Origin of the sequence: Pseudomonas sp., assembly GCF_048269965.1 — a bacterium.
Taxonomy (GTDB): domain Bacteria; phylum Pseudomonadota; class Gammaproteobacteria; order Pseudomonadales; family Pseudomonadaceae; genus Aquipseudomonas.
Map to the genome: position 1 here is coordinate 280,225 of NZ_JBLWTV010000002.1, position 111,470 is coordinate 391,694.

Annotated in this window: 105 protein-coding genes, 1 tRNA gene and 4 pseudogenes (2 of these 110 only partly in view); 64 read left to right on the top strand and 46 right to left on the bottom strand. The window is 60.5% G+C overall.

The annotated features are described in order from the left end of the window. From ACN0X6_RS03555 to ACN0X6_RS03570, 4 genes are all read right to left on the bottom strand, one after another. Positions 1–471, bottom strand: partial view of a UvrD-helicase domain-containing protein gene (locus ACN0X6_RS03555; protein WP_417702160.1) — the start only. It extends 2,913 nt beyond the left edge of the window; 471 of the gene's 3,384 nt are visible here — the first part of the coding sequence; it begins with the start codon at positions 469–471; its stop codon lies beyond the left edge, outside the window. A 2-nt stretch (positions 472–473) separates the two neighbouring features. Beyond that, positions 474–1,043 (bottom strand): hypothetical protein, encoded by a 570-nt coding sequence (locus ACN0X6_RS03560; RefSeq protein ID WP_294972084.1) that lies wholly within the window; start codon positions 1,041–1,043, stop codon positions 474–476. Further along, on the bottom strand, positions 1,043–1,819 hold the full coding sequence (locus tag ACN0X6_RS03565; protein ID WP_417702162.1) for an RNA polymerase sigma factor: 777 nt from the start codon (positions 1,817–1,819) through the stop codon (positions 1,043–1,045). Before ACN0X6_RS03565 ends, ACN0X6_RS03560 begins: the two co-directional genes overlap by 1 nt. 373 nt (positions 1,820–2,192) lie before the next feature. Beyond that, positions 2,193–2,269 (bottom strand) — tRNA-Arg (locus tag ACN0X6_RS03570). A gap of 449 nt (positions 2,270–2,718) precedes the next feature. On the opposite strand from ACN0X6_RS03570, the gene gabD reads away from it, so the two are divergent. Further along, entirely contained in the window at positions 2,719–4,170 is a 1,452-nt protein-coding gene (gabD, locus tag ACN0X6_RS03575) for an NADP-dependent succinate-semialdehyde dehydrogenase (protein ID WP_417702164.1), read from the top strand. Between the two features lie 251 nt (positions 4,171–4,421). Beyond that, positions 4,422–5,702 (top strand): 4-aminobutyrate--2-oxoglutarate transaminase, encoded by a 1,281-nt coding sequence (gene gabT / locus ACN0X6_RS03580; protein ID WP_417702166.1) that lies wholly within the window; start codon positions 4,422–4,424, stop codon positions 5,700–5,702. 239 nt (positions 5,703–5,941) lie between these two features. Here gabT and ACN0X6_RS03585 read toward each other — a convergent pair whose 3' ends face one another. After that, on the bottom strand, positions 5,942–6,301 hold the full coding sequence (locus ACN0X6_RS03585) for a cupin domain-containing protein (RefSeq protein ID WP_417702168.1): 360 nt from the start codon (positions 6,299–6,301) through the stop codon (positions 5,942–5,944). A 253-nt stretch (positions 6,302–6,554) separates the two neighbouring features. On the opposite strand from ACN0X6_RS03585, the gene ACN0X6_RS03590 reads away from it, so the two are divergent. After that, positions 6,555–8,048: an aldehyde dehydrogenase gene (locus ACN0X6_RS03590; protein ID WP_417702170.1), complete on the top strand. Its 1,494-nt coding sequence runs from the start codon at positions 6,555–6,557 to the stop codon at positions 8,046–8,048. A gap of 300 nt (positions 8,049–8,348) precedes the next feature. After that, positions 8,349–9,506 (top strand): MFS transporter, encoded by a 1,158-nt coding sequence (locus ACN0X6_RS03595; RefSeq protein ID WP_417702172.1) that lies wholly within the window; start codon positions 8,349–8,351, stop codon positions 9,504–9,506. A 12-nt stretch (positions 9,507–9,518) separates the two neighbouring features. On the opposite strand, the gene ACN0X6_RS03600 is transcribed toward ACN0X6_RS03595, so the two are convergent. Beyond that, the gene (locus ACN0X6_RS03600; protein WP_417702174.1) at positions 9,519–10,967 is read right to left on the bottom strand and encodes a PLP-dependent aminotransferase family protein; all 1,449 of its coding nucleotides are present in this window, start codon (positions 10,965–10,967) and stop codon (positions 9,519–9,521) included. Between the two features lie 181 nt (positions 10,968–11,148). On the opposite strand from ACN0X6_RS03600, the gene ACN0X6_RS03605 reads away from it, so the two are divergent. Further along, complete coding sequence (locus ACN0X6_RS03605; RefSeq protein WP_417702176.1) at positions 11,149–11,373, top strand: DUF1127 domain-containing protein; 225 nt, start codon at positions 11,149–11,151, stop codon at positions 11,371–11,373. A 55-nt stretch (positions 11,374–11,428) separates the two neighbouring features. On the opposite strand, the gene ACN0X6_RS03610 is transcribed toward ACN0X6_RS03605, so the two are convergent. Next, the gene (locus ACN0X6_RS03610; RefSeq protein ID WP_417702177.1) at positions 11,429–12,742 is read right to left on the bottom strand and encodes an NAD(P)/FAD-dependent oxidoreductase; all 1,314 of its coding nucleotides are present in this window, start codon (positions 12,740–12,742) and stop codon (positions 11,429–11,431) included. A gap of 211 nt (positions 12,743–12,953) precedes the next feature. On the opposite strand from ACN0X6_RS03610, the gene ACN0X6_RS03615 reads away from it, so the two are divergent. The 4 genes from ACN0X6_RS03615 (at position 12,954) to ACN0X6_RS03630 (ending at position 17,409) form a co-directional block, all read left to right on the top strand. Next, positions 12,954–13,307: a YkgJ family cysteine cluster protein gene (locus tag ACN0X6_RS03615; RefSeq protein ID WP_417702179.1), complete on the top strand. Its 354-nt coding sequence runs from the start codon at positions 12,954–12,956 to the stop codon at positions 13,305–13,307. Between the two features lie 60 nt (positions 13,308–13,367). After that, positions 13,368–13,904, top strand: a complete 537-nt coding sequence (locus tag ACN0X6_RS03620) for an RNA polymerase sigma factor (protein WP_417702180.1) — start codon at positions 13,368–13,370, stop codon at positions 13,902–13,904. A gap of 1 nt (position 13,905) precedes the next feature. Further along, positions 13,906–14,751, top strand: a complete 846-nt coding sequence (locus tag ACN0X6_RS03625) for a FecR family protein (protein ID WP_417702182.1) — start codon at positions 13,906–13,908, stop codon at positions 14,749–14,751. 144 nt (positions 14,752–14,895) lie between these two features. Continuing rightward, positions 14,896–17,409 (top strand): TonB-dependent siderophore receptor, encoded by a 2,514-nt coding sequence (locus ACN0X6_RS03630; protein ID WP_417702183.1) that lies wholly within the window; start codon positions 14,896–14,898, stop codon positions 17,407–17,409. Positions 17,410–17,472: 63 nt separating this feature from the next. Here the strand turns inward: ACN0X6_RS03630 and dadR are convergent, their stop codons facing one another. Beyond that, positions 17,473–17,961, bottom strand: a complete 489-nt coding sequence (gene dadR / locus ACN0X6_RS03635; RefSeq protein WP_013713454.1) for a transcriptional regulator DadR — start codon at positions 17,959–17,961, stop codon at positions 17,473–17,475. A gap of 156 nt (positions 17,962–18,117) precedes the next feature. Between dadR and dadA the strand changes: the two genes are divergently transcribed. The 6 genes from dadA (at position 18,118) to ACN0X6_RS03665 (ending at position 24,565) form a co-directional block, all read left to right on the top strand. Then, entirely contained in the window at positions 18,118–19,416 is a 1,299-nt protein-coding gene (gene dadA / locus ACN0X6_RS03640; RefSeq protein ID WP_417702185.1) for a D-amino acid dehydrogenase, read from the top strand. 39 nt (positions 19,417–19,455) lie between these two features. Further along, positions 19,456–19,803: a RidA family protein gene (locus tag ACN0X6_RS03645; RefSeq protein ID WP_417702187.1), complete on the top strand. Its 348-nt coding sequence runs from the start codon at positions 19,456–19,458 to the stop codon at positions 19,801–19,803. A gap of 254 nt (positions 19,804–20,057) precedes the next feature. Further along, positions 20,058–21,131: an alanine racemase gene (alr, locus tag ACN0X6_RS03650; RefSeq protein WP_417702188.1), complete on the top strand. Its 1,074-nt coding sequence runs from the start codon at positions 20,058–20,060 to the stop codon at positions 21,129–21,131. Positions 21,132–21,234: 103 nt separating this feature from the next. Beyond that, positions 21,235–21,783: a cupin domain-containing protein gene (locus ACN0X6_RS03655; RefSeq protein WP_417702190.1), complete on the top strand. Its 549-nt coding sequence runs from the start codon at positions 21,235–21,237 to the stop codon at positions 21,781–21,783. Positions 21,784–21,896: 113 nt separating this feature from the next. Then, entirely contained in the window at positions 21,897–22,319 is a 423-nt protein-coding gene (locus ACN0X6_RS03660; protein WP_074915285.1) for a c-type cytochrome, read from the top strand. A gap of 113 nt (positions 22,320–22,432) precedes the next feature. Next, a complete protein-coding gene (locus ACN0X6_RS03665) occupies positions 22,433–24,565 on the top strand; it encodes an acetyl-CoA hydrolase/transferase C-terminal domain-containing protein (RefSeq protein WP_417702192.1) in 2,133 nt (710 codons plus the stop codon). Here the strand turns inward: ACN0X6_RS03665 and ACN0X6_RS03670 are convergent. The 3 genes from ACN0X6_RS03670 to rep form a co-directional block, all read right to left on the bottom strand. After that, complete coding sequence (locus ACN0X6_RS03670) at positions 24,562–25,134, bottom strand: xanthine phosphoribosyltransferase (RefSeq protein WP_160016867.1); 573 nt, start codon at positions 25,132–25,134, stop codon at positions 24,562–24,564. The genes ACN0X6_RS03665 and ACN0X6_RS03670 overlap by 4 nt on opposite strands. Before the next feature lie 165 nt (positions 25,135–25,299). Continuing rightward, complete coding sequence (locus ACN0X6_RS03675) at positions 25,300–25,782, bottom strand: UPF0158 family protein (RefSeq protein WP_417702194.1); 483 nt, start codon at positions 25,780–25,782, stop codon at positions 25,300–25,302. A gap of 193 nt (positions 25,783–25,975) precedes the next feature. Next, on the bottom strand, positions 25,976–27,985 hold the full coding sequence (gene rep, locus ACN0X6_RS03680) for a DNA helicase Rep (RefSeq protein ID WP_417702196.1): 2,010 nt from the start codon (positions 27,983–27,985) through the stop codon (positions 25,976–25,978). 271 nt (positions 27,986–28,256) lie between these two features. Here rep and ACN0X6_RS03685 point away from each other — a divergent pair, with 271 nt between their 5' ends. Beyond that, positions 28,257–29,924, top strand: a complete 1,668-nt coding sequence (locus ACN0X6_RS03685) for a putative bifunctional diguanylate cyclase/phosphodiesterase (RefSeq protein ID WP_417702197.1) — start codon at positions 28,257–28,259, stop codon at positions 29,922–29,924. Positions 29,925–29,982: 58 nt separating this feature from the next. On the opposite strand, the gene ACN0X6_RS03690 is transcribed toward ACN0X6_RS03685, so the two are convergent. Further along, complete coding sequence (locus ACN0X6_RS03690; protein ID WP_417702199.1) at positions 29,983–31,368, bottom strand: NorM family multidrug efflux MATE transporter; 1,386 nt, start codon at positions 31,366–31,368, stop codon at positions 29,983–29,985. A gap of 140 nt (positions 31,369–31,508) precedes the next feature. On the opposite strand from ACN0X6_RS03690, the gene ACN0X6_RS03695 reads away from it, so the two are divergent. From ACN0X6_RS03695 to ACN0X6_RS03705, 3 genes and pseudogenes are all read left to right on the top strand, one after another. Then, positions 31,509–32,429: a LysR substrate-binding domain-containing protein gene (locus ACN0X6_RS03695; RefSeq protein ID WP_417702201.1), complete on the top strand. Its 921-nt coding sequence runs from the start codon at positions 31,509–31,511 to the stop codon at positions 32,427–32,429. A gap of 306 nt (positions 32,430–32,735) precedes the next feature. After that, positions 32,736–33,854: pseudogene (locus ACN0X6_RS03700) on the top strand (Cache 3/Cache 2 fusion domain-containing protein); the annotation flags it as partial. 135 nt (positions 33,855–33,989) lie between these two features. Then, positions 33,990–34,712 (top strand): methyl-accepting chemotaxis protein, encoded by a 723-nt coding sequence (locus ACN0X6_RS03705; RefSeq protein WP_417702337.1) that lies wholly within the window; start codon positions 33,990–33,992, stop codon positions 34,710–34,712. A 1-nt stretch (position 34,713) separates the two neighbouring features. On the opposite strand, the pseudogene ACN0X6_RS03710 reads toward ACN0X6_RS03705, so the two are convergent. Next, positions 34,714–35,181 (bottom strand): annotated as a pseudogene (locus ACN0X6_RS03710) (ATP-binding protein); the annotation flags it as partial. Positions 35,182–35,436: 255 nt separating this feature from the next. Here ACN0X6_RS03710 and ACN0X6_RS03715 point away from each other — a divergent pair. Then, complete coding sequence (locus ACN0X6_RS03715; protein ID WP_414207642.1) at positions 35,437–35,664, top strand: hypothetical protein; 228 nt, start codon at positions 35,437–35,439, stop codon at positions 35,662–35,664. A 329-nt stretch (positions 35,665–35,993) separates the two neighbouring features. On the opposite strand, the gene ACN0X6_RS03720 is transcribed toward ACN0X6_RS03715, so the two are convergent. After that, positions 35,994–36,752, bottom strand: coding sequence for a hypothetical protein (locus ACN0X6_RS03720; RefSeq protein WP_417702204.1), 759 nt, complete (start codon positions 36,750–36,752; stop codon positions 35,994–35,996). A 291-nt stretch (positions 36,753–37,043) separates the two neighbouring features. On the opposite strand from ACN0X6_RS03720, the gene ACN0X6_RS03725 reads away from it, so the two are divergent. Genes ACN0X6_RS03725 through ACN0X6_RS03745 form a run of 5 tightly spaced genes read left to right on the top strand, consistent with a single transcriptional unit; the run spans position 37,044 to position 40,138 of the window. Beyond that, entirely contained in the window at positions 37,044–37,319 is a 276-nt protein-coding gene (locus ACN0X6_RS03725) for a hypothetical protein (protein WP_414209376.1), read from the top strand. Beyond that, the gene (locus ACN0X6_RS03730) at positions 37,312–37,662 is read left to right on the top strand and encodes a helix-turn-helix domain-containing protein (protein ID WP_414209375.1); all 351 of its coding nucleotides are present in this window, start codon (positions 37,312–37,314) and stop codon (positions 37,660–37,662) included. The genes ACN0X6_RS03725 and ACN0X6_RS03730 overlap by 8 nt, the downstream gene beginning before the upstream one ends. Before the next feature lie 9 nt (positions 37,663–37,671). Then, entirely contained in the window at positions 37,672–38,688 is a 1,017-nt protein-coding gene (locus ACN0X6_RS03735) for an ImmA/IrrE family metallo-endopeptidase (RefSeq protein ID WP_417702206.1), read from the top strand. Positions 38,689–38,711: 23 nt separating this feature from the next. After that, positions 38,712–39,302: a C1 family peptidase gene (locus ACN0X6_RS03740; protein WP_417702339.1), complete on the top strand. Its 591-nt coding sequence runs from the start codon at positions 38,712–38,714 to the stop codon at positions 39,300–39,302. After that, positions 39,299–40,138: a hypothetical protein gene (locus ACN0X6_RS03745; RefSeq protein ID WP_417702208.1), complete on the top strand. Its 840-nt coding sequence runs from the start codon at positions 39,299–39,301 to the stop codon at positions 40,136–40,138. The genes ACN0X6_RS03740 and ACN0X6_RS03745 overlap by 4 nt, the downstream gene beginning before the upstream one ends. Here the strand turns inward: ACN0X6_RS03745 and ACN0X6_RS03750 are convergent. From ACN0X6_RS03750 to ACN0X6_RS03760, 3 genes are read right to left on the bottom strand one after another with little or no spacing between them, the layout of a single operon-like run. Then, entirely contained in the window at positions 40,110–40,784 is a 675-nt protein-coding gene (locus ACN0X6_RS03750; RefSeq protein ID WP_417702210.1) for a uracil-DNA glycosylase, read from the bottom strand. The genes ACN0X6_RS03745 and ACN0X6_RS03750 overlap by 29 nt on opposite strands. Next, positions 40,784–42,010, bottom strand: a complete 1,227-nt coding sequence (locus tag ACN0X6_RS03755; RefSeq protein ID WP_417702212.1) for a nucleoside triphosphate pyrophosphohydrolase family protein — start codon at positions 42,008–42,010, stop codon at positions 40,784–40,786. Before ACN0X6_RS03755 ends, ACN0X6_RS03750 begins: the two co-directional genes overlap by 1 nt. Continuing rightward, on the bottom strand, positions 41,946–42,374 hold the full coding sequence (locus ACN0X6_RS03760) for a DUF4031 domain-containing protein (RefSeq protein ID WP_417702214.1): 429 nt from the start codon (positions 42,372–42,374) through the stop codon (positions 41,946–41,948). The genes ACN0X6_RS03755 and ACN0X6_RS03760 overlap by 65 nt, the downstream gene beginning before the upstream one ends. On the opposite strand from ACN0X6_RS03760, the gene ACN0X6_RS03765 reads away from it, so the two are divergent. After that, entirely contained in the window at positions 42,357–42,689 is a 333-nt protein-coding gene (locus ACN0X6_RS03765; protein ID WP_417702341.1) for a helix-turn-helix domain-containing protein, read from the top strand. The genes ACN0X6_RS03760 and ACN0X6_RS03765 overlap by 18 nt on opposite strands. An 873-nt stretch (positions 42,690–43,562) precedes the next feature. On the opposite strand, the pseudogene ACN0X6_RS03770 reads toward ACN0X6_RS03765, so the two are convergent. After that, positions 43,563–43,712, bottom strand: a pseudogene (locus tag ACN0X6_RS03770) (IS3 family transposase); the annotation flags it as partial. A gap of 660 nt (positions 43,713–44,372) precedes the next feature. On the opposite strand from ACN0X6_RS03770, the gene ACN0X6_RS03775 reads away from it, so the two are divergent. The 7 genes from ACN0X6_RS03775 (at position 44,373) to ACN0X6_RS03805 (ending at position 55,837) form a co-directional block, all read left to right on the top strand. Further along, the gene (locus ACN0X6_RS03775; protein WP_417702216.1) at positions 44,373–46,988 is read left to right on the top strand and encodes an AAA family ATPase; all 2,616 of its coding nucleotides are present in this window, start codon (positions 44,373–44,375) and stop codon (positions 46,986–46,988) included. Between the two features lie 229 nt (positions 46,989–47,217). Next, entirely contained in the window at positions 47,218–47,574 is a 357-nt protein-coding gene (locus ACN0X6_RS03780; protein WP_414209500.1) for a histone-like nucleoid-structuring protein, MvaT/MvaU family, read from the top strand. 265 nt (positions 47,575–47,839) lie between these two features. Continuing rightward, positions 47,840–51,658: a CHAT domain-containing protein gene (locus ACN0X6_RS03785; RefSeq protein WP_417702218.1), complete on the top strand. Its 3,819-nt coding sequence runs from the start codon at positions 47,840–47,842 to the stop codon at positions 51,656–51,658. 495 nt (positions 51,659–52,153) lie between these two features. After that, positions 52,154–53,071, top strand: a complete 918-nt coding sequence (locus ACN0X6_RS03790; protein WP_417702220.1) for a hypothetical protein — start codon at positions 52,154–52,156, stop codon at positions 53,069–53,071. A 64-nt stretch (positions 53,072–53,135) separates the two neighbouring features. Beyond that, positions 53,136–53,846 carry a restriction endonuclease gene (locus ACN0X6_RS03795; protein ID WP_417702222.1) on the top strand — a complete coding sequence of 237 codons (711 nt, stop codon included), beginning with the start codon at positions 53,136–53,138 and terminating at the stop codon, positions 53,844–53,846. Between the two features lie 160 nt (positions 53,847–54,006). Next, positions 54,007–54,990: an endonuclease gene (locus ACN0X6_RS03800; protein WP_417702224.1), complete on the top strand. Its 984-nt coding sequence runs from the start codon at positions 54,007–54,009 to the stop codon at positions 54,988–54,990. A 109-nt stretch (positions 54,991–55,099) separates the two neighbouring features. Continuing rightward, positions 55,100–55,837, top strand: a complete 738-nt coding sequence (locus tag ACN0X6_RS03805) for a hypothetical protein (RefSeq protein ID WP_417702226.1) — start codon at positions 55,100–55,102, stop codon at positions 55,835–55,837. Positions 55,838–55,926: 89 nt separating this feature from the next. Here ACN0X6_RS03805 and ACN0X6_RS03810 read toward each other — a convergent pair whose 3' ends face one another. Both ACN0X6_RS03810 and ACN0X6_RS03815 read right to left on the bottom strand, forming a co-directional pair. Then, complete coding sequence (locus ACN0X6_RS03810; protein WP_417702228.1) at positions 55,927–56,754, bottom strand: inositol monophosphatase family protein; 828 nt, start codon at positions 56,752–56,754, stop codon at positions 55,927–55,929. Positions 56,755–57,092: 338 nt separating this feature from the next. After that, positions 57,093–57,380: a helix-turn-helix domain-containing protein gene (locus ACN0X6_RS03815; RefSeq protein WP_414207643.1), complete on the bottom strand. Its 288-nt coding sequence runs from the start codon at positions 57,378–57,380 to the stop codon at positions 57,093–57,095. A gap of 90 nt (positions 57,381–57,470) precedes the next feature. Here ACN0X6_RS03815 and ACN0X6_RS03820 point away from each other — a divergent pair, with 90 nt between their 5' ends. From ACN0X6_RS03820 to ACN0X6_RS03840, 5 genes are all read left to right on the top strand, one after another. Next, the gene (locus tag ACN0X6_RS03820) at positions 57,471–57,899 is read left to right on the top strand and encodes a hypothetical protein (RefSeq protein WP_414207644.1); all 429 of its coding nucleotides are present in this window, start codon (positions 57,471–57,473) and stop codon (positions 57,897–57,899) included. A 737-nt stretch (positions 57,900–58,636) separates the two neighbouring features. After that, the gene (locus tag ACN0X6_RS03825; RefSeq protein ID WP_417702230.1) at positions 58,637–60,466 is read left to right on the top strand and encodes a hypothetical protein; all 1,830 of its coding nucleotides are present in this window, start codon (positions 58,637–58,639) and stop codon (positions 60,464–60,466) included. Beyond that, positions 60,459–62,645 carry a hypothetical protein gene (locus tag ACN0X6_RS03830; protein WP_417702232.1) on the top strand — a complete coding sequence of 729 codons (2,187 nt, stop codon included), beginning with the start codon at positions 60,459–60,461 and terminating at the stop codon, positions 62,643–62,645. Before ACN0X6_RS03825 ends, ACN0X6_RS03830 begins: the two co-directional genes overlap by 8 nt. 15 nt (positions 62,646–62,660) lie before the next feature. Beyond that, entirely contained in the window at positions 62,661–63,200 is a 540-nt protein-coding gene (locus ACN0X6_RS03835) for a hypothetical protein (RefSeq protein WP_417702233.1), read from the top strand. Between the two features lie 6 nt (positions 63,201–63,206). Continuing rightward, the gene (locus ACN0X6_RS03840) at positions 63,207–64,445 is read left to right on the top strand and encodes a hypothetical protein (protein ID WP_417702235.1); all 1,239 of its coding nucleotides are present in this window, start codon (positions 63,207–63,209) and stop codon (positions 64,443–64,445) included. Positions 64,446–64,629: 184 nt separating this feature from the next. On the opposite strand, the pseudogene ACN0X6_RS03845 reads toward ACN0X6_RS03840, so the two are convergent. After that, positions 64,630–65,670 (bottom strand): annotated as a pseudogene (locus ACN0X6_RS03845) (YifB family Mg chelatase-like AAA ATPase); the annotation flags it as partial. Positions 65,671–65,763: 93 nt separating this feature from the next. Further along, positions 65,764–66,021 carry an accessory factor UbiK family protein gene (locus tag ACN0X6_RS03850; protein WP_417702237.1) on the bottom strand — a complete coding sequence of 86 codons (258 nt, stop codon included), beginning with the start codon at positions 66,019–66,021 and terminating at the stop codon, positions 65,764–65,766. Positions 66,022–66,430: 409 nt separating this feature from the next. On the opposite strand from ACN0X6_RS03850, the gene glnK reads away from it, so the two are divergent. The 4 genes from glnK to sutA all read left to right on the top strand — a co-directional run bounded on the left by glnK (position 66,431) and on the right by sutA (position 69,279). After that, the gene (glnK, locus tag ACN0X6_RS03855) at positions 66,431–66,769 is read left to right on the top strand and encodes a P-II family nitrogen regulator (RefSeq protein ID WP_003096476.1); all 339 of its coding nucleotides are present in this window, start codon (positions 66,431–66,433) and stop codon (positions 66,767–66,769) included. Positions 66,770–67,103: 334 nt separating this feature from the next. Further along, the gene (locus ACN0X6_RS03860; protein ID WP_417702239.1) at positions 67,104–68,354 is read left to right on the top strand and encodes an ammonium transporter; all 1,251 of its coding nucleotides are present in this window, start codon (positions 67,104–67,106) and stop codon (positions 68,352–68,354) included. A 98-nt stretch (positions 68,355–68,452) separates the two neighbouring features. Then, positions 68,453–68,878, top strand: coding sequence for a secondary thiamine-phosphate synthase enzyme YjbQ (locus ACN0X6_RS03865; RefSeq protein WP_417702241.1), 426 nt, complete (start codon positions 68,453–68,455; stop codon positions 68,876–68,878). 77 nt (positions 68,879–68,955) lie between these two features. Beyond that, positions 68,956–69,279: a transcriptional regulator SutA gene (gene sutA, locus ACN0X6_RS03870; RefSeq protein ID WP_192983954.1), complete on the top strand. Its 324-nt coding sequence runs from the start codon at positions 68,956–68,958 to the stop codon at positions 69,277–69,279. 170 nt (positions 69,280–69,449) lie between these two features. Here sutA and ACN0X6_RS03875 read toward each other — a convergent pair whose 3' ends face one another. From ACN0X6_RS03875 to lptM, 6 genes are read right to left on the bottom strand one after another with little or no spacing between them, the layout of a single operon-like run. Then, entirely contained in the window at positions 69,450–70,151 is a 702-nt protein-coding gene (locus ACN0X6_RS03875; RefSeq protein ID WP_417702242.1) for an HAD family hydrolase, read from the bottom strand. Further along, on the bottom strand, positions 70,148–71,095 hold the full coding sequence (xerC, locus tag ACN0X6_RS03880; RefSeq protein WP_417702244.1) for a tyrosine recombinase XerC: 948 nt from the start codon (positions 71,093–71,095) through the stop codon (positions 70,148–70,150). The genes ACN0X6_RS03875 and xerC overlap by 4 nt, the downstream gene beginning before the upstream one ends. A gap of 14 nt (positions 71,096–71,109) precedes the next feature. Beyond that, the gene (locus ACN0X6_RS03885) at positions 71,110–71,808 is read right to left on the bottom strand and encodes a DUF484 family protein (RefSeq protein ID WP_017678301.1); all 699 of its coding nucleotides are present in this window, start codon (positions 71,806–71,808) and stop codon (positions 71,110–71,112) included. Continuing rightward, positions 71,805–72,635 (bottom strand): diaminopimelate epimerase, encoded by an 831-nt coding sequence (dapF, locus tag ACN0X6_RS03890; protein ID WP_417702246.1) that lies wholly within the window; start codon positions 72,633–72,635, stop codon positions 71,805–71,807. The genes ACN0X6_RS03885 and dapF overlap by 4 nt, the downstream gene beginning before the upstream one ends. A gap of 10 nt (positions 72,636–72,645) precedes the next feature. Then, the gene (lysA, locus tag ACN0X6_RS03895; protein ID WP_417702248.1) at positions 72,646–73,893 is read right to left on the bottom strand and encodes a diaminopimelate decarboxylase; all 1,248 of its coding nucleotides are present in this window, start codon (positions 73,891–73,893) and stop codon (positions 72,646–72,648) included. Positions 73,894–73,906: 13 nt separating this feature from the next. Continuing rightward, a complete protein-coding gene (gene lptM / locus ACN0X6_RS03900; RefSeq protein WP_017361215.1) occupies positions 73,907–74,032 on the bottom strand; it encodes an LPS translocon maturation chaperone LptM in 126 nt (41 codons plus the stop codon). A 169-nt stretch (positions 74,033–74,201) separates the two neighbouring features. Between lptM and ACN0X6_RS03905 the strand changes: the two genes are divergently transcribed. The 4 genes from ACN0X6_RS03905 (at position 74,202) to rnk (ending at position 76,497) form a co-directional block, all read left to right on the top strand. Next, entirely contained in the window at positions 74,202–75,239 is a 1,038-nt protein-coding gene (locus ACN0X6_RS03905; RefSeq protein ID WP_417702251.1) for an AraC family transcriptional regulator, read from the top strand. A 68-nt stretch (positions 75,240–75,307) separates the two neighbouring features. Next, entirely contained in the window at positions 75,308–75,640 is a 333-nt protein-coding gene (cyaY, locus tag ACN0X6_RS03910) for an iron donor protein CyaY (RefSeq protein WP_017678304.1), read from the top strand. After that, complete coding sequence (locus tag ACN0X6_RS03915) at positions 75,630–75,827, top strand: DUF1289 domain-containing protein (protein ID WP_417702253.1); 198 nt, start codon at positions 75,630–75,632, stop codon at positions 75,825–75,827. Before cyaY ends, ACN0X6_RS03915 begins: the two co-directional genes overlap by 11 nt. Positions 75,828–76,089: 262 nt before the next feature. Beyond that, positions 76,090–76,497, top strand: coding sequence for a nucleoside diphosphate kinase regulator (rnk, locus tag ACN0X6_RS03920; RefSeq protein ID WP_160016850.1), 408 nt, complete (start codon positions 76,090–76,092; stop codon positions 76,495–76,497). 119 nt (positions 76,498–76,616) lie between these two features. Here the strand turns inward: rnk and ACN0X6_RS03925 are convergent, their stop codons facing one another. The 8 genes from ACN0X6_RS03925 to argH form a co-directional block, all read right to left on the bottom strand. Then, on the bottom strand, positions 76,617–79,475 hold the full coding sequence (locus ACN0X6_RS03925) for a class I adenylate cyclase (RefSeq protein ID WP_417702256.1): 2,859 nt from the start codon (positions 79,473–79,475) through the stop codon (positions 76,617–76,619). 119 nt (positions 79,476–79,594) lie between these two features. After that, positions 79,595–79,849, bottom strand: a complete 255-nt coding sequence (locus tag ACN0X6_RS03930; RefSeq protein WP_100548426.1) for a TIGR02647 family protein — start codon at positions 79,847–79,849, stop codon at positions 79,595–79,597. After that, the gene (locus ACN0X6_RS03935) at positions 79,846–80,658 is read right to left on the bottom strand and encodes a substrate-binding periplasmic protein (RefSeq protein WP_417702258.1); all 813 of its coding nucleotides are present in this window, start codon (positions 80,656–80,658) and stop codon (positions 79,846–79,848) included. The genes ACN0X6_RS03930 and ACN0X6_RS03935 overlap by 4 nt, the downstream gene beginning before the upstream one ends. An 86-nt stretch (positions 80,659–80,744) precedes the next feature. Next, positions 80,745–81,029: a hypothetical protein gene (locus ACN0X6_RS03940; RefSeq protein ID WP_417702260.1), complete on the bottom strand. Its 285-nt coding sequence runs from the start codon at positions 81,027–81,029 to the stop codon at positions 80,745–80,747. A gap of 26 nt (positions 81,030–81,055) precedes the next feature. Further along, a complete protein-coding gene (locus ACN0X6_RS03945) occupies positions 81,056–81,808 on the bottom strand; it encodes an endo alpha-1,4 polygalactosaminidase (RefSeq protein ID WP_417702262.1) in 753 nt (250 codons plus the stop codon). Positions 81,809–81,879: 71 nt separating this feature from the next. Beyond that, on the bottom strand, positions 81,880–82,359 hold the full coding sequence (locus ACN0X6_RS03950) for a GNAT family N-acetyltransferase (protein ID WP_417702264.1): 480 nt from the start codon (positions 82,357–82,359) through the stop codon (positions 81,880–81,882). Positions 82,360–82,381: 22 nt separating this feature from the next. Next, the gene (locus tag ACN0X6_RS03955) at positions 82,382–82,612 is read right to left on the bottom strand and encodes a hypothetical protein (RefSeq protein ID WP_417702266.1); all 231 of its coding nucleotides are present in this window, start codon (positions 82,610–82,612) and stop codon (positions 82,382–82,384) included. A gap of 37 nt (positions 82,613–82,649) precedes the next feature. Further along, positions 82,650–84,044 carry an argininosuccinate lyase gene (argH, locus tag ACN0X6_RS03960; protein WP_417702268.1) on the bottom strand — a complete coding sequence of 465 codons (1,395 nt, stop codon included), beginning with the start codon at positions 84,042–84,044 and terminating at the stop codon, positions 82,650–82,652. A gap of 232 nt (positions 84,045–84,276) precedes the next feature. Between argH and ACN0X6_RS03965 the strand changes: the two genes are divergently transcribed. The 8 genes from ACN0X6_RS03965 to rsd all read left to right on the top strand — a co-directional run bounded on the left by ACN0X6_RS03965 (position 84,277) and on the right by rsd (position 91,641). Further along, positions 84,277–85,359 carry a sensor histidine kinase gene (locus ACN0X6_RS03965; protein ID WP_417702270.1) on the top strand — a complete coding sequence of 361 codons (1,083 nt, stop codon included), beginning with the start codon at positions 84,277–84,279 and terminating at the stop codon, positions 85,357–85,359. Beyond that, a complete protein-coding gene (locus tag ACN0X6_RS03970; protein ID WP_417702272.1) occupies positions 85,356–86,102 on the top strand; it encodes a LytR/AlgR family response regulator transcription factor in 747 nt (248 codons plus the stop codon). Before ACN0X6_RS03965 ends, ACN0X6_RS03970 begins: the two co-directional genes overlap by 4 nt. Before the next feature lie 93 nt (positions 86,103–86,195). Beyond that, the gene (gene hemC / locus ACN0X6_RS03975) at positions 86,196–87,134 is read left to right on the top strand and encodes a hydroxymethylbilane synthase (RefSeq protein ID WP_417702274.1); all 939 of its coding nucleotides are present in this window, start codon (positions 86,196–86,198) and stop codon (positions 87,132–87,134) included. After that, entirely contained in the window at positions 87,131–87,898 is a 768-nt protein-coding gene (locus ACN0X6_RS03980; protein ID WP_417702276.1) for a uroporphyrinogen-III synthase, read from the top strand. The genes hemC and ACN0X6_RS03980 overlap by 4 nt, the downstream gene beginning before the upstream one ends. A 12-nt stretch (positions 87,899–87,910) precedes the next feature. Further along, a complete protein-coding gene (locus ACN0X6_RS03985) occupies positions 87,911–89,044 on the top strand; it encodes a uroporphyrinogen-III C-methyltransferase (protein ID WP_417702278.1) in 1,134 nt (377 codons plus the stop codon). Continuing rightward, positions 89,041–90,288: a heme biosynthesis HemY N-terminal domain-containing protein gene (locus ACN0X6_RS03990; protein ID WP_417702280.1), complete on the top strand. Its 1,248-nt coding sequence runs from the start codon at positions 89,041–89,043 to the stop codon at positions 90,286–90,288. Before ACN0X6_RS03985 ends, ACN0X6_RS03990 begins: the two co-directional genes overlap by 4 nt. A gap of 151 nt (positions 90,289–90,439) precedes the next feature. Then, positions 90,440–90,931 carry a disulfide bond formation protein B gene (locus ACN0X6_RS03995; protein WP_417702282.1) on the top strand — a complete coding sequence of 164 codons (492 nt, stop codon included), beginning with the start codon at positions 90,440–90,442 and terminating at the stop codon, positions 90,929–90,931. Between the two features lie 236 nt (positions 90,932–91,167). Beyond that, a complete protein-coding gene (gene rsd, locus ACN0X6_RS04000; RefSeq protein WP_417702284.1) occupies positions 91,168–91,641 on the top strand; it encodes a sigma D regulator in 474 nt (157 codons plus the stop codon). Between the two features lie 198 nt (positions 91,642–91,839). On the opposite strand, the gene ACN0X6_RS04005 is transcribed toward rsd, so the two are convergent. Next, on the bottom strand, positions 91,840–92,487 hold the full coding sequence (locus tag ACN0X6_RS04005) for an FKBP-type peptidyl-prolyl cis-trans isomerase (RefSeq protein WP_417702286.1): 648 nt from the start codon (positions 92,485–92,487) through the stop codon (positions 91,840–91,842). 136 nt (positions 92,488–92,623) lie between these two features. On the opposite strand from ACN0X6_RS04005, the gene ACN0X6_RS04010 reads away from it, so the two are divergent. Then, positions 92,624–93,583 (top strand): AlgP family protein, encoded by a 960-nt coding sequence (locus ACN0X6_RS04010; protein WP_417702288.1) that lies wholly within the window; start codon positions 92,624–92,626, stop codon positions 93,581–93,583. Here ACN0X6_RS04010 and ACN0X6_RS04015 read toward each other — a convergent pair. Beyond that, positions 93,580–94,023 carry a TIGR02444 family protein gene (locus ACN0X6_RS04015; protein ID WP_417702290.1) on the bottom strand — a complete coding sequence of 148 codons (444 nt, stop codon included), beginning with the start codon at positions 94,021–94,023 and terminating at the stop codon, positions 93,580–93,582. The two genes, ACN0X6_RS04010 and ACN0X6_RS04015, sit on opposite strands and share 4 nt — an antisense overlap. Before the next feature lie 38 nt (positions 94,024–94,061). Between ACN0X6_RS04015 and abc-f the strand changes: the two genes are divergently transcribed. The 6 genes from abc-f to ACN0X6_RS04045 all read left to right on the top strand — a co-directional run bounded on the left by abc-f (position 94,062) and on the right by ACN0X6_RS04045 (position 100,327). Then, positions 94,062–95,975: a ribosomal protection-like ABC-F family protein gene (gene abc-f / locus ACN0X6_RS04020; RefSeq protein ID WP_417702292.1), complete on the top strand. Its 1,914-nt coding sequence runs from the start codon at positions 94,062–94,064 to the stop codon at positions 95,973–95,975. Then, positions 95,975–96,514 (top strand): mechanosensitive ion channel domain-containing protein, encoded by a 540-nt coding sequence (locus ACN0X6_RS04025; protein WP_417702294.1) that lies wholly within the window; start codon positions 95,975–95,977, stop codon positions 96,512–96,514. The genes abc-f and ACN0X6_RS04025 overlap by 1 nt, the downstream gene beginning before the upstream one ends. A gap of 76 nt (positions 96,515–96,590) precedes the next feature. After that, entirely contained in the window at positions 96,591–97,223 is a 633-nt protein-coding gene (locus ACN0X6_RS04030) for a LysE family transporter (protein ID WP_417702296.1), read from the top strand. Between the two features lie 250 nt (positions 97,224–97,473). After that, positions 97,474–99,363 (top strand): FTR1 family protein, encoded by a 1,890-nt coding sequence (locus ACN0X6_RS04035; RefSeq protein WP_417702298.1) that lies wholly within the window; start codon positions 97,474–97,476, stop codon positions 99,361–99,363. Between the two features lie 127 nt (positions 99,364–99,490). Then, the gene (locus tag ACN0X6_RS04040) at positions 99,491–99,826 is read left to right on the top strand and encodes an enhanced serine sensitivity protein SseB C-terminal domain-containing protein (RefSeq protein WP_160016830.1); all 336 of its coding nucleotides are present in this window, start codon (positions 99,491–99,493) and stop codon (positions 99,824–99,826) included. Positions 99,827–99,877: 51 nt separating this feature from the next. Beyond that, positions 99,878–100,327, top strand: coding sequence for a YaiI/YqxD family protein (locus ACN0X6_RS04045; protein WP_074677875.1), 450 nt, complete (start codon positions 99,878–99,880; stop codon positions 100,325–100,327). A gap of 89 nt (positions 100,328–100,416) precedes the next feature. On the opposite strand, the gene ACN0X6_RS04050 is transcribed toward ACN0X6_RS04045, so the two are convergent. Then, positions 100,417–100,884, bottom strand: a complete 468-nt coding sequence (locus ACN0X6_RS04050) for a thioesterase family protein (protein WP_417702301.1) — start codon at positions 100,882–100,884, stop codon at positions 100,417–100,419. A gap of 228 nt (positions 100,885–101,112) precedes the next feature. Then, positions 101,113–101,772, bottom strand: coding sequence for an isoprenoid biosynthesis glyoxalase ElbB (elbB, locus tag ACN0X6_RS04055; RefSeq protein WP_417702303.1), 660 nt, complete (start codon positions 101,770–101,772; stop codon positions 101,113–101,115). Between the two features lie 164 nt (positions 101,773–101,936). Here elbB and ACN0X6_RS04060 point away from each other — a divergent pair, with 164 nt between their 5' ends. Then, the gene (locus ACN0X6_RS04060; protein ID WP_417702305.1) at positions 101,937–103,241 is read left to right on the top strand and encodes a sterol desaturase family protein; all 1,305 of its coding nucleotides are present in this window, start codon (positions 101,937–101,939) and stop codon (positions 103,239–103,241) included. Here ACN0X6_RS04060 and ACN0X6_RS04065 read toward each other — a convergent pair. Beyond that, complete coding sequence (locus tag ACN0X6_RS04065) at positions 103,223–103,777, bottom strand: DedA family protein (RefSeq protein WP_417702307.1); 555 nt, start codon at positions 103,775–103,777, stop codon at positions 103,223–103,225. The genes ACN0X6_RS04060 and ACN0X6_RS04065 overlap by 19 nt on opposite strands. Positions 103,778–104,111: 334 nt before the next feature. On the opposite strand from ACN0X6_RS04065, the gene hemB reads away from it, so the two are divergent. After that, complete coding sequence (hemB, locus tag ACN0X6_RS04070) at positions 104,112–105,125, top strand: porphobilinogen synthase (RefSeq protein WP_192984010.1); 1,014 nt, start codon at positions 104,112–104,114, stop codon at positions 105,123–105,125. Positions 105,126–105,144: 19 nt separating this feature from the next. Next, entirely contained in the window at positions 105,145–107,328 is a 2,184-nt protein-coding gene (ppk1, locus tag ACN0X6_RS04075; RefSeq protein ID WP_417702309.1) for a polyphosphate kinase 1, read from the top strand. 199 nt (positions 107,329–107,527) lie between these two features. On the opposite strand, the gene ppx is transcribed toward ppk1, so the two are convergent. From ppx to ACN0X6_RS04100, 5 genes are all read right to left on the bottom strand, one after another. Then, the gene (ppx, locus tag ACN0X6_RS04080; RefSeq protein ID WP_417702311.1) at positions 107,528–109,030 is read right to left on the bottom strand and encodes an exopolyphosphatase; all 1,503 of its coding nucleotides are present in this window, start codon (positions 109,028–109,030) and stop codon (positions 107,528–107,530) included. An 86-nt stretch (positions 109,031–109,116) separates the two neighbouring features. Further along, the gene (locus ACN0X6_RS04085) at positions 109,117–109,638 is read right to left on the bottom strand and encodes an ureidoglycolate lyase (RefSeq protein ID WP_417702313.1); all 522 of its coding nucleotides are present in this window, start codon (positions 109,636–109,638) and stop codon (positions 109,117–109,119) included. Beyond that, positions 109,635–110,366 (bottom strand): amino acid ABC transporter ATP-binding protein, encoded by a 732-nt coding sequence (locus ACN0X6_RS04090; RefSeq protein WP_417702315.1) that lies wholly within the window; start codon positions 110,364–110,366, stop codon positions 109,635–109,637. Before ACN0X6_RS04090 ends, ACN0X6_RS04085 begins: the two co-directional genes overlap by 4 nt. After that, positions 110,353–111,003 (bottom strand): amino acid ABC transporter permease, encoded by a 651-nt coding sequence (locus ACN0X6_RS04095; protein WP_417702343.1) that lies wholly within the window; start codon positions 111,001–111,003, stop codon positions 110,353–110,355. Before ACN0X6_RS04095 ends, ACN0X6_RS04090 begins: the two co-directional genes overlap by 14 nt. Then, on the bottom strand, positions 111,000–111,470 hold the 3' portion of the coding sequence (locus ACN0X6_RS04100; RefSeq protein WP_417702317.1) for an amino acid ABC transporter permease. It continues 195 nt past the right edge of the window; the window shows 471 of its 666 coding nt (coding positions 196–666); the start codon falls outside the window, past its right edge; its stop codon occupies positions 111,000–111,002. The genes ACN0X6_RS04095 and ACN0X6_RS04100 overlap by 4 nt, the downstream gene beginning before the upstream one ends.

The window sequence follows — 111,470 nt, forward strand, 5'->3', positions numbered from 1 at the left end:
GGTCTGGCCTTGAGTGACGTGCAAGTCGAAGACTCGCGACCGTGGCAGCAGCAACTCTCTCGCGAAGAGGTCCATCTGGACTTCTCGGCGCTGCCGTCGGCTGTAATCGACCACGCGCTCCATGCCAACTGGCGCAGCCTCAGAGGTTCGCGCTGGATCAATCTGAAATGCTGACTCCCCCTCTTCCTTACCATCGCCTAGCTCGGCGTGTCCGATTTCATGGGCGACGAGAAAGGCTTGCTCGAACGGTGTTCCTAAGTCCTCATGAACAATCAGCTGCAAGGCGGCATCAAACGTTGCGCGCGCCCCGTCCAGGATTGAAGCGCCAGGGAGGCACCTTTCAACCGTGATGCCCAGCTTCTCCGCTATGTATTCGGCGAACTGATAAGGAGACCAAGGATCGCTGCCGTGTTCGACTGCTTCATGATGCAAGCGCTTCGCGTGCTGACGAGCGAGTTCTAGTTGGTCCATGGTCAGTCATCGTCGTGGAGCAGTCGTGAAATGCGTTCCTCATCCATTCCCGCCTCTCTTAAAAGGCGTTCAAGCGGGACTTTCTCGGCCGGGGCTGGCTTGTCATCCGACTTGTTTGCACGAAGCGCTGATGCCTGCGCAGGCAAGAGGAGAAACGACTGAACAACAGAGACTGATGTTTGTAGAGCGTTAGCTAAGCGCTCGAGGAACCGGCTTGGCAACGTCGCAACATCTATTCGTCGCTCGCGAATGGCGACGCCGACCTGCATGGGTAATCCGAGAGCTTTGGCTGCTGCAGCGAAGGTCCTTGGCGAGGCGGCCTGCAGGATTTCCACCGTGACTACGGACTCGCGGAGCCGGCCCATTTTAGCGCTCACGGCGGCAAGCTCTTGTGCGCTGAGCGGAAGGTCCTCGTCGACTTGCCGGGAAAGCTCTCTGGCGAGATCGACAAGGCCGGCAGCGAACTGGGGATAGTCGGCAAGATACTTTTTGAGGACCTCGGACCCTGGCTCGAAATCCATCGCGAAAGCGTTCATGACGTCTTCGCTAGAAATTGGCGAACGCTTAGTCATCACAGTCCCCCCTTGCGTTCAAGACGCAGTCGCAGAGTCGCAAAGGCCTTGTCGCGGTGCGTACGGATGGTTTTCTCGCTCTTGCCCAGTGCTTTGCTTATGGTCACGACAGAGGGGTCTTGCGAGTCGATGGGAATCTCTTGGCGCCACATTTCGACGATTCTTCTTTGGAGTTCAGGCAGACTATCAATCTCTTCGTCGAGCCGTAGCCGGTAAAATTTTTCGTCGAGCTCGCGGGGGTCAAAAGGGTCGTAGCCACCAATTGCCTCGTCCAGGGCGTTGTAAGCACCATCCTCATCCTTGCCCAGCTCTTCACTCTGGCTATCACGCTTCCAATGGCGATCACTGGCATCCTTTCGGTCTTTGGCGATGGCCGAGTTAAAGTTTATCTCGTAGTAATCCAAGCGGTCGTCATAGGACGCTCGATCGCTGAGCAGCAGGTCAACGAAATGGTCGACGACATCATCTCGGATGTTTGTCTTGGTAAGTGAGGCTGTGGCCTCGCCTGCATTCTCGGCGCGAGGCAGGAGAAGGTAAACGCGCTGGAGTAGAAGCTCAGTTAGCCTTTCGCGATGCATCCCGGCTCCCACGTTCCGGACAAAGTGCACCAACACTTCCGGTGAGACAAAGCCGGGGGAGGTGCGGGAGCAAATGGACGCTCTGCGCTCAAGTTCGGAGGGGCTAACGGCCGTCAAATCATGAATTTCGGCTTCGACGGCCGGACGCCGCTGATACAGCGTTCCATCAAGTTTGATCTTGCGAAGGGGACGCGCCACGGCTACTCCTTTGTCTGCTAAAGCCTTCCGTGAGGTACTCCACAAAATGTAACACCAGAGCACTGCTTGATGCTGCTGCCAGCCGCTGCATAGACAGGTTTTTTGGTTAGTTGGCGATGACCGATGCTGCTATGCGGCTGGTGGGCGGCGAGCTAGTACTCGCGCAGCCGCAGAGGCGCGGGAAGTGAACAGGCCGTGTGGCACGGTTTAGGCACAGAATCGGCACAGCCCGAAAACCAACCTCAAAAGGGCCGTTTGGGCAGTACTCATTGCCTGTTGCGAACGTCGCCAGAATTAGCTTCGGCGCTAGGATTGGTTGGTGCGGAGTGAAGAATCGGGCCTCTGTAAAAAAGCCCAATAAATCAAATAGATATGGCGCACCAGGCGGGATTCGAACCCACGACCCCCGCCTTCGGAGGGCGGTACTCTATCCAGCTGAGCTACTGGTGCATATGTGTTGCGGCGGTCTATTTGACCATTAGCTGACACCCTTCTCAACTCGACGAGTATTGCCTTCGGAGGGCAGTACTCTATCCAGCTGAGCTACGAGTGCGTTGCGGGGCGCAATCATACGCATCTCGGCGGTTAGCGTCCATTCTGCATGAGTGTGCATTATTCAGAACGGACTTTACACTTTTTGGCCGCCAGCACCTGCCTTTCAGAAGTTTCTGCCATTATTTTACGGATTTTACCCGGCCACCTATTGCCCTTTACCCCTGCCGATCCTAGGATTCGTTTGAGATTTCAAACGGCGTGTTCGGTCATTCCGAACCCTCGCGCGTTCAACGGCTCTGAATCCATTACCAGGCCCCGCACGGCTCGATTTCGGCCTGCGGGCTCTGCCCGTGACTCCAACGACTTACGCCGACGCCCGGGTGTCGGAACTGAAGGAGACTGCCATGCAACTGAAAGACCCCCAGCTGCTGCGCCAACAGGCTTATATCGATGGCCAGTGGTTGGACGCCGACAGCGGTCAGACCATTGCCGTGAACAACCCGGCTACTGGCGAGATCATCGGCCACGTTCCGAAGATGGGCCGCGCGGAAACCCGCCGCGCCATCGAGGCCGCCGAGAAGGCGCTGCCGACCTGGCGTGCGCTGACCGCCAAGGAGCGTGCGAACAAGCTGCGTCGCTGGTTCGAGCTGCTGATGGAAAATCAGGATGACCTCGGCCGCCTGATGACCCAGGAGCAGGGCAAGCCACTGGCCGAAGCCAAGGGCGAGATCGCCTACGCTGCCTCCTTTATCGAGTGGTTCGCCGAAGAAGCCAAGCGCGTCTACGGTGACGTGATCCCGGGCCACCAGCCGGACAAGCGCCTGATCGTGATCAAGCAGCCGATCGGCGTCACCGCAGCCATCACTCCGTGGAACTTCCCCGCTGCGATGATCACCCGCAAGGCCGGCCCGGCTCTGGCCGCCGGTTGCACCATGGTGATCAAGCCGGCCTCGCAGACCCCGTTCTCCGCCCTGGCCCTGGTCGAGCTGGCCGAGCGTGCCGGCATCCCGAAAGGCGTGCTCAGCGTGGTCACCGGCAGCGCCGGCGAAGTGGGTGGCGAGCTGACCAGCAACCCCGTCGTGCGCAAGCTCTCTTTCACCGGCTCGACCGAGATCGGTCGTCAGCTGATGGCCGAATGCGCCCAGGACATCAAGAAGGTGTCGCTGGAACTGGGCGGTAACGCGCCGTTCATCGTCTTCGATGACGCCGACCTGGACGCTGCCGTCGAAGGCGCGCTGATCTCCAAGTACCGCAACAACGGTCAGACCTGCGTCTGCGCCAACCGCATCTATGTGCAGGACGGCGTCTACGATGCCTTCGCCGAGAAGCTGATCGCCGCCGTGGGCAAACTGAAGATCGGTAACGGTCTGGAAGACGGCACCACCACCGGCCCGCTGATCGACGAGAAGGCCGTGGCCAAGGTTCAGGAGCACATCGAGGACGCCGTGGGCAAAGGCGCCAAGCTGGCCCTGGGCGGCAAGCCGCATGCCCTGGGTGGCACCTTCTTCGAACCGACCATTCTGCTCGACGTGCCGAAAACCGCCGCCGTGGCCAAGGAAGAGACCTTCGGTCCGCTGGCGCCGCTGTTCCGCTTCAAGGACGAGGCCGAGGTGATCGCCATGGCCAACGACACCGAGTTCGGTCTGGCGTCCTACTTCTATGCCCGCGACCTGGGCCGCGTGTTCCGCGTGGCCGAGGCGCTGGAGTATGGCATGGTGGGCATCAACACCGGCCTGATCTCCAACGAAGTCGCGCCGTTCGGCGGTGTGAAAGCGTCCGGCCTGGGCCGCGAAGGGTCCAAGTACGGGATCGAGGACTATCTCGAGATCAAGTACATGTGCCTGGGCGGCATCTAGTCGCTGCTGCACTCGGCCGGACGTCGTTGGCGCAAACGGGAAAATGCTCATTGGCTACAGCCAACTCCGCTTTTCCCGCTTGCGCCGCCTAGCCCGGCCATCGCTCGCGACGCGCCTTGCGCGGTTGTAGCGAGCCAGAATTTCCCCCGCCTCCGGCGGCCCGACGCAGTCGATCATCGTATGCTGCGGCGAACCACCTCCAGGGGCATTTCCTTGCAACCGAGCCGCCCGATGACGGCCATGAGGACACCATGAGCAAGACCAACGAATCCCTGCTGCAACGCCGTGCCGCCGCCGTACCGCGCGGCGTCGGCCAGATCCACCCGATCGTCGCCGAGCGCGCCGAGAACGCCACCGTATGGGACGTCGAAGGCCGCGAGTACATCGACTTCGCCGGTGGTATCGCCGTGCTGAACACTGGCCACCTGCACCCGAAGGTGATCGCTGCCGTTCAGGAGCAACTGACCAAGCTGACCCACACCTGCTTCCAGGTGCTGGCGTACGAGCCCTACATCGAGCTGTGCGAAGAGATCGCCAAGCGCGTGCCGGGCAACTTCGCCAAGAAGACCCTGCTGGTGACCTCCGGCTCCGAAGCCGTGGAGAACGCCGTGAAGATCGCCCGTGCCGCCACCGGCCGCGCCGGCGTGATCGCCTTCACCGGCGCCTACCACGGTCGCACCATGATGACCCTGTCGCTGACCGGCAAGGTCGTGCCGTACTCCGCTGGCATGGGGCTGATGCCCGCTGGTGTGTACCGCGCCCAGGCGCCGTGCCCGCTGCATGGTGTGAGCGAGGACGAGTCCATCGCCAGCATCGAGCGCATCTTCAAGAACGACGCGCAGCCGCAGGACATCGCCGCCATCATCATCGAGCCGGTGCAGGGCGAGGGTGGTTTCTACGTCAACTCGCCGGCCTTCATGCAGCGTCTGCGTGCTCTGTGCGATCAGCACGGCATCCTCCTGATCGCTGATGAAGTGCAGACCGGCGCGGGCCGTACCGGCACCTTCTTCGCCACCGAGCAACTGGGTGTGGTGCCGGACCTGACCACCTTCGCCAAGTCCGTCGGCGGCGGCTTCCCGATCTCCGGCGTGTGCGGCAAGGCCGAGATCATGGACACCATCGCCCCCGGTGGCCTGGGCGGCACCTACGCCGGCAGCCCGATCGCCTGCGCTGCGGCCCTGGCTGTGCTCAAAGTGTTCGACGAAGAGAAGCTGCTGGAGCGTTCCAACGCCGTGGGCGAGAAGCTCAAGGTGGGCCTGAAGACCATCGCCGAGAAACACAAGGTGATCGGTGACGTGCGCGGCCTGGGTTCGATGGTCGCCATCGAGCTGTTCGAGGGCGGTGATCACAGCAAGCCGGCGGCCGAACTGGTCGGCAAGATCGTCGCCCGTGCTCGCGACAAGGGCCTGATCCTGCTGTCGTGCGGTACCTACTACAACGTCATCCGCTTCCTGATGCCCGTCACCATCCCTGACGCGCAACTGGAAAAAGGCATCGCCATCGTCGCCGAGTGCTTCGACGAGCTGGCCTGAGCCCAGGATCAGGGCACGCCTGGTGCGTGCCCGCCGTGACCAAGACCCGCCTGCGTGCGGGTCTTTTTTTGCCGGGCGTTTCGTGGCGGCGCCTTGCGCAGCGGCATTACCGATGCATCAGACGCGTCATGCCGGCTGTGCAGCGAACAGAAAAAGGCCCGCATCAGGCGGGCCAAAGGGTGACAAGCAACAACAGGATTCAGGGGCGGGAACCTGTCTGGCGTTTTCCAGTCAGGTACTTACTTGGGTTCGAAGATCACGTAGACCTTGCGGCAGGCTTCGAGCACTTCCCAGGTGCCGGAAAAACCGGCGGGAATCACGAAGCGGTCGCCAGCGCGTACGGTCTTGGCATTGCCATCGGCATCACGTAGCACGGAAACGCCCTGGAGAATCTCGCAGTACTCGTGCTCGCTGTAGCTCACCGTCCACTGGCCCACGGCGCCTTCCCAGATGCCGGTGCTGAATTGGCCGCAGGGGCTGCTGTAGTGGTTGCGCACGCTCTGCTCGGGGTCGCCCTTGAGCACTTTTTCCGGTGCGGGGCGATAGTGCTCGGCGGCCGTGCCGGCCTGGGCGAAGTCGACGATCTGATCGATGTTCATCTGGCTGTTCCGTTGTGTCGGTGGCGGCAACCGCGCGACCAGCGTGGCCTTCGCGGAAAGTCGTGGCAGCAGTCTATGTTTAAAAAAACGAACATAACAAGGGCTTTTGCCGGGCTGTGTCAAAAATATTGAAAAGCCACAGCCCTCTGGTTTAGTGTGTCGAACAGGATTTGGCCAGCGATCTGGCCTTGCAGAATTATTGACAGTGCGCGCCCTCGCGGACGCCGCTTCCACCCATTGAGAGGATGCCGGAATGACTAGCCTGACTCGTGCCGACTGGGAACAGCGTGCCAAGACCCTGACCATCGAAACTCGCGCATTCGTGCATGGTGATTACCGCGCCGCCGAGTCTGGCGCCACCTTCGAATGCATCAGCCCGGTCGATGGCCGCCTGCTCGGCATGGTGGCCAGCTGTGACCAGGCCGACGCCGAAGTGGCGGTCAAGGATGCCCGCGCCACCTTCGAATCCGGCGTGTGGTCACGTATGGCCCCGGCCAAGCGCAAGAAGGTGATGATCCGTTTCGCCGAGCTGATCGAAGAGCATGGCCAGGAGCTGGCACTGCTGGAAACCCTCGACATGGGCAAGCCGATCAGCGACTCGCTGAGCATCGACGTCGGTAGCGCCGCCAATGCCATCCGCTGGAGCGGCGAGGCCATCGACAAGATCTATGACGAAGTCGCCGCCACCGCCCATGACGAGCTGGGCCTGGTCACCCGCGAACCGGTTGGCGTGGTCGCCGCCATCGTGCCGTGGAACTTCCCGCTGCTGATGACCTGCTGGAAGCTTGGCCCGGCGCTGTCCACCGGTAACTCGATCATCCTCAAACCGTCCGAGAAGTCGCCGCTGACCGGTATCCGCATCGCCCAGCTGGCCATCGAGGCCGGCATTCCTGCGGGCGTGTTCAACGTGCTGCCAGGTTTTGGCCACACCGTGGGCAAGGCTCTGGCCCTGCACATGGACGTCGACACCCTGGTGTTCACCGGTTCGACCAAGATCGCCAAGCAGCTGATGATCTACGCTGGCGAGTCGAACATGAAGCGTGTCTGGCTGGAAGCCGGCGGCAAGAGCCCGAACATCGTCTTCGCTGACGCGCCGGACCTGCAGGCCGCTGCCGAGGCCGCTGCCAGCGCCATCGCCTTCAACCAGGGCGAAGTCTGCACCGCCGGTTCGCGCCTGCTGGTTGAGAATTCCATCAAGGACACCTTCGTGCCCATGGTGGTCGAGGCCATCAAGGCCTGGAAACCGGGCAACCCGCTGGACCCGGCGACCAACGTCGGCGCGCTGGTCGATACCACGCAGATGAATAACGTGCTGAGCTACATCCAGGCCGGCCATGACGATGGCGCCAAGCTGGTGGCCGGCGGCAAGCGGGTGATGGAAGAAACCGGCGGCACCTACGTCGAGCCGACCATCTTCGACGGCGTCAACAACGCCATGCGCATCGCCAAGGAAGAGATCTTCGGCCCGGTGCTGTCGGTGATCGGTTTCGACGATCAGGACGAAGCCATCGCCATCGCCAACGACACCGTCTACGGCCTGGCCGCAGCGGTATGGACCAGCAACCTGTCGCGCGCCCATCTGGTCGGCAAGGCATTGCGCGCCGGCAGCGTGTGGATCAACCAGTACGACGGCGGCGACATGACGGCGCCGTTCGGCGGCTTCAAGCAGTCCGGCAACGGCCGCGACAAGTCGCTGCACGCATTCGACAAGTACACCGAGCTGAAGTCCACCTGGATCAAGCTGTAGCGGCACCAGGGCGATCTCCTGGTCGTCGGCCATACGGCGTTGGGTCCTCGCTTTCAATGCTCACGTACTGCAGTACGCTGCGCTTGAAAGCTGCGGGGCGCCTTATTCGCTGGCGCTCACCCTTCGGGCCAGCCTGTGGCTGTTACTCCCGCTGGTCGTTGGTTCTGGCCTTAGCCCAGGAGATCTTTATCGAAGTTGGTTCCGGGCGAAGATCTGTTTTAAAACACTCCACTTGCGGCCGGGTTCCCGAGGAACCCGGCCGTTGTCATTGCAGTGGCTCGTCAGCCAAGGAATTCGCCAATGCGTTGGGGTACCTATTTCGCCGTCTGTGCGGCGGTCATCAGCATCGGGCTGGCACTCGGCGTGACCATGCCGCTGGTTTCGCTGCGCCTGGAGAGCTGGGGCTACGACGCCTTCGCTATCGGTGTGATGGCGGCGACTCCGGCCGTCGGTGTGCTGCTCGGCGCTTCGCTGGCTGGCCGTCTGGCCGCACGCTTCGGCACCACCGGGCTGATGCAGTTGTGCTTGCTGCTGGGCGCGGTATCGGTGGCGGGGCTGGCGCTGGTGCAGAACTACGCGGTCTGGGTCGGCCTGCGCCTGTTCATCGGCGTGGCCCTGACCGTGGTGTTCATCCTCGGCGAAAGCTGGATCAACCAGCTGGCGGTGGAGAAGTGGCGTGGTCGCCTGGTGGCGTTGTACGGCACCGGTTATGCCCTCAGTCAGCTCAGCGGCCCGTTGCTGTTGACGGCGCTTGGCACGGCCACCGATGCCGGTTTCTGGACGGGCGTTTGCCTGCTGATCGGCGGTTCGCTGATGCTGCTCGGGCGCACCGGGGCACCCAGGGTGGATGCGCACAGCGCTTCGGGGCGCGGCCTGCTGGTGTTCTGCCGCAAGCTGCCGGCGATTGCCTGGGCGGTGATGCTGTTCGCTGCCTTCGAAGCGATGATGCTGACCCTGCTGCCGATCTACGGCCTGCGCCAGGGCTTCACCCAGGAGGTGGCGCTGTTGATGGTCAGCGTCGTGGTGGTGGGCGATGCGGTGCTGCAACTGCCCATCGGCTGGCTGGCCGACCGCATGTCGCGGCAGTTGCTGTTCCGTGGCTGCGGTATCGTGCTGCTGGTGTCCAGCCTGGCGATTGCGCCGTTGCTGCATACCTCGATGATCTGGCCAGTGCTGGTGGCCTTCGGTGCCAGCGCCGGCGGCCTGTTCACCCTGTCGCTGATCATGATCGGCGAGCGTTATCGTGACGACGAACTGGTGCGCGCCAATGCCCATGTCGCTCAGCTGTGGGGTCTGGGCTGTCTGATCGGGCCACTCACCACCGGCGCCGTCAGCCAGTGGCTGAGCGGCCATGCGCTGCCGTTGCTGATGGCCACCGGCGCCTTCGTGTTCATCATCCTCGCCAGCCGGCGTGGCGCCTTCAGCGAGATGGAAACGGCGAGCGTGGCGCGTTCCTGAGCCGCTTCAGCGTCATTGCCCAGGCGCCTGGGTATGCTGCAGGTCGGCGTCTTCGATCAACTCGGCGATGGTTGCGCCGATCTGCTTCACCGCCGCCTCGATCACGTCGCTCGGCGGTTCGGCGTAGTTGAGGCGGATGCAGTTACGGTACTTGCCCGCCGCCGAGAAGATGCTGCCCGGTGCGATCTGGATCTTGTGCGGCAGCAGGGCGCGGTTGAGCTTCTGGCTGTCGAAGCCCTGGGGCATCTCCACCCAGAGCATGAAGCTGCCCTGCGGGCGGCTGACCCGGGTGCCGGCCGGGAAATAACGGCTGACCCAATCCACCATCAGGTCGCGACTGCGCAGGTACTGCGTACGCATGCGACGCAGATGCGGTTCGTAGTGCCCGTCCTTGAGGAACTCGGCCAGGGCCAGTTGCGGCAACTGCGCGGTGCTGCCGGTGCCCAGGTACTTCATGTGCACCACCTGCTCCAGGTAGCGCCCGGGGGCGATCCAGCCGACGCGCAGGCCCGGTGCCAGGGTCTTGGAGAAGGAGCTGCAGAACAAGACGCGGCCGTCCTCATCGAAGGACTTGATGCTGCGCGGGCGTGGGTAGCTGTAGGCGAGGTCGGCGTAGACGTCGTCCTCGATGATGGCCACGTCGAAGCGCTGCGCCAGCGCCACCAGCGCGCGCTTGTTGGCGTCGGGCATGATGTAGCCGAGCGGGTTGTTGCAGTTCGGCGTGAGCTGGATGGCCTTGATCGGCCACTGTTCCAGGGCCATTTCCAGGGCGTCGAGGTTGATTCCGGTGAGCGGGTCGGTGGGTAGCTCCAGCGCCTTCATGCCGAAGCCCTTGAGCGCCTGCATCACGCCGTGGAAGCTCGGCGAGTCGACCGCGACGATGTCGCCGGGCTGGCAGATGGCGCGCACCGCCGCCGACAGCGCCTCGTGGCAACCGGTGGTGACCACCAGATCTTCGGCCTCCAGCTGGCAGCCGGAGTCGAGCATCATTCGGGCGATCTGTTCGCGCAGGCGGACGTCACCGCGAATGCCGCCATAGGTGAGCACGTCCGGGTCCTGCCGACGCGCCTGGCGCGACAGGTTGCGCAGCAGCGGCTTGAGCGTCGGGCTGCTGATATCCGGGCGGCCACGGCCAAGTTGCAGCATGTCGTGCTGGGGTGAACTGCTGATCAGCTCCAGCACGTGATCCCACTGCGAAACCTCCACCGGCCTCTGCGCCGTGCGGCTGATCTGCGGCAGCGCGGGCATTTGCCGTCCCAGCGGTACGAAGTAGCCTGACTTGGGGCGCGGCGAAGCCAGGCCCATGTCTTCGAGATGACGGTAAGCCTGCTGCACCGTGCTGAGGCTGACGCCATGCTCCTGGCTCAGGCTGCGTACTGACGGCAGGCGGTCGCCGGGGCGGTACAGCCCCTGCTCGATGCGGGTGCCGAGCAGCTCGGCCAGATTCAGATAGAGCGTCATGGCAGTCGTCCGGCTTGTGCGGGGAATGAACTGAAACCAGTACAGATCGGCGCGAAAACTCCCATTCAGGGGAAAGTCGACGGAATCTGTATGGAGTTAATAAGAGTTTTTTGGATCTGTCATGACTTTTCTGCTGACGGCATTCTGATCTCCCATGACAGAAGACGACGGGAGAACAGCCATGACCGGGTTCAGCAATACAGATTTCTTAGCAGTGGGTGAGGCCGTGCGGATGGCGACGCACGAGGGCGAGATTCGCTATTTCGGCCGCGACTGGCCGGCCTTCTGGCGGCGTCTGAACACCCGCCGCGTGCTGCTCAAGCTCAACGACCAGCAACTGCGCGATATCGGCCTCAGCCGCGCCCAGGCCGAGCGCGAGGCGAATCTGCCGTTCTGGAAGCTGTAGCCCGGATGCAATCTCGGCGCCTTCGCTGCCGTAGGAGCGGCTTCAGCCGCGAACCCTACAGCAGCTCTTTCAGCCGATGCCAGGCCATGCCCATGGCCAGCAGCGGCGAGCGCAGGTGCTTGCCGCCGGGAAAGGTCATGTGTGGCACCTGGGCGAACAGGTCGAAGCCGCGGCTTTCCTGGCCGGCGATGGCCTCGGCGAGCAGCTTGCCGGCCAGGTGCGTGGCGTTGACGCCGTGGCCGGCGTAGGCCTGAGCGTGGAAGACGTTGGGCTGATCCTTGAGTCGGCCGATTTGCGGCAGGCGGTTGGCGCCGATGCCGATCATCCCGCCCCACTGGTAGTCGATGCGCACGTCGGCCAGTTGCGGGAACACCTTGAGCATCTTCGGCTTCATGTAGCCGGCGATATCGGCCGGATCACGTCCCGAATAGTGGCAGGCACCGCCGAACAGCAGGCGACGGTCGGCGGAGAGTCGGTAATAGTCGACGGTCACGCGCTGGTCGCACAGCGCCATGTTCTGCGGGATCAGCTGGCGCGCCTGCTCTTCGGAGAGCTGTTCGGTGGCGATGATATAGCTGCCGGCCGGTAGCACCTTGCCGCTCAGGGTCGGGTTGAGGCCGTTGATGTAGGCATTGCAGGCCAGCACCAGGTACTTGGCGCGCACCTGGCCATTGGCGGTGTGCACGCGCACCTCGCTGCCGTAGTCGATGCGCGTCACCGGCGAGTCTTCGAACAGCTGCACACCGAGCGACTGGGCGGCAGCGGCTTCGCCAAGCGCCAGGTTGAGCGGGTGCAGGTGGCCCGAGCCCATGTCGATCATGGCGCCGTGATAGTTGTCGGAGCCCACCACCTCATGGATGCGCTCCTTCGACACCATGCGCAGTTCGTGACGATAGCCGAGGCTTTCCAGCTCGGCCTTGTCTTCGGCGAAGCCCTCCATGTGCGCCGGTTTGTTGGCCAGGTCGCAGTAGCCCCAGGTCAGGTCGCAGTCGATCTGGAACTGCTCGACGCGGCTGCGCACGATCTCCACCGCCTCCAGGCCCATCAGCTTGAACTGACGCACGCCGTCCTTGCCGACCGCTGATTCGAACTGTTCGACATCATGGCCAACACCGCGAATCAGTTGTCCGCCGTTGCGGCCGCTGGCGCCCCAGCCGATCTTGCGCGCCTCCAGCAGCGCCACCGACAGGCCTTTCTGGGCCAGCTCGATCGCGGTGTTCAGGCCGCTGAAACCGCCACCGACGATGCACACGTCCACCTGCAGCTCACCGCCCAGTGGCGGGTAGGCCTGCTGGCGATTGACGCTGGCGGCGTAATAGGAAGCGGCATGCTGCGGGCTGTGGACGGGCTGGTGAACGCGGGCGTTCATGTGCGGAATCCTGATTTTGTTGTGTGGAAAATTCAACGCAGCATAAGCGCGTGATCCGTCCGACGCCAAGAGGTCAGCGGAAAAAAGCGCGATTCTCCGCTGGGTATCCCGGGCCTGCCCAGGTTGAGCGCAGCGGTTGCCGGATTGCATCCGGGCTACGCTCGGCCTACGGGCGCTGTAAACTGCTCCCTTCATTTCAAGGCGCCCGAGCATGAGCTGCACCGACCGCAAGATCGCCCACCTGCGCCGCCAGATCCCGCGCTTCGACTGCGTGCCCGGTTGCCACGACTGCTGCGGGCCGGTCACGGCGTCGTCCGAGGAGCTGGCGCGCCTGCCGGTCAAGAGCGACGCCGAACATGACGCGGCGCTGGCCGAATACAACTGCGTGCACCTGGGGCCGAACGGCTGCGAGGTGTATGACCAGCGCCCGCTGATCTGCCGCCTGTTCGGTACCACGCCGAACCTGCCTTGCCCGCATGGGCGTGGCCCGGAGCAGCCCATCGAGCCGGCAGTCGAGCGTCAGGTGCATCGCCTGATCGCCACGACGCGGCAGAGGCTGGTGTAGTGGATTTATCGAAGCGTCTGTATAATGCGACTCACTATCAGTTAGCCGCCTTCCCCCGCCATGACCAAGACCTCCCCCGGCGTCGAGCTGATCGGCGCGCTCGCGCTGCATTACGACGATCTGGTGGAGTACCTCCGGCGACGTTTCCAGGGCTCTCAGTTTGCCCGTGAAGTGGTACACGACGTCTGCGTGCAATTGCTGGAAAAACCCCCTCAGCAGCCGGTCAGCCTGCCTTTTGCTTTTCTGCGTCGCGCCTCGTTCAATCGCGCCATCGACCGCCGTCGTGCTGATAACACCCGCAACGCCTACTTCGAAGTGACTGCCGAGGTGCCGGACTGGCACATACACGAACTCGATGGCGCCGTCGCGTTGGACTTTGAACAACAGCTCGAAGCCCTGCTGGCAATCATCGATGCTTTGCCGGCACGCGCCCGCCAGGTATTCCTGTTGCATCGCATCCATGGCATGCAGCAGCGTGAGATCGCCGACGAGCTGGGCATTTCCACCAACATGGTGACCCAGCATTTCTCCCGTGCCATGCGCAGCATCGCCAGCGACTGGGAGCCGGCGCGGCGAGCGCTGGCGGGACGCTACTGAAATGCTGGAGCGCCCCGATGATCCTCGACGCGGCACCGGTGCCGACCCGCTGTCGACGTTCGAGCACGCCCTGCGTGATCGGGTGCCGTCCCGCGAGGCGCTGCTGGCAGAGGGCAAGGCACAGACGGCGCGGCAGCGGCGGCGCAAGCAGGTGCTCGGTGGCGGGCTGTCGGTACTGCTGATGGCTGTTGCCCTGTGGATGGCCGATCCGGCCTGGCACAGCGAGGAAGTGCGTACCGCGGTTGGCCAGCGTGACAGCCTGACGCTGGCCGATGGCAGCCAGGTACTGCTCAACAGTGCCACTCACTTGCGCGTCGAGCGGCGCCTGCGCAGCCGGCAGATCGAACTGCTGGCCGGCGAGGCCACCTTCACTGTCGAACATGCCGACAGCCCTTTCATCGTACGCAGCCAGGGTGTGGCCGTGCTCGACATCGGTACGGTGTTCAATGTACGCAGTGACGCACGCGGTGTGGCGGTTGCGGTGCTCGAAGGCGAGGTCGAGGTGTCCAGCACGCAGTCGCCGCCGCAGCGTCTGTACAACGGGCAGCAGGTGCTGGCCACAGATGGGCGGATCGGTGCCGGTGGTGTGGTCGACAGGGTGCGCGTCACCGCCTGGCAGCAGGGCAAGCTGCGTTTCGACGGCACGCCGCTGCGTGAGGTGATCGTCGACATCCAGCGCTACCGTCAGGCACCGGTGCGCCTGGCCGATCCGCGCCTCGGCGAATTGCGCGTATCCGGCGAGTTCGACAGCGCCGCCATCGAAGAACTGATTGACCTGCTGCCGGCCATCCTGCCGGTACTCATGGTTCGCGGCGGGGATGGCAGCGTGGTGATCAGCGGACGCTGAGCGTGAGTCACGGGTGCTCGCCGGAGGCGGTCGAGCGAGCGCCGAAAAATAAACGAGAATTTTTTGCATTCGCCCTCAACATCCATGACCTCTCATCCGCCACTCCCTGTGAACGCCATTTCTGATCGTGTCACGGGGAGCTTCATGGACACTAGAACACCATCGCGCCGCTCGCGGCTGAGCCGTCTTTCACTGTTGGCCGCCGGCATCATGCTGGCCACGACGCTGCACGCGCAGGACACCACGCATGCGCTAAACCTGCCGGCGCAGCCGCTGGATCAGGCCCTCAATGCGCTGGCCGGGCAGACGGATAGCCGCATCCTGTTCGCCACCGATATCGCCGAGGGCCTGAGTGCTCCGGCGGTGACGGGCGAGATGACTGTGCAGCAGGCGCTTGAGCACCTGCTGCAGGGCTCTGATCTGACGGTGCAGCAAACCAGTGACGGCAGCTTCGTGATTGCTGCCCCGGTAGCGAGCGGCGCCGTGCTTAATCTGGGGGTGATCACCATCCAGGGACAAGGCATGGGCGAAACCACCGAAAACACGGGTTCCTACACGCCCGGCCTTATCAGCGTTGGCTCGAAGAGTCCCACGTCGCTGAAGGAGACCCCGCAATCGGTATCGGTGATCACTCGCCAGGTCATCGAGGATCGCCAGATCACCGACATCAACGAGGCCATGAAGGCGGTGCCGGGCATTACGGTGCAGAGCAACACCTTCCGTATCCAGGATTTCTACTCGCGCGGCTTTCCCATCCAGAACATCCAGCTCGACGGTGCCGCGCCAATGGCCCTTGGAACCACTGCCGGTAGTTTCTACTCGTCGAATATCTACGACCTGGCCGAGTTCGACCATGTGGAGGTGCTGCGCGGCAGCAGCGCGCTATTCGGTGGCACCGGCGACCCCGGCGGCATCATCAATCTGGTACGCAAGCGCCCGCTGGATACCTACCAGCTCAAGTTCAGCGCCTCGGCCGGCAGCTGGGACAACTACCGCAGCGAGCTGGATGTGACCGGCCCGCTAGGGTTCGACGGTAGGCTGCGTGGGCGCATGGTGATGGCTTATCAGGACCGTCAGTACTTCGTCGACAACCGTGCGACTGACAAGCCGCTGGTTTATGGGGTGCTGGAGGCGGATGTCAGCGACGACACCCTGCTCACCGCCGGTCTGCGCTTCAACGAGGTGCACGAGACCGGCACCGCTTCGCAACTGCCGCGTTACAGCAATGGTGCCGACCTGGGCCTGCCGCGTCACACCGGCCTGTCCACCACCTGGGCCTATGCCGACGGCTTTTCCCGCGAGTACTTCGCCAAGCTCGACCATCGCCTGAACGACGACTGGAAGCTCAATCTCAGCTACACCAACATCTACGACACCATCGACACCCAGAACGCCACCACCCTGGGTTCGGTCAACCCAGTCACTGGCGTCGGCGTGACTCGCTATGGCACCTATATTACCCAGTGGAGCGAGCAGAACCTCTGGGATGCCAATCTCTCCGGCAACTTCAGCCTGTTCGGCCTCGACCATAAGCTGGTCGTCGGTGCGGACTATCAGGAGATCGACAGCCGCTGGTTGGGTACCGGCCGCTTCACCACCGCCGGTGGTGCGGTCAACGTGTTCGACCCGAACTCGACGCCCTGGGACGATCCAGGTGCTCGGCCGGTATTCAGCCGTAACTACAGCCCCAACAGCCAGGAGCAATACGGCCTGTATTCGAACCTGCGCCTGCAGTTGGCCGAGCCGCTGCACCTGATCCTTGGGGCGCGCGTGCAGCGCTACAAGTTCGACCAGACCTATCAGGTCGCCGACGCCACCGGGACGGTCTGGGCCCAGCAATCGCGCGTGGACATGCATGAGCCGACCAAGGTCACGCCCTTCGGCGGTATCGTCTACGACCTGACCGACGAGTGGGCCGCGTACGCCAGCTACGCCGAGATCTTCAAGCCGCAACAGAACCTGCTCAGCGGCCCGGCCAGCGCCGGTTCTCCGCTCGATCCGATGACCGGCAAGACCTACGAGACGGGGATCAAGGGTGAACTCTTCGGCGGCGCGGTCAACACCAGCATCGCGCTGTACTACACCAAGCGCGAAAACCAGTCCGTGCAGGATGCGAACTACCCGGCTACCCAGGTGCTCTTCGGTGGCAACTGCTGCTACCTGAATGGTGGTGAAACCATCAGCAAGGGCATCGACATGGAGATTTCCGGCGAGCTGCTGCGCGATTGGATGCTGATGGCCAGCTACACCCTCAACCTCAACAAGAACCGCGACACGGGCTCGGCGCTGAGCACCGTCACGCCCAAGCATGTGGCCAAGCTGTTCACCACCTACCGCCTGCCGGGTGGGTGGGAGGACTTGCGCGTTGGTGGCGGTGTGGACATCCAGAGCGCCACCTACGTCAGTGGTAGCGCGTCGACCCATGACGGCCTGGGCGCTGTAGTGCAGGCCAATGTCCCGTTCGAATACAGGCAGGGTGGCTATGCGATCTGGAACGCGATGGTCGACTACCGCATCGACGAGCACTGGAACCTGACCCTCAACGGCAACAACCTACTCGACAAGAAGTACTACCAGACGGTTGGCGGCGCGACCTACGGCAACTACTACGGCGACCCACGCAACTACATGCTGACCCTGCGCGGTACCTTCTGGTAAGCCTGTCCCCAGCCGAAAAACAAACGCCCGCTGTGCAGCGGGCGTTTTCCATTGCGTGGGAGGTTATTCAGGCACCGGCAGCGCCAGGCTCTCCTTCACCTCTTCCATGACGATATAGCTCTTCGACTCACGCACGTGCGGCAGCTTGAGCAGGATGTCGCCGAGCAGCTTGCGGTAGCTGGCCATCTCGTTGATACGCGCCTTCACCAGGTAGTCGAAGTCGCCGGAGACCAGGTGGCACTCCAGCACGTGCGGCAGCTTGAGCACCGCACGGCGGAATTCCTCGAAGGTGTCGCCGGACTTGTAATCCAGGCTGATCTCGACGAATACCAGCAGGTTGGCCTTGAGGTGCTGCGGATTGAGGCGGGCGTGGTAGCCCATGATGATGCCTTCGCGCTCCAGGCGGCGTACGCGCTCGGTGCAGGGCGTGGTCGACAGCCCCACGCGCTCGCCCAGTTCGGTGAAGCTGATGCGCCCGTCCTCCTGCAGGATGCGCAGGATGTTGCGGTCAATCTTGTCCAGTTCACGACGGCTTTGATGCTGGGTTCTCATGGGGAATCCGCCTCTGTAAAACGGCTTTTTGCCAAGAATTCTCGCCAAATATAGCTATGTATATGGTGAAAAGCACTGCACGGCTCTTCCTATACTGCGCCCATCTACAACAATGGCCTGTAACGCACGCGCTCTGGGCGCGGCGGGGAGAAAAACATGCGTGTTCTGGTTCTCGGCAGCGGTGTGATTGGTACCGCCAGTGCTTACTACCTCGCCCGTCAGGGCTTCGAGGTGGTGGTGGTCGACCGTCAGAATGGCCCGGCGCTGGAAACCAGCTTCGCCAACGCTGGCCAGGTCTCTCCGGGCTACGCTTCGCCCTGGGCCGCTCCGGGCGTGCCGCTGAAGGCCATCAAGTGGCTGCTGCAGAAACACGCTCCGCTGGCGATCAAGGCCACCGGTGACGTCGACCAATACCTGTGGATGGCGCAGATGCTGCGCAACTGCACCGCCAGCCGCTATGCGATCAACAAGGAGCGCATGGTGCGCCTGTCCGAGTACAGCCGCGATTGCCTCGATGAGCTGCGTGCCGAAACCGGCATCGCCTATGAAGGCCGCCAGCTCGGCACCACTCAGCTGTTCCGTACCCAGGCCCAGGTCGATGCTGCCGCCAAGGACATCGCTGTACTGGAAGCTTCCGGTGTACCGTTCGAACTGCTCGACCGCGACGGCATCGCCCGCGTCGAACCGGCCCTGGCTGGCGTCAAGCATAAGCTGGCTGGCGCCCTGCGCCTGCCCAACGATCAGACCGGCGACTGCCAGATGTTCACCACCAGGCTGGCGGACATGGCCAAGGCGCTCGGCGTCGAGTTCCGTTTCGGCCAGAACATCCAGCGTCTGGACGCCGTGGGCGACCGCATCAATGGCGTGTGGATCGACGGCAAGCTGGAAACCGCCGACCGCTATGTGCTCGCCCTCGGCAGCTACAGCCCGCAACTGCTCAAGCCGCTGGGCGTGCGTGCGCCGGTGTATCCGCTCAAGGGTTATTCGCTGACCGTACCGATCACCAATGCGGACATGGCGCCGAACTCGACCATTCTCGATGAGACCTACAAGGTCGCCATCACCCGTTTCGATGGCCGCATCCGCGTCGGCGGCATGGCCGAGATCGCCGGTTTCGACCTGTCGCTCAACCCGCGTCGTCGTGAAACCCTGGAGATGATCACCTCCGACCTCTACCCGCAAGGCGGCGATCTGCAGCGCGCCGATTTCTGGACCGGTCTGCGTCCGGCCACGCCCGATGGCACGCCGATCGTGGGTGGTACCGCCTTGCGCAACCTGTTCCTCAACACCGGTCACGGCACCCTGGGCTGGACCATGGCCTGCGGCTCCGGTCGTCTGCTCGCTGACCTGATGGCCAACAAGCGTCCGCAGATCAGTGCCGATGGCCTGGATATCTCGCGTTACTCGCGCAAGGCGCGTGAAGTGCAGGGTGCACCGCAGCCGCTGCGCACCTGATAGCCTTCGCGCTTTCGCAACTCAAGGAGCTTTACCCTTATGTCGATTCAGCGCCTGCATGTGGCCAAACGCTACAGCGAAGTGGTGATCCACAACGGCACGATTTACCTCGCCGGCCAGTTGGCTGACGACTTCGCCGGTGATATCCGCGAGCAGACCCGCCAGACCCTGGCCAACATCGACAAGATGCTGGCCGAGGGTGGCAGCGACAAGAGCAAGATCCTCTCGCTGACCATCTTCCTCAAGGACATGGCCGACTACGACGGCCTCAACGCCGAGTACGACGCCTGGGTCGCCGACGGCAATGCGCCGGCCCGCGCCTGCGTCGAAGCGAAGATGTACAAGCCCGAAGTGCTGGTGGAAATCTGTGTGGTGGCTGCCGTCTGAGGCGGCCACAGCTTTTTGTTGCCTGCCATCCATGGCGGCAACCCTCCGGGCCGTCGCAAGCGACGTCAAAAAATTCTCCCGGAATTTTTTTGTGTTGGCTTTTCACCCGGCTCCCCCGCCGGGTTTTTTTTGAATGACGATTGGCCTGCGTATAGCCCGGACGCACTCCGGGAACCTGCGCCGGCATGGCCCCGGATTTCATCCGGGCTACGAAACAACCGTCGCCTCAGCGAATGATTGAGAGATAAACGACCATGCGTCCTGCCCGTGCCCTGATCGACCTCGATGCCCTGCGTCATAACTACCGCCTGGCCCGTGAACTGAGCGGTGCCCGTGCCCTCGCCGTGGTCAAGGCCGATGCTTACGGGCATGGCTCGGTGCGCTGTGCGCAGGCACTCGAAGCCGAGGCCGACGGCTTTGCCGTGGCCTGCATCGAAGAGGCGCTGGTACTGCGCGAGGCGGGGATTGCTGCGCCGATCCTGTTGCTCGAAGGCTTCTTCGAGGCTGACGAGCTGGCGCTGATCGAGCAGCATGACCTGTGGTGCGTGATTCATGCGCAGTGGCAGATCGAGGCCATCGAGCAGGCCCAACTGAGCAAGCCGCTGACCGTTTGGCTCAAACTCGACAGCGGCATGCACCGCGTTGGTCTGCATCCGGCCGATTACCAGGCCGCCTATCGTCGCCTGCTGGCCAGCGGCAAGGTCAGCAAGATCGTGCTGATGAGCCACTTCGCCCGTGCCGACGAGCCCGAGTGCGAGCGCACGTCCGAGCAACTGGCGGTGTTCCAGCAGGCTCGCGACGGTCTCAGCTCCGAGGTCAGCCTGCGCAATTCGCCGGCCGTGCTCGGCTGGCCAGAGGTGCCCAGTGACTGGGTGCGCCCCGGCATCATGCTGTACGGCGCCACGCCGTTCGAGCAGGCTCAGCAGCACGCTGCGCGCCTGCAGCCGGTGATGACGCTGGAGTCGAAGGTCATCAGCGTGCGTGAGCTGCCGGCCGGTGAGCCGGTGGGCTATGGCGCGCGCTTCGTGGCCGAAAGACCGACTCGCGTTGGCGTGGTCGCCATGGGCTATGCCGATGGTTATCCGCGTCACGCACCGACCGGCACGCCGGTGCTGGTCGACGGCCAACTGACCCGGCTGATCGGCCGCGTGTCGATGGACATGCTCACCGTGGACCTGACCGATCTGCCGCAGGCCGGCCTCGGCAGCCGTGTCGAGCTATGGGGCAAGCAGGTGCTGGCCAGCGACGTGGCCATGGCGGCTGGCAGCATTCCCTATCAGATTTTTTGCAACCTGCGGCGGGTACCGCTGCTCTATCTCGGGGGCTGAGTTCGCCGTGTAGGCGAAGGGTGAACGCAAGTGTTGTAAATTCCGAACGCTATGCCATGATACGGACACTTTTCCGTCTCTTATCCCAAGGGGGATTCCAGCATTGGACGTCGGCGTTCGACTGCAATCGATTCGTAAGCTCAAAGGCCTCTCCCAGCGTGAACTCGCCAAGCGGGCGGGCGTCACCAACAGCACCATTTCCATGATCGAGAAGAACAGCGTCAGCCCCTCGATCAGTTCGCTGAAAAAGGTGCTCGGCGGCATTCCCATGTCGCTGGTGGAATTCTTCTCGCTCGACATGGAGCAGGAAAACCAGACCCAGGTGGTCTATCGTGCCGCCGAGCTGACCGATATCTGCAGTGGCGCCATCACCATGAAGCTGATTGGCAAGGCCCATCCGAGTCGCGCCATTTCCTTTCTCGACGAAACCTACCCGGCCGGCACCGATACCGGTGACGAAATGTACGCCCACGAAGGCGAAGAGGCTGGCATGCTGGTCGAGGGCAAGCTGGAACTGACCGTTGGCAGCGAGGTATTCATCCTCGAGCCGGGCGACAGCTATTACTTCGAAAGCAGCAAGCCGCATCGCTTCCGCAATCCGTTCGATGTGCCGGCGCGTTTGATCAGTGCCACCACGCCAGCGAACTTCTGATCAATAACCCTGCGACAATCTGGGTTGTTTCGGCCAGGCCCGCTTGCCGTTATACTGTCGCCCGCTCGCGAAACCGTGGCCGCGGGCGTGACTAGCCACGAAGAGGGTGTACCGTGAATCTGATGAAGAAAATGCTGGCAGTACCGGCTGCCGTATTGGCCCTGTGGGCAGTGACTGCTCAGGCCACGACCGATGAAGCCATTGCCGAGCGCCTCAAGCCTGTAGGCGACGTGTGCATCATGGGCGAAGAGTGCAAGGGCGTTGAAACCGTCGCCGCATCCGCCGGTGGTGGTGCACGTACCGCTGACGACATCATCGCCAAGCATTGCAATGCCTGCCACGCCACCGGCGTGCTGGATGCACCGAAGATCGGCGACACCGCTGCCTGGAAAGAGCGTGCCGACCACCAGGGCGGTCTCGACGGCATCCTGGCCAAGGCCATCTCCGGCATTAACGCCATGCCACCGAAAGGCACCTGCGCGGATTGCTCGGACGACGAACTGCGCGAAGCGATCAAGAAGATGTCCGGTCTGTAAGACCCGTCTCTTGCCTGAAAAACCGCCCTCCGGGCGGTTTTTTCGTTTATGGCAGCGGCACGCGGCTATACAGTCCAAACTCCATTCGTCATGGATGCCCCGAGGAGCGTCAGATGCCGCATACCTGTACCCTCGAACAAGCCGTCGATCGCGTACTGAGCGAGATCGCCGGGCCGATTCATCTGGGTTTACCGCTCGGTCTGGGCAAGCCCAATCGCTGGGTCAACGCGCTGTATGCACGGGTGCGGGAGATGCCCGAGCGGCAACTGACCATCTACACCGCGCTGTGCCTGGCGCGTCCGCGCGCCGCCCAGGACTTGCAGCGACGCTTTCTCGAGCCTTTCGTCGATCGGGTCTACGGCGATTATCCCGAGCTGGATTTTCTCGCCGACCTGCACGGTGGCAAGCTGCCGGCCAACGTGCGCGTCGAGCAGTTCTTCTTCCAGCCGGGCAGCCTGCTCCAATGCGAGCCGGCGCAGCAGGACTACATCAGCAGCAACTACAGCCATGTCGCCCGTGACCTCAATGCCAAGGGCCTGAATCTGGTCGCCCAACTGGTCGCCGTCGACGCCGCGCAGCCCGAGCACTTCAGCCTGAGCTGCAACCCGGACGTCACCCTCGATCTGCTGCCACTGCTGGACACGCGCCGCGAGGCTGGCGAGACCGTGCTCAGCGTCGCTCAGATCCACAGCGACCTGCCCTACATGGCTGGCGATGCCCAGGTGCCGCGCGATACCTTCGATATCCATATCGACGAGGACGAGCGCAGCACGCTGTTCTCCACACCGAACATGCCGGTGACCCTGCAGGATCATTGCATCGGCCTGTTCGCCAGCACCCTGGTGCGCGACGGCGGCACCCTGCAGATCGGCATCGGTGCGATGGGTGATGCCCTGACGGCAGCCATGATCGCCAGGCAGGACGACAATGCCCGTTACCGCGCACTGTTGCAGGCGCTGGGTGCTGATGAGTGGGCGGGTGAAATCGCCGCCAACGGCGGTGTCGAGCCGCTCGATCATGGCCTCTATGGCTGCAGCGAAATGTTCGTCAACGGCTTGCTGGCACTGGCCGAGGCTGGCCTGCTGCGGCGTCGGGTCTACCCGGATCTGCGCCTGCAGCGTCTGGCGTATAGTGGTGCGCTGGATGAACACGGTCGTCCGCATAGCGTTCAGGCGCTGGTCGACGCGGGGCTGCCGACGCAGTTGCAGCCGAGCGATCTGGCCTGGCTGCGCGATAGCGGTCTGCTGCAAGGCGATATGCAGCTGGAGGCGGGCGAGTTGCGGTGGCTTGACGGTAGCCGCGTCGCAGCGGATCTCGGTGATCCCCAGACGCAGGCTCGCCTGCAATCCAGTCTCGGCAGCGCGCAGGGTGGCGTGGTGCTGCATGGTGGTTTCTTCCTTGGCCCGGAAAGCTTCTACCGGCGTCTGCGCGAGCTGGATGACGGCGAACGGCAGCGCTTTGCCATGACCGGCATCCGCTACATCAACGAGCTGTACGGCCAAGAGGAACTCAAGCGTCTGCAGCGCCGTGATGCACGCTTCATCAATACGGCTTTCACCATGACCCTGCTCGGTGCGGGCGTGGCCGATCAACTGGAGGACGGTCGGGTGCTTAGCGGCGTAGGCGGGCAATACAACTTCGTCGCCCAGGCCCATGCGCTGGAGGATGCGCGCTCGATCCTGCTGCTGCGCAGCTGGCGCGAGTCAGGCGGTGAGGTGAATTCGAACATTGTCTGGGAATATGGCCACGCCACCATCCCCCGGCACCTGCGCGATATCGTGGTGACCGAATACGGCATCGCCGATCTGCGCGGCAAGACCGACGCGCAGGTGATCGAGGCGCTGCTCAAGATCAGCGATTCACGCTTCCAGAACGGGCTGATCGAGCAGGCCCAGCAGGCCGGCAAGCTGCCGACGGACTTTCGCCTCGCTGAGCGCTTTTGCAACAACCTGCCCGAGCGTCTGCAGGCGCTGCATGCCGAAGATTCAGCATTGTTCGCCGAATACCCGCTGGGCAGCGACTTCAGCGAGGTGGAGCAGGATCTGCTGCGGGCGCTGAGCTGGCTCAAGAGCAAGCTGCGGCTGACCGAGGTGCTGGAGCTGGGCAAGGCCACGCTCGATGCGCCCGAGCCGGCCGCCTATGCCGAACATCTGCGGCGCATGAGCCTGGAGGCGCCTGACGGGATGCGTGAAGCCCTCTGCCAGCGCTTGTTGCTGGCGGGGCTGCAAGCCACTCGCGGGGCTTAGTCGAGGAAACGCACCTGGCCGTCTTCCAGCGCGGCAACACGGGCCAGCGACTCGACGCGGTAGCCTTCGCTCTCCAGCAGGTTGCGGCCGTCCTGGAAGGACTTCTCGATGACGATGCCGATACCGGCAATCTGAGCGCCGGCCTGCTGAATCAGGTCGATCAGCGCCTTGGCGGCGTGGCCGTTGGCGAGGAAGTCGTCGATCACCAGTACGCGATCCGCGGCGGTCAGGTGACGGGCGGAAATGGCGATGGTGCTCTCGGTCTGCTTGGTGAAGGAGAACACCTTGGAGATCAGCAGGTCGTCCTTGAGCGTCAGCGACTGGAACTTGCGCGCGAAAATCACCGGAATGCCCAGCTCCAGGCCTGCCATCACTGCCGGGGCGATGCCCGAGGCCTCGATGGTGACGATCTTGGTGATGCCCTGGCCGGCGAAACGCTGGGCGAACTCGTGGCCGATCTCCTGCATCAGGCGCGGATCGATCTGGTGGTTGAGAAAGGCGTCCACCTTGAGTACATGCTCGGACAGCACGATGCCTTCGCTGCGAATCTTCTGTTTCAACGACTCCACGGTCGATCCTCTGGTTGAGCAGAAAAGCTGCGGATTTTCGCTCAAAACACCCTGCATTGTGTAGTGAAACCGCAGCCTGCCCGACAGTCGTGGCCAATTGACCGGTTAGACAGGTTGTTGGTCGCGGCCAGCTGTAGCCCAGATGCAATCCGGGGCGTGCTCCGCTCAGGCGCTTTTGGTCAGGCGGCGCAGGATGTCCCTGGGGATTCCACGCGTATCCAGCGGCAGCTTGTCCGGTGCGGGCTCCAGGCCCAGCTCGTAAAGCCAGTTGAGCGTGTACTCGCGCAGTTGCTTGAGCTCGTAGGCCTGCCACTGCTGACGAATCACTGGAAAGGATTCGATCTCGTAGTCGAACGCGCGCAGCGGCCGGCGCCCGGTCAACGCGGCGCTCAGTAGTGGGTGGGCGTGCAGGTCGTCGAGGGTGAACAGGAAGGACTCACGCATGGCCACGCGCTGGGGGACGTCGAGGTTGGGTATCCGGGTGTAGCGATCCGGATTCAGTTCGACTTGCTGGCGCTCGTCGCTGTGGTGATCTTCCGGCGCCAGGGTCAGCACGCTACCGCTTTCCAGGTCCAGCCAGTTCTCCTGCTGTTCACGGCCATTGATCAACTGAGTCAGGGCATCGAGGTCGAGCGTGAATGTGCGCATGGTTGCTGCCCCTGTTTCTGAACGATGTCTTGTTCTGACTGGCAAATATGACGAGGGTGCCAGTGGCATTGGAAGGGGTGGGCTGAAGCGGATCGCCGCCCGGCCCACCCTACACCGCTGAAGAGGATCGCCAGTCTGTAGGGTGGGCTTCAGCCCACCGAAAAAACCGACCATACACCAGTCAGCCATGACCTCAGCGCTTGAGCATCGCCCGCATATTGGCCAGTGCATCGTTGCCGCGCGCCGCCTTGACCTCCACGGGCGCCTCTTCCAGGCCTTCCCATACCAGGTCTTCCGGCGGCAGCTCATCCAGGAAGCGGCTCGGCGAGCAGTCGATCACCTCGCCGTACTGCTTGCGCTTGGCGGCGAAGGTCAGCGCCAGGTTGCGCTTGGCGCGGGTGATGCCGACGTAGGCCAGGCGCCGCTCTTCCTCGATGGTGTCGGCCTCGATGCTGGAGCGGTGAGGGAGAATCTCCTCCTCGAAGCCAATGATGTACACCGACGGAAACTCCAGGCCCTTGGAGGCGTGCATGGTCATCATCTGCACGCCCTCGGCGCCTTCTTCCTCTTCCTGCTGGCGTTCGAGCATGTCGCGCAGCACCAGTTTGCCGATGGCGTCTTCGATGGTCATGTCGCCGTCTTCGTCGCGCTCCAGCGTGCTCTTCAGCGCATCGACGAGAAACCAGACGTTGCCCATGCGCGCGTCGGCCACCTTGTCGCTGGAGGCGTTCTGCCGCAGCCAGTTCTCGTAGTCGATGTCCATGACCATGCTGCGGATGGCGGCGATCGGATCGTTCTGCGCGCATTCCTGGCGTACACGATCCATCCAGCGGGTGAAGCGCTGCAGGCGCTCGGTGAAGCGTGCATCGAGATGCTCGCCGAGGCCGATCTCGCCGGCTGCGGCGTACATGCTGATCTTGCGCTCGTTGGCGTAGTTGCCGAGTTTCTCCAGGGTGGCGGAGCCGATCTCCCGGCGCGGCACGTTGATCACCCGCAGGAAGGCGTTGTCGTCTTCCGGGTTGACCAGCAGGCGGAAGTAACTCATCAGGTCCTTCACTTCCTGGCGGGCGAAGAAGCTGGTGCCGCCGGACAGGCGATAGGGAATCTGGTGGTGCTGCAGTTTCAGCTCCATCAGCTTGGCCTGGTAGTTGCCGCGATAGAGGATGGCGAAGTCGCTGTAGGGGCGCTGGGTGCGCAGGTGTTCGGTGAGGATTTCCAGCGCCACCCGTTCGCACTCGGCGTCTTCGTTGCGGGTGCGGATCACGCGAATCTCGTCGCCCATGCCCATCTCCGACCACAGCTGCTTCTCGAAGGCGTGGGGGTTGTTGGCGATGAGGGTGTTGGCGCACTTGAGAATGCGGCTGGTGGAGCGGTAGTTCTGCTCCAGCATCACTACCTTCAGCGAGGGATAATCCTCTTTGAGCAGCATCAGGTTTTCCGGCCGTGCGCCGCGCCAGGCGTAGATCGACTGGTCGTCGTCGCCGACCACGGTGATCTGGTTGCGCATGCCCACCAGCAGTTTCACCAGCAGGTACTGGCTGGAGTTGGTGTCCTGGTATTCGTCGACCAGCAGGTAGCGGATGCGGTTCTGCCACTTCTCCAGGATGTCGGCGTGCTCCTGAAAGAGCTTGACCGGCAGCAGGATCAGGTCGTTGAAGTCCACTGCGTTGTAGGCCTTGAGCGTGCGCTGGTAGTGCAGGTAGACGATGGCGGCAGTCTGCTCCTTGGGATTGCGCGCCTTGGCCAGGGCTTCGTCGGGCAGGATCAGGTCGTTCTTCCAGCTGTCGATGAGGTTCTTCACCTCGTCGGCACCGTCGTCGCCGGCATACTCCTTCTGCATGATGTCGCTGAGCAGCGCCTTGATGTCGCCGTCGTCGAAGATCGAGAAGCCGGGCTTGTAGCCCAGGCGCGCGTACTCCTTGCGGATGATGTTCATGCCCAGGTTGTGGAAGGTGGACACGGTCAGGCCGCGCGCCTCGCTGCCCTTGAGCAGGGTGCCGACGCGTTCCTTCATCTCGCGCGCGGCCTTGTTGGTGAAGGTCATGGCGACGATGTGCTGGGCGCGGATGCCGCAGTTCTGCACCAGGTGGGCGATCTTGCGCGTGATCACGCTGGTCTTGCCGGAACCGGCACCGGCGAGCACCAGAAGCGGGCCGCCGACGTAGTTCACGGCCTCTTGTTGCCGGGGGTTCAGTCGGGACATGGGATCGTTCGCAGAAAAAGGGCCGCGCATTTTAACAGGCCTGGCGACTTCTGCCGCGACCGTCCGGAACTGTGGCCTGGCGCACGAAATTGCATAGCCGTGCACTTGGTTAATCGCTTTATTCCAGTACTCTGGTTCCACTTGTCGGTTTGCTGGCTATACCTCAGGATGTGCACCACCTTTCGCACGGATGTGATTGATTAGACGCCGATTACGGCGCGTTCAGGCGACGCGATTCGCCATCATTCTTGCGGTCATTGGGGGAGGTTGCTTGTCCACGCTCGTCGAACCCTTGCGGTTGGTTCTGTTGGCTGAAACGTCGGACTGGGCCGAATTGTTGCGCGAGCAGTTGAGCGCCCTGGGCAGCCCATCCCCGCTGATTACCGCACCGTCCTGGGAAGCGGCCAGCAATCTGTTCGATGATCACGCCAGTGGCCTGCTGCTGAGTACCCCGGATCGCCTTCCCGAACCCCGTCAGTGCCCCTTGCCCATCGTCCTGCTGCTCGACGAGGAACCCGTCGAAGAGCCTGCCGGTGTCAGCGACTGGCTGGTGCGCGGCAGCCTCAACCTCGATGTGCTGCGGCGCTGCCTGCGCTACGTGCGCGAACAGGGCAATCTCAAGCACACCCTGCAGCGCCTGGCCGAACAGGACCCGTTGACCGGCATCGCCAATCGCCAGGGCTTCCAGACCCTGCTCGCCGCGCGCCTGGCCGAGTGTGGCGGTCGTGGCCTGGTGCTGGGTCATCTCGATCTGGACAACTTCCGTCATGCCAACGATGCCCTCGGCTACCAGGCCGGAGACCGCCTGATCCTCCAGGTGGTGGCGCGGCTCAAGGGGTTGTTGCAACCCTGCGATCAGATCGCGCGTCTGGGTAGCGACGAATTTGCCCTGTTGCTCGATGCTCGCCGCGATCCGCAGCGCGTGGAACGCCTCGCCGAGCGCGTCACCGAGGTATTGGGAGAGCCCTACTGGGTGGACGGCGAGAGTCTGCTGATCGGCTGCAGCCTTGGCCTGGCGCATGCCCGCGCGGGCGAGGGCGCCGATCCGCTGCTGTGGCACGCGCATATCGCCATGCAGCAGGCCAAGAGCCAGCAGGGGTGCGTGTTTCACGTCTACGACGAGCGCCTGAACCGCAGTGCACGCAGCCAGGCCGATCTGGAGGGCGAGCTGCGCCGTGCGCTACGCCGTGACGAACTGGAGCTGCATTACCAGCCCCGTCTGTGCCTGAAGAGCGGGCGCATCGTCGGCCTGGAGGCCCTGGTGCGCTGGCAGCACAGCGAGCGTGGACTGCTCTCGCCCAATGAATTCGTACCGCTGGCCGAAGAAACCGGGTTGATCGTACCGCTCGGTTACTGGGTCATCTCCCGTGCCCTGCGCGATATGCAGTGGCTGCGTGGGCGCGGCCTGCCGGCGCTGCACATGGCGATCAACCTGTCGTTTCGCCAGTTTCAGGACAGCCAGTTGCTGCCGACCCTCAGCCGTCTGATCGAAGAGCGTGGGGTCGATGCGCAGTGGCTGGAGTTCGAGTTGACCGAAACCGCAGTGATGCGCCGCAGCGATCAGGTGCAGCAGACCATGCTGGCGCTGGGGCGGCTCGGCGTGCGTTTCTCGCTGGACGACTTCGGCACCGGCTTCTCGTCTTTCGTTCATCTCAACAGCCTGCCAATCACTCTGCTGAAGATCGACAAGAGCTTTGTCGGCGGTATGGGCGAGCGTGCCGAGAACCGTCAACTGGTGCGGGCGATGATCAATCTGGCGCACAACCTCAATCTCGAGGTGGTGGCCGAAGGGGTGGAGAACATCGAGCAGCTCGACATGCTGCGCCAGTTTGGTTGCGATCAGGTGCAGGGTTACCTGATCAGCAAGGCCATACCCCTGGCGGAGCTGGCACGCTTTCTGGTGTTCGGCCTGCGCCAGCCGCTGCTCGGCGGCGGCTGATCCAGGCCCGGATGCAAGCCGGGGAATATGCGGTTCAGGATGCCGGCTTGCATCCGGGCTACGACAGACAGGTCTCGCCTTCCTCCGCAGGTAGCCGCTGCAGGCGCGCGGTCTTCCACTGGAAGCCCAGCACCAGGCCGCTCGCGGTGACTGCCAGGCCGGCAGCCAGGCCCCACCAGACGCCCTGTGCGCCCCAACCCAGGGCGAAGGCGAACAGCCAGACCAGCGGTGCGCCCACGCACCAGTAGCCGGTCAGACCGATCAGCAGGGTGGTGCGGCCGTCGTTCAGCCCGCGTATCGCGCCCATGGCGATGCTCTGCAAGCCATCGAACAGCTCGAACCAGGCAGCGATCGCCAGCAGGCTGACCGCGAGGGTGACGATATCGGCGAAGGCCGGATCGTGGCGGTCGAGGAACAGGCCGATGATCCACTCCGGCAGCAGCCAGAACAGCAGGGCGAACAGCAACATCAACGCCGCTCCCAGGAACATGCCCAGATGGCCGCTGAGGCGCGACAGGTGCAGATGCCCGGCGCCGTAATGCAGGCCGACGCGGAAGGTCACCGCATAGGACAGCCCTTGCGGCACGATGAACGCCAGCGCCACCGTCTGCATGGCGATCTGATGTGCCGCCAGTTGCACACTGCCCAGCGCGCCCATGCACAGGGTGGCAAAGGTGAACAGCCCCTGCTCGGCGGCGTAGGTACCGCCAATGGGCAGGCCCAGGCGCAGCAGGGCGCGTATTTCCGCCCGTTGTGGGCGACCCATTGCGGCCCGCAGTTTGTAGCGCTGATAGGTCGGCGAGAGCAGGATGTACAGCGCCAATGCCAGGGCCATGGCGCTGCTGACCAGTGCAGTGGTCATGCCGATGCCACTCAGGCCCAGGTTGGGCAGGCCGAACCAGCCCTTGATCAGCGCGTAGTTGATGACGAAATTGGCAGCGGTACCGGCGATGCTGATGGCCATCACCGGGCCGGGATGACCAATGGCACTGGTGAAGCCGCGCAGCGCCATGAAACACAGGTAGCCAGGCAGGGCCAGCGACAGCGGGCGCAGGAACTCCATGGCCTGGCTGGCCGCGCCCGGGTCCTGGCCCAGGTGCGGTAGCAGCGGGCCCAGGCCGTTGAGGCACAGCGCGCTGACGATACCCAACAGCAGGGCCAGCCACAGGCCGTTCCGGATCAGGCGCGTGATGCCCGGCGGATCGCTCGCACCATGGCGAATGGCGATCAGGCTGCCCACTGCGGCGATCACTCCGGTGCAGAAGATCGAGAAGATGAAATAGCAGGTGGCGCCCAGCGCACCGCCGGCCAACTGCTGCGGGCCGAGCATGGCCATCATCAGGGTGTCGGTGAAAATCATCAGCGCGTGGGCCAGTTGCGCGGAGATCAGCGGGCCGGCCAGACGCAGCAGCGCACCCAGCTCGTGGCCAAGGGAATTCTTCATGATGAGTAAAACTTCGGCAGGATAAGCACCCCCAAGGCTGTCGGGGGATGAGCAATGACCGCTATTCTGTGGTTCCTGTCGATTGCTCACAAAAGGAAAATAGCCATGCCAGGCATGATTAAAACTCATGGTTCGATGCAGTGACGCGTCGTCTTCCTCCGCTTTACGCCCTGCGCGCCTTCGAGGCCGCAGCCCGGCATGCCTCCTTTACCCGCGCCGGCGAAGAGCTGGCGATCACGCAGAGCGCGGTGAGCCGGCATATCCGCACACTCGAGAACTACTTCGCCTGCCGCCTGTTCGAGCGCCGTGGCCGCAGCCTGCACCTGACCGATCCGGCCCGTGCCCTGCTGCCGGGGCTGAGCGAGGGCTTCGATGCGCTGGAGCGCGCCAGCGCTGTCTTGCACGCCGACGACGAGGTGCTGCGCCTGAAGGCACCGTCGACCCTGACCATGCGCTGGCTGTTGGCGCGCCTGTCGCACTTTCGTCTGGCCAACCCGGACAGCGAAGTGCAGCTCACCAGCGCCTGGATGGATGTGGACAAGGTCGACTTCCGCCATGAGCCCTTCGACTGCGCCGTGCTGCTGTCCGATGGCCAGTTTCCAGATGAGTGGGAGAGCGTGCTGCTGTTCGAGGAGTGGCTGATTCCGGTATGCGCTGCCGGCGACTCGCAGGCCGGTCCCTGGTCGCTGGCGCGGCTGCGTGCGGCTGAGCAACTGCACCCGACGCCGGATCGTCGCGACTGGCGGCGCTGGTTGCAGGCTACAGGCCTGGGTGAGCAGGTGCCGCTGAAGACCGGGCAGCTGTTCGACATGCTCGAACTGGGCATCGTTGCGGCGGCACGCGGCTATGGCGTGTCCATTGGGGACCTGCTGATGGTGGCCGAGGACGTGAACGCCGGTCGGCTCGGTGTGCCCTGGCCGACGGCGGTATTCAGTGGTGAAAGCTACTATCTGGTGTGGCCGCGTGGGCATCGTGCGCAGACACGTCTGCGGCGTTTGCGTGACTACTTGCTGGCGGAGGTCGCCGCGCTGGCATTGCCCGAGGTTGAACGTTTGCGCTGAACGATCATGGCCAGCGCTCAGGGCTCTGACTGTCATTACGGATCGGGCTTACCGACTGCAGTGTGACCAGGCTGCTCTCTGCAGGTATGAGTGTCGGTATCTATTGGGTGATCGATAAAACCTATCGGCCGTCACTCTTTTACACTGTTTTGATAATAAATGACGACCGTATGGCGCTTTGATATTGACCGAGCTGAATGCTCAAGTATCCTCGCGGCTTTTCGCCGAGTCATATGACGACTGGGTGGTGTCGAAATCGTCTGAGTTATCTGCCCATCTGCTCATGGGCGCACACCTGGAGCCCTCATGAATCCTCCTCGCTCTCGTATAGCCCTGCAGCTGGCTGCCATTCTGGCCCTGGTGCTGGTGCTGCTGATCAGCGTCAGCACCCTGTTTGCCCTGCGTTCACTCAACGAGGCCAATCTGGTCACGCGCGAAAAGCACCTGGGCAGCGAGGCGGGCCTGCTGGCCGACCAGCTCGAAACCTTCCACGGCAGCCTGCGTGAGAGTACGCAGCGTCTGGCCGGATTGTTCGAGCAGCGCTTCAGCACCGGTCTACAGGTGCGCAGTGAAGAGCGTGTGAGCGTTGGCAGCCTGCAGACACCTGCGCTTTACCTGGGGGCCACACGCTTGAACAACGAGTTCACCGAGGTCGATGACTTCACGCGCATGACGGCGGGTGTGGCCACGGTGTTCGTGCGTGACGGTAGCGAATTCATCCGCATCACCACCTCGCTGACCAAGCAGGACGGTACTCGTGCTCTGGGAACGGCGCTTGATCACCAGCACCCGGCCTATCAGCGCCTGCTGGCCGGGCAGAGTTACGTGGGGCGGGCCTTGCTCTTCGACCGCAACTACATGACCCAGTACACCCCCGTGCGTGATGGCAGTGGGCAGGTTATTGCCGTGCTGTTCGTCGGCTTCGACTACACCGATGCACAGAAGCTGCAACTCGACAAGCTGGGCGAGTTTCGTATCGGCACTACAGGCTCGCTTGCCGTGCTCGACGAGCACGGCAAGTGGCTGGTCAAGCCCGCTGGCACGGGTGCTCTGGATACACTGCCAGCGGCCCTCGGCGAGCTGATCGCTCACGCGGGGGACGGCGGTTTCTGGACCGATGGTCAGGATGAGTTCTACAGCGTCGCCATGCCCTTTGCTGGCGGACCCTGGACGGTGCTGGCGAGCATGCCGCGCGAGGAAATTCAGGCCGTCACCTGGCGTGTCGGTACCCAGTTGGCCATCGGCAGCGCACTGACGCTGCTGCTGGCGGTCATTGCCGTGGTCTGGCTGCTGCGACGCAAACTGCGCCCGCTGGGCGACCTGGTACAGCAGGCACAGGCGCTTGGCGCCGGTGATCTTGGCGCGCGTATGGCGCAATCCAGCGATGACGAAATCGGCGAGCTGGCGCGCAGCTTCAACCGCATGGGCGAAGCGCTGGCGAGCATGGTGTCGGGTATTCGCAGCGCTGCCCAGGATGTCAGCGCGCGCTCGCAGGCGATGTCCACGCTGTCGCGCGATGCCTACCAGGGGATCGATCAGCAATCCGGCGAGATCAGCAGCATGGCCGGCGCGGTGGAGGAGTTCAGCGCCACCTCGCAGAACATCGCCGACAACATGCGCAGCACCGAGCGTCTGGCGAGCGACAACGCCCAGCAGACCCGCATCGGGCGTACCTCGATGGATCAGGCTTCCGAAGCGCTGGTGCAGATCGCCGAAGCACTTGAGCAAACCTCCAAGGCGATCAACGGCCTCGGCCAGCGCTCCCAGGAGATCGGCGGTATCGTCAGCGTCATCACCGCGATCGCCGACCAGACCAACCTGCTGGCGCTCAACGCTGCCATCGAAGCAGCGCGGGCCGGCGAGCAGGGGCGTGGTTTTGCCGTCGTCGCCGATGAGGTGCGCAGCCTGGCTGGACGCACCCGCGAGGCGACCAACGAGATTTCCACCATGATCGGCAGCATCCAGAGCGAGACCAGCAGCGCCATCGCCACCATGGAGCAGGGCCGACAGCTGATGCAGGATGGCCTGGAGCGTAACGCCAAGGTGGCGGCGGCACTGGCGCAGATCAGTGAGCAGAGCGCCGAGGCCGGCGAGCAATTCGCCGCCATCACCACCGCGACCAGCGAGCAGAGCAGCACCGCGACCGTGCTCAGCGCCAACCTGCAGAGCATCGCCCAGGCCAACGGTGAGCAGCGTGAAGTGGTGGCCAACCTGGCCGATACCGCACGCGAGCTGGATCGCCTTGCCGCTCAGCTGCGTCAGGAGGTCGAGCGCTTCCGCTGATTCATCCTGCGGCGGGGCGATATTGCAGCGCCTCGGCCAGATGGTCCCGGCCGATCTGCTGCTGCTCCGCCAGATCAGCCAGTGTGCGCGCGACCTTGAGCACCCGGTGCGCGGCGCGTAGTGACAGGCCGAGACGTTCACAGGCACCTTCCAGCCACTGGCGATCCGCGTCGTTCAGGCTGCAGTGCTGACGCAGGCCGGGCAAGTCGAGAAAGGCATTGGCCACCCCTTGGCGTTGCAGCTGTCGCTCACGAGCCCGTGCGACCTTCGCTGCTGCTTGTGCGGTGCTTTCGCCATCTTGCGGTGGGGCGTTCAATAGCGTCGTTTCGCGGGCGACCGTCAGGTGCAGGTCGATGCGATCGAGCAATGGCCCGGACAGCTTGGCGCGATAGCGCTGGATCTGCTCCGGTGTGCAGCGACAGCGGTTGCTCGGGTCGCCCAGGTAACCACAAGGACAGGGATTCATGGCGAAGGTTGCGAAGGTCGGAAAGGCCTGATTTGTTCCTAGCATAGAGAGCTGCAGCACCAGGTCAGCTCCCTGGGAAGGTGCCCGGCATTTCCTATGGCATTACTCAAAGCCTTGGTCGGCAGCTTGGAGCAGATACATTGTGCCAATGAGAGATTACTTTCTGCTTCTGCAGGAAAGGCATGGATTACTTATTGATAGATGCGGACTAAACTTCAGTGGCGTTCTGCAAACCGCTTAATCAAGTAGGAAGCCAAAATGAAAAGCGATAATCTTTATCTTGCGCAGTACAAAGCAATCCACAGAAAAGTTGATGAGAATCTTGATATTCGAGGGAGTGCTTTGAGTGCGCTGGTGCAAATATGCATCAGTAATCAAGGAAGGTTGCCACAAGCAGCACGAGATAAATTTAAAGACTGTGTTCCAGACTCATACTTCGATTACATTGAGGTCATAGCTAAGGATGTTCTTCAGTTGGTTCGTTAATTTTTATGGCGACGAATTATGTGAGTTCTGACTGTTTTGCTTCGCCTGAGGTCACTTCCTGCCGATTAAGTGGGTAGGTCGCGAACTCCTGAGACTCCAAGAACTAGTTCTTTAAAATGATTGGTCACGCTCTTCGACAATTCATGGCCGATTGCCGTATGATAAAATGGATCTATATTTGCATATGGGTCGGATTTAATAGGTGTGCAATTTTGTATAATGTTATTCGGTACCGCAGCTTGGGAGGCTGGAGTTCAGGCGCCGGTTTGCATCAGAGCAACTGCACAATGCTGGCAGCACTGCCTAGCTGCGTGCTGCCCATATATTTTTCAGAATTTTGGTCCAGAGAAGCCGCCAGATCTACCATTCTTAGGGGAAGAGGGCGGGGGCGGAGTTGGATCTGGCGTTGCCGCAATTTGCGCAGATTTATAGCTCGAGATAAATGGTTCTGCCCAATCCGCCAGTTGTTTAAAGTTCTTGAACTCGCGACTTTTCACCCCGCCTGCGAACGAAGTACCGAACAGCGTAATTGGTAGCTCGCTGCTTTCCTCATAAGTACTAGCAGTGTCCTTGGCTCCAAGTAACCATTCCAAATATGCTAGAAAACCAGCGCGATCTAGCCCTGCTGATTTTCGTGCAACTTTATCAGCGAGCTCTTCTCCGGCACCTATTTGGGGGATATTAAGTTTTTGGTTACAGCGCACTGCTTCACAAGAGGGGAGGGTTTCCGGTCTACATACCAAGTCTTCATAGACTCCATAGAATGTGTCCAGACCATCATTCTTTTTTTTTCGTCCCCACATGGCAAAATGACATTCTTGGTGCAGTTCGAGTGCTTCGGCGACTTCCAAAAGTCCCTCGCACAGAAAGCACGCCGACTCCTTGCGATCCTCGTCTTGAAGACTACCCATGTTGGATTTGAATTCGACTAGGAAAAATCGCCCATTAATGGCGAACATGGAGTCAGCGTTGAGATTCCTATCGCCGCTGTTAAGCGAGATTTTCAGGTCAATGGCCCCATGACGTTGGCACGCTTGGATTAAATCAAAATGGAACGCATCGATTACACTTAGCTCTCTTCCTGCCACTGATAAATCTCCACTTACTGGTCAACGCATTGAGACACTAATCTGTGCAATGGCTTAATGCTGCCATCTGGATGCCCCAGCTTGAATCCATACCCAAGTGCTCAGATAGCGGAGCCTTCCGCTGGGTTTCTCAGGTCAGCCAGCCGTTTACTCATTGTTTCATGCTCGAGTAGCTGAGAATTGGCGTCTCATACGAGGATTGCAGAGGAACGTGGATGCTAGCTGGTTGCCATATTCCACAGCTTATGGTTGTATTTCAAAACACCCGTCGTCCGATTTTCAGACACTATAATGACTTCAATTCAAAGCCAAATCGAAGATCTACTAGGTGCGTTCTGGGATGAGCGAGAAATTGCCATAGCCAGCGACCCCACATCCATTGATGACCTGGGCGCACCTATGGATTCGTTGACAGCTTGTGAAGCGATGATCGATATCGACGTGCTCGTTGGCCAGAAAATTCCGGTGGAAGTCATCATCCGTAACGGCGGTTACGAGTCACGCGATCAATTCATTCAACAAGTCACTGAGGGGGTACTCACGTACCTGGCGAAGGAAGATGAGTGAAACTGACAATGATGATGAGCGGCTCCAGATCGCAGAGAGACTGAGGTCTGCTCGGGAGTATTTGGGGCTTTCGCAAGCCGAAATTGCCCAGCTCGTAGGGCTTCCCCGAACAGCAATTACTGGAATCGAGTCCGGCGCCCGCAAAATTGAGGTAACAGAGCTCAAACGGCTTTCAAGCATCTATCGACGGTCAGTCGAGTACCTGCTCACAGGCTGCGAGCCCACCTACTCCGGCCCCGAGCAATTTGCTTTCCTGGCCAGGGCAGTCAAAGGCCTGACGCAGAAGGACGTAGATGAAGTCGCTCGATTTGCTGATTTCTTGAGGGCTAAAAAAGCCAATTAGGAGATAGGGATGCTCTCTGCAAGTCAAATCAGAGCTGTTACCACGCGTGCCGCTGAGGTTGTTAGGGAGTCAGGTTCGAAGCGCCGCATCGAGGAAGACGGCTACACGCGTATTGATCCATTCCGGATTGCCCAAACCGCCGGGGTGATCGTCATGCTCCGGCCGCTGGAAAAGCTCTGGGGGGCCTTCATCAGCGAGAACCATCCAGGAATTCTCGTAAATTCCGAGCGTCCGGCCGGTGTTATCCAAATGACCTGCGCTCATGAGCTAGGACACTTCTACCTAGATCACGGCACGACGACAGACGAGCGGCTCGACTACAGCAATACCGCCGCGAAGAAGGAATTGGAGGCTGATTGGTTCGCCTACAGCCTCGTGGCGCCCCGCTGGGCTGTCGCAAAGATTATGAAGCGAAAAGGCTGGGGAGTGGCAGATCTCGCACACCCCTTCAACCTTTATCAGCTTTCCCTGAGGCTCGGTATCAGCTATTCAGCTACCGCCTGGTCACTTCAGAGGCTCCGATTACTTGATCGCTCAGTCGTTGACGAGGTGCTGCGTGTCCAACCGGCGGCAATCAAGAAGGCCCTGCTGGCCAAGCCGTTGGAGAATTCCCAACGAGATGTGTGGCTGCTAGATGAAGCTGATCGAGACCTCATTCTCGAGCCGCGTATCGATGATCAAATGCTGGTGCGATTAAAAAGCCACTCCGGTGCCGGTTACGTCTGGGATACCAGCGAGGCATCCTCGGAAGGCTTCATGATTGAGCCGGTGTTGCTGCCGCAGCAAGGCGCCACAGATGAAGGGGCACTGATCGCTGGTGGCGAGCACTACCAGGAGTATCTGATTTGCCCTGGTCCCGCTCTACAAACCGGCCCCTCGCAGCTCCAGCTCAGTGAGCGCAAACCGTGGGATCGCTCGGCGCAGCCGCTCGACAGTTTCGACACTCAGGCACAATTTGAAAGTTTAGCGAACGGTCTTTCCTCCGCTGCCAAGGAAGCCTTGCTTCAAGGAAGTGGCCGACTGTGATTCAACCGCGCGTAATGATATCGATGAGCGCTAGGGACCAAGGAAACAGAGGTTCGTGCGTAGCTTTCTCGCTCGCTGGGATTAAAGGCAACCTTTCGAACTACCTGCTCAGCCCCGAATACGCGTACCTAGCCACCGTGCACCAAAGTCCCACCTGGAAGCCCAACGAAGGCCTAGACGTAAGGATCGCCATTGCGGCGACAGCAGCGGGGCTGCCGGAAGATCACGACTTCCCGTACCAACAGGATGAGCCAAGCCATCCGCTACCAGCATTGCCCACAGGCCTCCCACTTTATGGCCCTCATATGACACTGGCCTCAGCAGACCTGGACAAAATCAAGCAATGGCTGAATCTCGGCAGGCCTGTAGGCGTTCTGGTTTCATTGACCAGATCTTTCATGTACCCCGTGGACGGTGTTGTGTCATTTGAAATGAATGTTTTCCCAGGTCGGCATGCAGTAGTGATCGTGGGCTACGGTCACGACCAAGCGGGCACCGAGCACTACCTGATCTGCAATAGCTGGGGATTGTCTTGGGGGGTTAACGGTCACGCATGGGTACCGCATTCTTACCTGGCGAACCATGCATCATGTATTTACGGAGCTGATAGATGACGGAAGTGTTCCAGAGGTCTCGTGTAGTACAAGCGTGGTTGGCCGGTATCCGTTATCTGGAAAGCCAGAAAAACCACGATGCCACCAATGTCATCCTGGAAGTTACCTCGCCTCAGGCGGCAACGAGCGAAGACCGTCAGGTAGTCATCTCAGTAAGTCAGGCCCTGCGGCAGCGTAATGCAGAGCGCACGGTGATGACTGCAGCGGGGACGATCTTCCCGCAGACCATTTACAAGCGCTACGGACGCCCGGGGTGGTACGCGCATTACAAAACGATTATGGCGCGCGGTATGGCTCCTCGCAGCTGGGGCACCTATGCGCTACGCATGATTGAGCGAAAAGATGAAAGTGGCGCAACGTTCAACCCACTCGAAAAAATTATTGAGAAACTAGCCGCTATCCGCACAAAAAATTTAAATCGTTACGTGGCAGCTTATGAGCTGGGTGTTTGCGATCCAGCTGTGGATCTTGCAGAAGATCTCAACGGCGTCGGGTTTGAGCTGCCCACCTACGACCCGAGCTCTGACCGGCATAAGTATTACGGTTCAGCCTGCCTGAGCCATGTGACCTTCAAGCTAATGCACGGGAAAATCGACCTAACGGCCATCTACAGATCCCACCACTACGCCCAAAGGGCCTTGGGCAATTTGATTGGTTTGGCCCAGCTGCAGCAGTACGTTGCAACGGAGTCGGGCTACGAAACTGGGACGCTGACCTGCATATCGACATACGCCAAGCTGGATGACGGCTTCGGCGGCATCCGTGCAGCGAGCAGCCTGCTTGAAACGTTTCCAATCGATGAAACGCTTATAAAAGCACCCCTTGCGGCGACCTAGCCCCCAAGAGGCCTTCCGGAATTCCATAGATCTGTCTCATGCCATCCCGGAAGTCTCGCACCCCACCGTAGCTCGGATGCCGGACAGTCAGAACCTCCACCCCAAAGGCTGTCGCATAATTGGCGGCATCTTGACCGATTGCGATAATCCTCCGAACCTTCAGCCATTTAATCAATGCATTGTTCAGTTCGCTCACTAGAGCGAGCTCCTTCGCTTTGAAGCGTCGGTTGGTCAAAGGGTTATCCGCCTCGTGCGGATGAAATGGGAAGACATTCCAAAGCAGAGGTGGCTTTTCAATTACCTTCAAGACCCCCCAGATCTCCGCAGCTGTTCGCTCGGCAATAACAGGGCCTCTTGTGGCCTGCCTGGACGTACAACCTGGGTATACCTTAGCCATCTCCGCCAAATGGAACTCGTCCGTCAGTGCCAAGCCAGTCCTGCGCCCACCCCGATAGCCGAGATCTCGTCCCATCCAAATGGTATCGACCCCGATGTCTGCCGCGGCGCTGAGATATGTCCGCAGGTTTGTCCGCCGGTACGAAGCCGCATCTGTCCGGTCATGCAGGGGGCATGTATCCGCATACGGGTTGAAAACATCGTCCAGACTCAAGCTGGCTAAGGCTTTCACGAAAGAGGTGGGAGTCATCACACAAGATTCTTTTCGATGAGAGGTTGGAAGGTCAGCTGGTGGTTGACCATGTCGACCACTACGGTCCCGGATCGCTTGGTACGAAGCTCTCGAAACACCTCGAACCCTTTCAGGATGGCCAGCTCCCACTGCCATAACGGGCACTGGTGAACCTCATATCCCTCAACCATGGAATGGATCTGCTTGAGCAGGCCATACTCAAGGGCCCCTTCTTCGATGCCCTTGTAAAACCTCCTGCGCTTCGCGTGGTTGAAGATCCACGTTGCGATCCCTTCCTCGATGATCATGGCCCGAGCCCCATCCTCATTCTCATCGATAACGGGATTCGACTTACGCTTGAGCTTGAGCAAACCACGCAAAACTGGCGACCATCCGAGGTACGTCATATAGGCGAGATGAAAGACGTCGTGGAAACGGTAGTCGTCGGGCTGATTGCTATTATCCGTCAAACGATCGCCGATGAAGACACCGTTTAGCTGCTGCACGACATAAGGCCCATTGCGCCCCGGCAGCTCGATGAAGTCCATCTTCAGCTCCCTAGGCAGCCGCTCGTAGCGAGGGAAGTTGGGCTCCGGATCGAAGTATGGGGTGAACTGCCGATCTTCGCCTGGCCACCGGCTTTTGATCTTTTCCAGGTTGTATCGGGCCACATCTTCAAGGTGAAGATTGAAACTCGCACAGCTGAGGGCCAAATCCGCCAGCAGGCCGCCAAGGTGATCCCTAAGCGTGGGAGTCGGACCGGACCTCAATTGCCCATCAGGCATATTGCAGAAGATGCCGGCCGCGTGAGCTAGTGCGCCAAGCTGGATGGCCCTTGCAGAGGAGCCGTCCTCCTGGCGGTGCGTATTGATCAGTGCATCAATGTGCCTGAAATTCACCGTCGCAATAGGTGGGCACTCGCCCTCCTTGAAACGTTGCCTCAGCACCGTCAGGCAGCTTTCCCCCAGCTCATCTGGCGTGAACCGCAGGATTGAGGCAGCCCTTACCAAGTACCACAATGCATCTCCAAGCTCCTCAGCTGCGACTTCGCTTTGAGTTTCCTCAAGCCGGTCACGCTCTGCCTTCTTCACCGAAGACAGCAATCCTCCCACTTCACCGAAGAAGCCAAATCGTAAAACCTGCAGCACTTTGGGGTCTTCTTTGAAGCGGGAGCTGTTGCTAGCCTTGAGCGCGTACTCCGGCAGCGATAAGGGGCGCTCCTGCTGTTTGGCAATAGGTGCCATGCATTCCTCCTGAATCGAGCGGCGATTGCTGCTGCACCCTTTGCGCCTGCAACTGCGCTCGCATCTGCTTGCAGCACCCGATGATCTTCCTGCGATCTGCGTGAATGGCTCCTAGTCGTATAGCTTGAGCTTTGACCGACAGTGTCACGTCGTAGTGGGGGTAAAAGCTCTTGCTCTGGAACCACTTACGCTGCAGACCCAATCGAGCCGCAAAGCTGTGAAGCTCGTCAAGAGAATCAGCAACCAGATGGCACCATACGCGCCCCTTCCAGCGAATCTCTTCAGAATCTACGTAGACGGCCATGGCTGGTTTACCTGTGCATAATGTGCAAATATTATGCACATTATGACTGGAATACTCCATACATTATCTGCCGCCCAAATCGCAAAGCAGATTCGGGAAGAGCGCACAGCCCGTGGCTTAAGCCTTGTTAAATTGGGAGTTGAGTGCGGTGTGCATCACTCTCAACTGTCCAGGATTGAGCAGGGAAAGATTGTGCGCATTAGCAAGAATGTCGAGAGAATTTGCACATATCTGCAAATAGCGATCTATCCGCACAGCATGGAGCCACCTCAACATCTGCTGTCCCGAGTCGAACGATTAATTGCGTCGTCGCAAACTAGCGCACGCGCGATTGAAAGTTTGGTTTTGGCGCTGGAGGAGCTCACCTACAAATAATGCGCTTGGGTCAGGAAAGCTTATCCGAAGGAGCACCGCTTCTTAGGACACGATCTGGGTAATTCTTGCGCGCACGGGGCCTTATGGTGACCTTCGATCATGCTCGAACTACCCGCGCTGCAAGTACAAACCTAAGAAAAGCAGTCCCGCAAAGGCAAGATCTCCGCAAAGCATGCGGATATCCCCAAAATCTCCGAGGGTCTAAATCGTCGATTAACGTTGGTCTCGCAATTCTAGGAGAAAGGCCGGCTAGGCCTGGGTGCTGTGCCAGCAGGAAATCAGGAGGTTGAGCTACCTCCATCATTGCGAGAAACGCGTCCGAAATCGCTGAGATCTTGATCCTCATCGCTAAACATGAAGTTCACCATGCGCTCTCGTCTGAGGCCGGAAAATGTCCTGAAAAAGCAGGGTTCGCACAGATGGACTACATAGCACTCGCCATCATGGGCCGAGCCACAACCCCAACTGGCGCAAAGAGTGCCGAATTGCGCAGCCCCTTCAACGCGCGTGCTATTGCCACAAACGTCACACAGAACATCACTGACAGATTCGCTCTGCTCCATAGATGTGAGAGCCATTGGAAACCTCCCGCCTGAGCCAGGCGTTTTGTTCTGTGAGGGTGATGTGCTTTCGAATACTCCTCTTCTGTGCCCCGGATCAGCAACAGAACTCAGGAGCGGTTTCACACAGTCTGGCCCACCTTCTAACAAACAGGCACGGATTCGAGTCTAGGCGAATAGCCCAGGCGGTTCGAGGTAAGCAGTGCGCTATGAAGCTCGAATGAGTGGTTCGATTCTGGCCATAACCCCAAGATTTGTTTGCGTTAGATGGGTATGAATCGCCCCGGCTTTTGTGGAGGCCGTTTCGTTTAAGTCAGGCCGCCATGGCCTGAGCTGCTTGTAGCCGGTGGAAGTTTGCCTCAGCCTCCGCAGGCGGGATATAGCCGATTAGCTCAACAGGCGCTGGTGGTTGTACCAATGCACCCATTTCAAGGGTCGCCATCTCAACAGCCTTGCGGCTCTTCCTATCTAAAACAGGCCCCGGAGGGCGAGGGAGATCAGATTCTCAGCGGTATCCACGCTGAGGTTGCGAATCTGCGGTCTACCTGAAGGCGGCTCGACGTGGCGGCATCGTCTTCGCGGTGAAGCCTTGATCGATGTTATTCTTGGACCCTGCCCAAGAGCTTCCTCTCCCGGGTGTGTATACCGGTGATGAAACTTGGTTTGAGGCGGTCTCGTTGAGGCCGCCTTTGTCATTTCTGGGACAGCATTTCAGCGCTGAACCACCGGCCCGGCCATAGATCGAGGGAATTATCTGCAATTATCTCGACATAGATAATTGATCATTTTCTAGTCGACCCTCATATCTTCAGTGGTCGCGGCAGCATTTGCTGGTTGCTTATAGCCCATCCCCAACGGCATCCTAGCCAGTAGCCGCATGCATGGAGCGCCGTGTATCCTCCAGTTGCTTGCTCCGAGAATTCGTTGGCGTTTAGCCTCCCCTTGGAGACATCTGAAAGCCCGCCTCGCTATGGCGGGCTTTTTTATTTGGCCTACGTCAAACGCAGCTACCGTGCATTCGCTCCTTCACTTCCCTCAAATCTTGGCCGCCACTTGCAGGAGACCACTGATGGCGCGGTGACACTTCCTGTGCTAATCCCCTTGGGGGATACGGAGCATGGATATGGCCATTTACGAGGAAGTATTGGCGTGGGCGGATAGGCTTCCGCCGTGGCGCCACGATGCCTTGCGTCGCTTATGCGTTCAGGGCGGCTGGAGCGAGGATGATCTTGGAGAAATTCTTGATCTCGCCAAGCAGCACCATGGCATTGCCAGTGCATTTGAACCTGCGCTACAGCCAATCAGGTTCGCAGCAGAACACTTTCCCGCAGAAGCTGATCAGGACCAGGCCGTTGTTCTCAGGTCTCTACATACCCTGGTCAATGTGGGGAAAATCCCGAGCGACCAAGCTCTGGAGTTTCAGGCCCAAGGCCTCACCATCGTGTACGGGGGCAACGGCACCGGAAAGTCCGGCTATGCGCGAGTGTTGAAGCAGGCGTGCAGAGCAAGGAGTCCGGGAACTGTCTACGCCAATGCCTATGCAGCGGACTATCAGCAACTCACACCAAGCGGCACTATCGACTTCGCGTTGAACGGCGCCCCCGAGCAGACAATCTGGAGTGGTCAGCGTGGCCATGTTTCGCGGCCCGAACTCAGGGGCATCTCCGTGTTCGATGGCGATTGCGCCCGCCACTACCTCCAGTCGAGAGAGACCGCTACCTTTCAGCCGTCCGCTCTGACCTATCTCCAGCAGCTAGCTAATGGCCTTAACCAGGCTCTGCGTCCGCGGCTTCAGGCAGAAATCGCGGGTCTCGCTACAGACATTACGCCGTTCAATGTAATACCTACCGATACCGAGGCTGGCCAGGCGGTACATCCGATTGGCCCAACCACTGATCTGACGCGGGCACGTGCATTAGCCACGCTCACTCTGGAGGAGCAAGCTGAACTCGCACGACTGCCGCAGGAGATCAGCGAGGCAGACCCCACTGCCAAGGCAGCAAACCTCGACAACGCGGCAACGAGAGTCGATGAGCTGGCCAACAATATCACCGCAGCCGCCGACATCGTGTCTGATGATGCGCTGGATGCCAGGCAGTCGGCGCATCGAAATCTGGTAGAAGCAGAAGCTGCGGAGCGCGCGGCCGCTGAACTGCTGCAGGCGGAAGATGCCACGCAGCTGCTCGCCGGAACGGGGCAAGGCCCCTGGGCGTCGCTGTTCAACGCCGCGCGCGAGTATTCGACCAGCACGGCATATCCTGGGCAGACCTTCCCGGTTACCGGTGAAGGAGCTGTCTGCGTGCTTTGCCAGCAGGATCTGACACCGGAAGCGAAGGATCGACTGGAGCGGTTTGATCGCTACATTCGGGACAAGGCGGCAGAAGCCGCCCAGATTGCGCGTAATGCTTGGAAGCAGATCGTACGTAGTGTCGGCCAAGCGAACGTTGCCTTTGCTGCTCCTCCGAACATGTTGGAAAGCTTAGGCGCGCGCGTAGCAACGCTGCCGGACGAGATCCGGTTCTTCCAGGAAGACCTGACCACTCGACTTCAGTGGCTCAGAGCTGCCGTTCTCAGCGGTGAATGGCAGGATCGCCCAGCGTATCGTGGTGCAAACCCAACGGCTTCACTCCACCAAATCGCCGAAGCCCTCCGCGCCGAAGCGGCTCGATTGCGCGCCAACCTTGACGCGGCAGCTTTGGCGGCCAAGAAGCTGCGCCTGAAGGAGCTGGAGGCACGACGGATACTTTCCGAGAATATCGAAACCATCGCGAGAGTGACTGAGAACCTCATTCACAAGGCAAAGCTCCAGCGCTGCCAGGATGATATCGGTAACACGCGCGCTATCAGTATGCTCGCGGGCCAGTTGGCCAAGACATACGTCAGTGAGGCGTTGGCTGGCACGATGAACGATGAACTCAACAGACTGGATCTATATCACGTTCGAGCCGGCGTCAGTTCAAACGGAGATGCAGGGGCGGTGCGGCTGGGAATCCAACTTCAGGAATGCCAGCTTGACCCTCATCTAGTCCTAAGCGAGGCGGAGCAGCGCATGTGTGCGCTCGCATACTTCTTCGCGGAGCTCCAACAGTCGGGTTCCTCTTCTGGGATCGTGTTCGACGATCCGGTTTCCAGCCTTGATCACAGCCATCGAACCGCAGTCGCGCGACGGATTGTTCAGGAGTCCGCCCAACGACAGGTCATTGTGTTTACTCACGATGCAGTGTTCTTCGGAGAGCTGGTCACTCTTTGCCAAGATGCCCAGTTGATTCCTGAAGTAAGGTCGATCACCTACCGGGCTGAAGGGCCTGGCTACATTGATGCCGGTTTGCCCTATGACATGCGCAGACACCGTGAGCGCATTGCATACCATCGTGCTGACCATCAGCGAATTGCCGCCAACTTCAATAACCCGCCTGGGGAGGATGAGCGGCTTGCGATGCGCAATGCTTACGATGATCTCCGCGTCACGATAGAAGTAGGTATCGAGGACACAGTACTCAATGAAACCGTGGTGCGGTTCCGCGACGGCATCTCGGTCGGCCGGCTAAATGGCGTGATGATCGTGCAGGAGGCTGAGTATCAAGAAGTGCAGCGCTTGCATGACAAATGCTGCCGCAACGTACGTGCGCATTCACATGCGGCCGGCCAGCAGCGTCCTGTAACGCAGCCAGCCGAATTCCTGCAGGACATTGAAGCCGTCCACACACTGTTTCAAGAGATCCGCCGGCGCAGGGGTTAAGCTTCGTGCCATCACCGAATTGGAGCAGGGGGCTGCTTGATCGGTCGTAGCTATATAGATCGCATATCGGCCAAAAACAGTCATCGAGTGTCTAGGAAAGTCGGCGCGCTTCATCGTATTTGTGCGTTTGATTCAGGCACAATGGAAGCTTCTTTCGACCTGTCGTTTCTAATACCCTGTAGCTACTTAATATCTCTTCGACACACCCCAAAAAACTAGGGAAATATCAATGTCAATCATTGCCGAATACAAAGCTCTGGAAGCCCAAATCGCCGAGCAGCAAAAGCGCCTCGAAGCCCTGAAAGGCGACGAGAAACTCAAGCGTGAAATCGAGTTTGAAACCAAACTGCGCGCCCTGCTGGCCGACTACAACTACTCCCTGCGCAACGTTATCGCCCTCCTCGATCCGAATGCCGCCAGGACCGCCGCAGCGCCGGTGAAAGGTGCTCGTCGTGAGCGTGCTCTGAAGCGTTACAAGAACCCAAATAACGGTGAAGTTGTAGAAACTAAAGGCGGCAACCACAAGGTACTGAAAGCTTGGAAAGAACAGTACGGCGCCGAGACTGTTGAGAGCTGGCTGCAGTAAGCTTAAAGCTGCACGATAGGGCCGCGACTGCGGCCCTTGTTGTTTCTGGGTTAGGTAGCAATGGTGTTCATGGATTTGTCCTCCGCGTACGGGAGGGCAGGGATGATTAACCAGTGCATGGGGCGCTAACCGGCCAGAAGCGGCCAGTCGCGTTCGGGGCATTACGACCCAAAGCAGTCATTAAATTTCTCGAACTCAGGTGGTTGATTGTACTAACAGTGATCAGCATTAATGCTCTGCGTCGTCGTATTCAAGGAAGCAGGTTATGAATGATTCGGACATGTCACAGGCAACAAACGTTCAGGGATACGACCCAAGAGTACTATTTGCCAAAGGCTTTAACCTCGGGACTGCAGACCTGATACAGGGGGGCTCGTTTTCAGAGGTGATTGGGCGAACAGTCATTGCGCTCTTGATGGGCCTGACCGATGAAAACGGCAAAAGACCGTTTTCTGGTGTCTCCGTCATTTTGCCACCCGCCTCGGCGACCAGCTTGAATGACGAAGCTGTCTTTGATGCTATGGCTGCTGGTACTGGGGCGTTGCGTGGAACTGCACCAAGTGCGAAAGAGCTCGAGTACTTGAGGCGGGGAATACGCATCGTGAATTGCCCCACTCTTGATACGGCCGACCTTGAAGCGTCCGTCCTGAAGGAGGGGCCGCGACGACTAGTGGCTATTGCCTCAGCGAGCATTTATCGAGACCAGGACATCGAATCACCTAATGCGTTTGGTGTCTCGGCTGTCCTGACGTCAGAGGACCTTTGGGTACCTCATGTGGCATCCCTATGTCGGCGGTGTGTGTCTGCGGTGAAGGGAGGGGACGGATATGCCGTAATTCATGTCGAGGAGTCCCCTGCCACTCAGCCGCACAACACCGAGCAGCTAGTTGGGGTTGATGATTGCTACGTCGCTGGCTTAGTACTTGAGCGAGATGAGAAGGAAGAGGTCGATCGTCGTGCACACAGGTGGCTTGCCCTCGCGCTGGGCGGGGATATTGCGGTAGCTATCGCTGAGATTGATAGCCTTCAGTTGCCTGAGGTAAACAGGTACCACGTGCTAGCTCAGCTGTTTTCTCGAGCGGCAATGCATGACGACGCCATCGCCACAATGACGCAGCTACTGCCACATATTTCTGCGCTGGATCCATCGAGCCTGGTCCAGTTGGCGTGGTTGGCTCACAAGTGCGGGGACGACTCGCTCGCACGGGGCTTCTTACCTGCGGATGCTGAACTCGTATCCAGCGTCAGTTGGATAGAGCAAGGACTCGAATTGGCGACGGCTATTGAGGAGAACCATCTGATCGAGCGTTACGACGCCCGTCTCGCCCAGATGTATCCAAGTTCGGATCGTTTACGAGAGAACCGTGATCGCAGGTTGCTGTGGAGCTGCTCCTCTAGAACACATGAAGAGGGGCATGTCTTTACTACGGCTGGCTTCGCTGAAAATCACCTGGGAATACTGAACTCCGTAGTGTCTCAGGAACCAGACTACGAGCGGATCATAGAGCAGGCGAGGGAATGGGGCGCGGATTGGTTGGAGCTCGCTGCAATCTGTTGTTCCATGCACGCTTGGAGCATCGGTCAGTCTCGGTATGCAGCTGATATTGCGAGCGAAATTGCGACTTCTGAACTGTACGGTCGCCAGGCCACTCAGGTTGTGCTGTGGTCAGTACGTTCCTTGATGCTGAAGGAACAGGTCCGTCGGGAGGAGCGAGATTATTATCGTGCCCCGCTCCAGGCGGCGATACGTTTCCTGGCGCTCCATCCAGGGGACGGAAGCATTAGATCTCAGCTTTCACGGTTGCTCTCTGTGGACTCCTGCGGTGACATCGGTATTCCCATGATTGCCACCACGATGTTGGGTATTGCCGAGGAGGGTGTGAGGCTTGCCACATTTGATGGAGAGGCGCATACGCCGAACCGAGATGAGGGGAGCTGCGGCGAGCCGGACGAACACGAAATTAAAGCGACTATTGAGGCAGGACTGAAGTGGTTGGGCGCGCTTGGTGCTGCAGAGTACGGGGTTACCGTCCTGCCGGCAGAGTTGGTGCCCTATCCCGACGAAACGATCCGCTTTCTTGTCCGAATGATTCTCATGAGTGCGCCGAAGGGAGAGGACGTCGATCTTAGATTCTTGGAGCAACTAGCCATGCTGGTTTGCGCAATTAGTCCGTACGCAACCAGTGAGCGAAATGAAGATCTGCGTGCCATGCGACTGGTGGCAGGAAATTGTGCTTTAGCTGGGCAGTTTCAACGAGCTCGAGATCTAGCCGAGCAAATTCTAGTGATGGGGCAGGGAAATGCGCTCCGCCAGAGGCTGGCCTGGCTGGGCTTCGCAGATACCTATCACCGCTGCCGCAATATGGCTGAGGCATTAGTCGGGCTCGCATGTGCCTTGGCAACCAATTCTCCGGTGAGTAAGGCCGACCTATGGCAAGAGGTTCATGCGGCAATCCGCGTTCTGCGTGACCTTGGGCTATTCCAAATGGCACGTAGTTTTCTGCCAACACTGAAAAAGCTAGCGGGCGATCTAGGGCTCGATGCGGAGAGCGATCCTCGAATCATCGCAACTGAAATGAGCCTCCGGCTAATGGAGATCGCCAGCAACCAGAATGAAGAAATCGCAGCGATTGTGAGTGAGTTGGCTAAGGGTTGTGAACGCGCGATGACTGACCGAAGCTTGCTACTCCCGTTGGTAGTCATGTTGGGGCAGGCGGTTCAGAAAGCCAAAGCAGCAGCAGTACAGGTAGACGAAAGCGTTCTCGACCTGCTGAAGGCCGGGCTCGCGTTATTAGGACGGCAGGCTTCTCAATTTGTGGAAACTGTCTCATCTGATGCGCCATCTGCGGCGGACGTTACCGCAATGTTCAATCAAGTGCAGCGAGCGCTCTATGCAGCAGATGCCGCCGGTGATTTTGAACTTGTTGGAGTGGCTGCTCGTCGTCTATTGAACGACCAAATAGGACGATCAGCCTCTGCGGAGGATAAAGCGCTGGCCGTCGAGCTTCTCGCGGATCACGCTGTTGCATTGCCAGCGCACCCGCACGCTATGCAAGTCGGTTGGCCGGTCCACTACGCGAAGTCGCTTAACAGCGCAGGACTAGATGTGGTTTTCCTGGGGCTGGACAGTGCCGGCGAGCTGGTCGTAACTCACGTTTCCAACGGACACGTTCAGTCGATCGAGCAACCTCGGCATGACCGTTCCTTCCGTTTGCGGATGTTGGCGTGGCTGGAGGACTATCCGCGCCAATATGGCTATGTTGATGCGGCGGATGGAGACGACGAGTTCTTTATCACGATGGAGCGGTTAGATGTGCGGCTTCCTGCACCCGCATCGCTTGTGGTGATAGCAGAGCCGATGTTGCAGCAATTGACCGTGAACATCGGGCTAGTGACGCCTGGGGATGAGGAATTCCCATATTTCTTGGGCACAAAAACAGCGGTAGGGATAATGCCTTCGCTTACCTGGCTCTCAATGACTAGGACCCATTTGCGTAGCGGCAAAACAGCCTATAGAGCTTGGATCTCTTCTCAAGAAGGCCCTGAGGCAAATGGTACGCTGGGCAAGGCGCTTGAAAGACTTGGTGGCACCTTCGAAGACTTCGGATTCACAGTCGACAATGGGCGACGACTTCCACCTGACTTGTCTGATGCTGGGCTTGCAGTGGTTACAGCGCATGGTGGGCTGACTGCAGAGGGACGGTACATCCATAGTATTCGGGATGAAGATAGCCTCTTCGAGGCACCTACAGCACTCGCCGCTGCACTTGCAGGGGTTGAGGTGGTGATTCTTTTCGTATGCAGCGGAGGCCGAATTGACAAACATCCATGGGGAAATACAACTGTAGGTCTGCCCAAGCTACTTTTGGACAAAGGGTGCAGAGTGGTTATCGCTTCGCCATGGCCGCTGGACGTAAAAGTGACCTACAACTGGCTTGAGCCTTTCCTTCGAGAGTGGGAAGCAGGCTCGACAGTTCTCATGGCGACAAAAAGGGCTAACGAGGAGGTCGCTCGTAGGCTCGGCGAGCGTCCGCAATATTCGCTTGGCATGACTGCATATGGAGATTTTTTGCTTACTAAGTGAACGGCTTGGCGAGTTCTAGGTAAGGCGTTATCGCCAAGCGGGAGAGTCTGGCTGGCACTGGCTAGAGGTGACTGGCCGCTTTGAGCCTGTCACATCAGGCAGAAAGCGGCCAGAAGCAGACCTGTACCCAGTAAATAAATCTCTCAGCCAGGCGCAGGTTTGATGCCTTTCGCGCCTCGCGAAGAAGCGCTACGGGAACTCGCCCTTTCCCCTCCGCGAGTCAGGTCTGACCAGCACCTAAAAATTGTTTACTCAACTAATAACAATGGACGCGCCAAAATAGAAAGTCACGCGAATACGTATGGCCAGTCCCACTGGATGCAGGCAGTTGATTTGTCGAGGCTTCTGGCAGAATGTAATGGCGTTGCGAGCGGGGTTAGACCGCCTTCCCGCCTGTTGGATTAAAAGAAATTCCACGTAATTACCGCTATAAAAATTTTACTGGGGTCAAAGTTGAAGAGATATATTTATTTAGACTGGAATGTTATCCAATACATGAAGCACGAACAGGTTGTAGAGGGGAAATTTGATGCGATAAAATTTAAGTCATTTATTCAGGATCTTAAAGGTAAGTACGTATTTCCTGCGTCAGAAGGACATCTTAAGGATTTGGCAGCAACATTTAAAGAAGAGAATTGGCCACACATCGAAAAGGATCTTTCATTCCTTAATGAGATATCCGAAGGATTGATGCTGGGAGTTCTTCCAGATGAGTCATTGATGCCAGTAAAAGCTAATATTGAGGATGAGTTTAAAAAAATTATAAATGAACGAGAAGCTGAGCTAGAGTTTTCTATCAAAGGCGGTAGTCATCAGGTAGACATGGAGAGATTGTCGCAGGGAAGTTTGTTTCGCCCTTTTTTGGAGAAAAACAATGGAGTATTGGATGTATCTGTTATGGATAGTCTCCTAAAAAAGATGTGGGACTCAATAGATGACCCAGATTTTTATAAGTTGCTAAGGAAAGAGGTTGAGGCCTTACATAAAATCATTCCCGGTCAAGATACAATCATAAACCAAGAAAGCCCTTACTTTAAAAGTATTGAGAAGTTTTTTTATATAGGAAAAATCAACGACCCTGAAGAGTTAGAAGAAAAATTTGAGGAAATTCAATCGTCGTTTTTAGCAATTGACGGAAGAAGCTTAGATAGTTTGACAAAAGGACAAAAAATCCAAAATGCATATTCATTACTAGATTTTAGCCCATTATTCAGAGACAAGGTCAACAAGAAAAATCGACCTAGCAATATGGATAGAGACTTGAAGAATTTATTCTTCGCGTCTGATGCCAAGTACTATATCACTGAAGATGATGCGACATATAAAAAGTCAAAGTTCGTGGCTAGATCACTAGGCTTACCCGTTAGAGTCGTGAAAATGGATGAGTTGAGACTAAAACTTACTTGCTTGTAATAAATCATTACGGCGGATGAGCCGCTGAAGGCGGCGTTATGCGATCAAGACTAGAGGGTGTTACTTGAACTGGAAAGATTATCAAGAAAAGGCAGCTGAATTTTTTCGATCCCTTGGTCTAGACGCAGAGACAGATGTGACAATCCAAGGAGTACGGACAAAGCATGATATTGATGTCTTAGTAAAATCTCACCATGTGGGATTTGATGTTACATGGATTGTCGAATGCAAGCATTGGAAATCAAAGGTGTCTAAGCTCCATGTTCTTGCACTTCGTGAGATTGTAAGTGATACAGGGGCTGATCGAGGGATTTTACTTGCTGAAGAAGGTTTCCAGAGTGGCGCAATTGAAGCTGCAAACCTTACGAACGTTCAGGTTACGTCTTTGAAGCATGTAGAGACTTCAGCCAGCACGGCCATCAACGCTATGAAGCTGAGAGACCTATTTGATCGTCTAATTTGGTGTAAAGCTGAGTATTGGGAAATACCTAAATATATCAGAATTAAGTCAGGGCTACGCCCAGAGACAGGAGGGGCTGTCGGATACTCCGGAGACTGGGCAACAAAAGTAGGAGAGAACCTTATTTCAAAAGCGTTTCGAGGTGAATTTCCCGTAACTCCAGACGAGATGCACCAAATGGTCTCTAAAGGACTCGTGGGCCAAGAAATGCCGAGTGAATTTATAGACATGAAAGATTTAATGGATTATTTAGAGCCATTGATTGAAGATCTGGAGAACAGAATCAATGAATGCAAAGCTGAGTTTGGTGTATAGCCCCAAGAAAGCACTGCAGCGGACAAACCTCCGAATGCAGCGTTGTTTTCGACTAATTATCTAGTTTGAACGTAAATTGTTTTTTCTGGTATCACTACTTGGAATCTATTTCTCAGATGGCTAGGTATAATGCTGCCATCTTTCAAATATTAGGCTTCGAATGAAACAGGTTTTATGTCTCGTCGCTCTGCTGTTCTGTATTGTTACGCCCTCATTTGCCAGCGCGCCTAGCACATTTACTGAAGCCAAAGTCATTGCCAAGCGCGAAATCTTTTTTGACCAGCCTGATGGCCCCGAAGGTGAATTGTACTGCGGGTGTAAGTGGCAGTGGGTCGGGAAGTCAGGCGGCCGAATAGACGCCGAATCCTGTGGCTATGAAGCCAGAAAGCAGGCTAGCCGCGCGGAGCGAACAGAGTGGGAGCACATCGTTCCTGCCTGGACGTTTGGACACCAGCGGCAGTGCTGGCAGAACGGCGGGCGCAAGAATTGTGTTGCGACCGATCCTGTCTTTCGAGCGATGGAAGCCGATCTCTTTAACTTGTATCCCTCGGTCGGCGAAGTGAACGGTGACCGCGCTAACTTCAATTACGGCATGGCTTCAAACGCTGCTCCTCAATACGGCCAGTGTTCAACGCGTGTCGATTTTGGAGCGAAGACCGCTGAGCCTCGTGACAAGGTCAAAGGGCTTGTCGCAAGAACGACCTTCTACATGTTTGATCGCTATAACCTGAGCATGTCGCGTCAGCAGCAACAACTGCTGATGGCCTGGAGTAAGCAGTATCCGGTGACCGCTTGGGAGCGTGAGCGTAACGCCCGCATTGCCAAGATCGTCGGCTACCCGAATAGGTTTGTGACTGGCGAGCGTTCATGGGCACTTGGACACAAGCCAACAGGCGAGGGCATAGAGTCACGTAATACTACTGCGGCAGCAACGCGGCAGGTGGCTAATTCCAAGGAGCCTGCCCCCGTCACTCCTGCAGCAGTAACCAGCGGCGAAGTGATAGGCAATCAGCGAAGCGGGGTTTATCACCTGCCTAGCGGCTGCCCGAGTTATGGGCAGGTTTCAGCAAAGAACCAGGTTTCGTTTGGATCAGCGACGGAGGCTGTAGCGGCGGGCTTTCGCAAGGCCGGCAACTGCCGCTAAGCGAGAGAATGTGAGACAGGGTCGTTATCGCAGGTGGTTTTTGGGGCAACGGAGCCTTGCGTGCTCTCTGTTCTTGGGGAAAATCTACTAGCTTCAAAGGACAATGAAAATGTTTTGGACCAAGGATAAGACCATCCGCGTGGAACTGGTCAGTCCACCGATAGTATTGCCCGCGGGTGCATCGGTGTCACTGACGAGCTCTGACGGGGGGAAGACGGCTGACAGCTTCATGATCACCCTCGATCAATTTCTCAAGATTGCAGCTGTGATGGTGGCGGTGGTCAATACAGCATTGGTAGTGCTGGGGTACATGCGTTATGTCGGCATGCTGCAGCAATTTGGTGTCAGCAGAACAGAGGTCAGCTTTTCACTGTCCGACATGCTCTCTTTTGGATACATAGGCTTCTTGAACATGACGCTTTCAGGTCAAGTTGCTGTATCTGCCGTGTGCTCCATCATTACGCTGCCAGTAATGGTGATTGTAATTCGTCTTAAGCGAAATATGCATTCGCTCCCCCAGCTCATACTGGTATGGATAATCTCGATTAGTTTCTTTTTTGTGATAACAGGTCCCTATTGGGTAGCTTATAACCCTGGGAAGCAAGCGGCTCTTAAGATGGCTGCGAAGTCATTGGGTATCGAGGAGAGTCAACTGTTAGGACTAGAGGTCGAGCAAGAGGTCAGTACGGACAGTGGCTTTATGACCGGCAGTATCGTCCTGGCCACCCCTGATTTAACCTTCCTGCTAAGGGATGCTGCGCTTTATAAAATACGTGCATCTGATGGCAAGATATTACGTAAGACAAGCCTGCAACCCAAGCTAGAATCAATTGACAGTGGCAAGTGAGAGTTAACATAGGCAGCTTCCGGCCATAAGCATACATTTGTTCAGCCATTTGACTGCACTGGCGTGTAAGAGGCTCATCTGAGGCGCCTTCAAAGTCCATGCTGAAGCGGGTCACCCGAGTAGAATAGGCGCTCCCAGTCTCTTTGAACCAGCTTCAGGCAAGCACGCGATGCCCCGCCGAAGCACCTTAGAGAGGCTCTCAATAGGCATGTCTCCGATTCGTAGCTGATTGGCTCGCCATCCTCATTGAGTATCACGCCCCCCGCACCGATCAAGAGAGCATGGCCTGCAGCGATATCATGCGCAGACACTGGGACCAGAGACGCACAAGCAATGGCGTCACCGACGGCCACTCGAGCCAATCGGTACGCAATGCTTGGCATCGGGCTGAAGTCAGCAGGCGCACAGAGCTCTGTGTTCAGCTCCGGCTTGCTTCTTGCCGCCATACTCACCAGCACTTTGGTGCCAGGCTCGAGATCCAGATGGTCCAGTCGAAAACGAACCGCTTTACCGTTGCGCAGCAAGCTTCCTTGCCCCTTCGCCCAAGAGATGCAATCTGGTCCACCATCTGTGACCGGGGCGTAAACCACCCCTAACACCGGGACCGCATTGTGCAACAGCCCAACCGACAACGCTGAACCGCAGTGTCCTCGGAGAAAGTCGCTAGTGCCATCGTTCGGGTCGACGACCCAGCAGAACTCGTCTCCGCTCAGTTGATGGCCAGTTTCTTCACCCCAAAAATCGCAACTCAAAAGACCAAGCAAGTCGGCACGTAGTTGCTCCTCAATCTCCCGGTCTATATCAGCCTTGTCGCCATGGCCACGAGGGCCTCCAGGACGGCTCCATTCCGCGGCTAGCAGATCTCCCGCACAAAGTACCTTGTTGACGACCTGCTTTTGCAATGCCCAATAGTCCATGGCCCCCCCATTTACGGAATCGACAGTATGCATGAAGCCAAAATTACGACCTGAATTTGCTCCGGCTGGAGCATGCGAGCACTTTGCAGTATGGCACCTCATTCTATCCGGGACGCTCTTCTGCGATCTCGGGCGCAAGGCCACCACATGTATCCTAGAAGGACCACAAAAAGCCATTCGGGGAGGCAGAGACAACAACCCCCTGAGGCTTAGGGGTTATGGTCTGCGGACACGCAAATTGACGACCAGGGCCGTCATTGCGCCCGGTCGGACCAGCCGCTCTGTGGATACCTACGAAATCCCTTTGCCAGGGGAGCGGTGTGGGATTGATCTGGAGGTTATGGGGCTTCAAATCCCAAGCGCTTTAGCTCGTCAAGCACCGTCTGTAGCAACGCGTCCACACTCGATTCGTCCTTGACCAAGTACGCTGCCGCCATGAGCGTTACTGGATGCATTCCTAACAGCTCACAGAGGTCCGCGAGCTTTTCAAGAGTGGGTGATTGAAGCCCTCGCTCGAGAGCGCTGAGATAGGTTCGACTACTGATGGTGGCGAAGTCCTCTTGTGTTCGTCCTGCTGCTGTTCTCGAACGTTTGAGGGCTTGCCCGAAGGCTTGATTCAGTTCCATTTTGCTTTACCGACAAAAGGAACTATAAAGCGATGTCGAACACTATAACGCTACAAGTTATAGTGTGCGTTTTGAAGAGAAGCTGATGAAATGTTCTTTACTTTTGACCACGCTGAGGCCCCAGTAGGGGCTCTGCTGAAGGGCGGTCACTCATGGCGGTATGTTGAGTATCTGGCGTCCTTTCCGTACTTCCACGTCTCCGCATTCGATCTGAGTGAGGGCTGCGCCCGTCCAACCGCGCTGCTCATCTATAGCGTGGAGGATCTTGTGGATCTGGCTATCGCTGGCCGTCAAGGTTGGAAGATTCAGCAAGTGCAGCTAGTCAGTCCTGGGCGCATGAACGGGACCGGTGGTTGGCAGATGGAAAAGCTGAGGGAGATTGAAGGGATAGAACTGGCTCGTGGAACCAGCTATGCCTATCTGCTCAGCTCCGGAGCGACTTACTTCGAACATGAAGCGGCGAAGGCCCTTCCACGTGAGCGTTGGCGGTCCGTTTTCAGTCCAGTTGTGGATGATTGAGTGCGCCGTCTTGTGAGCAGCGATTCCAGGGAATCAACTCGAGGAAAGCCCAATGACTCCGCCTCATGAGCGTGCCCGTGCAGCCGTCCAGATGCGTGTGTCTTCTAAAGTGCCTCGAACGAGGCCCGTTACAGACTGAGGATGGGCAGAGAGCAGCCGGACAATTGCTACGCCACTATCTAAGCAAAGGCGAAGTAGTCCTACTCTGAAGTCCATGGACGTATCGTGCGCATGGTCTGGAGCATTTGAACTACTACCCTTCGAGTGGGCCGCCATTGAAGCCATAGCGCCGAAGATTGGCTGTGCAGAGCAAGCGCCGCATGGCCGGATTCGCCTTCATCACTGACGCAGGTTAGCGTCCATCCCTGTGCCCTTGCAGGAGTTGTATTGGTAGGTCTCAACTCGCAATCAGTAATGGAATTAAGCGTCCTGCGGGAGCTCAGCCTACCGTTCATCAGGAAAACATCTGATAGGATCGTATAGTTCGCGACCTCATAATAATTATTGGGAATAAACGGCCCCGTTATAAAATTTCGGCGAGCTGTCTTATATCTTCTTTATCTGCCAATAAGTTAAGCGGATCTGTTAATAGCGGTCATAGGTTAATAATACCACCCCTCTAGCACGTCAAACATGGCGAAGCCTAATAGTGACTCTTTTCTGATATATAAAGACTATTTCAATAATCAGAGGCGTGGCGTTAACTCTTATGCCAATCTCCTATCGAGGCTACCTTCGTGGCAGATATCTATAAGAGCGAACTTCAAGAGTACGTAATGGGGCAAGAGCGTCGTAGGGCCATAGTCATAGAATCGGATGCGCCGCCTGGGTCGTTACTGCAGCGCGCGTTAATGGCCTTGCAAGATCGCTCAAAAAAACAAATAGAAAGTCCTTCAAATATATACAATATGTTCAATGTTGCAAGACGATTAACTGGCATCGCTAAAGATGTCTTAGAGTCTCCGGTAGAAATGCTTGGCGTGGAGGAGATTAGAGAAGCGCTAACAGACTTTGAACGTGCTCTCTCACAAGACTCAAAGCTTTCGGGATGTAGGAGATCAGGTTTGATGACGGCGTTTCGCTCACTTTTAAGGCTGGGGGCGACAACGAGTGCAAGGGCGCAGATTGATCTTTCCATTGAAACGCATCGTTCAATGAGTAAATACAGTAGAAAAAGAGGCATCAAGAAAATATTCGAGAAAATTTACGTCGATACAATAAGTCATGCCTCTCCAGCGGAGCTGGTCGAGAAATGCAGAGATGCCACAGATAAATATAAGAATGAATTGATTAAGGCGTGTGTAGATGAAATCGAGGCGTATGAATTACTAAAGATTCAGCAAGACGAGTTAGTAAGTTTGCCGCCAGGTATGATTGGTGATTTGGAGTCTCTTGCCTCTGGGAGGGCTGTAAATTTAGATTCGGTCAAGAATATGCTGATCAAAATTGAAAAGGCAGATGACGTTGAGCGTCGAGTGCTGATGGCATCGTCCATCTGGATTGATAAACGTGCAGGGGTTAAATACTTATCTCCGAAACGCTACAGTCTAGGGATAGGTAATTACCGACCTTGGCTGTTTGCGCAGTATCGGCTCCCCAATATTGTGGTTTTTGCAATATTTTTATATTTCTTAGTTAGGACCTTATGGAACTACAGTAGCCTGGCCAGGATGACCATTGACGGGATTGGATCAGATGTAGGGCGGGGACGTGAAATTCAAGGCTTCAAATCCAAAACAGATGATCAAACACCTATATATGAAATAGCTCCCTCGGATGCAATTGGCCTCCGTGCGATCAATCTTCTGGTCTGGAATAGGGCTCAATTAATAAGATACGGAATTATAGGTGGCGGTGTACTCGGGCTCTGGCATGGGTGGAATTATGATAATTGCGGTTCAACCGTAATTAATGTTGATGGGGCTAGAAAAAGATTTATTGACTTCCATGGTATTGATAATTTTCCACTTACAGACATTAGGAGCCTGGGGGCAGTAAATCTTTACTTGACGACTGAAAATATTGAGGACATAAGAGTTTTGCTCGGTCACAAGGATGTGGTTACTAGCTTGGTGTACTTGGAAGCCAATATCCTGGATCACCTAGATCGTGCCTTGATCTTTGAGTTCATACGCCGACTCGAGGCCACAGCTGTCTTTCAATGTATGGGGCGTGAGGGGCTGACGCAGAAAGGAATCGATCAAAGCAAAGTCAACTCAGCCTTGTTGGTCGCCACAGGGATAGGTACGAAATGCATTGATCCAAAATCACCGCCACATTTGAGAACCGGCAGACCTTGCGATGGAATGCACTGCCTTGTGGGCGAAGGTTGTATCAATCATCGTCTCATGATTGATGTGGAGGGGGTAATAATTGCACAGAGGACTCGGCAATTTTATCGTTACACATGGATGGAACGCTATAATTTAAACAAAGACATGTTTCTCAAGTTAGACCTCCCTAGGATAATTTTTATCACGGCCCTCTTGGCTTTCACAAAAGACTCCCGTCCAGATCTATACGCGGAGGCAGAGTCGATTATCAGGGAGGAGGACCGGCGTGGATAAAATGCCTGACGGTCAGATTAAGGAGATAGCCTACGAGTTAAAAAATCAATGCCTTAAGTATGCTAATGGTATTGTCGTTTATTCAAGGGAAGGCTATGAGGATGAAGAAATCCCCCTAGGCGACCTGTGGCTTGGTCCAACAGAGCTATCACCAAAGGCATCAAGGCTGATAAGTGAAAGACGATATGAGAATACGGCACTGGCGCTATGTGACCTTGCTGTATTTTCTTCCAACAAGCATCAGCCTGATCCCCATACTATTCGCAATAGCCTCAGGTTGTATAGAAATACAATTGATTGGTTTAGAAGGCAGTCAATATTCTCGCTTGAGGATACAGTTGAGGATGATTGGAATCAGTTGTTTAAGGAGTATGCCGATGGAAACTGGGTTGGCTGCTTAAGCCTAAATGAGCGCTGGCACGTTTGTATCGATGAGTTTTGTGAAGTCGACGTTGACTGCGCATTTGATATTCAAAAGGGTAAGATCAAGTGCCTAAAACAAGATTATTGGACCTCCCGGATTGGGTGGGGCTTGCAGCTTGCAATGACAGATTCTGTCCGCAAGAGGTTATCTGAGTTAACCAAGCGTATTCCGAAGGCAAAGTCGTGGTCGGATTCGATTCCGCTGGAATCAAAATGTCCAACTGTAAATATGCTTATAAGGTTCGGCTCATGGATTAAATCGCTGAACTGTTTGCCAGCAGCGGTTGATCGCATTCAGTTGTTACCCAAGTGCACCAGGACCGCAATGGCTCGAAAGGTTGCCAAGGCTGAGAATTCGAGAAATGCGAATATATCAGTTGATGATGCAGCGCTACTTATGGGGACTGCACTAAAGTTTGTAGATAAGGCATCAAAGCCCCTTATCCGGCTTCTGAACGATGGGCGCGAAATAAGGCCTATAAAGAAGCGCTCCCAGCTCCTGCAAAGTATTCCCGCAAATGCCGAACTAGAAAAGGCTTTAGGGATAAGATTAACCGCTTGGTGTCCAAGCCGTCATAGAGCTCCTGCGCCGGATGAATATTCAGTAACTGAAGTCATCGCGGCCGTCCAAGGTGCAGTCGCCGTAATAATTGCATCACTGTCGGCGAGGCGACAAAGAGAAGTGTGTGACCGCGAGAGAGGAATTCGTAGATGCGATTATATAGCTGTTAACGAAGTCTATGCTATATGCAATTTCTATATAGAGAAGACCGTTCGTGAAAGAGTTCCTATGAATATCACTGGTTTTACAGGATGCTTAATTCAAAATCTAATAGATATCTCTAATGCAACTAACTGGTTCGATTTTACCATACCTGTGGATGCCAGTATATTCTCAAGCCATTCATTAGGTATGCGCGCTAGGACGAGGGAAAAGACTGTTCATTTACGTTTTACAAACGAAAGTCACACTCACTCGAGATCTTTAACTGCTTTCTTAGCTATCGCTTTTAAGGGTGATGCACCGGCTTTTAATCCGCATATGCTTCGTAGGATGTTCGGACTGATCTATTACTATAGGTTTGAGCATCCGATGCTTCGAGCGCTGCAAAAGCACTATTTTCATAGTGATATCATTGCAACAAAGATTTACATAACTGATCCGCCATCGAGGGACCTTAGTGAGTCTATACAAGTGAAAATTGGCGGGCGATCAGAGTCAATGGATCAAAAGTTTGATACGGCTGTAGCGGATGTCCAAGAAATACTTGATTCTGTTGCTAGGCAGAAATTTGAAGAAACCGTTAAGGCAATACTTTCAAACAAACCCTGCAGTGGTGGTTTTGTGAAGCTGGTGCGAAAAATATATCGAAAGTTGACTCTGGGGGCATCATTTGCTTCTAAAGAACCCGAGTCGCAAACTGCTGAGGTCGTCAATCTCCTGCAAAAAAACAAGCACAAGCCTGAACCTTTTAGTCATGGTCAATGCAATGCCCCACAGGAAAGAGTCAATCCGATGGCGCGTTGTTATAAAGCCGGAAAGTTGAATCGGTGTGAAGCGTCGATAACAACTTGCGACGGTTGTCTTTATCAGTTTCAATTTAGTCCGCATATTGGCAATATAAGTGAGGCAATTGATAGTATGCGAGAGAAACTATTGGAGAAGTGGCTGTCGCCAATCGAAAGAGCTCACCTTCATGCAGAAATAGATAATGCATCACGCATATTGGATAGGCTCAAATTAAAATTTTTATAGTTGATAGGTGCGCTGATGCAAAAGTTAGTGAAGAATGCCGTGGCATTGAAGGAGGCGGCGGAGCGTAACATACTTGCGAAGCTAGAACTGTTAAACGAGTGGGCGGTGGAAGGAGTTCCATTGATCCAAGGCCTAGAAGGCACGGATTCCAAATATGAATATTTTCCAACATCCCTTCGACAGTTTAAGGCGTGGACGCTTGTTGAGAATTCTGAAGCAATTAGGTTTAAGTTTGGGCTGTTTAATAGGACCGGAAATGATACTCTGGCTAACTATCCTGCGCACGCGGGCCGCGCACGGGAACTTATTAAAGCAATAAAATTAGCATGTCAGGAAAGGCTCATGGCTACGGAGGGTGATGACCTTCCTAAGCTAAAGAAAGAGATTGATCTTCTAAGGAAAATTATCGATATCCGTAGCTTGGAGGTATGCAGTGCGCATGAGGAAATAAGTAGCCTTCGCAAAGAAGTCGATAGGCTCTTAAGGGCCCTCAATAACGAGAGATCCGAATTTAAGAGGCTGTTAGGGATTGCCACTTGTCAAGTTAAGCCTTGAACTCTAATGAAAATCTCCTCTGGTAATGTAAAACTAACCAAGCTAAAAGGAGCGGGTCGTATCTATTGGCACCTCTCTTGTCGAGGGAGAACATGCTATGAATTTGTAAATTACATGCTGACGCTAAATGCGGACTACTCCGAGAAAACAATTGAAGGCTATGCTTACAATCTTGCGCCTTGGTTTGTGTTTTTGGATGAAGCATCTCTACAGGTCGCGGAGGCTAGTGATGAGTGCTTGTTGAAATATAAAGAATATCTAGAGTGGAAGCATGGTGTAAGCCGGTCGGCAAAAATTAAAGCCAGCAGAAAATTAATGGCTGTCTATAAATTTTATCATTACTTTAGCAGCGTTAGGCGAGATATATTTAACTTGATCGGGCCGTCTGGCTGCAACATAACAAGCTCAATCACTTCTCATGAGGATCAATCGTTTAATTATCTTTATCCTTACTGCTATAGGCGAATTGGTAGGTCTAGTCGACACGGCGTCAGGTGGACGCCAGATCAATCGCATAAATGTGAACTTTTTTTCGCGCTGACTGTAGGTAATGAATATATTTCCAGGCGTAATCGCCTGCTTGTCGAAATCGCTGATGAGGTAGGTTTGAGGTGTGGGTCAATTCTTTCGCTTACAACTGATCAGTTTCCACCCCTAAACGAGTCTGATCTTGAAAAGGAATTCATCTATATCACGCCGTCGAGTCAGAAATTCGGATATAGCAAACCATTTCCATTTTTGGTTGAACTCTATCTAAGAATTGTCGCTTTCATTGAGGGGGAAAGACGCGACTTAGTCATAAGGTTTAATAACTCATCTGACAAAATTTTTCTAAATTATCATACGGGTAAACCATTGACTCAGGCGGGTACGTCTAGTCTGTTCTCTAGGCTAAGTCGGCAATTAAAATGGCCGAATAATAGCGGTCTGCACTCTTGGCGGCGTAAATTTGCACAGGATTTCAATGAAAAGAATATTGAGGACAGGCGGCGGCTCGGGTTGGATACAAGTCATGACGCTCTAGCTCTCGATCTGGCGGCTCGAATGGGGCACGAGAGCATTCAGAGCCAAAGACCGTACATTGAGCGGGCTATGCAACGTTACATCTCTAAGCGCACAAAGACATTTTCCGCTCAACTGGCTGACTACGAAGCTGAGATTGCACATCTGCAAAAGCAATTGAAAGCGTACGCGGTTCAGGACGAGGTTGACCTAAACACTCCTCGCCGAGTTTCCTTCGATTAACCACTCTAAGAGTTTAGATCACGTTCTATATCAGTTCGTTTCTTCATTGACGCAAGCATTTGCTTCACGCTGCCGACCAAGGCTTTGAGTAATGCCATAGGAAATGCTGGGAACGTTCCTGGATAACAGGCTTGGTGCATGAGCCATAAGGCTAGACATCTTCATGCCAGGAACGAATCTTTTCGCAACCTTGTGTACAGGCAACGAGCTGAAAACGCGCAGGAAAACGCACCTTGTCCCGCGCTCGGGCAATGACGATGTGGCCGCTTTCCAGCGGTTCGCGCAGCACCTCCAGCACTTTTCTATCGAATTCCGGCAGCTCATCGAGGAACAGGATTCCCATATGGGCCAAGGTTATTTCGCCAGGCTGCGGGCGACTGCCACCGCCCACCAATGCCGGTCCGGAGGCGCTGTGGTGCGGCGTGCGAAAGGGGCGCTGCGGCCAGTGCTGCAACGGCAGATGGCTGGCTACCGAATGGATTGCGGCGACCTGCAGCGCCTCGCTCTCGTCCAGCGGCGGCAGCAAACCGGGCAGGCGGCTGGCCAGCAGCGTCTTGCCGGTACCGGGTGGACCGCTGAGCAGCAAGTTATGCGAGCCGGCTGCGGCCACCAGCAATGCACGCTTGGCGGCCAACTGGCCCTGCACTTCGGCCAGATCCGGGTAGGGCAGGCTCTGCCTGAGCAGCCCCTGGGCGGCGTAGGGTTCGAGTGGTGCGCTGCCGTTGAGGTGCGCGGCGATCTGCAGCAGATGTTCGACGGCAATGACCTTCAGCCCCGATGCCAGGCTGGCCTCTTCGGCATTGGCCTGTGGCACCAAGAGGGTGCGCCCGGCTGCGCGCGCGGCGAGGGCGGCCGGCAATACGCCCTGCACGGGACGCACTGCGCCTGACAGCGCCAGTTCGCCCAGGCATTCGCATTCATCCAGAGAGTGAGCCGGTACCTGGCCGCTGGCCGCGAGAATCCCCAGGGCGATGGCGAGATCGAAGCGGCCGCCATCCTTGGGCAGGTCGGCGGGCGCCAGATTCAAGGTGATGCGTTTATTGGGAAACTCGAAGGCGGCGTTGAGAATGGCGCTGCGTACGCGATCCTTGCTCTCCTTGACCGCCGTTTCCGGCAGACCCACCAGCGTCAGGGAGGGCAGGCCATTGGCCAGGTGCGCTTCCACGGTGACGGCCGGTGCTTCGACGCCGACCTGGGCGCGGCTGTGGACGATGGCCAGGGACATGATCACTCCTTGATCAAGTGGGGTGCAGTGCCTGTAGGAGCGGCTTCAGCCGCGAAGCCTGTTCGCGGCTGAAGCCGCTCCTACAACAAAACCTTAGTCTGCGGCAGTGAGCTTGGCTTCCAGTTCGGCGACCTTGGCTTCCAGCGCTTCGAGGCGAGCGCGGGTGCGCGCCAGGACCACCATCTGGCTGTCGAATTCGTCACGGCTGACCAGATCGAGCTTGCCAAAACCGCTCTGCAGCAAGGCTTTGAACTGCGCCTCCAGTTCGGCGCGCGGCAGCGGGCTGTCGCCGCTGAAAAGACGCGAGGCGTGGCTACTGAGAGTGTCGAGCAAGGCTTTCGGCGGCAGCATGATCAGGTTCCGTAAACAGACGGCCGGCAGTGTAGCACGCAGGTAGGTGCAGGGCGGCTGAGCGGCGGCTGCACGATTTTGAGCATTGCGCAATGTATCGATGCACCAAATTCGTGCGCCGCATTCGGCGTGAATGACCGGTCACTCTGGCTGGAAGCTGTTAAAGGCCTGATAGATAGCGCTTTTGCGTGAGCTGGCAAGCTTTCTGCTTAGACCCCAGCGACGCACGCACCGATGCAGTTCTGGTGCTGCAGGCGAAGCGGGGGAGTGTTTCGTCAGGAGCGGTTGGTGGGTATCGACCACGCCAGGCTGGAGCGGTCGGTGCATTACAAAAGCCAGACACTGCGCTTAGACTTGAGCCGGGTTCGCAATTCCTGGGGCAAGTCCACCTTACACGGGAGAAAGTTTCATGAAGCTAGTCACTGCCATCATCAAGCCGTTCAAGCTGGACGACGTGCGCGAGTCGCTGTCGGAGATCGGCGTGCAGGGCATTACCGTCACCGAAGTCAAGGGCTTCGGCCGCCAGAAAGGCCATACCGAGCTGTATCGCGGTGCCGAGTATGTGGTCGATTTCCTGCCCAAGGTGAAGATCGACGTGGCCATTGCTGACGATCAGCTCGATCGCGTGATCGAGGCCATCACCAAGGCTGCCAACACCGGCAAGATCGGCGACGGCAAAATTTTCGTAGTCAACCTGGAACAGGCGATTCGTATCCGTACCGGCGAAACCGATACCGACGCGATCTAACAAGCCTCCGAACCCCACGCCCCAGGAGTAAACCCATGACTCTGCGAACTTTCGCAGGGCTAGGAGCCCTTTTGTCCTCGAATTTCGGCCATGGGCTGTTTTCGAGGGCCAAAGCCGGAGCTGGCGATGCCTTCGCCGCTCTGCTGTGCCAGACCCTCTTGAGGTCTTGCGCTTGGCCTAGTGATGGGAATGCCTGGTCGCCTCATGGCGCAGGGGTTCCGGTGATCCAGTACGAGCGTGGCAACGACCTGTAAAGCATGCGGAACGCGTCCTGAGCCAACCTGGACGTTTCAACCGAACAGCGCACAACAAAAGCGCCGGCAAGAGGTGAAAAATGGATAACACAGCATTGACTGCATTGCAGTACGGCTTCGATACCTTCTACTTTCTGATCTGTGGTGCCCTGGTGATGTGGATGGCAGCGGGTTTTGCCATGCTCGAATCCGGCCTGGTGCGTGCCAAGAACACCACCGAGATCCTGACCAAGAACGTGGCGCTCTACGCCGTTGCCAGCGTCATGTACCTGGTGATCGGCTACCACATCATGTACTCCAGCCCGGAAGGCGGCATCCTGCCGAGCCTGGGCTTCCTGATCGGTGACGAAAACAGCGTCGACTCGGTACTTGCCGGTGGCGACGATGCACCTTACTACTCGGCCCGTTCGGACTTCTTCTTCCAGGTGGTGTTCGCCGCGACCTGCATGTCGATCGTTTCCGGTGCCGTTGCCGAGCGCATGAAACTGTGGGCATTCCTGGCGTTCGCCGTGGTCATGACCGGCTTCATCTACCCGGTTCAGGGCTTCTGGAAATGGGGCTCGGGCTTCCTCAACGAAGCGGGCTTCCTCGACTTCGCAGGTTCCGGCGTGGTTCACATGGCCGGTGCCACCGCTGCTCTGGCGGGTGTCCTGCTGCTCGGTGCACGCAAAGGCAAGTACGGCGCCAATGGCCAGGTCAACGCCATCCCGGGTGCCAACCTGCCGCTGGCGACGCTCGGCACCTTCATCCTGTGGATGGGCTGGTTCGGCTTCAACGGCGGCTCGCAGCTGAAGATGAGCACCATCGAAGATGCCAACGCCGTCGCTCAGGTGTTCGTCAACACCAACATGGCGGCAGCCGGTGGCCTGATTGCCGCGCTGATCGTTGCCCGCATCCTGTTCGGCAAGGCTGACCTGACCATGGCGCTCAACGGTGCCCTGGCTGGCCTGGTGGCCATCACTGCCGAACCGCTGACCCCGAGCGGCCTGCAGGCAACTCTGATTGGTGGCGTGGGTGGTGTGCTGGTGGTGTTCGCCATCCTCGGTCTGGACAAGCTGAAGATCGACGATCCGGTTGGTGCCATCTCCGTGCACGGTGTGGTCGGTATCTGGGGTCTGCTGGCTGTCTGCCTGACCAACAGCGATGCTTCGCCGGGTGCTCAGTTGCTGGGTATCGGCAGCATCTTCGCCTGGGTCTTCATCGCCAGCCTGATCGTGTGGAGCATCATCAAGGCGGTGATCGGTCTGCGCGTCAGCGAAGAAGAAGAATACGAAGGTGTCGATATCGCCGAGTGCGGTATGGAGGCCTACCCGGAATTCACCAACAAGTGATCCTCCGGTAAATCGCAAAGGGCGCCTTCGGGCGCCCTTTGTTTTTTCTGGCAGCACGCTAGAATGCGCGCGCTGGAGCCATCGAGAGTGAGAACGGCATGTGGCAGCAACGCATCATCAGCCTGCGTCCGCGTAAGCGCGGTTTTCATCTGGTGACCGAAGAGGTGCTGGCAGCATTGCCGGAACTGGCGCAGGTACGTGTCGGTCTGTTGCATCTGTGGCTGCAGCACACCTCGGCATCGCTGACGGTCAACGAGAACGCCGACCCCGCGGTACGCCGCGATTTCGAGCGTTTCTTCAATCGTCTGGTGCCGCAGGGTGAGGCGGGCTACGAGCACGATTACGAAGGGCCGGATGATTTGCCGGCGCACTTCAAGGGCAGCCTGCTGGGCTTTCAGCTACAGCTGCCGATACAGCAGGGACAGCTGGCGCTTGGTACCTGGAAGGGGATCTACCTCGGTGAGCATCGCGATCATGGCGGTGCTCGGCGAGTGGTGGCGACCTTGCATGGCGAGGCTATTTGAATTTTTTCCGGTCGAGCGGTGTACATCGCGCGACTGGGCTATAACTAACCTGCTTTTCGCAAGTCATGAGGTTGAACATGAGCGACGAAGACCTGGAACAAGACGACCTGGAAGGGGCTGACGAGGACGATGGTGAGGAGCTGGCTGCTGCCGACGACGGCGACAGCGGCGACGATGAAGGCGATGGTGCGGTCGTAGCCAGCGGCAAGAAGAGCAAGGCCAAAGCCGTTGAAGTCGATGAGCTGCCCAGCATCGAAGCCAAGCAGAAGGAGCGTGATGCCCTGGCGCGTGCCATGGAAGAATTTCTCTCCCGTGGTGGCAAGGTGCAGGAGGTGGAGCCCAACGTGGTCGCCGACCCACCCAAGAAGCCCGACAGCAAATACGGCAGCCGCCCCATCTGAGGACGGCTCGCTGCAAGGAACCCGCCCCTGTGGCGGGTTTTTTGTTGCCTGCCATCCCGGGTTGCCAGCCTTCGGGAATTGCTCTCTCAGGGGGGGGTGTCGCGTAGGGTGCGCCGCGCGCACCGATCTTGTCGTATATCAGGCGGTGCGCGCAGCGCACCCTACGGCGTTTAGCGCGTCCAGCTGGAAAGTAGCGCTGGCAACTCGGCCAGGCTGGTGATCTGCGCGTCCGGCGTGGTTTCGCCTTCCCAGGTGCGCCCTTGCGGGTTGAACCAGATCGCGCGCATGCCGGCGGCCTGGGCACCGGCAATGTCGTCGCTGGGATGATCGCCGATGTGCACGGCGCGCTCGGCCGCCACGCCACCTGCGCGGCTGAGGGCTTCACGGAAGGGCTTCGGGTCGGGTTTGCCGATGCCCAGTTCTTCTGCGCACAAGGCGAACTGGAAGTAGTCCGACAGGCCCAGGCGACGCACATCAGCATTGCCGTTGGTGATTACGCCGAGCATGAAGCGCTCGGCCAAGGCTTCCAGCGTCGGGTGTACCTCGGTGAACAGTTCGACCTGATGGCGGGCGCTGAGAAAGACCTGGAATCCCGCTTCAGCCAGCGTCTGCGCCTCGCTGTGCGGGTAGCCGGCGTCCTCCAGGGCGTGAAACAGAATGCGCCGGCGCAGCTCGCTTAGGCGATGCTTGAGCATCGGCTCGGCGTCGAGCAGACGGCTACGCACCGCCCATAGATGCTCGACCGGCACCGCGCCCAGGCGCGGCGCATGCAGGGCCAGCCAATTGCGCAGGGCGGCTTCGGCATCCTGCATCACCGGGGTGACGTCCCACAGGGTGTCGTCGAGGTCGAAGGTGATCAGTTCAATGCTCATTCGGAATCGCCTTTGCGCTTGGCACGTGGATGGGCCTGGTCGTAGACGTTGGCCAGGTGCTGGAAGTCCAGGTGGGTGTAGATCTGCGTGGTGGCGATATCGGCGTGGCCGAGCAGCTCCTGCACCGCACGCAGATCCTGCGAAGACTCCAGCATATGACTGGCGAAACTGTGGCGCAGCATGTGTGGATGCAGGTGTTGGCCCAGCTCGCGCACGCCGGCCTGGCGCACGCGCAGTTGCACGGCCCGTGGTCCCAGGCGGCGGCCCTGTTGGCTGATGAACACCGCGCCATCGCAGGGGTTGGCCTGCTTGCGCAGCGGCAACCACTGCTCCAGCGCTTGTCGCGCCATGCTGCCGACCGGCAGCTCGCGCACCTTGTTGCCCTTGCCGCGTACACGCACCAGGCCGGCTGGCAGGTCCAGGCCGTCGAGATCGAGCCCGACCAGCTCGGACAGGCGCAGCCCGGAGGAATAGAACAGCTCGAGCATGGCCTGATCGCGGCGGGCGATGAAGTCGTCCTCGACTGCGCCGTCGAGCAATTGCGCGCTGCGGTCGGCATCCAGCGTGCGCGGCAGGCGGCGCTCACGCTTCGGAGGGCTCAGGCCGGTCGCCGGATCGTGACGGCACAGACCTTCACGCAACAGATATTGATAGAGGCCGCGGGTGGCCGAGAGCAGGCGGGCCAGGCTGCGGCTTGCCAGACCCTGCTGATGCAGGCGGGCGACCAGGCGGCGCAGGGTGCGCGTATCCAGCTCGGCCCAGTCTTTCAGGCCCTGCGCTTCGCAGAGCGCCACCAGTTTGGCCAGGTCGCGGCGATAGCCGTCGAGGGTATGCGGTGATACCTGGCGTTCGCGGCGCAGGTGTTCGAGGTAGGCGTCGAGGTGGGCTTCAAGTGTCACGTGTCGGGTTCCGAACGGGCCGATGGTGGATGAGCTTCGCGTCATCCACCCTACACGACCTAGCGTACCGAACGCAGCGGTGTGGAGAAACCGGGCACGACGCGTGCCAGTACTTCGGCGATATAGCCGAGGAACAGGGTGCCGAGCGAACTCTTGTAGTGCTGCGGATCGGCGCTGCCGATGGCGAGAATGCCATGCAGGCCCTGATGATTGAGACTGACCACGGCGGCGGAGCCGACTTGCGCCGCGTCTTCCTTGCCGAAAAGAAATTCCAGCTCGTGCGGGCGCAATACGCCGCAGATGGTCTTGCCGCCGCTGAGCAGGCCGCCGACCTGCTGATGCGCTTCGGCCGAGCTGACCGAGCGACCGACCGGCAGCTTGTTGTCGCTGAACAGGATCAGGCCGACGAAGGGCACCTGGAACTCGTGGCGCAGGCTGTCTTCGACTACGCCGACCACTTCTTCCAGGCTGCCGGCATCGAGCAGGTCGAGCACCAGGCGACGGGTCTTGTCGAACAGGCGGTCGTTGTCGCGCGCCACGTCCATCAGTTGGCCGAGGCGATGGCGCATCTCGATGTTGCGCTCGCGCAGCAGCTTGACCTGGCGTTCGACCAGCGACACGGCGTTGCCGGGCTGGTGCGGAATGCGCAACTCGGGAATCAGTTCTTCATGGTCGATGAAGAACTCCGGGTGCAGGCGCAAATAGGCCGCGACCGTTTCCGAATCGAGCGGTTTGGGCGAATCCTGCTGGTCGGTCATAGGCGAACCTGTCCTTCGTATACGCGGGCAGCGGGCCCGGTCATCATAACCGGCTGACCTTCGCCTGCCCATTCGATGGACAGTTTGCCGCCTGGCAGTTCCAGTTGCACGGGCGAATCCATCCAGCCCTGACGGATTGCCGTGACGGCCGCCGCGCAGGCGCCGGTGCCGCAGGCCAGGGTTTCGCCGGCGCCACGCTCCCACACGCGCAGGCGTGCACGCTTGCGATCCTGTATCTGCAGGAAGCCGACGTTGACCCGCTGCGGGAAGCGCGCATGGTGTTCCAGCTTCGGTCCCAGCTCATGCACGGGCGCGCTGTCGACGTCGTCGACGCGCAGCACGGCATGCGGGTTGCCCATCGACAACGCGGCCAGCTCGACGCTCTGGCCCTCGACGTCGACGCGATAGGTCAGCGCCGCCTGCTCGGCCTGGAACGGCACCTGCGCCGGCTCCAGGCGCGGCGCGCCCATGTTGACGCAGACCTGGCCGTCGTTCTGCACGCGCAGCTCGATGATGCCGCTCTTGGTCTCGACGCGAATGACCTTCTTGGTGGTCAGGCGCTTGTCCAGCACGAAGCGGGCGAAGCAGCGTGCGCCGTTGCCGCACTGCTCCACTTCCGAACCGTCGGAATTGAAGATGCGGTAACGGAAGTCGACATCCGGGTGGCTCGGCGGCTCGACGATCAGCAGTTGGTCGAAGCCGACACCGATGTGGCGGTCGCCCCATTGCTTGGCATGTTTGGGTTGCACGTGGGCGTGCTGACTGATCAGGTCGAGGACCATGAAGTCATTGCCCAGGCCGTGCATCTTGGTAAAGCGCAATAGCATGACGTCGCCCTCAGGCCGGCAGCAGGCTTTCGCCGGCATAGAGCTCTTGGACGGTCTCGCGACGACGCACCTCGTAAGCCTGCTCGCCATCCACCAGCACCTCGGCGGCGCGGCCGCGGGTGTTGTAGTTGGAGCTCATGACGAAGCCGTAGGCCCCGGCCGAGCGCACGGCAAGCAGATCGCCTTCGGCCAGCAGCAGTTGGCGATCCTTGGCCAGGAAGTCGCCAGTCTCGCAGATCGGCCCGACCAGGTCGTAGTTGCGTGCCTCGCCTTCACGCGGCTGCACCGGCGACACCTCCATCCACGCCTGATACAGGGCGGGGCGGATCAGGTCGTTCATCGCCGCATCGACGATGGCGAAGTCCTTGTGCTCGGTGTGCTTGAGGTATTCCACCTGAGTCAGCAGCACGCCGGCGTTGGCGACGATGAAGCGGCCCGGCTCGAACACCAGGCCCAGGTCACGGCCTTGCAGGCGCTTGCGCACGGCGCTGATGTAGTCGCCGGCCAGCGGCGGTTGCTCGTCGCGGTACTGCACGCCGAGGCCGCCGCCGAGATCCAGGTGCTTGATGGTGATGCCGCGCGCGGCCAGCTTGTCGACCAGCAGCAACAGGCGATCCAGGGCATCGAGGAAGGGCTCGAGGGTGGTCAGCTGCGAGCCGATATGGCAATCGACGCCGATCACTTCCAGGTTCGGCAGTTCGGCGGCGCGGGCGTAGACCGCTTCGGCCTGCTCGATGTCGATGCCGAACTTGTTTTCCTTGAGACCGGTGGAGATGTACGGATGGGTGCCGGCGTCCACGTCCGGGTTGACGCGCAGCGAGACGGGCGCCTTGACGCCCAGCTCGGCGGCGACCTTCTGCAGGCGCTCCAGCTCGACGCTGGATTCGACGTTGAAACAGTGCACGCCGACTTCCAGGGCACGACGCATGTCGTCGCGGCTCTTGCCGACGCCGGAGAAGACGATGCGGCTCGGCTCGCCACCGGCGGCCAGCACGCGCTCCAGCTCACCGCTGGAGACGATGTCGAAGCCGGCGCCGAGGCGTGCCAGCACGTTCAATACGCCGATGTTGGAGTTGGCCTTGACCGCGAAGCAGACCAGGTGCGGCATGCCAGCCAGAGCATCGGCGTAGGCCCGGTACTGCCCCTCGATATGGGCGCGGGAATAGACATAGGTGGGCGTGCCGAAGCGCTGGGCCAGCGCAGACAAGGCAACACCTTCCGCGAACAGCTCGCCGTCGCGGTAGTTGAAGGCTTCCATGGTGCAGCTCCTGTCAGAGTTCGAAACGGTCTCGGCTGTTGCCGGCGTTGTCGTCGCCCGGCAGGTACAGCGGGCCTTTCTGACCGCAGCCGGCCAGCAGGCAAACGGCGGCGAGGAGCGCGAGGGTCAGTCGCTTCATGGGGCAGTCCTTGAAATAAGCGTGAATTGCGCCGGAGTATACCGACCCCCTGCCCCCTTGCCTATGCGCCCGGCGCCCGCCTGGCGGGGCGCTGGCTCGATTTGCCTGCGCCTGCCGAAGGCATTCGTGGCGGCTTGGGTTAGCATGCGGCGAGCAACGAGGAGCCCCGATGGACAATCCCGCTATTCTGGCCGGCTCGGTCTCTGTGGCCTACCTGCAAGGCCTGGTCGAACACCTGCAGCGCCAGGGGTTCGCCCCCGAGGCCTTGCTTGCCCATGCCCAGCTCGGCCCTGAAGTCCTGAGCCAGCGCGATCAGCGCATCGCGGCGAGTGCTTACCTGGCGCTGCTGGGCGAAGGCGTGCGCCTGACCGGCGATCAGTGTCTGGGCCTGCATCTGGGGGAGTCGGTGCGACCGGGTTACTACGGCGTGCTCGGCTACCTGATCATGAGCTGTGCGACTCTGGCCGACGCGCTGCACCGCCAGGCACGCTATGCCTCGCTGGTCGGCAATCTGGGGCGGGTCGTGCTCGATGATGAGCCCGCTCGGCCCGGCAGCGAGCCGCTGGTCGCCCACAGCTGGCAGCCCTTGCTGGCACAGCAGCAGAGGCAACTGAGTGAAGAAACCCTGGCCGGTTGGGTCAGTTTCGGGCGCTGGATCAGTGGGTTGGATATCGCGCCGAGCGAGGTGCGCTTCCAGCATCCGGCGCCAGCGGACACGTCGGAGCATGCGCGCGTCTTTCGCTGTCCGGTGCTGTTCGAGCAGCCCGACAATGCCCTGATCTTTCCCAGGCGTTTGCTCGCGGCGCCACTGAACCAGGCCGACGCTCAGGTGCGTGGCATGCTCGATGCCTATGCTGATCGCCTGCTGGCCGAACTCAACCAGGGCAACAGCGTGCTCGATCGCGCGCGCCTGGAACTGGCGCGCCAGTTGCCGGAACAGGGGCCTGATCTGGAGGCCATTGCCGCTACCCTGGCGCTGAGCCCCAGGACCCTGCAGCGGCGCTTGCGCGAGGGTGGGCTGTCGTTCAGCCAGTTGGTCGATGAAACCCGCCAGCAACTGGTGTTGCACTACCTGCGTGACCCCGCGCTGGAGCTGGCAGAAATCGCCTTTCTGGTCGGCTTCAGCGAGTCGGGTTCGTTGGCGCGTGCATTTCGTCGCTGGACGGGAACGAGTCCGGGCGAGTACCGTCGCCACCTTTACGCCTAGGCCGCTACTCTGGTCTTGCGTTTTCGCCTAATTTTTCTGCAGTCGCTGCATCTTCTGAGGACACCCCGATGAGCCTGAGCGAAGCCCGCTTTCACGACCTGGTCGATGCCACCCAGCAGGCGGTGGAGGACATCTTCGACGACAGCGGTCTGGACGTCGATCTGGAAAACAGCGCCGGTGTGCTCACGGTGCGTTTCGACAATGGCAGCCAGCTGATCTTCAGCCGTCAGGAGCCGATTCGCCAGCTGTGGCTGGCGGCGCGTTCCGGTGGCTTCCACTTCGACTACGACGAGGCCGACGGCCGCTGGATCTGCGATACCAGCGACGAGCAGCTGGGTGAAATGCTGGTGCGCATCACCCTCGAGCAATCGGGCGCCGAGCTGGAGTTCGATGAGCTCTGACCCCGCGCTCAAGCCGCTGGATTCGCCGTGTCGGCGCCAGTGTTGCCTCGACGAGCATGAGCAGTGCCTCGGTTGCGGTCGTACCCTGCAGGAGATTCTCGACTGGGGCGCAGCCGATAACGCGCGGCGGCGCCTGATCTGCCAGGCCGCCGAGCAGCGGTTGCGCGAACGCCAGCAGAGGCACTGACCACGCAGTCTTGTTTATTTGTCCGGCTGTGTTAGGGTCGACAGAACATCCAGCTCAACCCCGCCTTCCAGACCGCGTGAAAGCTACTGCGCTCGGCCATGCGGCGTTAAAAAACGGCTCAAAATGCTCATTTACCCCAAGTAAACTGCGCTTTTTCGCCATTTTTCGCCTTGCCTGACCTTCGCTCGCTACGCTTTCACTCGGCCTGTTTCGGGCGGGGTTTTGCTTTTTTACGGTTTACGCAAGGAGTCCGCCCGGCATCATGAACAGCACAACGACCATCACCATTACTCGCCTCGATCTGCAGCGTCTGGAGCGCCTGCTCGACAGCCTGGACGAGTTCGGCCCTGGCGCGGCAGCGCTGCAGGCCGAGCTGGATCGTGCCGAAGTGGTGGGGCACGACGAGGTGCCGGCCGGTGTGGTGACCATGAACTCGCGCGTGCACTGCCGCGAGGAGAGCAGCGGCAAGGACTATCACCTGACCCTGGTCTACCCGCAGGATGCCGGCGGCGAAGGCAAGGTCAGCATCCTCGCGCCAGTCGGCAGCGCCTTGCTCGGTCTGTCCGTCGGTCAGCATATCGATTGGCCGGCGCCAGGCGGCAAGCAGCTCAAGCTGACCCTGCTGGCCGTCGAGTACCAGCCGGAAGCAGCGGGCGAATACGACCGCTAGCAGGCGTTTTCACGGGAACCTGCTGTAGGGCGGGTGCAACCCGCCAGGGCACCAATGGTGGGTTGACCGGTCCTGCGGTGCTGCCTCGCGGGCAACTGCAGAACATTCATGTCGCGAGACTAGGCCTGCTGCAACGCCGCGTTCAGCGCATTCTCCAGCTCGCCCTTGTAGCGCAGGTAGTGCACGGTCTGCGCCTGTTGTCCGGCCAGCAGGGCGGACAGATCCAGGTCGGTGATGTAGCAGGGATAGCGCTCGCCGCCGGCACGCTGGGCAAGGATGTGCTGCGCCACGGCGCGATACAGCTCGCGGCCGTACTCCAGCTCGGAGAACTCTCGATGGTTGCAGTACAGCGTGACATGGCGCTGACGACCGTCGCCTGGCTCGACGATGGCCTGCACGTCGTAGAACGGATGGCTGACCTGCGCCTCGGGCGCCGGTCTGCGCTCGAGGCGCTGAGCGCGCAATGGCGCCGCTGGCAGCAGTTGGTAGTAGAGAATTTCCAGGGGCGGCTCGTTGTCGGCGCCATCGAGCGGCAGCATGGCATTGCGCCGATACAGCAATGACTGCAGGAAGCGATGGATCGGTGTCAGCAGACTCTGCTCATCACGAAATGGCAGGCGCCGACGCCAGAGCGCATTGCGTTCATCGAGCAGGGTCAGCTCCGCTTCGCCGCTGGTTTCGTGCAGGCGGTAGAACGCCTGGATGCACTGCGGGCGGCCCATGGGCAGGATCAGCGCGAGGTCATCGCCATCGAGGGCATGGCGGTCCAGATGCAGGGGGCTGTAAAGCTCCTGCTCGGCGCCGAGGTGCTCCAGCAGTGCCGGCAGATCACCCAGCGCCGCGTGACTGACCTGGCCGGGTGTCAGCTGCAACACGTGGTAATGCTGGCGTACCTGCACCAGATAGCGTGACTGGCGACCTTCGGCATAGGTGTCGAGCAGGTCGCGCAGCAGCTCGTCGACGCGTTCTGCGATCGGTTGCGCACGATTACGGCAGTAGCAGCGCACCTGTACCTGAGGTTGCGGGCCGTTGATCGGCAAGCTGTTGAGCAGGTCGCGCAGGCAGTCGAGCAGAGCATCGGTGCCGTCATGGCGGCTGACCTGCAGTTCGTTCCAGCTGTTGAGCACCACCTGATCGAGGGTCAGTACCAGGTTCTCGCGTACCCCTGAATAGCCCAGCGCATCGGTGCGCCCGGTGGTCATGTGTACGTTCATCTGGCTGTGCTGCCTGAGCGGGTCGACCCCGACATTGACCAGCAACAGCACCTGGCTGGGGATGCTGGCGCGCAGCAGGGCGGCTTCTTCGACACTGGGCTGCGGCAAGGGGAAGCTTTGTTGCAGGCTGCCGATCAGGTTGGACAGTTCGAAATCGGTCAGGTCGCTGCTGCCCGGATGCAGCGACAGGCGCGTGCTGCTGTCGATGACGCCATTGCGATGGCACCAGGCGAGCAGTTCGATCAGTTCGCGCGAACGCTTGAGCGGGGCGAAGTCGCTCCACTCCTGAGCGCCCAGGCTGCCGTTGAACAGCGCCCACTGGTATTCGTTGGGTGCTTCGGGGCTAGGATGCTGGACCAGGGTCAGGGTGTCTTCGGCCAGGTCCGGGGCGATGCCGGGGTTGATGTACTCCACCTTGCCGGCCTTGCGTTCGAAGGCGGCATACAGGCGCCGGCCCAGCACGTTGAGGTCACGGTTGTTCAGCGAGCTGCCGGTCTCGGCACTGCGGGCGAACTGCGAGAGAAAGCGGTAGCTGTAGGTCAGCTCGTTGACCAGCACGCGGCGCTCGGCGGCGACCTGGCGCACCTTCCACTGGCTGCGACTGTCGAGCACGTTGAGCTGGCGGCTCTGCCAGCCCCATTCTGCCGTCAGGCGCTCGAGCAGCAGGCGCTGCCAGCTCTTGGCGCGGCCGCGCGTCGGTGGACGGCTGATCTTCTTGTTGACCTTCAGGTACAGGCAGCGACGAATCAGCTCCAGCCGTTCCTGATCGCCGCGCGCGCTCAGATACTCTTCCAGGCGACGGTAGACGACGACGTAGGGGTCGAGTTCGTCGAGGTCCAGGCGGCCTTCGAACACCGCCCGCTTGAAGCGCAGCGCCAGGCACTCGACCTTGGGATGCTCGCTGGCGTAGACCTCGGTGAGCAAGAGTTTGAGTACCGACTTGTAGGGCGACTCGATGCCCTTGTACAGCTGCCACATGCCGGCGCCGATGAACTCTTCCGGTGGAATATGCGCCAGGTTGCCGAGGTCGAGCACGTCCTCGGCACGTACGAAGCGTTTGCTCAGCAGGGTGCGGCAGTAGTCGTGGTAGCGCGCTTCCTCGTAGACCGGCACCAGCCACCAGAGTGGGGTACGACCGCCGAGCCAGATGGCCGTGCGGTAGAACTCGTCGAGCAGCAGATAATGCTGGGTGGTGCCGCAGTCGTCGGAGGTCAGTTGCGCCTCGCGCGCGCCCTGGGTGAAGCGCTGCGGGTCGACCAGAAAGACATGCACCTCGGCGCCCTGGGTGGCAGCCCAGCTCTCCAGCTGATCGCACTTCTTGCGCAGGTCCTGCAGTTCCTGCGCCGTGAGGTCGGGCGAATGGCACAGCCACAGGTCCATATCGCTCTGTTCGGCCTGCGCCACGGTACCCAGGCTGCCCATCAGGAACAGTCCATGCAGCGGCGCTGCGCCCTGGCCACGGCGCGGTTTATAAACGAAGGAGCGGGTCAGACGCTGGACTTCAGCGAGGCTGGCATCATCCGGCTCGAAGCCGCTGAGGCCGGCCGGCGTGCTGGCCGAAACATAGCCGGGCAGCAGTGGATGATTGACGTGCAGCAGCAGCGGCAACAGCTTGAGGACCAGTTGCTGGCGCGTGGACAGCGCCTCCATGGCCCGCTGCAAACGGCCCTGATTGATCTGCAGAAAGCGCGCGCGCAGTTGCGCCAGCACCTTGCGGTCGATGCCGTCATCGATATCGGGGCGTATTTCCAGGGTGCGCGTCATGCTCGAACTCTACTGCAGATGCGGCAAGCCTATCAGCGGTAGGCTCACCAGTGCAGTGCATTTGACGCTATATCGCCCGCTGCGCCTTTCCCTGAAGGGCGGCCAGCGGGCGGTTCGGATCAAGCGGAGGTGGTCTGACGGGCCGAGAGAATGGTCAACAGGGCTTGCGCATGCTCGGCGGCATCGATGCCCAGGCTGGTCAGGTAGCCGCCGTCGGCCTGGCTCACCAGGCCTTTTTCGTGAAGGCGGGTGATGGCGCCTTGCGCCTTGAATGAGGCGTTGTTGTGCACCTTTAGCCCCTCCTGATGATTGTCCAGGTTGTACAGGGCGAGGATTTCCAGCTCGTCGATCAGGTCAGCGGTGAATGACTTCATGGTGACTCCGTCTTGTTGTTATGGCGCTCTTGCAGTGTAGAGCCATGTACCGAGCTCTGCCCATCGCTGAGCTGCCAGTGGGCGAGAATGCGGTGGTAGGTGCCATCCTGCCTGATGCGCCGCATGCCGGCATCGAAGTCTCGCAGCAAGGCGGCAGCCTTTGGGTGGTGGCGGGAGAAGGTCAAATAGAGTTGCGGGCGATGCACTCTGGTCAGCGCCTTGAATTGGCCGGCCAGTTCCGGGTTGTCGCGCAGCAGTGCGTCGGTGGTGCCGCGAAAGGCGATGACGTAGTCCACGCGGTCGCGCTGCAGCATGCGAAAACCATTGATATCGCGTCGCACCGCAATGCGCTGGATATCCGCATAGCTGTCGAAGTACTCGCCGTAGGTATAACCGATGGTGACTGCCACACGTTTGCCGCGGATGGCGTCCAGATCATCCACTGGCGCATCCTCCGCACGGCCCCAGAGCAGAATGTCGTCGCTGAACAGCATCTCCTGCGGCAGCAGGAACTCCGCGCGGATGTGCGCGTCAGGCGTTGTGTTGAAGCAGCCTGCCAGGCTGCCTGAGCGCGCCAGTTCCATGCAGCGCGAATAGGGGTAGGGCGCCAGCTCGACGGACGTTTCGCTGGCACTGAACGCCGCGCGGACGATGTCTGCCGACATGCCCTCGATCCTGTCATCGCGCAGAGCGGTGTAGGGGTACCAGTCATCCTCGGCACCAATGCGCGGCGTTTCGGCCCGAGCAATGCACGCGCCGCCCAGGCAGAGCGTGAAGACAAGCAGAGCTCGAGTCGACTGACAGGCCATCGAAGACGGTACCTTCCTGGTCGGAGTTGGCACTGACAGTAGCAATCTGCTTGCCAGTCCGGCTATTGGCCTGGATCAATCCTTGCTCAGTTTTCTTCCGGCAGATTCGGCAGCTCCGGCAGTGCGCGCAAAGCCTGCTCATACCAGGCGCCATCGAAGGGGCGGTCTTCGCGCAGCATGGCGTCGACTTCATGAGCCAGGACCAGCGCCATCAGCTCGAGGATCTCCTCGCGCTCGTAACCGACCAGCGTCAGCTTGTTGTAAACCGCCTTGGCGGCAGCGGGCTCGCCGCTTTCCAACTGGTTTTCGATGGCCTGAATCAGGGTGGCTTCGGCGAAGTCTTCGTCTTCTTGCTCGTTGTTTTGGCTCATGGTTTCTCTCGTGCTTTGCAGCAGGCTCAGTCGCAGGGTACACCGACGCCCTTGAGGCTGACTTTGAAGAATTGCAGGCGAAAGCCGGAGTTCGCGGCTCGACTGCAAAGATTCGTATTGAGGGTGCGGTATTCGGCGATGAAGATCGGTTTGCCCTGGCTGCGCATGTGACTGTAACCCTCGCATTCGTTGTAGCGATAGCAGCTCTCGTTGATGGCAAAGTCGAAGTGCTCGCCGAGCTCCGGCAGCAGTTCCACGGCATTCTTCAGGCCGATGCTCAGGTCGCGGTTGTGCGCCTCGCTGGCCAGCCAACGATTGAAGTCTATCTGCTCGGCTTGCGTCAGACCCAGGCCATTGTCATTGCTGTAGCCATCCACGTTGTCCGGATCGACAGCGTCGCAGCCCTTGTCGACGGCCAGGTCCAGACGTTTGCCGAGCAGTTGGCGTACATCGTCACGGCGATAGTCGAGCCAGCGCTCGCCAGGCCAGTCAGGCAATGCTTTGCCCAGCGCCGCCGTGGGGTAGGCCTGAGCGTCGCTGCGCCAATCCTCCCAGGTGCCCGCGCTGAAATAGCAGATGACGATACGGCCGCCCGCCTTGAGGTTGGTGATGGTTTGCCTGGGCGTGTCGTACAGGTCGATGTCATAGACCAGGCGATTGGGTGTTTGCAGTTTGCCATCGAGCTGCATGTGCCAGGATGCATTGACGGGAATGGTGACCGGTGTCGCTGCCGTCAGTGCCGGGGCGATAACGCTGAGCAGTGCAAGGAGAGTGCGCATGATGGTCCAGGGCAGGTGGAGGTGTAATTACCTTAGGCCAGAGGTGTGGCCCCAGCCAGACGCTGGCTTGCTCAGCCTGCGGCGAAGTCCAGCAAGGCCTGGCCGGCCAGGCGATAGGTCGTCCATTCACTCTGCGGGCGGGCGCCGAAGGACTCGTAGAAGTCGATGGCCGGAGTGTTCCAGTCCAGCACCGACCACTCGAAGCGGCCACAGCCTCTTTCCACGGCCCGTTGTGCCAGGTGGCGCAGCAGCGCCTTGCCGGCGCCCAGTCCGCGAGCCTCCGGGCTGACGTAGAGGTCTTCCAGGTACAGACCGTGCTTGCCCAGCCAGGTGGAGTAATTGAAGAAGTACACGGCATAGCCGATGGGCTGGCCGTCGTTCTCGCAGATCAGGCCGTGGGCGGTGCTGCCTTCGGCGAACAGGCTGTCGCGGATGCCGGCCGCGTCGGTCTTCACCTCGTGCTCGGCCTTTTCGTAGATGGCCAGCTCGGTGATGAAGCGCAGGATCAGCTCGGCGTCGTCAGGGGTGGCGGGGCGGATGGTGAGGGGCATGTGCTTCTCTCGTGTCAAAGGTTCAGCTGTAGGTCGCGGTCAGCCATGCCAGCGGTAATCCCACCAGGCAAAAGAAACCGAACGCTGCGACCCAGGCAGTGCGTGAGCCCATGGGGTCGCCCACGCGCAGTGGCAGGTTTGGGTAGCGGCCCAGCGTCAGCAGTCGCAGTACCAGCCAGCCGGTGAGGTAAAGGACGTAGTTGACTACGATCTCGAGGAATATCGCCAAACCGTGCAGCAACAATTCGAACATGGGAATTCCTTTTCCCTGCTGGTTCCTGAGGAGTCGCTCAGCGCGCGGCCAGCAATCCCCGACCACGCACCACGGCGGCACGCACCTGATTCGGCGCGGTGCCACCGATATGGTCGCGAGCGCCGACCGAGCCTTCCAGGGTCAGCACGGCGAATACGTCGTCACCGATCTGGTCGCTGAATTGGCGCAGCTCGTCCAGGCTCATTTCGGCCAGGTCCTTGCCGCTGTCGACGCCGTACTTCACGGCATGGCCAACGATCTCGTGGCAGTCGCGGAAGGGCAGGCCCTTGCGCACCAGGTAGTCGGCCAGGTCAGTGGCGGTGGAGAAGCCGCGCAGCGCGGCTTCACGCATGATTTCGCGCTTGGGCTTGATCGCCGGGACCATGTCGGCGAAGGCGCGCAGGCTGTCGCGCAGGGTGTCGGCGGCGTCGAACAGCGGTTCCTTGTCTTCCTGGTTGTCCTTGTTGTAGGCCAGCGGCTGGCCTTTCATCAGGGTCAGCAGGCCGGTCAGGGCGCCGAACACGCGGCCGGTCTTGCCGCGCACCAGTTCGGGCACGTCGGGGTTCTTCTTCTGCGGCATGATCGAGCTGCCGGTGCAGAAACGATCCGGCAGGTCGATGAACTGGAACTGGGCGCTGGTCCACAGCACCAGCTCTTCGGAGAAGCGCGACAGGTGCATCATCGCCAGCGAAGCGGCGGCGCAGAATTCGATGGCGAAGTCGCGATCCGATACGCCGTCCAGCGAGTTGCCGCCAACCGCATCGAAACCCAGCAACTCAGCAGTGATTTCACGCTGGATCGGGTAGGTGGTGCCGGCCAGCGCCGCCGAGCCCAGTGGCATGCGGTTGGTGCGCTTGCGGCAGTCGACCAGGCGCTCGTAATCGCGCGAAAGCATCTCGAACCAGGCCAGCAGGTGATGGCCGAAGGTCACCGGCTGCGCAGTCTGCAGGTGGGTGAAACCCGGCATGATGGTGTCCGCTTCGGCTTCGGCCAGGCCCAGCAGGCCCTGCTGCAGGCGGGTGATTTCGGCGAGGATGACGTCGATTTCGTCACGCAGCCACAGGCGGATATCGGTGGCCACCTGGTCGTTGCGCGAGCGGCCGGTGTGCAGTTTCTTGCCCGTGACGCCGATGCGGTCGGTCAGGCGTGCCTCGATGTTCATGTGCACGTCTTCCAGGTCGACGCGCCAGTCGAACTGGCCGGCTTCGATCTCGCCCTGAATCTGCTTGAGCCCATCGATGATGGCGTCACGCTCGGCATCGGTGAGCACGCCGACCTTGGCCAGCATGCTGGCGTGGGCGATGGAACCCATGATGTCGTGGCGATACAGGCGCTTGTCGAATTCGACCGAGGCGGTGAAGCGGGCGACGAAGGCGTCGACAGGCTCGCTGAAGCGGCCGCCCCAGGATTGGTTGGTTTTTTCGCTGCTCATGATTTGGGCTCTGGATCGGGCAAGCCGCATCGGCGGCCAGCATGGCGGACAAAGTGCGTCGATAATAACAGGGTCGGCAGGCGTTTCACCGGGCCGCGTTCGCCGTTGGGCGTAGGATGGCGTTGTCGGTTGCTTCACAATTTTGCCCTGAAGGTGGCATTTCAGTGCTTTATTTTGTCCGGCTGGAGCCGTCTGGCTTGCCGGCTTGCAAGGCGACAAGGAAACTGCGTCGATGCACACACAATCCTCTGCCAAGAAAAGATACAACGCCGCTATCGACGACTTCTTCGTCCCGGAACTGTGCCAGCCAGAAGCGCTGCTGAGCATGGTGTTGCTGGCCGAGTTGCTGGTACTGGTGCTGGTGCTCGCCGAGCCGATGACCCCGGGTTTCGACTGGGTACGCCTGGCCCTGACTTCACTGTTCGTGCAGTGGATCGTGCTGCTGTCGGCTGCTGTGCTGTGTCGATTGCGGCCCTTGCTGGCGCGCCTGCGGCCGGCGCTGGCTGGCGGTCTGTGCTGTGCGCTGGTGGTGCTGCTGACCCTGAGTTGTACGGCCGTGGCCGACTATTACGAGCTGGGCGGGCCGCTACCGCGCAATGGTGAAGTGAATCTTTATCTGCGTCATGCGTTGATCAGCCTGATCATGTCCGCACTGCTGCTACGCTATTTCTATCTGCAGAGCCAATGGCGTCGGCAGGAACAGGCCGAGCTGCGTGCGCGGATCGAATCGTTGCAGGCGCGGATTCGACCGCACTTTTTGTTCAACAGCCTCAACAGCATCGCCAGCCTGGTCACGCTCGATCCTTACAAGGCCGAGCAGGCGGTGCTGGACCTGTCAGATCTGTTTCGCGCCAGCCTGGCCAAACCTGGCACGCTGGTGCCGTGGAAGGAGGAACTGGAACTGGCGAAACGATATCTGTCGATCGAGCACTATCGGCTCGGCGAGCGACTACAGTTGCAGTGGGAGGTAGAAGGTGTGCCGGAGGATCTGCCGATTCCCCAGCTGACCCTGCAGCCTCTGTTGGAGAATGCGCTGATCTATGGCATCGCGCCGCGTATCGAAGGTGGCCTGGTGCGGGTCGAAGCGGATTACCAGGAAGGTGTGTTCAGCTTGTGTGTCAGCAATCCGTATGAAGAGCGGGGCGAGCAGCACCCGTCACGGGGAACGCACCAAGCGCTGAGTAATATCGATGCGCGCCTGGCGGCACTTTTTGGGCCGCGCGCGAGTCTCAGCGTGGAGCGCCGTGACGGCCGTCATTACAGCTGTCTACGCTATCCTTGTGCGAGACTCACGCAGGAAGCCAGAGCAATATGAATGTCCTGATCGTCGATGACGAACCCCTTGCCCGCGAGCGCCTGAGCCGCATGGTCGGTGAGCTCGAGGGTTACCGGGTCCTGGAACCCGCCGCCAGCAATGGCGAGGAAGCCCTGACCCTGATCGATAGCCTCAAGCCGGATGTGGTCTTGCTGGATATCCGCATGCCCGGTCTCGACGGCCTGCAGGTCGCTGCCAAATTGTGCGAGCGCGAAGCGCCGCCCGCGGTGATCTTTTGCACGGCCCATGATGAATTCGCCGTGGAAGCCTTCCAGGTCAGCGCGGTGGGCTATCTGGTCAAGCCCGTGCGCCCCGAGAGCCTGAGCGAAGCGCTGAAAAAGGCCGAGCGACCCAATCGTGTGCAACTGGCCGCTCTGACTCGTCCCGCAGCGGAGACTGGCGGCGGCCCGCGTACCCATATCAGCGCGCGTACTCGCAAGGGCATCGAGCTGATTCCACTGGATCACGTGGTCTACTTCATCGCCGACCACAAATACGTCACCCTGCGTCACGAAGGCGGCGAAGTGCTGCTGGATGAGCCGTTGAAGGCGCTGGAAGACGAGTTCGGTGACCGCTTCGTACGCATCCACCGCAATGCGCTGGTGGCGCGCGAGCGCATCGAGCGCCTGCAGCGCACCCCGCTCGGACACTTTCAACTCTTCCTCAAAGGTCTGGACGGCGATTCGCTGGTGGTCAGCCGCCGCCATGTGGCTGGTGTGCGTAAACTGATGCAGGCTCTATAACAGGGCGCCGGCTGCGGCCTATGGCCGCCTCCTTCAGCCGGCGTCGGGCGAGCCTGTTATGATTCGCGGCAATCGGTTTTCTGGAATTGCCTCATGTCCCGCGAAATTCGCATCGCCACCCGTAAGAGCGCCCTGGCCCTGTGGCAGGCCGAGCATGTCAAAGCCCGTCTGGAGCAGGCTCACCCAGGCCTGAAGGTCAGTCTGGTGCCCATGGTCAGCCGCGGCGACAAGCTGCTCGACGCGCCGCTGGCGAAGATCGGCGGCAAGGGGCTGTTCGTCAAGGAGCTGGAAACCGCACTGCTGGAAAACGAGGCCGACATTGCCGTGCACTCGATGAAGGACGTGCCGATGGACTTTCCCGAAGGGCTGGGTCTGTACTGCATCTGCGAGCGTGAAGACCCGCGCGACGCCTTCGTCTCCAACACCTATGCCAGCCTCGATGCGTTGCCGCCCGGCAGCGTGGTCGGTACTTCCAGTCTGCGCCGTCAGGCTCAATTGTTGGCGCGCCGGCCTGACCTGAAAATCCGCTTCCTGCGTGGCAACGTCAATACCCGCCTGGCCAAGCTCGATGCCGGCGAGTACGACGCGATCATCCTCGCCGCTGCCGGCCTGATCCGTCTGGGGTTCGAGGAGCGTATCCGCAGCTCGATCAGCGCCGAGGACAGCCTGCCTGCCGGTGGCCAGGGCGCCGTGGGCATCGAGTGCCGCAGTGCCGACAGCGACGTGCATGCCTTGCTGGCGCCGTTGCACCACCGTGAAACCGCACTGCGGGTGACCGCCGAGCGTGCGCTGAACAAGCATCTCAACGGCGGCTGCCAGGTCCCCATCGCCTGCTACGCCCTGCTCGAAGATGACCAGCTGTGGCTGCGCGGCCTGGTCGGCCAGCCTGACGGGGGCCTGTTGCTGCGCGCCGAAGACCGCGCCGCCAGTAGCGATGCCGAAGCCCTGGGTGTGCGTGTCGCCGAGGCGCTGCTGGCGCAAGGGGCCGATGCCATTCTCCAGGCCGTCTACGGTGAGGCCGGTCACCCTTGAGCGCATGGCGCCTGTTGCTGACCCGTCCTGCCGAGGACTGTGCGGCGCTGGCGCAGACCCTGGCCGCGCAGGGGATCGCAAGCCACTGCATGCCGCTGCTGGCCATCGAGACGCTGGACGAGACACCCGAACAACGCAACGCCTTTGCCGAGCTGCAACGCTACTGCGCGGTGATCGTGGTCAGCAAGCCGGCAGCCCGGATTGGCCTGCAGCTCCTGGCCCGGCATGGGGCGCCGACGCCTGATCTGCCCTGGTTCAGTGTCGGCGCCGCCACCGCCGCCGTGCTCGCCGAGCAAGGCTTGTGCGTGCATTTTCCAGACTCGGGCGATGACAGCGAAGCGTTGCTCGCTCTGCCTGCGCTGCAGCAGGCCATTGCGGCTTCTGCGCCGCGCGTGCTGATCCTGCGTGGCGAGGGTGGCCGAGAATTACTCGCCGAATGCTTGCGCGGCCAAGGCGTGACGGTCGACTATCTGCCACTGTATCGCCGCGTGCTGCCGCAGTACGCGCCGGGCGAGCTGAGCCGACAGGTGCAAGCGGAACGCCTGAACGGCCTGGTTGTCAGCAGTGGGCAGGGGTTCGAGCATCTGCTGCAGCTGGCCGGCGATGACTGGCCGGCGTTGGCTCGGCTACCCTTGTTCGTACCCAGCCCGCGTGTTGCCGAACAGGCTCGCGCTGCGGGTGCACAGATCGTTGTGGACTGTCGCGGCGCCAGTGCCGCGGCCTTGCAGGCAGCTTTGGAGCAGTTTCCGGCTGCCGCCCTCTAAAAGGACGGATACGTGAGCGAAGCATCCACCCCGAACACGCCAGAAGAAAAACCGGCCAACGAAGCCGTGAAACCCACACCGACACCGCCACCGGTGAAGGCACCACGCAGTGGCGGTGGCAGCGGCCTTGCCGCGTTCGCCCTGCTGATCGGTCTGGCAGGTGCCGGGGCAGGTGGCTGGAGCCTCTGGCAATTGCATGAGATGCAGAGCCGGGACCAGCAGCAGGCCGAAGACCTGCAGCGCACCCGCGACGACAGCGCGAAGAAAGTGGACGAATTGGCTCAGCGCCTCGATTCGCGCCTGTCCGCCCTGCCCAGTGCGGCTGAACTGGACGAGCGTCGCCGCCTGCTGGCCAACCTGCAGAGCGATCAGCAGCGCATGAGTCAGCGCCTGGAAAGCGTCCTCGATGGCAGTCGCCAGGATTGGCGCCTGGATGAGGCTGAACACCTGCTGCGATTGGCCACCTTGCGATTGTCCGCGCTGCAGGATGTCGCCAGCGCCGAAGCGCTGGTGCTGGCCGCCGATGAAATTCTCCGCGAGCAGGACGATCCTGCTGCCTTCGCCGCGCGCGAGCAGCTCAGTCGCAGTCTCGAGGCCCTGCGCACCACGGCGCGCCCGGATCGCGTCGGTCTGTTCCTGCAGCTGGGTGCCCTGCGTGAGCAGGCGGCAACGCTCAATCCCCTGGCGCCGACCTTCGAAGGGCAGGGCGACGTGCTCTCCGATCTGGCAGCCGAAGGCGACGGCAGTGCCTGGTGGAGCGAGTGGGCCAAGAAGCTTTCCGACTACTTCCGTATCGAGTTCGACGCCGATCGCAACGTGCGTCCGTTGCTGTCCGGGCAAAGCCTGTCGCAGGTGCGCCTGAGTCTGTCGCTGGCGCTGGAACAGGCGCAATGGGCTGCGCTGCATGGTCAGACCGGTGTGTACAAGCAGTCGCTGAAGCAGGCCGAGGAAATCCTCGACGCCCACTTCAACCTGGACAACCCTGACAGCCGTGCGCTGCGCCAGCGCTTCGGCGAGCTGGCCGACGCCAGCATCGAGGTCAAGGTGCCAGATCTGAGCGAGTCGCTCGATGCGCTGCAGGCCTACCTGCAACGCAAACAGGCGCAACGCCGGCAGGGGGCCGCGGCGGCCGAGGAGGCGCAATGAGACGCCTGATCTGGCTTCTGTTACTGCTGGCCGTCGCCGCCGGGCTGTATCTGCTCAGTCTGGCCATCGAGGCTGATCGCGGTTATGTGCTGTTCGCCTACAGGAGCTTTCGCTACCAGTCCGGCCTGTGGGCCTTCCTTGGCTTGCTGGTGGTCGTGGTGCTGCTGTACTACCTGATCAAGTGGACACTGCGTCTGTTGCTCAGCTCGACACGGCTGGCCAACCCCTGGTCGCGGCTGCATCGCAACCGTCGTGTGCGCCTGGCTTCCGAGCAGGGCATGCTCGATCTGGCCGAAGGTCGCTGGGCGCGTGCCCAGCGCCAGCTGACCCGTGCCGCCGAAGCCGACAGTCGGCCGTTGATGTACTACCTTGGCGCTGCTCGTGCCGCCAGCAAGCTTGGCGATCACGAGCAGAGCGACGCATTGCTCGAGCGCGCACTGAACAAGCAACCCCAGGCCGAGCTGGCGATTGCCCTGACCCACGCCGAGCTGCAACGCAAGCGTGGCGACACGGATGCGGCGCTGCAGACCCTGCAGGTCATGCGTGAGCGTCACCCGGGGCATCATCTGGTGCTGCGTCAGCTGCAGCGCCTGTATCTGCAGCGCCAGGACTGGTCGGCGCTGCTTGGCTTGCTGCCCGAGTTGCGCAAGGAAAAGGCGCTGCCCGCGGCAGAGCTCGATGAGTTGGAGCGCGAGACCTGGCGTGGCCGCCTGGCCGCTGCCGGCCTGGCTGGCCAGGGCCATGGCGAAACCGCGCTGCAGCCGCTGACGCAAGCCTGGCAGCAACTTTCCGCGCCGCTGCGTCAGGAGCCTGAGCTGATCGCCACCTATGTCGAGCAACTGCGTCGACTGGGTGCGCAGGAAGAAGCCGAGGAGGTTCTGCGTAGCGCGCTCAAGCGCGGTTACGACAGCCGTCTGGCGCGCTTTTACGGTGTGCTGCGTGGCGCCGACCCGGCGCGCCAGCTGCAAACGGCCGAACTCTGGCTCAAGCAGCATCCGCAGGACCCAGCCTTGTTGCTGAGCCTGGGCCGCCTGTGCCTGCAGAACCAGTTGTGGGGCAAGGCGCGTGATTATTTCGAGACCAGTCTGAAAATCGAGCGCCACCCGGAGACCTGCGCAGAGCTGGCGCGTCTGCTGGCGCAACTGGGCGAGTTGGAACGCAGCAATCAGCTGTTGCTGGAGAGTCTCGGCCTGTTGCATCAGGGCTTGCCGTCGCTGCCGCAACCGCAGGGCGTGACAGCCTGAATGGATGCGGCTGATTGCCGCAGCGGGCTCGCCGTGCGGACGGAGGGGCGTTCGGGCATGATGAACAGCTTGCTCTGAGCCATGGGGCGCCTTGAAAGGCGCCCTCGCTTTACTCTACCGTACTGCCCTCGATTTCCCTCCCGGAGCCACCATGCACTTGGCCAGCCCGCGTCCCTTGTTTTTCCTGGCATTCATCGGCTGCGTACTGCTGATGGCGGTTGCCCTTTACCTGGAACATGTCGTCGGGCTGGAGCCCTGCCCGATGTGCGTGTTGCAGCGCATCTGCGTCATTCTGTTCGGCGTGGTCTGCCTGATCGCTGCGATCCATGGTCCCGGTAGTCTCGGCCGCCGCATCTACGCCGTGCTGGCCCTGCTGTTCGCCGGTGCTGGCGCCGCTACCGCCGGCCGGCAGATCTGGCTGCAAAGCGTGCCGGCCGATCAGCTCGAAGCTTGCCTGCCCAGCCTCGAGTTCATGATGGAAGCCCTACCGATGCAGGACATTGTGCGTCTGGTGTTCCAGGGTAGCGCTGACTGTGCCGAGGTCAACTGGACGCTGTTCGGCATGAGCATCCCTGAGTGGAGCCTGCTCGGTTTCATCGGCATGCTCGGTTTCTGCCTGTTCCAGCTACTGCGTCGCAATTGAGAATGCGAATTGCACGAAGCCACGTGGGTCGTGGCTTCGAGATTAAACGCTCGTATGAAACTTTCTCGCAGCGATGCCTTGATGGTGGGTGCCCACGGGCATAATCTGGCTCGCACGCACCGCCGGAAAAATGCCATTTCGCGGTTGCCTTCCCAAGGCCAAGCACCCATTGACAGAAAAACGTCTCGGGAGCGGACGTATAACAGGCATTATCGATAAGGGAAGCGAGGTTCATCATGCTTGAGAGTTGCCAGAACGCACAGGAACGTTGGGGTGGGGTTCACCAGTTGATCGACCGTTGGCTGGGTGAACGCCGCGAACTTGTGCTGGCTTACAGCGCCCTTACCAAGGCGCCGCAGGCGCCAGCCATCAACGGTGAGTCTCTGCAGGGGTTCTGCGAGTTGCTGGTGGACTACGTGTCTGCTGGTCACTTCGAGGTCTACGAGCAACTGACCAACGAGGCCAAGGCCTTCAATGATCAGCGTGGTCTGGAACTGGCCAAGCAGATCTACCCGCGCATCGAAGCCATTACGGCGGTCGCGCTGGCCTTCAACGATCACTGCGACAATGGCGATTGCCGCGACAGTACGTCGCTGGTGGCGGAGCTCAATCATCTGGGGCAGTTGCTGCACGAGCGCTTCGAACTGGAAGACTGCCTGATCGAAGTGCTGCACAACGCGCATCAGGAACAGGCCGCCGAAGCGCTCTGAGCCCGTGTTGGCAATGGCCCGGAGCACTGCGGGCCGTCAGGTTGATGCCAGTCGGCTAAGCGTCGACGCATCAAGTTTGCAGGAGCGGCGCCGCGCTGCCAATCAGTGCGGCACGCACTTGAAAAGCTTCGCCCCGAGGCGGGGCTCCTGTGCAGGGCCGCGTTTTGTCGGATCGGCCTCAGGCCAGCAGGCTGGTCTTCAGTCGGCCACGTCGAGCAGGCGCAGGTCGAACACCAGTGGCGCATAGGGTGGTATCAGGTCACCCGCGCCTTCCTCCCCGTAAGCCTGATCCGATGGGATCACCAGGCGCCAGTGAGCGCCTTTGGGCATTTGCAGCAGCGCGCTGCGCCAGCCGCCGATCAGACTGTCCAGACGAAACCACTGCGGTGTGCTGCTCTCGTCGAAGACGCTGCCGTCCGCCAGTTCGCCTCGGTAGCTCACCTGCACGCGGCTGCGAGCGGTGGGTGTGGGACCGCTGCCAGGGCTGAGCTCGGTCACCAGCACGCCGTTGGCCAGTGCCCGCACGTCAGGGCGGCGACCTTGCTCGGCGAGAAAACGCTGCTGCGCCTCGATGGCCTTGCTGTGGCGCTGTGGTGAGGCTTCGATACGCGCTTCGTGCTCGTCGAGCAGTTGCTCGATCCGGCTGGCGTCGAGTCGCAGGGGCTTGCCCTCGTAGGCCTGGCGCAAGCCTTCGAGCAAGTCGCTCAGCGGCAGATCTGGCACCTCGTCGTGCAGGCGCTCGCCAAGGCGCACGCCGAGACTGTAGGCCAGATCCTGCTGGTGCTGGTCGGCCTGCACGCCCAGGCTGCAACAGATGGCGAGGGCGGCTAGTACGGCGCGGCTCATGACGATGTCTCCCGATCAAGATGCTGCCGATTATGCCAGGCGAGCAGTGCCTTTGCTGTCATGGCCAAAAGGCCTATGGCGAGCCCTCGCGGCTGCGTCTAGTATGGTCGCGTTCACATCCGCCTGGAGGCGCGCCATGTCGGCCAAGAAGAAGTCCATCACTACCCCGTTGCACCTGTTGCACCAACTGTCTGCCAGCCTGCTCGATCACCTGGAAAATGCCTGCTCGCAAGCACTGATCGACGCCGAGAAGCTGCTCGCCAAGCTGGAGAAACAGCGCGGCAAGGCTCAGGAAAAACTGCACAAGGCTCGCAGCAAACTGCAGGACGCCGCTGTTGCCGGCAAGGCCAAGGCGCAGGCCAAGGCCAAGGATGCTGTCGCCGAGCTGGAGGAGCTGCTCGATGCGCTCAAGGCCCGTCAGAGCGAAACCCGCACCTACATCGCCCAGCTCAAGCGCGACGCTCAGGAAAGCCTGAAGCTGGCGCAGGGTGTTGGCAAAGTGAAGGAAGCGGCCGGCAAGGCGCTGGATGTGCGTGAAGCGAAAGCCGCTGCTCCAGCCGTCAAACCGACCAGCAAACCGGTCGCGGCGAAGAAGCCTGCTGCTGCCAAGGCACCAGTGAAGCAAGCCCCGGCCAAGCCGGCTGCCGCCAAACCGGCGAGCAAAACCGTCGCCAAGCCAGTAGCGAAGCCTGTGGCAACCAGCAAACCTGCGGCCAAACCAGCTGCCAGCAAGGCCGTTGCGGCAAAACCCGCTGCGCCGAAAGCTGCTGCCAAACCCGCAGCAGCCAAGCCCGCCGCCAAACCGGCAGCCAAGCCTGCTGCGGCAAAAGCACCGGCCAAGCCCGCAGCGGCCAGTAAACCTGCGGCCAAGCCCGCTGTTAAGCCAGCTGCCAAGGCTGCGCCTGCGAAACCCGCGAGCAAACCTGCGAGCAAGCCGGCTGTAGTGAAGAAGCCAGCCGCTGCGAAGGCGCCGGCGAAGAAGGCTCCGACCAAGCCGGCAGCGGCCAAGCCGGCCGCCGCAGCGGTTGCTCCGGCAGCCCCTGCTGCTGCGACGACCAATGGCGCCACCGCCCCGGGTACTCCGAGCGCGTCCTAAGGGTGCTCAACGGCGCCGCGCAGCACCTGCAGCGCGGCGCTGTTCCCTCCAGCCAGGCGCACCAGCCAATCCTTGTCGCCTGCCTCGTCTGGCCAGTTTTCGGCCAGCGCCTGCAAGCGTTCGAGCAATACCCGCTCGGCCTGCAGCTCCAGTTTCTTGATCTGCTCGCGCAAGGCTGCGAGTTCCGCATCCTGGCTTGCGGCCGCACGCCAGTTGCGGCGTGTCTGACGCAAGGGCGCGACCACCTCGCGTTGCCAGGGGCCGGCCAATGCCTGCAGTGCTTGCAGGCGTTCATCCAGGCAGCGCACGCCACGCCGCTGCAACCAGGCGCCGGTCAGCAGCAGGCAAACGTCGTTACCCGCTTCCTGCAACTCCAGGCAGGCCTGTTCCACGCCTGCTCTGGCGTAGAGTTCGAGGGCGAAATTCCACAGATCCTGCACGCGGCCTCCGGGGCGATTTGGTAGACTCCGCCGCCATTATGATCCGACTCCAGAACCTCACTCTACAGCGTGGCCCGCAGCGTCTTCTCGACGGCGCCGAGCTGACCCTGCACGCCGGCCACAAGGCCGGCCTGATCGGTGCCAATGGCGCCGGCAAATCCAGCCTATTCGCCCTGTTGCGCGGAGAGCTGACACCTGATGCCGGCGATTGCCTGCTGCCCGGTGACTGGCGCATCGCCCATATGCGCCAGGAGGTCGATACCCTCGATCGGCTGGCGGTGGATTACGTGCTCGACGGCGATCACAACCTGCGCCGCGTGCAGACCGAACTGGCTGCCGCCGAGCAGGCGCATGATGGCGCCGCCATCGCCCGCCTGCACAGCGAGCTGGACAGCGCCGATGGCTATACCGCCGATGCCCGCGCGCGCAAGCTGCTGGCCGGCCTGGGTTTCGAGAATGCGCAGATGGACCGCCGTGTCGGCGACTTCTCCGGCGGTTGGCGCATGCGCCTGAACCTGGCCCAGGCGCTGATGTGCCCGTCCGACCTGTTGCTGCTGGATGAACCGACCAACCACCTGGATCTGGATGCGATTCTCTGGCTGGAAGGTTGGCTGCAAAGCTACCCCGGCACCCTGTTGCTGATCTCCCACGACCGCGATTTTCTCGATGCCGTGGTCGATCACGTCGCCCATGTCGAGCAGCGCAAGCTGACGCTGTACCGTGGTGGCTATACGGCCTTCGAGCGTACCCGTGCCGAGCGTCTGGCCCAGCAGCAACAGGCCTACGAGAAGCAGCAGGCGCAACGCGCCCACATGGAAAAATACATCGCCCGCTTCAAGGCCCAGGCCACCAAGGCGCGTCAGGCACAGAGCCGGATCAAGGCCCTGGAACGCATGGAGGAGCTGAGCGCGGCGCATGTCGACTCGCCGTTCGACTTCGTCTTCCGCGAGGCCGAGAAGATCTCCACGCCACTGCTCAGCCTCAGCGAAGGTCGCCTCGGTTATGGCGACAAGACCGTATTGCAGCAGGTCAAGCTGAGCCTGGTGCCGGGCGCGCGCATCGGCCTGCTCGGCCCCAACGGCGCGGGCAAGTCGACGCTGATCAAGAACCTCTCGGCCGAACTGCAGCCGCTGAGCGGCAGCCTGACCCGTGGCGAGAACCTGGTGATCGGCTATTTCGCCCAGCATCAACTCGATGCGCTGGACGACAAGGCCAGCCCGCTGCTGCACCTGCAGCGTCTGGCACCGAGCGAGCGCGAGCAGACCTTGCGCGACTTCCTTGGTGGCTTCGACTTCCGTGGCCCGCGTTGCGACGAGCCGGTGGTGAATTTCTCCGGTGGCGAGAAGGCGCGTCTGGCCCTGGCGCTGATCGCCTGGGGCAAGCCCAATCTGCTGCTGCTCGACGAACCGACCAACCACCTGGATCTGGAGATGCGCCTGGCGCTGACCATGGCCCTTCAGGAGTTCGCGGGCGCCGTAGTGGTGGTCTCGCACGATCGCCATCTGCTCAAGAGCACCACCGACGAGTTCCTGCTGGTTGCTGAAGGGCGCGTGGTGCCGTTCGACGGCGACCTCGATGACTATGCGCGCTGGCTGGTCGACTACCGTCAGCGCCAGGCAACGCCCAGCGCACCGGCCGAAGGCGCGGCGGACAAGACCGACAAGCGCGCCCAGCGCCAGGCTGCCGCCACGCTGCGCCAGCAACTGGCGCCGCACAGGAAGCAGGCCGACAAGCTCGAACAGGAGCTGGGCAAGGTGCAGGAAAAGCTCGCCGCCGTGGAAGCCCAACTGGGCGACAGCGGTCTGTACGAGTCCGCGCGCAAGGACGAACTGCGCCAGCGTCTGGCTGAACAGGCGCAGCTCAAGGCCCGCGAGGCCGAACTGGAGGAGGCCTGGCTGGTGGCGCTGGAAACCCTGGAGGCATTGCAGCAGCAACTGGAGGAAGCCGAGTAATGGAACAGCTTGAACTGTTGGCGGCCTGGCGCGACCCGCTGATTCGTAGCGGCCAGGTGTTGCTGATCATCCTGCTGGCCTGGCTCGCCCAGCGCATTCTTACCCGCGCCATCAGTCGCCTTGGGGCGCGCTACAGCCTGTTGCCGGCCGAAGTGCTGCAGCCGCTGCGGGGTCTGGTGCGCTGGCTGATCATGGGCAGCGCGCTGCTCATGGTGCTGGAGCGCCTGGGGGTTTCGGCGACGGTGTTGTGGACGGCGCTGACCGGTTTCACCGCTGTCGCCGCGGTGGCGTTCTTCGCCATCTGGAGCGTGCTGTCGAACATGTTCTGCGCGCTGCTGATTTTCACCATGGGGCCGTTTCGCCTGGGGGATACCGTCGAGGTCATCGAAAGCGCCGACAAGCCGGGCGTGAAAGGGAAGGTGATCTCCATCAACCTGTTCTACACCACCCTGCAGGATCTCAGTGAGGAGGCTGTCGGCGCCGTGTTGCAGGTGCCCAACAGCCTGTTCTTCCAGAAGTCGGTGCGCCGCTGGCGCTGACCGGCTGGTCGAGGCGCTGGAGCAGGAGTAGGCTGTGCTGCTATTCCCCTGAATTCAGCTTCTCGAGGTACGCATCATGGCATTGGAAACCTGGCTCGCTTTCTTCGTCGCCTGCTGGGTGATCAGCCTGTCGCCGGGTGCCGGTGCCGTGGCCTCGATGTCTGCCGGTATGCAGTACGGCTTCTTGCGCGGTTACTGGAACGCGCTCGGCTTGCAGCTCGGTCTGGCGTTGCAGATCGCCATCGTCGCTGCGGGCGTGGGCGCCATTCTTGCCACCTCGGCCCTGGCCTTCAGCCTGATCAAGTGGTTCGGCGTGGCCTATCTGGTGTTCCTCGCTTACAAGCAGTGGGTCGCGTTGCCCAGCGACCTGGATACTGGCACGGCCGAGCGTCCTATCGGCCGCCCGCTGGCTCTGGTGTTGCGCGGCTTTCTGGTCAACTTCAGCAACCCCAAGGCCATCGTCTTCATGCTCGCGGTGCTGCCGCAGTTCATCGATCCGCATGCGCCGCTGGTGGCGCAGTATCTGGTGATGGGCGTGACCATGATCATCGTGGATCTGATCGTCATGGCCGGCTACACGGGCCTCGCCTCGCGCGTCCTGCGCCTGCTGCGCACTCCCCGCCAGCAGCGGGTGATGAATCGCAGTTTTGCCGCGCTGTTCGCCGCCGCTGCGGGCTTGCTGGCGACCGTCAAGCGCGCGGCAGTCTGAGTCTCGTTCGCTATCGTTGAACGCTGGCCGATGGCCTTTGCCAGGGATGTCGTGAAACAGTCATTCATCGTCACTCCCGCAAAGGCGGGAGTCCGGGTGCTTCGCAGGTTCTGGATGTCCGTCCGTGCGGGCAGGGTGGTCTTTGAGGTGCTGTTCAGCTGATTGTTACCAAATATTTCATATTCTCCTTGTGCTTGATCGTTAGGCCGGCAACAATTTAATGTCACCCATTCTCGTTTGGGATGCATTGATGATCCGCTTTCGTTTCCCCCTTTCCTGGCTGATGCTGCCGTTGCTGGCCTGCCTCAGCTTTCTCGCCGTTGGCGAGCCTCTCGAGGGTGCCGTACAGGCACTGCACCTGATCGGATACATCGGCGCTGATTACCCGGCCACCGTCGCGGGCGGCCAGGTCGTCGATGCTGGCGAATACCAGGAACAACTGGAATTTCTCGATGTGCTGCAGGGCCTGATCGTCGCCTTGCCCGCTCAGGCCGGCCGCGCCGAGCTGGAGCAGGGCGCTGCCAATCTGCGTCAGGCGATTGCCCAGCGCCAGCCGGGCGAGGAGGTTGCTGGCGCCGCGCGCAAGCTGGGCTCACGCCTGGCCGAGCTTTATCAGGTGGCGCAGAGCCCGGTGCTGACACCGGACCCGGAACGTGGTGCGCCGCTCTACGCTCAGCACTGCTCGGTGTGCCATGGCGATATCGGCCTGGGTGACGGGCCTGCCGGCATCGGCCTGGAGCCAGCGCCAGCGAATCTGCGTGATGCCGCACGTCTGGATCGACTGAGCCTCTTTGATCTCTACAACACCCTCGGCCTGGGCGTCGACGGTACCGATATGCCGGCCTTCGCCGATCAGCTCGACGAGCGTCAACGCTGGGACCTGGCCGTCTACATCGCCGGTTTCACTGCAGCGCCGGCGCAGGGCCAGACACGCTTCGCCATGAGCGAGCTGGCCGGCCGCACGCCTGCCGAAATCGCTGCTGACGGTGGCGATGTCGCCGCGTTCCGCGCGCTGCGCGCGCATCCGCTGCTGGAGCAGCGCGGCCCGCAGCAACTGATCGGTTACACCCGTGAAACCCTGGAGCGCAGCCTGCAGGCCTATCGCGAGGGTGATCACGAGCAGGCCTATGACCTTTCCGTCGGTGCCTACCTGGAGGGCTTCGAGCTGGTCGAAGGCGCCCTCGACAACCTCGATGCCCTGCAGCGCAAGACCACCGAGCGCGCCCTGATGGCCTATCGGCAGGCGCTGCAGGATGGCGCGAGCGTTGCGCAGGCTGCCCAGGTACTGGAGCAGGCCAAGGTCGAGCTGGACAAGGCCGCTGCGCTGCTGGCCGATGGCGCGATGGACGACAGTCTGAGCTTCTTCGCCAGCCTGCTGATTCTGCTGCGCGAGGGGCTCGAGGCGATTCTGGTGCTGGCAGCGATTCTCGCCTTCCTGCGCAATACCGGACAGCAGCAGGCGGTACGCAGTGTGCACATCGGCTGGGGCCTGGCACTGCTCGCCGGTGTCGCGACCTGGGCGGTGGCGGCCTACCTGATCGACATCAGCGGTGCTCAGCGCGAGCTGCTCGAAGGCGCCACGGCGCTGTTCGCCAGTGTGGTGCTGCTGTGGGTCGGTGTGTGGATGCATGACCGTCGCCACGCCGCCGCCTGGCAGGACTACATCAAAAGCAGCCTGGTCGGTGGCGGTGGTCGTTTTGGCTTCGCTGTGCTGGCGTTCTTCTCGGTGTATCGCGAACTGTTCGAAGTCATCCTGTTCTACGAAACCCTCTGGCTGCAGGCCGGCCCTGCTGGGCATGGCGCGGTGCTGGCTGGCGCCGCCGCCGCACTGGTGCTGTTGATCGGCCTGGCCTGGGTGATTCTGCGTGGCTCGCGCCAACTGCCGTTGGCGACCTTCTTCGGCGTCAATGCGCTGCTGCTGTGCGTGCTCTCCGTGGTCTTCGCCGGCCATGGCGTGGCTGCGCTGCAGGAGGCTGGCGTGCTCGGCACGAGGCCGGTGGCCTTCTTCGAGTTCGACTGGCTGGGCATTCATGCCGACGCCTGGAGCCTGTCGGCTCAGGGCCTGGCGCTGGCCGGCATCGCGTTGCTGTATGGGCGTAGCCTGCTGGGGGAGCGTCGGCGCATGGCCGAGCAGGCCTAGGCAACCGAATCAGGCATGCACGAGGGTGAGCTTTGCCCGCCCTCGTTGCGTCATAGCGTGAACCGCCGCTACGACAGCGGGTCTCAGTGCACCTAGGCTGCTTCCAATCCCTTTGCCGAGTGCGCGCATGTCTTCCTCGATCCACTCCACTCATTACGCCGACAGCCCCGATCTGGCGCTGGCTGTATTGCGTCACCCCGCCCTGGAGCAGGCACTTTCAGCGGCCTGTGCCCAACTTGCTGTACGTGAGGCCTTTCTCGCTGCGTTGCGCGATCCGGCCATCGGCCCGCAGCCGCGACTGCTGTTGGCAATTTCCGGCGCCGACATGAGTGGCCAGCGTCGCCTGGCGGCATTGGTCGCCGAGCTGCTGCCGGACGAGGTGGAGCTGGATCTGATCGAATTGGCCGAGGACAATCTGTCGCGCGCCGTGCGTGAGCGCTGCGAGCCGTTCTACCAGGCCTGAGCCAGCGCCTGCTGGCATACTGGGCGCTGGTTTCTCTGCGGAAGTTGCTGCATGCGCGTATGGATCGACGCCGACGCCTGCCCACGGGCGGCGCGGGATCAGGTGGTCAAGTTCGCCCTCAAGCGGGGTTTCGAGGTGGTGCTGGTCGCCGGCCAGGCCGTCGCCCGGCCGAATTTCGCCTGCGTGAAACTGATCGTGGTGCCCAGCGGGCCGGATGCCGCCGATGATCATCTGGTGGAGCATGCGCTGCCCGGCGAGCTGGTGATCTGCAGCGACGTGCCGCTGGCCGACCGCCTGGTGAAGAAGGGCGTTGCCGCGCTCGACCCGCGTGGTCGCGAGTTCGACGAGCGCAACATGGGCGAGCGCCTGGCGGTGCGTAACCTGTTCACCGACCTGCGCGAGCAGGGCCAGGTGGGCGGTGGTCAGGCGCCGTACTCGGAAAAGGACCGGCAGGCGTTCGCCAATGCGCTGGACCGGATTCTCACGCGGCTGAGTCGATAGCTGCCCCGGATTGCATCCGGGCTTGGGGCGTATGGCAAACCCATTTTCAGCGTTGTAGCCCGGATGCAATCCGGGAATGGCGGGCTCGGTCAGCCACACAGATAGGTACCAGTGCCCACCGCGACCAGCACGCCCTCGTCGTCGTGCAGTTCCATGCGAATCACCGCCACCTTGTTGCCGGCACGCAGGGGCGTGGCCGTGGCGCTGAAGCGCTGCCCCCGACCGGGGCGCAGGTAATCGATGCGCAGGTCGATGGTGCCGAGCTTGGACAGCTTGCTCATGCGTTCGGCAGGCGGCAGGTGCTGGTGGTTGGCGAAGGCGCCGATCAGCGCCATGGCGCCGCCGCAGACGTCGAGCAGTGAGGAAATCACCCCGCCATGCAGAATGCCGTGGACGAAGTTGCCGATCAGTTCGGGCTTCATCGGCAGGTGCATGGTCACCCGCTCGGGGCTCAGCTCATCGAGCTCGATGCCGAGCACCTGATTGAACGGGATGCGCTGGAAGAAACTGGCCACCGCCTGTTGCAGGTCGGCGCTGAGGACGAAGGGCTGGGACATGGCAGGGGCTCCGGGAAATCCTGCCGCCACGCTGCCGCAGCCGGAACGGCTTGACCAGCGGCGCGGCCGGACTGCCCTGACCAATGACCGATGCGCCCTGTAATGGGCGCTGGCCGGTAGGCTGGAACCTTGAACTTTGTAGGGTGGGCTTCAGCCCACGCTGATCGATACTGAAGCTTAAGCGGAACGCCTTCCTGCCCACCCTACAAAGTCCCTGTATGCCGTCAGTCAGTGGTGCGTCAGTTCCAGCACGCGGTCGACCAGTTTGTTGATGCCGGACGCTGCTTCGGCGATGGACTGGGCGAGCATGTAGGCCGGCGTGGTCACCAGCTTGCGCTGGCTGTCTTCGATGATTTCACTGACCTCGCACTCATGGTGCTCGGCGCCCATCTGGGTCAGGGCGGCGGCGGTGTCGTGGTCGCTGCCGATGGTGCAGACCACGCCGGCGCCGAAGATCTTCGCCGCCAGGGCCGGGGCGATGCACATCAGGCCGACCGGCTTGCCGGCATCGACGAAGGCCTTGCAGGCTGCCAGCACGTCAGGCTGCACGGTGCAGCCGGCGCCACAGGTGGCGAAGTCGGAAAGGTTCTTCGCCACACCGAAACCACCGGGCAGGATCAGCGCATCGAAGGCCTCGACGTGCAGCTCCTTGACGTCCTTGATCTGGCCGCGGGCGATGCGCGCCGACTCCACCAGGACGTTGCGCGTCTCGTCCATCTCGTCGCCGCTGTAGTGGTCGACCACGTGCAGCTGCGGCACGTTGGGGGCGAAACACTGCACGTCGGCGCCACGCTGGTCGAGGCGCAGCAGGGTGATCACGCTTTCATGGATCTCGGCGCCATCGTAGACGCCACAGCCGGACAGAATCACTGCCACTTTCTTGCTCATGCTCGACTCCTGGTGAGGAAAAACGCGACCGTGAAGCGGTCGCGGGTATTACCAATTCGTGGGATGTCGCCAAATGCCACTCGGGCTGTCATTTGCCGCCGCGAAGACTGGCGAAGCTGCGCATAGGATGAATAACAGCTCATTCCCGACACAAGTACAACGATATGGCGTTCGTTCTCTACGCAGTGCCCTTCTTCTTCCTGCTGATCGGCCTGGAATTGCTCGCTGACCGCTGGCGCGGTATGCGCACCTATCGTCTGGCCGATGCCCTTAACAGCCTCAGTGCCGGCGTGCTGTCACAGGCGACCGGCGTGTTGACCAAGGTGGTCGGGCTGCTCACCTACGCCTTCGCCTGGGAGCATCTGGCGCTGTTCGAACTGTCCGAAGGCAGCCTCTGGGTGTGGCTCTTCGCCTTCGTCTTCTACGATTTCTGCTACTACTGGAACCACCGTCTGGGCCATGAGCGCAACGTGCTCTGGGCCGCCCATGCGGTGCATCACCAGAGCGAGGACTACAACCTTTCCACTGCGTTGCGGCAAACCAGCACCGGTTTCATCTTCGGCTGGATCTTCTACCTGCCGATGGCGCTGGTCGGTGTGCCGCCGCTGGTGTTCTTCAGCGTCGCGGCGCTGAACCTGCTTTATCAGTTCTGGGTGCATACCCGGCATATTCCCAAGCTGGGCTGGTTCGAGTGGCTGTTCATCACCCCGTCCAACCACCGTGTGCACCATGCACAGAACCCTATCTACATGGATCGCAATTACGGCGGTGTGTTCATTGTCTGGGATCGAATTTTCGGCACCTTCCAGGAGGAGCTCGACGAAGAGCCGGTGATCTTCGGTGTGACCGTGCCGCTGGCCAGTTGGAACCCCTTGTGGGCCAACCTGCAGGTGTATGTCGGTCTGTGGCACGATGCCAAACGCGCCAGCTCCTGGTGGGACCGGCTGCGCATCTGGTTCATGCCCACCGGCTGGCGTCCTGCCGACGTGGCGGCACGCTATCCGCAGACCAAGGCGGATCTGCGCAATTTCCGCAAATTCGAGGTGCCTTTGGCGCGTGGCGCGCAGGTCTACGCGTCGCTGCAGTTCGTCTGCTACCTGCTGGCCGGCGTGTGGCTGCTGGCGCACGGAGACTCGCTTGCAATCGGCGCTGTGCTGCTGGCGTGCCTGTGGATGGCCCTGGGCCTTTGCAGCATTGGCATGTGGCTGGAGAATCGTGCCTGGGCGTCGAGATTCGAGTTATTGCGCCTGGCGGCCAATCTGCCCCTGCTGTGGCTGGCCGGTGATCTGGACATGCTGGTCATGAATGCAGCTGTCTGGAGTTGCCTGGCTGGCTACAGCCTGATCAGCCTGCTCGGATTATGGCTGGTGCAGCGCGGAGGGCGGACCGGAACGCCGGCCGCTCGTAGCGAAGCGAACAGTTCGCCGCCCGGTACGCCCTGCTGCGTGGCTCATCCGCGCCGGCGCTGACGCCAGCGGTGTAGCCAGGCGAGGGCGAGCAGCAGCACCACGGCCGCGAGCAGGATGACCTGATAGTGGCGCAGTTCTTCGAGTAGCCCACCCATGGCATTGCCCAGGCTGTAGGCCAGCAGGCTGATGCCGCCGGCCCAGACGCCGGCACCGATGGCATCGAGCAGCAGATAGCGGCGCCACGAATAGCCGGACAGGCCGATGGTCAGCGGCATCACCGTGCGCAGGCCGTAGAGGAAGCGAAAGCACAGCACCCACAGGTCCGGGTAGCGCTGGATCAGCGCGCTGGCGCGTTCGCCCAGCGGTTGCCAGCGCGGTTTGCGTGCCAGCAGGGCACGGCCGTGACGGCGGCCGAGGTAGTACCACAGCTGGTCGCTGGCGAAGGTGCCGAGAAAGGCGCACAGCGCCACCCATTCGATCTCCAGCACGTTGCGCACGGCCAGGTAGGCCGCCAGCAGCAGCGACACTTCGCCTTCGAGAAAGGTACCGAGTACCAGTGCCGGATAGCCAAACTGGCGGATCAGGTCTTGGAGCATGCCGTGAGCTCAACGATGCAGGTGCTGAAGACTACTCTGACCATGGCAAACCCGGAAGGTGGCGCGTCATGCCACAATGCGCGACTGGCTGTGCGACGTGCCGTCGCACGTGGTCATCTGGTCGTCATCATTTGGTCATAATGTTCGTAGAACCTATCCACGATCTGCTGCGCGTCGGCTCTGCTGCGTTAAAAACAGGCTCAGACTGCTCATGTGCTGGGGCACACTCCGCCTCCTCGCCTGTTTTTGCCTGGCACAGCTCTAGCTCGCGAAATCGTGCACAGGTTCTATAACCTGTCACACTGGCCCGCCCGTGCGGGCTCTGGAGTCTGCCGTGAGCGTTACCCCCGCCAATCGTCTGTTCCCTGCCACTCGCCTGCGTCGCAATCGCCGCGATGATTTCTCCCGCCGTCTGGTGCGCGAAAATCGCCTGAGCGTCGATGATCTGATTCTGCCGGTGTTCGTCCTCGACGGCGAAAACCGTCGCGAAGCCGTGCCGTCGATGCCGGGCGTCGAGCGCCTGTCCATCGACCTGCTGCTCAAGGAAGCCGAGCATTGGGTCGAGTTGGGCATTCCGGCGCTGGCGCTGTTTCCGGTCACGCCGCTGGAGAAGAAGTCGCTCGACGGTGCCGAGGCCTGGAACCCGGACGGCATCGCCCAGCGCGCGATTCGTGCCCTGCGTGCGAAATTCCCCGAACTGGGGGTGATCAGCGATGTGGCGCTCGACCCCTTCACCACTCATGGTCAGGACGGCATTCTCGACGAGTCCGGCTACGTGCAGAACGACATTACCGTCGATGCCCTGGTCAAGCAGGCGCTGTCGCATGCCGAGGCCGGTGCCCAGGTGGTGGCACCGTCGGACATGATGGACGGCCGCGTGCAGGCGATCCGCGAGGCGCTGGAACTGGCTGACCACGTCAATGTGCGCATCATGGCCTACTCGGCCAAGTATGCCAGCGCCTATTACGGCCCGTTCCGTGATGCCGTGGGCTCGGCCGCCAATCTCGGCAAGGGCAACAAGCTCGGCTACCAGATGGACCCGGCCAACGGCAACGAGGCGCTGCATGAAGTGGCCGCCGATCTGGCCGAAGGTGCCGACATGGTCATGGTCAAACCCGGCATGCCCTACCTGGACATCCTCTGGCGGGTGAAGGATGCCTACAAGGTGCCGACCTTCGTCTACCAGGTCAGCGGCGAGTACGCCATGCACATGGCGGCGATCCAGAACGGCTGGCTCAGTGAGGCGGTCATACTGGAATCACTCACCGCCTTCAAACGTGCCGGTGCCGATGGCATCCTCACCTATTTCGCCGTACGGGCGGCTGAACTGCTAAAACAAGGGCGATGACGCCCTCAGGAACCCAGCGATGAACAGCGAAGGACTCAACAGCGAAGTGCTCGACAACAACCCGCCTCAGGTCGAGGTGGTCGCCGAGACGCCCGTGGTGGAAACCCCGCCGCCGGCTCCGATTCCCAGCCTGGATGACAGCAGCCTGTACATCCACCGTGAACTGTCGCAGCTGCAGTTCAATATCCGGGTGCTGGAGCAGGCGCTGGACGAGTCCTATCCGTTGCTCGAACGCCTGAAGTTCCTGCTGATCTTCTCCAGCAACCTCGACGAGTTCTTCGAGATTCGCGTCGCCGGCCTGAAGAAGCAGATCAACTTCGCCCGCGAACAGGCCGGCGCCGATGGCCTGCAGCCGCACCAGGCGCTGGCGCGAATCAGCGAACTGGTGCACGAGCAGGTCGACCGCCAGTACGCGATCCTCAACGACACCCTGTTCCCGGCGCTGGCCAATCACAACATCAACTTCATCCGCCGCCGCTACTGGACCACCAAGCTCAAGGCCTGGGTGCGTCGCTATTTCCGCGACGAGATCGCGCCGATCATCACCCCCATCGGTCTCGACCCGACGCACCCCTTCCCGCTGCTGGTGAACAAGAGCCTGAACTTCATCGTCGAACTGGAAGGCGTCGATGCCTTCGGTCGCGATTCCGGTCTGGCCATCATCCCGGCGCCGCGTCTGCTGCCGCGCATCATCAAGGTGCCGGAAGATGTTGGCGGCCCTGGCGACAACTACGTGTTCCTGTCGTCGATGATCCATGCCCACGCCGATGACCTGTTCCAGGGCATGAAGGTCAAGGGCTGCTACCAGTTCCGCCTGACCCGTAACGCTGACCTCTCGGTGGACACCGAAGACGTCGAGGACCTGGCGCGCGCCCTGCGCGGCGAGCTGTTCAGTCGTCGCTACGGCGATGCGGTGCGCCTGGAGGTGGTCGACAGCTGCCCGAAACACCTGCGCGACCACCTGCTCAAGCAGTTCGGCCTGACCGAGGGCGAGCTGTACCAGGTCAACGGCCCGGTCAACCTGACCCGCCTGTTCAGCATCACCGGTCTGGACAACCATCCGGAGCTGCAGCACGCGCCGTTCACGCCAGTGATCCCCAAGCTGCTGCAGAACGCCGAGAACATCTTCAGCGTGGTCAGCAAGCAGGACATTCTCCTGCTGCACCCCTTCGAGTCCTTCACGCCGGTGGTCGATCTGCTGCGTCAGGCAGCGAAGGACCCGCACGTGCTGGCGATCAAGCAGACCCTGTATCGCTCCGGCGCCAACTCGGAGATCGTCGATGCGCTGGTGGAAGCGGCGCGTAACGGCAAGGAAGTCACTGCGGTGATCGAGTTGCGTGCGCGTTTCGACGAAGAATCCAACCTGGCTCTGGCCAGCCGCCTGCAGGCTGCTGGCGCGGTAGTGATCTACGGCGTGGTCGGCTTCAAGACGCACTCCAAGATGATGCTGATCCTGCGCCGCGAGAATGGCGAGATTCGCCGTTACGCGCACCTGGGCACCGGTAACTACCATGCCGGCAATGCGCGGCTGTACACCGACTACAGCCTGCTGACCGCCGACGTGGCGCTGGGCGAGGACGTGTCCAAGCTGTTCAGCCAGTTGATCGGCATGGGCAAGACCCTGCGCATGAAGAAGCTGCTGCACGCGCCCTTCACCCTGAAGAAGACCTTGCTCGAACTGATCGCCAAGGAAACCGCGGCCGCTGCCGAGGGCAAGCCGGCGCAGATCATCGCCAAGTTCAACTCGCTGACCGATCCGAAGATCATCCGTGCGCTGTACAAGGCCAGCCAGACCGGGGTGAAAATCGACCTGGTGGTGCGCGGCATGTGCTGCCTGCGCCCTGGCGTGCCGGGGGTTTCCCACAATATTCAGGTGCGCTCGATCATCGGCCGCTTCCTCGAACACACGCGCGTCTACTACTTCCTCAATGGCGGTGACGAGCTGGTCTACCTGTCCAGTGCCGACTGGATGGAGCGCAACCTCGACAAGCGTGTGGAGACCTGTTTCCCGGTGGAGGGCAAGAAGCTCATCACCCGGGTCAAGAAGGAACTGGAAAGCTACCTGACCGACAACACCCAGGCCTGGGTGCTGCAGTCCGATGGCCGCTACCAGCGCCTGCAGCCCACCGGCAACCAGAACCCGCGCAACGCCCAGGCCGGACTGCTGGAAAAGCTCACCGCACCGGTCGTCGTCGCACGATAAAAAGCGGCTGCGTGCAGCCATCCGATGACCCTCTCCCGCTTGCGGGAGACGACTGCATGGATGCAGGAGGTAGGGCGACGCAGGAGGCCAAAGCCGAGGGTGCCCGAAGGGCGGGAGAGGGGGCTTTTGAGTCCTGGCGGGTTTCACCCGCCCTACAGGTCGAGCCGCGCCCGTAGGGTGCGCCATGCGCACCGGGGTATCAGCGCACGCTCAAGGTCAGATCGATACGGCTGAGCCACGCTGCTTCGGCTTCGAAGTCCGCCAGGGTCAGCGGGTTGGCGGCCAGCCAGCCTTCGGGAAAGACGATTTCCAGGCTGTTCTCTGCAACCTTGAACTGCACCTCGGGCATGCTCTGCGTGCCGCGAATATGGTGGAAGAGGATGGCGAAGCGCAGCAGCACGCACAGGCGCATCAGCTTCACGCCTTCCTCGCCGAAGTCGGCGAACTTGTCCCTGGGGATGTTGCGGCGGTGGCCGCGCACCAGCAGGGCCAGCATCTGCTGGTCCTGACGGGAGAAACCGGCCAGGTCCGAGTGCTCGATCAGGTAGGCGCCATGCTTGTGGTACTGGTAGTGGGCGATATCCAGACCCACCTCGTGCACCTTGGCGCCCCAGCTCAGCAGTTCGCGATGCCAGTCGTCGGTCAGGCCCCAATCGGCGGACACCTTGTCCAGCGCCGACAGTGCCTTGGCTTCGACCCGTGCGGCCTGGTCGACATCGACGTGGTAGCGCTCCATGAAGGCTGCCAGCGTGCGTTCGCGCACGTCCTCGTGCTGATGACGGCCGAGCAGGTCATACAGCACGCCTTCGCGCAGGGCACCTTCGGAGTGGCTCATGCGCTGGATGTCGCAGGCATCGAAGATGGCTTCGAGAATCGCCAGGCCGGCGGGGAAGATGCCGCGGCGGTCCGGTTTGATGCCGTCGAGGTCGATCTTGTCCACCTCGCCGAGCTTGAACAGTTTGCGCTTGAGCCAGGCCAGCCCTTCGACGGTGATTTCGCCATTGCTCAGACCTGCCGCCTTGGTCGTCAGGCCGATGGCCTTGATGGTGCCGGATGCACCGACGGCATCTTCCCAGCCGAGGCGGCGCAGGCCCTGTTCGATACCCATCAGCTCCAGACGAGCGGCGGTGTAGGCCTGGGCGTAGCGCGCCGGGGTGATCTTGCCGTCCTTGAAGTAACGCTGGGTGAAGCTCACGCAGCCCATCTGCAGGCTTTCGCGCAGCAGCGGCTCGAAGCGCTGGCCGATGATGAACTCGGTGCTGCCGCCGCCGATGTCGGCGACCAGGCGTTTGCCGGGGGTGTCGGCAATGCTGTGGGAGACGCCCAGGTAGATCAGGCGTGCTTCCTCGCGGCCGGAAATCACCTCGACCTGGTGGTTGAGAATCTCCTCGGCGCGGCGGATGAATACGGCGCGGTTGCGTGCTTCACGCAGGGCGTTGGTGCCGACGATACGGACGGCGCCTTCCGGCAGCGTGGTGGTGAACTGGGCGAAGCGGCGCAGACAGTCGAGCCCGCGCTGCATCGCTTCTTCGCTGAGCTGACGCTCGTCGTCCAGGCCGGCGGCCAGCTGCACCTTGTCGCCGAGGCGCTCGAGGATGCGAATCTCGTGATTGTCGGCCTTGGCCAGCACCATGTGAAAGCTGTTCGAACCCAGGTCGATGGCAGCGATCAGGGGAAAACTCTCGGCAGGGGCTTTGGGCATGATTACGGCATCTCGTTCGATTTCCGCGCCATCGTGCCACGACTGAGCGCATGAGCCAACGCATACGGATGTCGCATGAAACTGGTCTAGACCTGTGATTGCTGCAGGTTCAGCACGCTCAGTGGCTGTTTCAACACCTGCTCGTCGCAGTTGTGACCCTCGCCGCCGCGGTCCACCACGATGAATCGGCCGGGGTGTTGCAGGCACAGCAGCGGGTGGTGCCAGGTGCCACGGGCATAGTTCACGCCCTGGTCCGGCGCGCTGATGAAGGCGCGGATCTGTGACTCGTCCAGCTCGCCAGGCGGGGCCACGACGATCAGCATACGCCCGCCATCCACCGGGTAGAACGCCTGGCTGCCCAGCGGGTGGCGCTCGAGCATGCCGATGGCGATGGGCGCGTGCCAGGCCTTGCCCTCGAACAGGTTGACCAGCGTGCGCGGCGACTCGCCGGCCAGCTCCACCTGCGCCAGGTCGTGGTAGCGCGTGGTGGTGCCGGCGTTGATCGGGAAGGATGTGGCGCCGGCTGTTTCGATCACGTCACCGAAAGGCGCGAAGGCTTCGCGGGTCAGCGGCTCGATGCGCAGCGGCAGGTGTGCCGGCGCGTTCACAGGTTCACCGAGCCGATGAAGTTGCGCAGCTCTTCGGTCTGCGGGGCGGCGAACAGGGCCTTCGGGTCGCCGATCTCGTGCACCTTGCCGTGATGCATGAATACCAGTTTGTCGCCAACCTCGCGGGCAAAGCGCATCTCGTGGGTAACCATGATCAGGGTCATGCCCTCGCTGGCCAGTTGCTTGACCACCGCCAGCACCTCGTTGACCAACTCGGGGTCGAGCGCCGAGGTGATCTCGTCACACAGCAGCACCTTGGGCGACATGGCCAGGGCGCGGGCGATGGCCACGCGTTGCTGCTGGCCGCCGGACAGGCGCTCGGGGTAGGCGTCGAACTTCTCCGCCAGGCCGACACGTTCGAGCATCTGCCGGGCGATCTTCTCGGCTTCGGCGCGCGAGGTCTTCTTCACCACCTGTGGTGCCAGCATGACGTTCTCGCCGACGGTCAGGTGCGGGAACAGGTTGAACTGCTGGAACACCATGCCGACCTTCTGCCGCAGACTGCGCAGGTCGGCGCGGGCGGCGTCGATGTACTCGCCATCGACTTCGATCACGCCGTCGTTGATCGACTCCAGGCCGTTGAGCGTGCGCAGGAAGGTGCTCTTGCCCGAGCCGCTGCGGCCGATGATGGCGACCACTTCGCCTTCCTCGACCTTGAGGTCGATGCCCTTGAGCACGTGGTTGTCGCCGTAATACTTGTGCAGGGCGGTGACGTTAAGCAGTGACATTCAGCCTCCTTTCCAGGCGGTATGCAGCGAGCGAGAGCGGGTAGCAGAGCAGGAAGTAACCGAGGGCGACGAAGCCGTAGACCATGAACGGCTCGAAGGTGGCGTTGGCCAGCATGCTGCCGGTCTTGGTCAGCTCGGTGAAACCGATGATCGAAGTCACCGCAGTGCCCTTGACCACCTGCACCGAGAAACCGACGGTAGGCGCCACGGCGATGCGCAGGGCCTGCGGCAGCACCACATGGCGCAGGGTTTCCAGACGGCTCATGGCCAGGCTTTCGGCGGCCTCCCATTGGCCGCGGGTGATCGACTCGACGCAGCCGCGCCAGATCTCGGCGAGAAAGGCGCTGGTGAACAGCGTCAGTGCGGTGGCTGCCGCCAGCCAGGGCGACACGTCGATGCCCAGCAGGGCGATGCCGAAGAACACCAGAAACAGCTGCATCAAAAGCGGCGTGCCCTGGAACAGTTCGATGTAACCACGGGCAAGGATGCGCGGTGCAGAAAGCGGCGACAGCCGCGCCAGCAGTACCAGCAGGCCGGCGATACCGCCGCAGACGAAGGCCACCAGCGACAGCAGCAGCGTCCACTGCAGGCCCACCAGCAGATTGCGCAGGATGTCCCAGAGGGTGAAGTCCATCAGCGCTCTCCCATGATGAAGCGGCGGCCGAGCCAGGCCAGCAGTTGGCGAATCAGGATGGCCATGAGCAGGTACAGCGCGGTGGTCAGCAGGTAGGTTTCGAAGGCGCGGAAGTTGCGCGACTGGATGAAGTTGGCGGCGAATGACAGCTCCTCGGTGGAGATCTGCGAGCACACCGCCGAACCCAGCATGACGATGATGATCTGGCTCGACAGCGCCGGCCACACCTTGCCCAGCGCCGGACGCAGCACCACATGACGGAACGTCTCGAAGCGGCTCATGGCCAGTGCGCCGGCGGCTTCGAGCTGGCCATGCGGGATGGCCTGAATACCGGCACGGATGATCTCCGTGGAGTAGGCGCCAAGGTTGATCACCATCGCCAGGATGGCGGCCTCCCACTCGCTCAGGCGCACGCCGAGCGAGGGCAGGCCGAAGAAGATGAAGAACAGCTGGACGATGAACGGCGTGTT

What these genes read in the sequence shown, in the direction of transcription:
- ACN0X6_RS03560 (WP_294972084.1), bottom strand. Translation starts at nt 1,043, where the DNA reads ATGACTAAGCGTTCGCCAATTTCTAGCGAAGACGTCATGAACGCTTTC.
- gabD (WP_417702164.1), top strand. Translation starts at nt 2,719, where the DNA reads ATGCAACTGAAAGACCCCCAGCTGCTGCGCCAACAGGCTTATATCGAT.
- gabT (WP_417702166.1), top strand. Translation starts at nt 4,422, where the DNA reads ATGAGCAAGACCAACGAATCCCTGCTGCAACGCCGTGCCGCCGCCGTA.
- ACN0X6_RS03585 (WP_417702168.1), bottom strand. Translation starts at nt 6,301, where the DNA reads ATGAACATCGATCAGATCGTCGACTTCGCCCAGGCCGGCACGGCCGCC.
- ACN0X6_RS03590 (WP_417702170.1), top strand. Translation starts at nt 6,555, where the DNA reads ATGACTAGCCTGACTCGTGCCGACTGGGAACAGCGTGCCAAGACCCTG.
- ACN0X6_RS03595 (WP_417702172.1), top strand. Translation starts at nt 8,349, where the DNA reads ATGCGTTGGGGTACCTATTTCGCCGTCTGTGCGGCGGTCATCAGCATC.
- ACN0X6_RS03600 (WP_417702174.1), bottom strand. Translation starts at nt 10,967, where the DNA reads ATGACGCTCTATCTGAATCTGGCCGAGCTGCTCGGCACCCGCATCGAG.
- ACN0X6_RS03605 (WP_417702176.1), top strand. Translation starts at nt 11,149, where the DNA reads ATGACCGGGTTCAGCAATACAGATTTCTTAGCAGTGGGTGAGGCCGTG.
- ACN0X6_RS03610 (WP_417702177.1), bottom strand. Translation starts at nt 12,742, where the DNA reads ATGAACGCCCGCGTTCACCAGCCCGTCCACAGCCCGCAGCATGCCGCT.
- ACN0X6_RS03615 (WP_417702179.1), top strand. Translation starts at nt 12,954, where the DNA reads ATGAGCTGCACCGACCGCAAGATCGCCCACCTGCGCCGCCAGATCCCG.
- ACN0X6_RS03620 (WP_417702180.1), top strand. Translation starts at nt 13,368, where the DNA reads ATGACCAAGACCTCCCCCGGCGTCGAGCTGATCGGCGCGCTCGCGCTG.
- ACN0X6_RS03625 (WP_417702182.1), top strand. Translation starts at nt 13,906, where the DNA reads ATGCTGGAGCGCCCCGATGATCCTCGACGCGGCACCGGTGCCGACCCG.
- ACN0X6_RS03630 (WP_417702183.1), top strand. Translation starts at nt 14,896, where the DNA reads ATGGACACTAGAACACCATCGCGCCGCTCGCGGCTGAGCCGTCTTTCA.
- dadR (WP_013713454.1), bottom strand. Translation starts at nt 17,961, where the DNA reads ATGAGAACCCAGCATCAAAGCCGTCGTGAACTGGACAAGATTGACCGC.
- dadA (WP_417702185.1), top strand. Translation starts at nt 18,118, where the DNA reads ATGCGTGTTCTGGTTCTCGGCAGCGGTGTGATTGGTACCGCCAGTGCT.
- ACN0X6_RS03645 (WP_417702187.1), top strand. Translation starts at nt 19,456, where the DNA reads ATGTCGATTCAGCGCCTGCATGTGGCCAAACGCTACAGCGAAGTGGTG.
- alr (WP_417702188.1), top strand. Translation starts at nt 20,058, where the DNA reads ATGCGTCCTGCCCGTGCCCTGATCGACCTCGATGCCCTGCGTCATAAC.
- ACN0X6_RS03665 (WP_417702192.1), top strand. Translation starts at nt 22,433, where the DNA reads ATGCCGCATACCTGTACCCTCGAACAAGCCGTCGATCGCGTACTGAGC.
- ACN0X6_RS03675 (WP_417702194.1), bottom strand. Translation starts at nt 25,782, where the DNA reads ATGCGCACATTCACGCTCGACCTCGATGCCCTGACTCAGTTGATCAAT.
- rep (WP_417702196.1), bottom strand. Translation starts at nt 27,985, where the DNA reads ATGTCCCGACTGAACCCCCGGCAACAAGAGGCCGTGAACTACGTCGGC.
- ACN0X6_RS03690 (WP_417702199.1), bottom strand. Translation starts at nt 31,368, where the DNA reads ATGAAGAATTCCCTTGGCCACGAGCTGGGTGCGCTGCTGCGTCTGGCC.
- ACN0X6_RS03705 (WP_417702337.1), top strand. Translation starts at nt 33,990, where the DNA reads ATGGCCGGCGCGGTGGAGGAGTTCAGCGCCACCTCGCAGAACATCGCC.
- ACN0X6_RS03715 (WP_414207642.1), top strand. Translation starts at nt 35,437, where the DNA reads ATGAAAAGCGATAATCTTTATCTTGCGCAGTACAAAGCAATCCACAGA.
- ACN0X6_RS03725 (WP_414209376.1), top strand. Translation starts at nt 37,044, where the DNA reads ATGACTTCAATTCAAAGCCAAATCGAAGATCTACTAGGTGCGTTCTGG.
- ACN0X6_RS03730 (WP_414209375.1), top strand. Translation starts at nt 37,312, where the DNA reads ATGAGTGAAACTGACAATGATGATGAGCGGCTCCAGATCGCAGAGAGA.
- ACN0X6_RS03735 (WP_417702206.1), top strand. Translation starts at nt 37,672, where the DNA reads ATGCTCTCTGCAAGTCAAATCAGAGCTGTTACCACGCGTGCCGCTGAG.
- ACN0X6_RS03740 (WP_417702339.1), top strand. Translation starts at nt 38,712, where the DNA reads ATGAGCGCTAGGGACCAAGGAAACAGAGGTTCGTGCGTAGCTTTCTCG.
- ACN0X6_RS03745 (WP_417702208.1), top strand. Translation starts at nt 39,299, where the DNA reads ATGACGGAAGTGTTCCAGAGGTCTCGTGTAGTACAAGCGTGGTTGGCC.
- ACN0X6_RS03750 (WP_417702210.1), bottom strand. Translation starts at nt 40,784, where the DNA reads ATGACTCCCACCTCTTTCGTGAAAGCCTTAGCCAGCTTGAGTCTGGAC.
- ACN0X6_RS03755 (WP_417702212.1), bottom strand. Translation starts at nt 42,010, where the DNA reads ATGGCACCTATTGCCAAACAGCAGGAGCGCCCCTTATCGCTGCCGGAG.
- ACN0X6_RS03765 (WP_417702341.1), top strand. Translation starts at nt 42,357, where the DNA reads ATGACTGGAATACTCCATACATTATCTGCCGCCCAAATCGCAAAGCAG.
- ACN0X6_RS03760 (WP_417702214.1), bottom strand. Translation starts at nt 42,374, where the DNA reads ATGGAGTATTCCAGTCATAATGTGCATAATATTTGCACATTATGCACA.
- ACN0X6_RS03775 (WP_417702216.1), top strand. Translation starts at nt 44,373, where the DNA reads ATGGCCATTTACGAGGAAGTATTGGCGTGGGCGGATAGGCTTCCGCCG.
- ACN0X6_RS03780 (WP_414209500.1), top strand. Translation starts at nt 47,218, where the DNA reads ATGTCAATCATTGCCGAATACAAAGCTCTGGAAGCCCAAATCGCCGAG.
- ACN0X6_RS03785 (WP_417702218.1), top strand. Translation starts at nt 47,840, where the DNA reads ATGAATGATTCGGACATGTCACAGGCAACAAACGTTCAGGGATACGAC.
- ACN0X6_RS03790 (WP_417702220.1), top strand. Translation starts at nt 52,154, where the DNA reads ATGAAGCACGAACAGGTTGTAGAGGGGAAATTTGATGCGATAAAATTT.
- ACN0X6_RS03800 (WP_417702224.1), top strand. Translation starts at nt 54,007, where the DNA reads ATGAAACAGGTTTTATGTCTCGTCGCTCTGCTGTTCTGTATTGTTACG.
- ACN0X6_RS03805 (WP_417702226.1), top strand. Translation starts at nt 55,100, where the DNA reads ATGTTTTGGACCAAGGATAAGACCATCCGCGTGGAACTGGTCAGTCCA.
- ACN0X6_RS03810 (WP_417702228.1), bottom strand. Translation starts at nt 56,754, where the DNA reads ATGGACTATTGGGCATTGCAAAAGCAGGTCGTCAACAAGGTACTTTGT.
- ACN0X6_RS03815 (WP_414207643.1), bottom strand. Translation starts at nt 57,380, where the DNA reads ATGGAACTGAATCAAGCCTTCGGGCAAGCCCTCAAACGTTCGAGAACA.
- ACN0X6_RS03820 (WP_414207644.1), top strand. Translation starts at nt 57,471, where the DNA reads ATGTTCTTTACTTTTGACCACGCTGAGGCCCCAGTAGGGGCTCTGCTG.
- ACN0X6_RS03835 (WP_417702233.1), top strand. Translation starts at nt 62,661, where the DNA reads ATGCAAAAGTTAGTGAAGAATGCCGTGGCATTGAAGGAGGCGGCGGAG.
- ACN0X6_RS03840 (WP_417702235.1), top strand. Translation starts at nt 63,207, where the DNA reads ATGAAAATCTCCTCTGGTAATGTAAAACTAACCAAGCTAAAAGGAGCG.
- ACN0X6_RS03850 (WP_417702237.1), bottom strand. Translation starts at nt 66,021, where the DNA reads ATGCTGCCGCCGAAAGCCTTGCTCGACACTCTCAGTAGCCACGCCTCG.
- glnK (WP_003096476.1), top strand. Translation starts at nt 66,431, where the DNA reads ATGAAGCTAGTCACTGCCATCATCAAGCCGTTCAAGCTGGACGACGTG.
- ACN0X6_RS03860 (WP_417702239.1), top strand. Translation starts at nt 67,104, where the DNA reads ATGGATAACACAGCATTGACTGCATTGCAGTACGGCTTCGATACCTTC.
- ACN0X6_RS03865 (WP_417702241.1), top strand. Translation starts at nt 68,453, where the DNA reads ATGTGGCAGCAACGCATCATCAGCCTGCGTCCGCGTAAGCGCGGTTTT.
- sutA (WP_192983954.1), top strand. Translation starts at nt 68,956, where the DNA reads ATGAGCGACGAAGACCTGGAACAAGACGACCTGGAAGGGGCTGACGAG.
- ACN0X6_RS03875 (WP_417702242.1), bottom strand. Translation starts at nt 70,151, where the DNA reads ATGAGCATTGAACTGATCACCTTCGACCTCGACGACACCCTGTGGGAC.
- xerC (WP_417702244.1), bottom strand. Translation starts at nt 71,095, where the DNA reads ATGACGCGAAGCTCATCCACCATCGGCCCGTTCGGAACCCGACACGTG.
- ACN0X6_RS03885 (WP_017678301.1), bottom strand. Translation starts at nt 71,808, where the DNA reads ATGACCGACCAGCAGGATTCGCCCAAACCGCTCGATTCGGAAACGGTC.
- dapF (WP_417702246.1), bottom strand. Translation starts at nt 72,635, where the DNA reads ATGCTATTGCGCTTTACCAAGATGCACGGCCTGGGCAATGACTTCATG.
- lysA (WP_417702248.1), bottom strand. Translation starts at nt 73,893, where the DNA reads ATGGAAGCCTTCAACTACCGCGACGGCGAGCTGTTCGCGGAAGGTGTT.
- lptM (WP_017361215.1), bottom strand. Translation starts at nt 74,032, where the DNA reads ATGAAGCGACTGACCCTCGCGCTCCTCGCCGCCGTTTGCCTGCTGGCC.
- ACN0X6_RS03905 (WP_417702251.1), top strand. Translation starts at nt 74,202, where the DNA reads ATGGACAATCCCGCTATTCTGGCCGGCTCGGTCTCTGTGGCCTACCTG.
- cyaY (WP_017678304.1), top strand. Translation starts at nt 75,308, where the DNA reads ATGAGCCTGAGCGAAGCCCGCTTTCACGACCTGGTCGATGCCACCCAG.
- ACN0X6_RS03915 (WP_417702253.1), top strand. Translation starts at nt 75,630, where the DNA reads ATGAGCTCTGACCCCGCGCTCAAGCCGCTGGATTCGCCGTGTCGGCGC.
- rnk (WP_160016850.1), top strand. Translation starts at nt 76,090, where the DNA reads ATGAACAGCACAACGACCATCACCATTACTCGCCTCGATCTGCAGCGT.
- ACN0X6_RS03925 (WP_417702256.1), bottom strand. Translation starts at nt 79,475, where the DNA reads ATGACGCGCACCCTGGAAATACGCCCCGATATCGATGACGGCATCGAC.
- ACN0X6_RS03930 (WP_100548426.1), bottom strand. Translation starts at nt 79,849, where the DNA reads ATGAAGTCATTCACCGCTGACCTGATCGACGAGCTGGAAATCCTCGCC.
- ACN0X6_RS03935 (WP_417702258.1), bottom strand. Translation starts at nt 80,658, where the DNA reads ATGGCCTGTCAGTCGACTCGAGCTCTGCTTGTCTTCACGCTCTGCCTG.
- ACN0X6_RS03940 (WP_417702260.1), bottom strand. Translation starts at nt 81,029, where the DNA reads ATGAGCCAAAACAACGAGCAAGAAGACGAAGACTTCGCCGAAGCCACC.
- ACN0X6_RS03945 (WP_417702262.1), bottom strand. Translation starts at nt 81,808, where the DNA reads ATGCGCACTCTCCTTGCACTGCTCAGCGTTATCGCCCCGGCACTGACG.
- ACN0X6_RS03950 (WP_417702264.1), bottom strand. Translation starts at nt 82,359, where the DNA reads ATGCCCCTCACCATCCGCCCCGCCACCCCTGACGACGCCGAGCTGATC.
- ACN0X6_RS03955 (WP_417702266.1), bottom strand. Translation starts at nt 82,612, where the DNA reads ATGTTCGAATTGTTGCTGCACGGTTTGGCGATATTCCTCGAGATCGTA.
- argH (WP_417702268.1), bottom strand. Translation starts at nt 84,044, where the DNA reads ATGAGCAGCGAAAAAACCAACCAATCCTGGGGCGGCCGCTTCAGCGAG.
- ACN0X6_RS03965 (WP_417702270.1), top strand. Translation starts at nt 84,277, where the DNA reads ATGCACACACAATCCTCTGCCAAGAAAAGATACAACGCCGCTATCGAC.
- ACN0X6_RS03970 (WP_417702272.1), top strand. Translation starts at nt 85,356, where the DNA reads ATGAATGTCCTGATCGTCGATGACGAACCCCTTGCCCGCGAGCGCCTG.
- hemC (WP_417702274.1), top strand. Translation starts at nt 86,196, where the DNA reads ATGTCCCGCGAAATTCGCATCGCCACCCGTAAGAGCGCCCTGGCCCTG.
- ACN0X6_RS03990 (WP_417702280.1), top strand. Translation starts at nt 89,041, where the DNA reads ATGAGACGCCTGATCTGGCTTCTGTTACTGCTGGCCGTCGCCGCCGGG.
- ACN0X6_RS03995 (WP_417702282.1), top strand. Translation starts at nt 90,440, where the DNA reads ATGCACTTGGCCAGCCCGCGTCCCTTGTTTTTCCTGGCATTCATCGGC.
- rsd (WP_417702284.1), top strand. Translation starts at nt 91,168, where the DNA reads ATGCTTGAGAGTTGCCAGAACGCACAGGAACGTTGGGGTGGGGTTCAC.
- ACN0X6_RS04005 (WP_417702286.1), bottom strand. Translation starts at nt 92,487, where the DNA reads ATGAGCCGCGCCGTACTAGCCGCCCTCGCCATCTGTTGCAGCCTGGGC.
- ACN0X6_RS04010 (WP_417702288.1), top strand. Translation starts at nt 92,624, where the DNA reads ATGTCGGCCAAGAAGAAGTCCATCACTACCCCGTTGCACCTGTTGCAC.
- abc-f (WP_417702292.1), top strand. Translation starts at nt 94,062, where the DNA reads ATGATCCGACTCCAGAACCTCACTCTACAGCGTGGCCCGCAGCGTCTT.
- ACN0X6_RS04025 (WP_417702294.1), top strand. Translation starts at nt 95,975, where the DNA reads ATGGAACAGCTTGAACTGTTGGCGGCCTGGCGCGACCCGCTGATTCGT.
- ACN0X6_RS04030 (WP_417702296.1), top strand. Translation starts at nt 96,591, where the DNA reads ATGGCATTGGAAACCTGGCTCGCTTTCTTCGTCGCCTGCTGGGTGATC.
- ACN0X6_RS04035 (WP_417702298.1), top strand. Translation starts at nt 97,474, where the DNA reads ATGATCCGCTTTCGTTTCCCCCTTTCCTGGCTGATGCTGCCGTTGCTG.
- ACN0X6_RS04040 (WP_160016830.1), top strand. Translation starts at nt 99,491, where the DNA reads ATGTCTTCCTCGATCCACTCCACTCATTACGCCGACAGCCCCGATCTG.
- ACN0X6_RS04045 (WP_074677875.1), top strand. Translation starts at nt 99,878, where the DNA reads ATGCGCGTATGGATCGACGCCGACGCCTGCCCACGGGCGGCGCGGGAT.
- ACN0X6_RS04050 (WP_417702301.1), bottom strand. Translation starts at nt 100,884, where the DNA reads ATGTCCCAGCCCTTCGTCCTCAGCGCCGACCTGCAACAGGCGGTGGCC.
- elbB (WP_417702303.1), bottom strand. Translation starts at nt 101,772, where the DNA reads ATGAGCAAGAAAGTGGCAGTGATTCTGTCCGGCTGTGGCGTCTACGAT.
- ACN0X6_RS04060 (WP_417702305.1), top strand. Translation starts at nt 101,937, where the DNA reads ATGGCGTTCGTTCTCTACGCAGTGCCCTTCTTCTTCCTGCTGATCGGC.
- ACN0X6_RS04065 (WP_417702307.1), bottom strand. Translation starts at nt 103,777, where the DNA reads ATGCTCCAAGACCTGATCCGCCAGTTTGGCTATCCGGCACTGGTACTC.
- ppk1 (WP_417702309.1), top strand. Translation starts at nt 105,145, where the DNA reads ATGAACAGCGAAGGACTCAACAGCGAAGTGCTCGACAACAACCCGCCT.
- ppx (WP_417702311.1), bottom strand. Translation starts at nt 109,030, where the DNA reads ATGCCCAAAGCCCCTGCCGAGAGTTTTCCCCTGATCGCTGCCATCGAC.
- ACN0X6_RS04090 (WP_417702315.1), bottom strand. Translation starts at nt 110,366, where the DNA reads ATGTCACTGCTTAACGTCACCGCCCTGCACAAGTATTACGGCGACAAC.